Origin of the sequence: Perspicuibacillus lycopersici, assembly GCF_025660475.1 — a bacterium.
Taxonomy (GTDB): Bacteria; Bacillota; Bacilli; order Bacillales; family Caldibacillaceae; genus Perspicuibacillus; species Perspicuibacillus lycopersici.
The window spans coordinates 1-115343 of the sequence record NZ_JAOUSF010000004.1 but is presented as its reverse complement, the minus strand read 5'-3'; the positions used below and the strand labels follow the sequence as shown (position 1 = coordinate 115343).

General features: G+C 36.3%; 98 protein-coding genes, 1 rRNA gene, 6 pseudogenes and 2 riboswitches (1 of these 107 running past the window's edge). Of the genes and pseudogenes, 33 read left to right on the top strand and 72 right to left on the bottom strand.

All coding sequences use genetic code 11. The features are described from left to right. On the bottom strand, window positions 1–171 hold the start of the coding sequence (locus OEV98_RS12695) for a class I SAM-dependent rRNA methyltransferase (RefSeq protein ID WP_263073675.1). 1026 nt of this gene lie to the left of the window's left edge; the window shows 171 of its 1197 coding nt (coding positions 1–171); the start codon lies at window positions 169–171; its stop codon lies beyond the left edge, outside the window. A 276-nt stretch (window positions 172–447) separates the two neighbouring features. Here OEV98_RS12695 and OEV98_RS12690 point away from each other — a divergent pair, with 276 nt between their 5' ends. The 4 genes from OEV98_RS12690 to OEV98_RS12675 are packed head-to-tail and all read left to right on the top strand — an operon-like array spanning window position 448 to window position 4652. Then, window positions 448–2064: a spore germination protein gene (locus tag OEV98_RS12690; protein WP_263073674.1), complete on the top strand. Its 1617-nt coding sequence runs from the start codon at window positions 448–450 to the stop codon at window positions 2062–2064. After that, window positions 2064–3272 (top strand): Ger(x)C family spore germination protein, encoded by a 1209-nt coding sequence (locus tag OEV98_RS12685; protein WP_263073673.1) that lies wholly within the window; start codon window positions 2064–2066, stop codon window positions 3270–3272. Before OEV98_RS12690 ends, OEV98_RS12685 begins: the two co-directional genes overlap by 1 nt. 5 nt (window positions 3273–3277) lie before the next feature. Next, window positions 3278–3505, top strand: coding sequence for a hypothetical protein (locus OEV98_RS12680; protein ID WP_263073672.1), 228 nt, complete (start codon window positions 3278–3280; stop codon window positions 3503–3505). A 22-nt stretch (window positions 3506–3527) separates the two neighbouring features. Beyond that, a complete protein-coding gene (locus tag OEV98_RS12675) occupies window positions 3528–4652 on the top strand; it encodes a GerAB/ArcD/ProY family transporter (RefSeq protein WP_263073671.1) in 1125 nt (374 codons plus the stop codon). 114 nt (window positions 4653–4766) lie between these two features. On the opposite strand, the gene thiE is transcribed toward OEV98_RS12675, so the two are convergent. The 7 genes from thiE to OEV98_RS12640 all read right to left on the bottom strand — a co-directional run bounded on the left by thiE (window position 4767) and on the right by OEV98_RS12640 (window position 11152). Continuing rightward, window positions 4767–5438 carry a thiamine phosphate synthase gene (gene thiE, locus OEV98_RS12670; RefSeq protein ID WP_263073670.1) on the bottom strand — a complete coding sequence of 224 codons (672 nt, stop codon included), beginning with the start codon at window positions 5436–5438 and terminating at the stop codon, window positions 4767–4769. Next, a complete protein-coding gene (thiD, locus tag OEV98_RS12665; protein ID WP_263073669.1) occupies window positions 5435–6250 on the bottom strand; it encodes a bifunctional hydroxymethylpyrimidine kinase/phosphomethylpyrimidine kinase in 816 nt (271 codons plus the stop codon). The genes thiE and thiD overlap by 4 nt, the downstream gene beginning before the upstream one ends. Window positions 6251–6262: 12 nt before the next feature. Beyond that, complete coding sequence (thiM, locus tag OEV98_RS12660; protein WP_263073668.1) at window positions 6263–7069, bottom strand: hydroxyethylthiazole kinase; 807 nt, start codon at window positions 7067–7069, stop codon at window positions 6263–6265. 24 nt (window positions 7070–7093) lie between these two features. After that, entirely contained in the window at window positions 7094–7855 is a 762-nt protein-coding gene (locus tag OEV98_RS12655) for a 3-oxoacyl-ACP reductase (protein ID WP_263073667.1), read from the bottom strand. Between the two features lie 106 nt (window positions 7856–7961). Beyond that, window positions 7962–8070, bottom strand: a riboswitch (TPP riboswitch). 88 nt (window positions 8071–8158) lie between these two features. Next, the gene (locus OEV98_RS12650; RefSeq protein ID WP_407676511.1) at window positions 8159–9037 is read right to left on the bottom strand and encodes a glycine betaine ABC transporter substrate-binding protein; all 879 of its coding nucleotides are present in this window, start codon (window positions 9035–9037) and stop codon (window positions 8159–8161) included. Window positions 9038–9102: 65 nt separating this feature from the next. Beyond that, window positions 9103–9960, bottom strand: coding sequence for an ABC transporter permease (locus OEV98_RS12645; protein WP_317633817.1), 858 nt, complete (start codon window positions 9958–9960; stop codon window positions 9103–9105). 1 nt (window position 9961) lies between these two features. Beyond that, window positions 9962–11152, bottom strand: a complete 1191-nt coding sequence (locus OEV98_RS12640) for a quaternary amine ABC transporter ATP-binding protein (RefSeq protein WP_263073666.1) — start codon at window positions 11150–11152, stop codon at window positions 9962–9964. 311 nt (window positions 11153–11463) lie between these two features. Here OEV98_RS12640 and OEV98_RS12635 point away from each other — a divergent pair, with 311 nt between their 5' ends. Further along, the gene (locus OEV98_RS12635) at window positions 11464–11958 is read left to right on the top strand and encodes a GbsR/MarR family transcriptional regulator (RefSeq protein ID WP_263073665.1); all 495 of its coding nucleotides are present in this window, start codon (window positions 11464–11466) and stop codon (window positions 11956–11958) included. 64 nt (window positions 11959–12022) lie between these two features. On the opposite strand, the gene OEV98_RS12630 is transcribed toward OEV98_RS12635, so the two are convergent. From OEV98_RS12630 to OEV98_RS12595, 8 genes are all read right to left on the bottom strand, one after another. Then, entirely contained in the window at window positions 12023–12568 is a 546-nt protein-coding gene (locus tag OEV98_RS12630; RefSeq protein ID WP_263073664.1) for a GbsR/MarR family transcriptional regulator, read from the bottom strand. A 300-nt stretch (window positions 12569–12868) separates the two neighbouring features. Continuing rightward, window positions 12869–13720: a DUF2785 domain-containing protein gene (locus OEV98_RS12625; RefSeq protein WP_263073663.1), complete on the bottom strand. Its 852-nt coding sequence runs from the start codon at window positions 13718–13720 to the stop codon at window positions 12869–12871. Window positions 13721–13732: 12 nt separating this feature from the next. Continuing rightward, on the bottom strand, window positions 13733–14350 hold the full coding sequence (locus OEV98_RS12620) for an HD domain-containing protein (RefSeq protein ID WP_263073662.1): 618 nt from the start codon (window positions 14348–14350) through the stop codon (window positions 13733–13735). A 157-nt stretch (window positions 14351–14507) separates the two neighbouring features. Further along, the gene (locus OEV98_RS12615; RefSeq protein ID WP_263073661.1) at window positions 14508–15371 is read right to left on the bottom strand and encodes a hypothetical protein; all 864 of its coding nucleotides are present in this window, start codon (window positions 15369–15371) and stop codon (window positions 14508–14510) included. Further along, window positions 15352–16296 (bottom strand): WD40/YVTN/BNR-like repeat-containing protein, encoded by a 945-nt coding sequence (locus OEV98_RS12610; protein ID WP_263073660.1) that lies wholly within the window; start codon window positions 16294–16296, stop codon window positions 15352–15354. The genes OEV98_RS12615 and OEV98_RS12610 overlap by 20 nt, the downstream gene beginning before the upstream one ends. A 342-nt stretch (window positions 16297–16638) precedes the next feature. Further along, window positions 16639–17196, bottom strand: coding sequence for a cysteine hydrolase family protein (locus OEV98_RS12605; RefSeq protein WP_263073658.1), 558 nt, complete (start codon window positions 17194–17196; stop codon window positions 16639–16641). Window positions 17197–17360: 164 nt separating this feature from the next. Then, a complete protein-coding gene (locus tag OEV98_RS12600) occupies window positions 17361–18068 on the bottom strand; it encodes a M48 family metallopeptidase (RefSeq protein ID WP_263073965.1) in 708 nt (235 codons plus the stop codon). Window positions 18069–18080: 12 nt separating this feature from the next. After that, window positions 18081–18560, bottom strand: coding sequence for a YehS family protein (locus tag OEV98_RS12595; RefSeq protein ID WP_263073657.1), 480 nt, complete (start codon window positions 18558–18560; stop codon window positions 18081–18083). A 295-nt stretch (window positions 18561–18855) separates the two neighbouring features. On the opposite strand from OEV98_RS12595, the gene OEV98_RS12590 reads away from it, so the two are divergent. Continuing rightward, on the top strand, window positions 18856–19860 hold the full coding sequence (locus OEV98_RS12590) for a LysM peptidoglycan-binding and 3D domain-containing protein (RefSeq protein ID WP_263073656.1): 1005 nt from the start codon (window positions 18856–18858) through the stop codon (window positions 19858–19860). Window positions 19861–19934: 74 nt separating this feature from the next. Here OEV98_RS12590 and glf read toward each other — a convergent pair whose 3' ends face one another. The 9 genes from glf to OEV98_RS12545 form a co-directional block, all read right to left on the bottom strand. Further along, on the bottom strand, window positions 19935–21041 hold the full coding sequence (gene glf / locus OEV98_RS12585; protein WP_263073655.1) for a UDP-galactopyranose mutase: 1107 nt from the start codon (window positions 21039–21041) through the stop codon (window positions 19935–19937). A gap of 118 nt (window positions 21042–21159) precedes the next feature. After that, a complete protein-coding gene (locus OEV98_RS12580; RefSeq protein ID WP_263073653.1) occupies window positions 21160–22176 on the bottom strand; it encodes a glycosyltransferase family 2 protein in 1017 nt (338 codons plus the stop codon). A 16-nt stretch (window positions 22177–22192) separates the two neighbouring features. Beyond that, window positions 22193–22825 (bottom strand): hypothetical protein, encoded by a 633-nt coding sequence (locus tag OEV98_RS12575; protein WP_263073652.1) that lies wholly within the window; start codon window positions 22823–22825, stop codon window positions 22193–22195. A gap of 6 nt (window positions 22826–22831) precedes the next feature. Continuing rightward, window positions 22832–25279, bottom strand: coding sequence for a beta-glucosidase family protein (locus OEV98_RS12570; protein ID WP_263073651.1), 2448 nt, complete (start codon window positions 25277–25279; stop codon window positions 22832–22834). Between the two features lie 103 nt (window positions 25280–25382). Beyond that, window positions 25383–28292, bottom strand: coding sequence for a glycoside hydrolase family 3 protein (locus tag OEV98_RS12565; RefSeq protein WP_263073650.1), 2910 nt, complete (start codon window positions 28290–28292; stop codon window positions 25383–25385). Between the two features lie 360 nt (window positions 28293–28652). Further along, on the bottom strand, window positions 28653–29981 hold the full coding sequence (locus OEV98_RS12560; protein WP_263073649.1) for a sensor histidine kinase: 1329 nt from the start codon (window positions 29979–29981) through the stop codon (window positions 28653–28655). Beyond that, on the bottom strand, window positions 29978–30688 hold the full coding sequence (locus OEV98_RS12555; protein WP_263073648.1) for a LytR/AlgR family response regulator transcription factor: 711 nt from the start codon (window positions 30686–30688) through the stop codon (window positions 29978–29980). The genes OEV98_RS12560 and OEV98_RS12555 overlap by 4 nt, the downstream gene beginning before the upstream one ends. 489 nt (window positions 30689–31177) lie before the next feature. Then, window positions 31178–31582, bottom strand: coding sequence for a YkvA family protein (locus OEV98_RS12550; RefSeq protein WP_263073647.1), 405 nt, complete (start codon window positions 31580–31582; stop codon window positions 31178–31180). Window positions 31583–31840: 258 nt separating this feature from the next. Next, the gene (locus tag OEV98_RS12545) at window positions 31841–32905 is read right to left on the bottom strand and encodes a sensor domain-containing diguanylate cyclase (RefSeq protein WP_263073646.1); all 1065 of its coding nucleotides are present in this window, start codon (window positions 32903–32905) and stop codon (window positions 31841–31843) included. A gap of 259 nt (window positions 32906–33164) precedes the next feature. Between OEV98_RS12545 and OEV98_RS12540 the strand changes: the two genes are divergently transcribed. Both OEV98_RS12540 and OEV98_RS12535 read left to right on the top strand, forming a co-directional pair. Further along, window positions 33165–35216: a S9 family peptidase gene (locus OEV98_RS12540; RefSeq protein WP_263073645.1), complete on the top strand. Its 2052-nt coding sequence runs from the start codon at window positions 33165–33167 to the stop codon at window positions 35214–35216. Window positions 35217–35675: 459 nt separating this feature from the next. Then, complete coding sequence (locus tag OEV98_RS12535; RefSeq protein WP_263073644.1) at window positions 35676–37157, top strand: GGDEF domain-containing protein; 1482 nt, start codon at window positions 35676–35678, stop codon at window positions 37155–37157. Window positions 37158–37297: 140 nt separating this feature from the next. On the opposite strand, the gene OEV98_RS12530 is transcribed toward OEV98_RS12535, so the two are convergent. Beyond that, window positions 37298–38284 carry a tRNA dihydrouridine synthase gene (locus tag OEV98_RS12530; protein ID WP_263073964.1) on the bottom strand — a complete coding sequence of 329 codons (987 nt, stop codon included), beginning with the start codon at window positions 38282–38284 and terminating at the stop codon, window positions 37298–37300. 362 nt (window positions 38285–38646) lie between these two features. On the opposite strand from OEV98_RS12530, the gene OEV98_RS12525 reads away from it, so the two are divergent. Continuing rightward, complete coding sequence (locus tag OEV98_RS12525; RefSeq protein ID WP_263073643.1) at window positions 38647–38991, top strand: YjgN family protein; 345 nt, start codon at window positions 38647–38649, stop codon at window positions 38989–38991. A gap of 137 nt (window positions 38992–39128) precedes the next feature. On the opposite strand, the gene OEV98_RS12520 is transcribed toward OEV98_RS12525, so the two are convergent. The 3 genes from OEV98_RS12520 to OEV98_RS12510 form a co-directional block, all read right to left on the bottom strand. Then, window positions 39129–40451 (bottom strand): PH domain-containing protein, encoded by a 1323-nt coding sequence (locus tag OEV98_RS12520; RefSeq protein WP_263073642.1) that lies wholly within the window; start codon window positions 40449–40451, stop codon window positions 39129–39131. Beyond that, the gene (locus OEV98_RS12515) at window positions 40448–40894 is read right to left on the bottom strand and encodes a PH domain-containing protein (RefSeq protein WP_263073641.1); all 447 of its coding nucleotides are present in this window, start codon (window positions 40892–40894) and stop codon (window positions 40448–40450) included. Before OEV98_RS12515 ends, OEV98_RS12520 begins: the two co-directional genes overlap by 4 nt. A gap of 445 nt (window positions 40895–41339) precedes the next feature. After that, complete coding sequence (locus OEV98_RS12510) at window positions 41340–43109, bottom strand: ABC transporter substrate-binding protein (protein WP_263073640.1); 1770 nt, start codon at window positions 43107–43109, stop codon at window positions 41340–41342. A gap of 159 nt (window positions 43110–43268) precedes the next feature. On the opposite strand from OEV98_RS12510, the gene OEV98_RS12505 reads away from it, so the two are divergent. After that, window positions 43269–44177: a DMT family transporter gene (locus OEV98_RS12505; protein ID WP_263073638.1), complete on the top strand. Its 909-nt coding sequence runs from the start codon at window positions 43269–43271 to the stop codon at window positions 44175–44177. A gap of 153 nt (window positions 44178–44330) precedes the next feature. Here OEV98_RS12505 and OEV98_RS12500 read toward each other — a convergent pair. Further along, a pseudogene (locus OEV98_RS12500) lies at window positions 44331–44600 on the bottom strand (antA/AntB antirepressor family protein). Window positions 44601–44885: 285 nt separating this feature from the next. Here OEV98_RS12500 and OEV98_RS12495 point away from each other — a divergent pair. Continuing rightward, window positions 44886–45764, top strand: coding sequence for a helix-turn-helix domain-containing protein (locus OEV98_RS12495; RefSeq protein WP_263073636.1), 879 nt, complete (start codon window positions 44886–44888; stop codon window positions 45762–45764). Between the two features lie 182 nt (window positions 45765–45946). Here OEV98_RS12495 and OEV98_RS12490 read toward each other — a convergent pair whose 3' ends face one another. The 10 genes and pseudogenes from OEV98_RS12490 to OEV98_RS12450 form a co-directional block, all read right to left on the bottom strand. Beyond that, window positions 45947–46330 (bottom strand): DNA polymerase family A protein, encoded by a 384-nt coding sequence (locus OEV98_RS12490; RefSeq protein WP_263073635.1) that lies wholly within the window; start codon window positions 46328–46330, stop codon window positions 45947–45949. 771 nt (window positions 46331–47101) lie between these two features. Continuing rightward, a complete protein-coding gene (locus OEV98_RS12485; protein ID WP_263073634.1) occupies window positions 47102–47389 on the bottom strand; it encodes a hypothetical protein in 288 nt (95 codons plus the stop codon). A gap of 33 nt (window positions 47390–47422) precedes the next feature. After that, window positions 47423–48070, bottom strand: a complete 648-nt coding sequence (locus tag OEV98_RS12480) for a hypothetical protein (RefSeq protein ID WP_263073632.1) — start codon at window positions 48068–48070, stop codon at window positions 47423–47425. 136 nt (window positions 48071–48206) lie between these two features. Next, entirely contained in the window at window positions 48207–48989 is a 783-nt protein-coding gene (locus tag OEV98_RS12475) for a DUF6602 domain-containing protein (RefSeq protein ID WP_263073631.1), read from the bottom strand. A gap of 220 nt (window positions 48990–49209) precedes the next feature. After that, window positions 49210–49974 (bottom strand): RipA family octameric membrane protein, encoded by a 765-nt coding sequence (locus OEV98_RS12470; protein WP_263073630.1) that lies wholly within the window; start codon window positions 49972–49974, stop codon window positions 49210–49212. Window positions 49975–50061: 87 nt separating this feature from the next. Beyond that, entirely contained in the window at window positions 50062–51678 is a 1617-nt protein-coding gene (locus OEV98_RS12465; RefSeq protein ID WP_263073629.1) for a DUF6119 family protein, read from the bottom strand. A gap of 405 nt (window positions 51679–52083) precedes the next feature. Then, a complete protein-coding gene (locus OEV98_RS12460) occupies window positions 52084–55809 on the bottom strand; it encodes an nSTAND3 domain-containing NTPase (protein ID WP_263073627.1) in 3726 nt (1241 codons plus the stop codon). Between the two features lie 321 nt (window positions 55810–56130). Continuing rightward, window positions 56131–57870, bottom strand: a complete 1740-nt coding sequence (locus OEV98_RS12455) for an ATP-dependent nuclease (RefSeq protein ID WP_263073626.1) — start codon at window positions 57868–57870, stop codon at window positions 56131–56133. A gap of 207 nt (window positions 57871–58077) precedes the next feature. After that, window positions 58078–58234, bottom strand: a pseudogene (locus OEV98_RS17830) (SAM-dependent DNA methyltransferase); the annotation flags it as partial. A gap of 391 nt (window positions 58235–58625) precedes the next feature. Next, window positions 58626–59102: a hypothetical protein gene (locus OEV98_RS12450; protein ID WP_263073625.1), complete on the bottom strand. Its 477-nt coding sequence runs from the start codon at window positions 59100–59102 to the stop codon at window positions 58626–58628. A gap of 660 nt (window positions 59103–59762) precedes the next feature. Between OEV98_RS12450 and OEV98_RS12445 the strand changes: the two genes are divergently transcribed. After that, complete coding sequence (locus tag OEV98_RS12445; protein WP_016886489.1) at window positions 59763–59930, top strand: hypothetical protein; 168 nt, start codon at window positions 59763–59765, stop codon at window positions 59928–59930. Next, a pseudogene (locus OEV98_RS12440) lies at window positions 59927–60964 on the top strand (recombinase family protein); the annotation flags it as partial. The gene OEV98_RS12445 and the pseudogene OEV98_RS12440, both read left to right, overlap by 4 nt. A gap of 442 nt (window positions 60965–61406) precedes the next feature. On the opposite strand, the gene rlmD reads toward OEV98_RS12440, so the two are convergent. Further along, window positions 61407–62777, bottom strand: a complete 1371-nt coding sequence (gene rlmD / locus OEV98_RS12435) for a 23S rRNA (uracil(1939)-C(5))-methyltransferase RlmD (protein ID WP_263073624.1) — start codon at window positions 62775–62777, stop codon at window positions 61407–61409. Between the two features lie 241 nt (window positions 62778–63018). Here rlmD and OEV98_RS12430 point away from each other — a divergent pair, with 241 nt between their 5' ends. Both OEV98_RS12430 and OEV98_RS12425 read left to right on the top strand, forming a co-directional pair. Next, window positions 63019–63564 (top strand): sigma-70 family RNA polymerase sigma factor, encoded by a 546-nt coding sequence (locus OEV98_RS12430; protein WP_263073623.1) that lies wholly within the window; start codon window positions 63019–63021, stop codon window positions 63562–63564. Beyond that, entirely contained in the window at window positions 63564–64259 is a 696-nt protein-coding gene (locus OEV98_RS12425; protein ID WP_263073622.1) for a hypothetical protein, read from the top strand. The genes OEV98_RS12430 and OEV98_RS12425 overlap by 1 nt, the downstream gene beginning before the upstream one ends. Before the next feature lie 68 nt (window positions 64260–64327). Here OEV98_RS12425 and OEV98_RS12420 read toward each other — a convergent pair whose 3' ends face one another. Continuing rightward, window positions 64328–65254, bottom strand: coding sequence for a diacylglycerol kinase (locus OEV98_RS12420; protein WP_263073621.1), 927 nt, complete (start codon window positions 65252–65254; stop codon window positions 64328–64330). A 257-nt stretch (window positions 65255–65511) separates the two neighbouring features. Between OEV98_RS12420 and OEV98_RS12415 the strand changes: the two are divergent. Next, window positions 65512–66516 (top strand): annotated as a pseudogene (locus OEV98_RS12415) (IS1595 family transposase). 99 nt (window positions 66517–66615) lie between these two features. Here OEV98_RS12415 and OEV98_RS12410 read toward each other — a convergent pair. The 3 genes from OEV98_RS12410 to OEV98_RS12400 all read right to left on the bottom strand — a co-directional run bounded on the left by OEV98_RS12410 (window position 66616) and on the right by OEV98_RS12400 (window position 69092). Next, complete coding sequence (locus tag OEV98_RS12410; protein ID WP_263073620.1) at window positions 66616–67086, bottom strand: DinB family protein; 471 nt, start codon at window positions 67084–67086, stop codon at window positions 66616–66618. Between the two features lie 180 nt (window positions 67087–67266). Next, complete coding sequence (locus OEV98_RS12405; RefSeq protein ID WP_263073619.1) at window positions 67267–67617, bottom strand: hypothetical protein; 351 nt, start codon at window positions 67615–67617, stop codon at window positions 67267–67269. A gap of 212 nt (window positions 67618–67829) precedes the next feature. Further along, on the bottom strand, window positions 67830–69092 hold the full coding sequence (locus tag OEV98_RS12400; RefSeq protein WP_263073618.1) for a DUF2628 domain-containing protein: 1263 nt from the start codon (window positions 69090–69092) through the stop codon (window positions 67830–67832). 277 nt (window positions 69093–69369) lie between these two features. Between OEV98_RS12400 and OEV98_RS12395 the strand changes: the two genes are divergently transcribed. Next, a complete protein-coding gene (locus OEV98_RS12395; protein ID WP_317633816.1) occupies window positions 69370–70830 on the top strand; it encodes an NAD-dependent succinate-semialdehyde dehydrogenase in 1461 nt (486 codons plus the stop codon). Window positions 70831–70901: 71 nt separating this feature from the next. On the opposite strand, the gene OEV98_RS12390 is transcribed toward OEV98_RS12395, so the two are convergent. Together OEV98_RS12390 and OEV98_RS12385 are read right to left on the bottom strand one after the other, a co-directional pair. Continuing rightward, complete coding sequence (locus OEV98_RS12390; RefSeq protein ID WP_263073617.1) at window positions 70902–71456, bottom strand: thioredoxin family protein; 555 nt, start codon at window positions 71454–71456, stop codon at window positions 70902–70904. 84 nt (window positions 71457–71540) lie between these two features. Continuing rightward, entirely contained in the window at window positions 71541–72275 is a 735-nt protein-coding gene (locus OEV98_RS12385) for a Bax inhibitor-1/YccA family protein (protein WP_263073616.1), read from the bottom strand. 263 nt (window positions 72276–72538) lie between these two features. On the opposite strand from OEV98_RS12385, the pseudogene OEV98_RS12380 reads away from it, so the two are divergent. Both OEV98_RS12380 and OEV98_RS12375 read left to right on the top strand, forming a co-directional pair. Continuing rightward, window positions 72539–72844 (top strand): annotated as a pseudogene (locus tag OEV98_RS12380) (JAB domain-containing protein); the annotation flags it as partial. Then, a pseudogene (locus OEV98_RS12375) lies at window positions 72844–72963 on the top strand (single-stranded DNA-binding protein); the annotation flags it as partial. The pseudogenes OEV98_RS12380 and OEV98_RS12375, both read left to right, overlap by 1 nt. A 67-nt stretch (window positions 72964–73030) precedes the next feature. On the opposite strand, the gene OEV98_RS12370 reads toward OEV98_RS12375, so the two are convergent. From OEV98_RS12370 to OEV98_RS12300, 15 genes are all read right to left on the bottom strand, one after another. Next, window positions 73031–73312: a DinB family protein gene (locus tag OEV98_RS12370; protein ID WP_263073615.1), complete on the bottom strand. Its 282-nt coding sequence runs from the start codon at window positions 73310–73312 to the stop codon at window positions 73031–73033. A gap of 18 nt (window positions 73313–73330) precedes the next feature. Continuing rightward, the gene (locus OEV98_RS12365; RefSeq protein ID WP_263073614.1) at window positions 73331–73483 is read right to left on the bottom strand and encodes a hypothetical protein; all 153 of its coding nucleotides are present in this window, start codon (window positions 73481–73483) and stop codon (window positions 73331–73333) included. 103 nt (window positions 73484–73586) lie between these two features. Continuing rightward, window positions 73587–73733, bottom strand: a complete 147-nt coding sequence (locus OEV98_RS12360) for a hypothetical protein (protein ID WP_263073613.1) — start codon at window positions 73731–73733, stop codon at window positions 73587–73589. A gap of 758 nt (window positions 73734–74491) precedes the next feature. After that, on the bottom strand, window positions 74492–74932 hold the full coding sequence (locus tag OEV98_RS12355; protein ID WP_263073611.1) for a nuclear transport factor 2 family protein: 441 nt from the start codon (window positions 74930–74932) through the stop codon (window positions 74492–74494). Window positions 74933–74964: 32 nt separating this feature from the next. After that, window positions 74965–75462, bottom strand: a complete 498-nt coding sequence (locus OEV98_RS12350) for a DinB family protein (RefSeq protein WP_263073610.1) — start codon at window positions 75460–75462, stop codon at window positions 74965–74967. Between the two features lie 312 nt (window positions 75463–75774). Next, window positions 75775–76338: a GNAT family N-acetyltransferase gene (locus OEV98_RS12345; RefSeq protein ID WP_263073609.1), complete on the bottom strand. Its 564-nt coding sequence runs from the start codon at window positions 76336–76338 to the stop codon at window positions 75775–75777. A gap of 89 nt (window positions 76339–76427) precedes the next feature. Next, a complete protein-coding gene (locus OEV98_RS12340; RefSeq protein ID WP_263073608.1) occupies window positions 76428–77087 on the bottom strand; it encodes a DNA alkylation repair protein in 660 nt (219 codons plus the stop codon). Between the two features lie 49 nt (window positions 77088–77136). Continuing rightward, entirely contained in the window at window positions 77137–77388 is a 252-nt protein-coding gene (locus tag OEV98_RS12335) for an SRPBCC domain-containing protein (protein WP_263073607.1), read from the bottom strand. A gap of 511 nt (window positions 77389–77899) precedes the next feature. After that, window positions 77900–79165, bottom strand: coding sequence for a S8 family peptidase (locus tag OEV98_RS12330; protein ID WP_407676510.1), 1266 nt, complete (start codon window positions 79163–79165; stop codon window positions 77900–77902). Window positions 79166–81093: 1928 nt separating this feature from the next. Beyond that, window positions 81094–82524 carry an Asp-tRNA(Asn)/Glu-tRNA(Gln) amidotransferase subunit GatB gene (gene gatB / locus OEV98_RS12325; protein WP_263073606.1) on the bottom strand — a complete coding sequence of 477 codons (1431 nt, stop codon included), beginning with the start codon at window positions 82522–82524 and terminating at the stop codon, window positions 81094–81096. 14 nt (window positions 82525–82538) lie between these two features. Next, entirely contained in the window at window positions 82539–83996 is a 1458-nt protein-coding gene (gene gatA, locus OEV98_RS12320) for an Asp-tRNA(Asn)/Glu-tRNA(Gln) amidotransferase subunit GatA (RefSeq protein WP_263073604.1), read from the bottom strand. Between the two features lie 12 nt (window positions 83997–84008). Next, complete coding sequence (gene gatC / locus OEV98_RS12315) at window positions 84009–84299, bottom strand: Asp-tRNA(Asn)/Glu-tRNA(Gln) amidotransferase subunit GatC (protein ID WP_263073603.1); 291 nt, start codon at window positions 84297–84299, stop codon at window positions 84009–84011. Window positions 84300–84649: 350 nt separating this feature from the next. After that, a complete protein-coding gene (locus OEV98_RS12310) occupies window positions 84650–85117 on the bottom strand; it encodes a YueI family protein (RefSeq protein WP_263073602.1) in 468 nt (155 codons plus the stop codon). A gap of 226 nt (window positions 85118–85343) precedes the next feature. Further along, window positions 85344–86891 (bottom strand): L-glutamate gamma-semialdehyde dehydrogenase, encoded by a 1548-nt coding sequence (gene pruA / locus OEV98_RS12305; protein ID WP_263073601.1) that lies wholly within the window; start codon window positions 86889–86891, stop codon window positions 85344–85346. 109 nt (window positions 86892–87000) lie between these two features. Further along, window positions 87001–89010: a peptidoglycan D,D-transpeptidase FtsI family protein gene (locus OEV98_RS12300; RefSeq protein ID WP_263073600.1), complete on the bottom strand. Its 2010-nt coding sequence runs from the start codon at window positions 89008–89010 to the stop codon at window positions 87001–87003. A gap of 449 nt (window positions 89011–89459) precedes the next feature. On the opposite strand from OEV98_RS12300, the gene OEV98_RS12295 reads away from it, so the two are divergent. The 13 genes from OEV98_RS12295 (at window position 89460) to purD (ending at window position 103120) form a co-directional block, all read left to right on the top strand. After that, window positions 89460–89726 carry a hypothetical protein gene (locus tag OEV98_RS12295; protein ID WP_263073599.1) on the top strand — a complete coding sequence of 89 codons (267 nt, stop codon included), beginning with the start codon at window positions 89460–89462 and terminating at the stop codon, window positions 89724–89726. A gap of 114 nt (window positions 89727–89840) precedes the next feature. Next, window positions 89841–89942, top strand: a riboswitch (purine riboswitch). Window positions 89943–90162: 220 nt separating this feature from the next. Continuing rightward, window positions 90163–90651: a 5-(carboxyamino)imidazole ribonucleotide mutase gene (purE, locus tag OEV98_RS12290; RefSeq protein ID WP_263073598.1), complete on the top strand. Its 489-nt coding sequence runs from the start codon at window positions 90163–90165 to the stop codon at window positions 90649–90651. After that, complete coding sequence (gene purK / locus OEV98_RS12285) at window positions 90641–91801, top strand: 5-(carboxyamino)imidazole ribonucleotide synthase (RefSeq protein ID WP_407676516.1); 1161 nt, start codon at window positions 90641–90643, stop codon at window positions 91799–91801. The genes purE and purK overlap by 11 nt, the downstream gene beginning before the upstream one ends. Next, the gene (gene purB / locus OEV98_RS12280) at window positions 91798–93090 is read left to right on the top strand and encodes an adenylosuccinate lyase (protein WP_263073596.1); all 1293 of its coding nucleotides are present in this window, start codon (window positions 91798–91800) and stop codon (window positions 93088–93090) included. Before purK ends, purB (OEV98_RS12280) begins: the two co-directional genes overlap by 4 nt. Window positions 93091–93324: 234 nt before the next feature. Beyond that, a complete protein-coding gene (purC, locus tag OEV98_RS12275; protein ID WP_263073595.1) occupies window positions 93325–94044 on the top strand; it encodes a phosphoribosylaminoimidazolesuccinocarboxamide synthase in 720 nt (239 codons plus the stop codon). Beyond that, the gene (gene purS / locus OEV98_RS12270) at window positions 94037–94291 is read left to right on the top strand and encodes a phosphoribosylformylglycinamidine synthase subunit PurS (protein WP_263073594.1); all 255 of its coding nucleotides are present in this window, start codon (window positions 94037–94039) and stop codon (window positions 94289–94291) included. Before purC ends, purS begins: the two co-directional genes overlap by 8 nt. Beyond that, on the top strand, window positions 94288–94974 hold the full coding sequence (gene purQ / locus OEV98_RS12265; RefSeq protein ID WP_263073593.1) for a phosphoribosylformylglycinamidine synthase subunit PurQ: 687 nt from the start codon (window positions 94288–94290) through the stop codon (window positions 94972–94974). The genes purS and purQ overlap by 4 nt, the downstream gene beginning before the upstream one ends. After that, window positions 94958–97171: a phosphoribosylformylglycinamidine synthase subunit PurL gene (purL, locus tag OEV98_RS12260; protein ID WP_263073592.1), complete on the top strand. Its 2214-nt coding sequence runs from the start codon at window positions 94958–94960 to the stop codon at window positions 97169–97171. Before purQ ends, purL begins: the two co-directional genes overlap by 17 nt. Beyond that, complete coding sequence (gene purF, locus OEV98_RS12255) at window positions 97156–98568, top strand: amidophosphoribosyltransferase (protein WP_263073591.1); 1413 nt, start codon at window positions 97156–97158, stop codon at window positions 98566–98568. The genes purL and purF overlap by 16 nt, the downstream gene beginning before the upstream one ends. A 48-nt stretch (window positions 98569–98616) precedes the next feature. Continuing rightward, complete coding sequence (purM, locus tag OEV98_RS12250) at window positions 98617–99660, top strand: phosphoribosylformylglycinamidine cyclo-ligase (RefSeq protein ID WP_263073590.1); 1044 nt, start codon at window positions 98617–98619, stop codon at window positions 99658–99660. Next, complete coding sequence (gene purN, locus OEV98_RS12245; protein ID WP_263073588.1) at window positions 99657–100235, top strand: phosphoribosylglycinamide formyltransferase; 579 nt, start codon at window positions 99657–99659, stop codon at window positions 100233–100235. Before purM ends, purN begins: the two co-directional genes overlap by 4 nt. Before the next feature lie 48 nt (window positions 100236–100283). Further along, window positions 100284–101822 carry a bifunctional phosphoribosylaminoimidazolecarboxamide formyltransferase/IMP cyclohydrolase gene (gene purH, locus OEV98_RS12240; RefSeq protein WP_263073587.1) on the top strand — a complete coding sequence of 513 codons (1539 nt, stop codon included), beginning with the start codon at window positions 100284–100286 and terminating at the stop codon, window positions 101820–101822. A 26-nt stretch (window positions 101823–101848) separates the two neighbouring features. Then, window positions 101849–103120 carry a phosphoribosylamine--glycine ligase gene (gene purD / locus OEV98_RS12235; protein WP_263073586.1) on the top strand — a complete coding sequence of 424 codons (1272 nt, stop codon included), beginning with the start codon at window positions 101849–101851 and terminating at the stop codon, window positions 103118–103120. Between the two features lie 91 nt (window positions 103121–103211). Here the strand turns inward: purD and OEV98_RS12230 are convergent, their stop codons facing one another. From OEV98_RS12230 to OEV98_RS12200, 7 genes are all read right to left on the bottom strand, one after another. Then, on the bottom strand, window positions 103212–104348 hold the full coding sequence (locus OEV98_RS12230; RefSeq protein WP_263073961.1) for a CamS family sex pheromone protein: 1137 nt from the start codon (window positions 104346–104348) through the stop codon (window positions 103212–103214). 20 nt (window positions 104349–104368) lie between these two features. Then, window positions 104369–106375: an NAD-dependent DNA ligase LigA gene (gene ligA, locus OEV98_RS12225; RefSeq protein WP_263073585.1), complete on the bottom strand. Its 2007-nt coding sequence runs from the start codon at window positions 106373–106375 to the stop codon at window positions 104369–104371. A gap of 87 nt (window positions 106376–106462) precedes the next feature. Next, window positions 106463–108727 carry a DNA helicase PcrA gene (gene pcrA, locus OEV98_RS12220; protein ID WP_263073584.1) on the bottom strand — a complete coding sequence of 755 codons (2265 nt, stop codon included), beginning with the start codon at window positions 108725–108727 and terminating at the stop codon, window positions 106463–106465. A gap of 58 nt (window positions 108728–108785) precedes the next feature. Next, window positions 108786–109487, bottom strand: a complete 702-nt coding sequence (gene pcrB, locus OEV98_RS12215; protein WP_263073583.1) for a heptaprenylglyceryl phosphate synthase — start codon at window positions 109485–109487, stop codon at window positions 108786–108788. A 196-nt stretch (window positions 109488–109683) separates the two neighbouring features. After that, complete coding sequence (locus tag OEV98_RS12210; protein WP_263073582.1) at window positions 109684–109989, bottom strand: YerC/YecD family TrpR-related protein; 306 nt, start codon at window positions 109987–109989, stop codon at window positions 109684–109686. A gap of 34 nt (window positions 109990–110023) precedes the next feature. After that, on the bottom strand, window positions 110024–111046 hold the full coding sequence (locus OEV98_RS12205; RefSeq protein WP_317633814.1) for a DUF3048 domain-containing protein: 1023 nt from the start codon (window positions 111044–111046) through the stop codon (window positions 110024–110026). Window positions 111047–111096: 50 nt separating this feature from the next. Continuing rightward, window positions 111097–112842 (bottom strand): adenine deaminase C-terminal domain-containing protein, encoded by a 1746-nt coding sequence (locus tag OEV98_RS12200; protein ID WP_263073581.1) that lies wholly within the window; start codon window positions 112840–112842, stop codon window positions 111097–111099. Window positions 112843–112970: 128 nt separating this feature from the next. Here OEV98_RS12200 and OEV98_RS12195 point away from each other — a divergent pair, with 128 nt between their 5' ends. Then, window positions 112971–113363: a YgaP family membrane protein gene (locus OEV98_RS12195; protein WP_263073580.1), complete on the top strand. Its 393-nt coding sequence runs from the start codon at window positions 112971–112973 to the stop codon at window positions 113361–113363. A 47-nt stretch (window positions 113364–113410) separates the two neighbouring features. Here OEV98_RS12195 and purB (OEV98_RS12190) read toward each other — a convergent pair whose 3' ends face one another. From purB (OEV98_RS12190) to rrf, 3 genes are all read right to left on the bottom strand, one after another. Further along, window positions 113411–114709 carry an adenylosuccinate lyase gene (purB, locus tag OEV98_RS12190; protein WP_263073579.1) on the bottom strand — a complete coding sequence of 433 codons (1299 nt, stop codon included), beginning with the start codon at window positions 114707–114709 and terminating at the stop codon, window positions 113411–113413. A 43-nt stretch (window positions 114710–114752) separates the two neighbouring features. Next, complete coding sequence (locus tag OEV98_RS12185) at window positions 114753–114959, bottom strand: NETI motif-containing protein (RefSeq protein ID WP_263073578.1); 207 nt, start codon at window positions 114957–114959, stop codon at window positions 114753–114755. 264 nt (window positions 114960–115223) lie between these two features. Beyond that, a 5S ribosomal RNA gene (gene rrf / locus OEV98_RS12180) occupies window positions 115224–115339 on the bottom strand. Between the last annotated feature and the right edge of the window lie 4 nt (window positions 115340–115343).

Sequence of the window (115343 nt, the reverse complement as noted above, 5' to 3'; positions counted from 1 at the left end):
ATAGTATCCTTTTCCTATAAAATTTTGATGCTCATCCACTAATTCAAAAATCGTACCTTCTCTTTTCAAATCGTGACTGTTAAGCACATCTTCCTTTTTAATCAATGGATAGCCATTTTTCCATTTCTTCGCATTAGCTGCCTTTAACTTTAATCTTATACTATTTTGCATGTTATCACCCAATCATTTTTTATGCCTCTAGGGAATGTTGAAAACGAATCTGCTAACTAGCCTTGTAGATACTAAATATAATTCATTTTATTTATAGTAAGCTTTCTTATTTTAATACAATTCGTATGGTAACTTCCACCAAACATTAAAATAATGCCCTTAAAAGAATCACTTATCGTAAACAACGGCACAGTGACTATAAAATCATCCTTTCCAAAACTGGCAGGAATATATTTATAGAATTGGTTCAAAATAAAAAAATGGGGTGAATGAGCATTGAAAAATAATCTATTTTATCGCACCTTTAAAAATTTTTTTCGAACGAAATCCAATAAAGATAATAGCAGCAAAGGGAAGGCTAATGAAAAAGATAGATTAAAACCATCAATTGAGGATAATCTATCCTACATAAAAAGTGCGTTAGGAAATAGTGCGGACCTTTCTTACCGGATCATTCAAATCGGACCAGATAACGATATTAATATATGTGTAGTTTTTACGGAAGGCTTAGTAGATATTTCTTCGCTCCAGGATTTAATTGATTCCTTAATTAATAAATTGAATCCGAATGATTTACAGCCTACTGGTAAGGAGAAAAATTTAGTTTCCGCTCTTAGACAAAAGGCAATAACCGTTGGTAATGCGGAAGAAGTAGTAGATTTTGATACTTTAATAACAAATATTCTTTCCGGGCATGCTGCATTAATTGTAGAAAACCATCCATATGCGATAACTGTGAGCATTCCGGGACACGAAAGACGTTCCGTTGAAGAACCACAGTCCGCAACATTAATTAAAGGTCCGCGTGATGGCTTTACCGAAACATTAGAAACAAATACCGCATTGTTGCGCCGAAGAATACGAAGTGCAAATTTCTGGTATGAGTCAAAAGAGATTGGAAGAGTTACGAAAACAAAGGTTATGATTGCCTACATAAAAGGTATTGTCAATGAAGAAGTACTTCAAGAGGTACATAAACGTTTAGACGCAATTGATATTGATGCTATTTTGGAAACTGGATATATTGAAGAACTCATTCAAGATGAAACCTTTTCACCGTTCCCTACTATTTTTAGCACAGAACGTCCAGATGCAGTTGCTGGTAAATTAATCGAGGGGCGTGTTGCAATTTTAGTAGATGGCTCTCCATTTGTTATGGTTGTGCTTAGCCTAATGGTAGAGTTTTTTCAAGCGAGCGAGGACTACTATCAACGTGCCGACATTGCCACGTTATTAAGATGCCTACGATTTTTTTGCTTTTTTATTGCATTATTGGCCCCATCACTTTATATCGCCGTATTAACCTATCATCAGGAAATGCTACCGACTCAGCTATTAATTAGTCTCGCTGCCCAACGAGAGGGAGTGCCATTTCCAGCATTCCTAGAAGCATTAATGATGGAGGTAGCATTTGAAATACTCCGAGAAGCTGGAGTCCGAATGCCAAGAGCCGTCGGCCAAGCAATGAGCATTGTTGGTGCGCTAGTGCTTGGTCAAGCAGCAGTACAGGCAGGGATCGTATCTCCTGCGATGGTTATTGTTGTTTCAATAACAGCTATCGCTAACTTTTGCTTTCCAGCCATTAATTTAGCAACATCGGTACGGATAATTCGTTTTGCCATGATGAGTTTATCCGCAGTATTTGGACTAATCGGCATAATGTTTGGCATTATTCTGTTATGTATTCATTTATGCACCCTTCGATCGTTCGGGATCCCTTATACGACACCTGCTGCTCCATTTATATTACAAGATCAGAAGGATGTATTTTTCCGTGTACCGATGTGGGCAATGTTTTCCCGTCCACGATTAATTAGTCAGAAAAATACGATTCGCGAGCAAAGTAGTCCTACTCCAAAGCCTACATCTCAAAAAGGAAGTAGTGAGGTTTAATGAAAAATTGTATCCATTTCTTCATGCTCTTTCTACTAATTTTGCTCTTATCTGGCTGCTGGAACAGACGCGAGGTAAATGATTTAGCTATTGCCGTAGCACTTGGAATCGATAAAAACAAGGATGAAACATATAGTGTATCTGTACAAATTTTAAGTCCCGGTGAGGTTGCCTCGCCACAAACTGGTGGGGGAGTTGGCTATGAAACACCTGTAACCACCTATACTGGAAATGGAAGAATCATTTTTGAGGCATTACGTAAATTAACCCAACAATTGCCCAATAAAATCTATTTAGCTCATATTCGGATGATTGTTATTGGCGAAAGTGTCGCAAAGGAAGGAATTTATAAACCGCTCGACTTTTTATCAAGAGACCCTGAAATGCGAACAGACTTTTACATTATCGTTTCGAAAGGAAATTCTGCGAAAGAAATATTAAATGTATTAACCAGTCATGAAAAAATACCAGCCAACAAATTATTTGATTCACTAGAGTCCTCCTCAGAAGCATGGGCAGCCACCGGAAAAGTAAAGTTAAATGATCTTATCGATGATCTGATAAGCGAAGGAACCCAGCCAATTTTAACTGCGGTAAAAATAGTCGGGGATGCAGATGCTGGAAAAAATACGGATAATGTGTTAACGACCGATCCAAAAGCGAGCCTTAGCTATGACGGGATGGCAGCCTTTAGTAATAATAAACTAGCCGGCTGGTTAAACACTGCTGAAAGCAAAGGATTAAATTACATTAAAGGAAAAGTAAAAAATACAATCATTGTAATAGAAGTAAATAAGGAAATGGCTGGAATTGAGCTTGTCGATGCAAAAACGGAGATTATTCCACATTTTCGTAACGGAGAACCATCAATTGATGTAAAAATTACGGGAGAGGCTAATATTGCCGACTCTAATTCACAATTTGATTTTATGAATGAGCAAGTACTATTAGAGCTAGAACAGAAAACAAGTGATGATATTAAAGGAAAAGTTTCCCAAGCACTTGATAAAGCACAGCACGACTTAAAGGCCGATGTTTTTGGCTTTGGTGAGCAATTACATAAAGCCGACCCTAAGAATTGGGATAAAATAAAAGCTAATTGGACTGATATTTTCCCAAATTTACCGGTAAATACTACCGTAAATATTAAAATTCGCCGTGCTGGAACGATTACAGATCCATTCCATAATGATTTACCGAAGGAGTAGAAATAATGTTAAAAGCTATCGGGGTCTTATTTATCTTCCTTCTCATTGCTTTCTTCCAAGTTCCACAATTAATAAAAACAAAGCTGTTTCGTGAGCTATGGATATTTAGCTTTTTATTATTTTTCGTTGCGATTATTACCATTTTAAGGATTAATAATCTATTCCTACCAAATCCATTAGAAATAGTAGCCTTTGCCTTAGATCCATTGATCCGATTATTTTTACCCAACTAACGATTGGGCAGGAGGTATTCCGTTGGAAGAAAAAATAAAAATTCGAATTAGCCCTTTTCAATTAACAGTACTAATTATTCTATTTACAACAGGGACCACCATTCTTGTTACTCCTGCTGGAATGACTGCTGAAACAAAGCAGGATGCATGGTTATCCTCTATCATCGGTATGTTTCTATGCTTAGGGTATGCCTACTTTCTTTATAAATGTGGGATTGCAATGGGAAGTAAAACGTATATCCAATATTTAGAAAAGGTATATGGTAGGATTGTTGGGAAAATTATCGGAATGCTCTATGTTTTTTTTGCATTCATTGGAACTAGTACACTACTGTCTTATTTTGGCTTCTTCACTACAACACAAATTTTAACGGATACTCCTATTGAAATATTAAATATTTTATTAGTCCTGCTTATTATATTTGCTGTTCGAGCAGGATTAGAAGTCATCGCAAGAACTGGTGAACTATTAATCACCTGGTTTTTCTTTCTTTTATTTGCGCTCGTGATTTTTTTATTGCCTGAGCTCAAACTAGAAAAACTAACGCCTGTATTCGAAGCGAGTTTCTCTGATCATACGAAAGCTATTTTTAACTTTGTCTCTTTTGCAGGGTTCCCGTTAATTTTGTTTTTAATGTTTTACCCTAAGAGCCTGAATCAACCACGCCAGGCGAAATGGAATATTTTAATTGGTTCCTTTATCGGTACTTTTACGGTTACTGTTATTACTTTACTCTGTATTTTAGTTTTAGGCGCTTCTATAACTGCAAAACAGCTTTATCCTAGCTATGTTCTAGCGAAGTCAGTTAGTTTATTTGAAATTATTGAAAGAATTGAGTCGATCATGGCCAGTGTCTGGGTTATCTCCATCTTTTTTAAATCTACCATTTATTTCTATACGTGTGTTCTTGGGTTAGCGCAGATTTTAAAGGTAAAATGGTATCGTCCACTCGTCTTTCCATTAGGTGTGTTAGCCTGTATCTTTTCCACGATTGTTTATCCAAATATCGTATATATGCAAAAGTGGGATTCCACTTATTGGCCACCATACGCCTTAATTATGGGACTAATTATTCCGCTTATTACCTTAATTATTGATAAAGTTCAAAATCATTTTCGTTCTAATAATCAAAGTAAAGGTATGTAATTTTCCGTTCTAAACATCAAAGGAAATGGTGTCAGCCTCCACTCCTTTATGGAAATAAGAATGATGAGTTTGACACCTGCTCCATTTAGGCAAGACTACCCACTGAATAGTCCATTAATTTTTCCTATCGTTTTGAATTATTGCTTCATTTAATACTTTTGTCGCATGGACAATATTATCTGCTAAGCTAATGGCAGTAATGACGGAAACGCCATCTGCTCCAGCCTTTATTACTTGTGAGGCATTTTTGGCTGTGATTCCCCCGATTCCTACTATCGGAAGGCTATACCCTTTCATCCGTAATTCCGTTAAAATTGCTACACCTGATGCAGGCTTTGCATCTGCTTTCGTAGTGGTTGGAAATATTGGGCCAACACCAAAATAATCTGCACCTTTTTGTAGGGCTATCTTTGCCTCCTCCACATTATGTACAGAAACTCCGAGAATTTTATCCCCGATTTGCTCACGAACGACTGGGATTGGATCATCCTCCTGTCCGATATGCACACCATCAGCCTTTAAGGTCTGTGCTAACGCAATATCATCGTTTACAATAAAGGGAATTTTATATTTCTTACAAATAAACTGAAGCTCCTCAGCAAGGGCATATTTTTCTTCTCCTACTAATGCATTTGTTCCTTTTTCTCGAAATTGGAACATTGTTATTCCTCCACAAATTGCTTCCGTTAATACTTCGACAGGAGATTTCAGACAATTAATGCTCCCCATAATAAAGTAAACCTTTAATGCCTCCCGTAATTTTGCATCCGTGAATGTTGTAGTCATTGCGATACCGCTCCTTTTTGTTTATATGCCCAATGATTAGTTGGTCCATGTCCATTCCCGATTTCCAAATCCTGTGCAATTGCTGCTGTGATAAATTGTTTTGCGATAGATACCGCTTCAAATACGGCTGCACCTTTTGCTAGCTCTGCAGTAATTGCTGCAGAAAATGTGCATCCTGTTCCATGGGTATTTTTTGTAAGTAATCGTTTATTTGAAAACGAGTAACATTCGATTCCATCAAATAAAAGATCGCTGGCATTTTCCAGATTTTCATCATGGCCACCCTTTATCACTACATATTTTGCACCAAGGCCATACAGGATTTTGGCAGCTTCTTTTCGATCTTTAAAAGTTTTAATGTTTACACCTGTTAATACCTCTGCTTCTGGTATATTTGGCGTTATTACATAGGCATATGGTAATAAATATGTTTTTAATGCGTAGACTGCCTCCTGCACTAATAATGAGGCACCACCTTTCGCAATCATGACGGGATCGACGACAAGGTTTTTCCAGCCGTAATGCTTGACTTTCTCTGCCACCGTTTGAATAATCTCAGCTGAAAAAAGCATCCCTGTTTTCAGTGCATCGGTTCCCATATCATTTGCAACGGAATCGATTTGTGCAGCAACTGCTTCTGGCGTCATTGGATAAATCCCTTGAACCCCGAGCGTATTTTGAGCAGTCACTGCCGTTAATGCACTCATACCAAATACGTGTAGCTCCTGAAATGTTTTTAAATCTGCTTGAATGCCTGCCCCACCACCACTATCAGAACCAGCAATAGTTAACGCTTTATACACCGAACCCATAATTGTCCCTCCTTATAATTGTTCAAACGAACCGTATTGTTCAATTTCCTTTGCCGATACGTTGGAGAGCTGGTTGAGAAATTCGATTTGGAAGCTTCCCGTCCCGTTGGCTACTGTTTTTTCTGCTGCTACCTCTGCTACAACTCCATAAAAGATTAATGCCGCTACCGCTGCCTGCACAAAATCCCTTTCAACAGCCGCAAACGCAGCAACAACCGAGGACAATAAACAACCCGTTCCGGTCACCTTTGTTAGTATCGGATGTCCATTGTGAACGACAAATGTTCTTGTACCGTCAGAAATAATATCATCTTTCCCTGTCGCAATAACAACTGCTCGCAAATGCTCTGCTGCCCGCCTTGTTATTTCAATGGCATTTCCATATACTTCTCCCCCATCTACACCTTTAATTTCTCCTTGTTCACCAATTAACTGTGAAATTTCTGCTAAATTCCCTCTTATAATAGATACATTAACTTCTTGAAGAATTTTTTCTGATGCAATCGTTCGATACGGTGTTGCACCAATTCCAACGGGATCAAATACGACAGGAACTTGATGGACATTTGCGGATTTTCCTGCAATGATCATCGCATCGAGTTCCTGTTGGTGGATAGTGCCAATATTCAAAAGGAGTCCACCTGCAATTTTTGCCATATCTGCTACTTCTCCCTCATAGGATGCCATCACAGGTGAAGCTCCAAGTGCTAATAAACCATTAGCAGTGAAATTCGCTACTACAATATTTGTCATATTATGTATAAGTGGCTTTGTTTCTCTTACTCTATTCACTATTTCTATTACTTTATGTTTCTCCATTTTTTCTCCTCCTCACATAAGCGATTAATCCATTACTAATCCGCCATCAACCACTAGATTTTGCCCTGTTACACCACTTCCCCATGGAGATGCGAAGAAAAGGACAGTTAAAGCTACATCCAATGGGGTAGTAACGACACCTAAGGGCGTAGAAGCTTTTATGATTTCAAAAACTTCCTCCGATGTAGCAGAGCTGGCATCTGTTGTTTGTAACAAACCTCCAGAAACCATATTTACCGTGATTCCATATGCTCCTAGCTCCTTCGCCATATTTCTCGTAAACCCAAGTAATGCTGCCTTACTTGTTGTGTAATCATGGTATGCCACTACTGGATTTTGAAATAGATTGGTACCGATGTTAACAATTCTGCCGAATTTATTTTCCTTCATATCTAGTAATCCTGCTTGAATAGTATGCAATGCCCCACGGATGGCACCCTCTAACTGAAATTGAAAATCATCCCAAGTAATCTCACCTGCCGCCTTTTTTCCAATAGGATCAAAGCGAAAGTTTACTAGTGCATTATTAATAATAGTTGTAACAGGACTGCCGAAATATTCTTTCGCCTGCTGAAACATTGCCTGTACTTGCTGCACATCTCTTATGTCAGCTTGGATTGCGATAGCATTGTCGCCAATTTCCTCTTTTAGCGCATTTGCGGAATCTTTACTTTTGTAATAATTGATGACAACTTTTGCACCTTCTTTTGCAAATGATTGAACAATTTCCTTACCTAAACCACGAGCACCACCAGTTACAAGAACAATTTGCTCATTTAATTTCATTAGAAATTCCTCCTTTAAATATAAAAAAAGCCAGAATCCATAAAGGACCTGGCTTTAATCAGCAAAATAGTAAAGGTATATAGCCAAAGTAAAAAAAGCTTCTACTCGTGGCTTTTCACTACTTTCCTACGCCGGTATTAACCGGATCAGGTCCAAAGGGTTAAAAAACAATGTTTTTCTCTCAGCCCAACACTTGGGCACCCCTAGTAGTTGCAGTATTATTTAATTAGTTATTATCATAGTATTCTTTTAAAAAAATGTAAAGTTTCTTCTCTTATTCGAACAATTTTTGGCCAGCTGGGATTATTTGACATCTTCAGTCCATTGTTCAACAATATCTTGATGTGCTTCTACCCACGCTGCTGCTGCATCCTCAGGATCTTCCCCATCTTGAATTGCCAACATTACTTCTTCCATATCAGCTGGTTCCCAATAAAAGTTATCTAATACTTTGTATGCTTCTGGTAGGTCTTCCTCTAAGCCTTCACGTGCCATTGTTTTAATCTCTTCCGCCTCTCCAAAGCTTCCTTTTGGATCGTCTAAATACTTAAGATCATATTTTCCAAATTTCCAGTGTGGAGACCAACCGGTAACAACAATTTCCTCTTCATTTTCAATTGCTTGCCCTAATGCAGTAGCCATTGCACCACTGGAAGAAGTTTGGACTTCCCAGTCTGCTAGATTGTCATAGTCTTCTAATGCTTGTTCAGCTGCAGCTACGACACCGGCACCTGGTTCAATGCCAGTAATTTTCATTCCTGCTTCATCAGTTAAATCTGCAATTGAGTCAACATCCATATATGCTGGTACAACTAAACCAATTTTCGCACCCTCTAGGTTTACCCCTAGATCCACCATTTTATCACCATATTGCTCTAGCTGTGCAGCATGTGTTCCAGGTAACCAAGCAGCAACCATTGCATCTGCTTCCCCACTTGCAACAGCTTCCCACATGACTGCATTATCCAATGGTGTCAATGTCACATCATAGCCTAAGTCTTCTAATACTTTCCCAATAACATGTGTAGATGCTACTTCAGTATCCCATTCAACATAAGCTAATTCGATCTTTTTCGCTTCACTTTTTCCATCTGTCGAAGATCCTGCTGATGAACAACCTGCGGCAAATAATGATAAGGCAAGCCCTGCGGCAACTCCTAGACGTTTCCAATTAAATTTCATAATGTTTCCTCTCCCCTTTTCTTCATTTTTTATATGGAACTTTTCCTACCGAAAAGATGCCAACTTTAATCATGTTTCTTATTAATTGTTTGCGTGATCCGATCAATAATAATTGCTAAAATGACAATGCCGATTCCTGCAACAAATCCGGATCCTACTTGTGCCCGTTGTAGTGCTGACAGAACTTCTCTACCAAGTCCTGGTGCACCGATCATCGATGCAATAACTACCATTGATAAGGCAAGCATAACCGTTTGATTAATTCCTGCCATAATCGTCGTTTTCGCCATCGGTAGCTCAACTTTAAATAATTTTTGCCTACCTGTACTTCCGAAAGCATCTGCTGCTTCTACTAATTCCTTCGACACTTGTCGAATACCTAAGTTAGTAAATCGTACGGTCGGTGGTGTAGCAAAAATTAAGGATGCAAAGACCCCTGGAACCATCCCGATTCCGAAAAATGCAACGGCCGGAATTAGGTAAACAAAGGCTGGCATTGTTTGCATGAAATCTAATATTGGTGAGATTACCGCATTCGCTACCTTGTTTTTCGACATGAGAATCCCAATTGGCACCCCAATAATGACCGATAACAGACTGGCAATTAATACAAGTGTGACGGTACTCATTAAATCTTCCCAATGCCCTTGATTATCAATTAACCAAAGACCAATAATCGAAAATATTGCTAAACCAAATTTTTTTCCAGAAACAAAAAATGCTAATAATGCAACAAGTAAAATAAAAATGACTGGAGGTATCGACATTAATAGATCATCTGCCACAAACTCCATAAAGTCACCGAAATGCTTATTAATCGGATCAAATAAGAACGAAAATGCGTCCGTCATCCATTCCGTAAAAGTTTTCGCTGCATCCGCAATTGGAAGTTCTGGTATAAAGTCCAATAAATTTGTTAACATCTTATTTATTCTCCTCCCTGTCTCCGGCTAGTGCCGCTATAACCGCACCGCGGACAATGACACCCATTAATTTTCCGTTTTCAATTACCGCAACCGGAACTGGGGAGTCATAAATAATGGAGAATATTTCATTTAATGTTGTATCCTTTTCTACAGATGGCACATCGGTTTTAATAATATCCCGTAAATTCGTATTCTCTTTCTTTCTTGCCGCTGATGCATCGTCTGCTGTTACATAGCCTACTAAATTACGGTGGTTATCGATTACAAATACAATCGATGTTCCAGATTCTCGCATCCGCTCTAATGCGACACGAGGGCCATGCTTCTCAAGTGTTATCGTTTCTGCCCGTTTCATAATTTGCTGAGCAGTTAACACCTTCGAACGATCGACATCTTCTACAAATTTTTCTACATATTCATTGGCTGGATTGACTAAAATTTCCTCAGGTGTGCCAATTTGCACAATTGCTCCATCCTTCATTAAGGCAATTCGGTCCCCGAGGCGTAGTGCTTCATCTAAATCATGCGTGATAAAAAGAATGGTTTTTTGCATGGTTGATTGTAAATCGAGGAGTTCATCTTGCATTTCTTTTCGAATTAGTGGATCTAATGCGGAAAATGCCTCATCCATTAATAATATTTTCGGGTCGTTTGCTAACGCACGAGCGAGTCCAACACGCTGCTGCATTCCACCGGATAATTGCCCAGGTTTTTGATGTACATAGTCCCCTAAGCCTACTAATTCTAATGCTTTAATTGCTTGTTTTCTCCGTTCCTCTTTCGATACATTTTGAATTTCTAATCCAAATTCGGCATTTTCTAATACCGTGCGATGTGGAAATAATCCAAACTTTTGAAAGACCATACTAAGCTTTTCTCTTCTCACTTTTAGTAGTGATTTTTTATCCATTTTCGATAAATCTTCACCATCGATTAAAATAGACCCAGCAGTTGGTTCTATTAATCTATTAATTAATCGAACTAATGTAGATTTCCCACTCCCCGATAAGCCCATGATGACAAAAATTTCTCCTGGCTCTACGGAGAAAGAAGCCCGATTAACTCCAACGGTACTTCCCGTTTCTTTTAAAATTGCTTCCTTTGCATATCCTTTATTAAGCATGCTTATTGCTTGCTTCGGATTTTTACCAAACACTTTTGTTAATTGATTTACTTCTATGATTGGCAAAGCTTTCACCTCTTCTTTCTAACTTCAATAATAAAAATCATCGGCATAATGCCAGCTTTTATTCGATTTTGCTATGTATTTTCAAAAAGCTCCCCGTCAATTGCTACTTTATTACTATATACCTTCCAATTGATTTGTACAAACTTTATATATTGTTATATTTGTATGTATTTTACGTACAGTTTATTCTGTACGTAAAATACAAAGACTATCCTTTTAATTCCTCCAATATCCTCCCAATTCCTACCCAACCTCCCATTTTTCATACGAATTCATTTGTTGTACGCTTAGTTTAGAGAGGGTTGGTAGGAATGAAAAATATTTCTTACAGTGAAAATATTACCAATAAAATTATGATTGAATTCTCAAGGACGATTCAGTTGTTTGGATTAACCTCATTAGAGGCAAGGCTGTATGCTTACTTATTTTTAACGAATGAGGCGCGTACATTAGATGAAATGGGCGAGGCGTTAGGTAAGAGCAAAACGGCAATCAGTACCAATATCCGCAGTCTTCTAGATTTAAATTTAGTAACCCAAGTTTGGAAAAAAGGGGTGCGAAAGGATCTATATGCTGCAAATAACCAACTATTCAAAGCTTTTATGAATTTTTATTTGAATAAATGGATCGATGCAACCTACCATCAAAAGGAAGCATTAGAGGAAACAAGTAAAATGATTGAGCAGGCGAAAAAGGATGGAGCAGGGAACTTAACGGAATTTGCAAACCTTGAATTAGGAATGCACGAAATTTTAGAGTTCCATGAAGAACTAGAGGGTATGTTTAAAAAAATGAAGCAAGATTAAACAAAATGGGATTGTAGATTTTATCATGTCGTAATCATGTTAAAATCTCAATCCCATATTACTGTTAGTTTTTCGGAATGTATTGAAATATTTCTCCGGATTCCACTACTTTAATAAATTTCATCAGCCAATCATAATAGCTCTTTGCGTATTGTAGCTTTTCTAAATCCCGATTAATTTTTTCTTTTAATGATTCATCTTCGGTTTCTTGAATAAGCTTTTCCAGCTTTTCGATTGCCTCATTTGCCTCTTCAATATTGGTTTCTGTCTGTTGGCGCCAACGAATGCCAAATAATGAAGTAAATGATTTATACCAATCTTCCTCCGATTGATATAAGTCTTTGCGAATCCCTTTTTTATAAATGGATTCCACCATCTTTATATCCGATAACAAGCGTACCCCTGTGGACATGCTTGTTTTACTCATCGAAAGAGCTTCCCGCATATCATCCAAGGTCATTGGTTCGTCCGCAAAATATAATGCCCCATATAATCTGCCAACAGAAGGGTTAATTCCATACAGGTTCATATTTTTCGCGATTGCTTGTATAAAAATATCAATAGTCTGTTCATGCTTTTCCCAATTCTTTGTATCCTTATCCTCAGACAACGAATGTCCCTCCACCTACTATAATCTGTGTCAATAGTTTATCATTATTAATTAAAATATGCGAATTTGCAATAAGCAAATGGAGAAAGCAAATAATTTTAGTTTATTTCCCCCGATATAAAGGTGTTACATTAGTCATCTTTACTTTTTTATGTGTGACTATTTGTTCATCATCTATTCGATTATCTTCACAGCAATTTTCCTTACTAAATCATTGTTAATAGTTACCATGAAATATAGGAGGGAAGAAAACTTTTTTGAACGTCATAGTATATTTATCACTACATATCTAATTTATCACTACATATCTAATAGATGTTTAATAATTAACTGCTGCAAGGAACCCCACTGTGGATAATCTATAAGTTTCATATAAAAGCTTTTTAAAAAGGATTTCCAATTAGCTACAAGAAACCAATAGTTTTCTTCCTCTAGTTGCTTCTGATGATTGCTTAGTTTCTCTGGTAATTGCTGCAGCAACTGTTCGATCGCTTCTACTGGCAACCCCTTTGTTAACATGGCAATTATCGGATTTATCATTCTTTCATCTTCATCATGGATATACACACTAGTGGAACAATCGATCTTATTCCAAATTGCATGTAAAATATTAAAATAGTACATTGGTTTGATTTTCCTGTTTTTTACAAGCTCATCAAACGCATCCGCAGCATGAGCAATACTATGTGCCCAACCTTTTTCTGGCACAAAGCCCCTTACATCTTTTTCTAAGTCGATATAATGGAGCAATTTATTCCTCGTCTCCTCTAGCTTTTCCTTAGATAAAAAATTATCCGCATTATCCCGATAAATGATAAGAGCAATAACAAGTGTCGTGAATGACCTAGTGAATACTGTATCGGTTCCTACTTCTCCAATTCCTTTAAACAATAGCTGTTCCGAGAGACAGTATTCTAGTATTTTGCTCAATCGCTCATTCTCGAGTTGATTATGGATGATTAGTTCGTAAAACATTTGGTAAATTAATAGATCTCTTAGCTCACTGTCTGTTGAGCCAATATGTTCCAGCATGGACCGGACAATGGTATCCTTTTGTTCGTCTTTCCAGTTTTTTTCTCCATTTTTTACTGCGGTTAGAACGATTTTTAGCTCATTTGCCGCCAATGGAACTTCCTTTAATAATTTGCTCATAATTGTTTCCCCTTATTGTGCTACCTGGTTTAGTTTTTCCGTATTGATTCCTGCCTGTTGTAATTTTTCTTCCCCTTCTGCTTCTATTAAGTTTTTAAACTTTGTTAAAACTGGATCGAAGTCTGTATGTTTTCCAATCTGGTAGATCATTTCCTGTTCAATCGGTAACCATGTATCAATGCTTGCCTCATTATGCTGGATTTGTGCCTCCAGTTTATCTAGTGCATTTGCTACTTTTGCTTCATAGCTTTCTTTATGCTCAAACTCAAACCAAAGGTCATAAAAGACTTGACCATTTTCATCACCTAAAGTTTGACGAATCTTCTCGATTGCTGCCACTTCATTTTTTTGTTTTTCTGCTTTTAATTCCGGATTTTGTAATGTATCAAATGCTGGGATATCTGTCGCATATGCTTCTACTAAATCATGGATAATAATCATTTTTAATAGTTTTTCGCTGTTCACCTTTTCGGTAAGATATGGTTCTATTGCCATCGCAAGCAAGCTAAGTCGCCAAGTATGCTCTGCCACGCTTTCTCGACGGCCATTTGATAACCAACTATGGCGCATTTCCATCTTTAATTTTTCTCCAAGTTTTACTATTTCCAGTACTCGTTTCAGCTGTTCCATACAAGACCATCCTTTTTTCTCCATTTTATCACTATTTCACTATAAGAAATTAGAACATTAAAAAAAGATCGCCGATAATGACGATCCACTTTACTTTACATACAATATCCACCACCATGGGGTACTAAACAAATTACCATACCATTGCATGCTTCGTTTAATATTCGTCTTCACAGCGGAGAACGATCGGATCTGTTTGTTCCATTGTTGCTTTATACAAAATAATATTTCCGGTAGTAGGCACTAATGCTTCGGAATGAACCTCAAAATTTTCATCTAATGCAATTGTCCAGGCTGCTTCACTATTTTTCATTAATACTACTGCTAATGTGCCAAACTGAACGATATTATCCCATGGAAACCATTCGGTTTTGCCATTTTCTATAATCGAAATACCTTCTGTGTCACTAATTACCTTCGAATCATCTGCTTGCCAGCTACCATGCATTTCCGCTCCTACATAATAATAGGACCTACCACTACCACGATCTCCATACGTTGCGATAAACTGCTGTAGTGTTTGATCTTCTGCCTTATAGGTAACAGCAGCAATATCATTTGCTAGCCATTCTAGCTTTACCTCCTCTTGCGGATAGAAGGATAATCTTTCTTTTGCACGACCTAAAATTCCATAATAGGAGCGATAATACATCGCCTCTCCACTTGCAACATCTTCTTTAATAGAGAATACTTGCACCCAATCAGGAGAAATACTAGTAATATTTTTTATTTGTTGGTTACTCTTGATGAGTAACCATGTATTCACAATAATAAATAGAAGGGCAACACTGGATAGTGCGATTCGGATCTTTTTCGTGAGTGTCAGTAAAATAAAAATTGCTACTATTAAACAGAGCACACAAAAAATATTGATTATATAGAACAGCCGGTTATCAATATACTCTACTTGATATCGGCTATGGACGAATAAATAACCCATTTGCAAACAGAAAAAAGCAAGCGCGAATAGGAAAAATATCCATCCCACGAGTTTCATTAATTTATTCCGCTTCTGTTTCATCTGGATTTACCTCCATAGAAAATTCCCATGTTTTACCGTTATCAGTGGAGAGAAATTTCCCTTTCACTTTTCCACCTAAATAATCTCCATTCGGCCCTTGATTAACTAACATTGCCAAATGATCCCCCTCGATTGTTGGTACTTCTGCAGACACAAAAATTCTATCATAGTTTTCTGGGATATTTACCACAGCAGAATGCCAAGAATTCCCGCCATCTTCTGTCACATAAAGATCTGGTGCCTCTGGATTAATCGTGCCATAGGATAGAAAACCTATTGATTCATTAATAAACCCACCATCATAAATTAATCTTGTTACTCCGGAATTCGTTGTTTCCTTCCAGCTTTTTCCCCCATCAAAGGTTAAAAAGACATCGGATAGTTCCGAAGACATCGTTCGGTCACCAGAAATAATGACATAGCCAAAAGTGTCCGTTACAAAATCTACCTTTCGAAACCTTATGGTAGGATATTGTTCGCTCACTGTTGCATTTTCCCATGTTTTACCTTGATCTAGCGAATAAAGCAGGTGGATAGTTTGATTTTCCCAGTTGGAACCATCCGAGTATAAAAACGCAACTCGCGTTTCCGTTAGGATATAGCTACCATCTATCAACTGTTGCTCGTTTCCAATGTACTCGCCGTTAAATAATAGCTCCTTATCTATCGGAACGGTTTGCCAATCCTTTCCCTGATTGAACGTAATGTTTAACTGTTCCTTTTGAAGCGTATAGCTTATTCTTTCATTGTTTATTGGCCGTAATTTCTCGATTTGTGGTGTTTGCGGTATATTTTGTAACAGCTGCTCCTCCATTGTCGGATCAAACCCTTGCTTTGTAGAGTCCGTTTGCTTCTCATAAAAAACTAACGCAACAATAAGGGCAATCATCATGAAACAGGATACGCCAAGGATAAAATTTTTCATCAATAGGACCCCTTATGTACAATTACTTTATTAATGCATTCTTTATTTCCGGTAATAGCTTTAGTAGTGCCATTAAACGATTAATATCAAAGTCAGCCATCGCAAGCTCCACCAATTGCCACCAGCCCTTTATCCTTTGCTGGAATATAAGAAAGGCGATACCCTACTACTACAGCATCCGTGTCTCTCCCTTATATTAGTATGTTCTTTTGTCAAGTTTATCAAAATTACTGGAGTATTTACCTAACAATGGATTCTAGCATAAAAAAAATCCCACATTCTCACGAAATAGGGGATTTTATGTCTGCTTTGAAAAATCACTCGGAACTGAATGCATTTCTATTATCGATATTGGTAATGTGTTGGCTGAAATAAGTCTTCTTCACTATTTCTAACCATGGAAAAATGTTCGACATTGTAATGGCCATGAAGTGTTTTATTATGGTGCCTAATAATTTGTTCTGCTTTTAACACTACACTATCGGTCGTGGAATGTCCGTCTCCAACTAATGTGACATCAAAGCCACTAACAGTTGCTGTTCGAACAGCAGTATCGATACAGTGTTGTGTTTGACAGCCCATAATTACTAAATGCTCAATTTGTTGCGATTGTAAGTGTTCAAGTAGGCCCGTTCCATGAAAGGAATTCGTTGCATATTTGTTAAAAATCTTTGACCCGACAGGTACATTAATATCCCGATGAACCTGAAACCCATCTCCCTGACCTCCGGCAACATCTAAATCTCTAACAAATACAACTGGTACATCCGCATCATTCGCTTTTTCTATTACTTTATTAATCATACGAATTAGCTGCTCTTTTTGATAAACTGGTTGTTCCTCTTGATTCCCTTCGATTAACTCTTGCTGAGCATCAATAATTAATAATGTTTGTTTCACCTGTTTTCCCCCTAAAATTTCTGGCAAACAATACTCCCTTATCCCCTAGAAATATTGTATCTCAATGAATTATAATTTTCCGATAATATAACGATAGCATAAATGAAATCATTTAATAAGTATGATTCCATCATTTTTTCTGTAAAAATTTATGCTAAATTATGTTACACCGTCATTTTCCAGCCAGAAGAGGTCAACCAGTTTTCCTTATCCTTATAATCAGGCATTATTTTTCCAACGAGACGCCAAAACGAACGATCATGATTCAGATGGACCATATGGCACATTTCATGAATCACGACATAATCGATTACTTCCTGTGGCGCCATCGCTAATTTCCTATTAAATGTCAGCTGGTGATTTGCATCACTCGTTCCCCATGTCGTTTTACTTTCGGTAATTCGAATCGCACGTGGTTTCATTTTGAAATAACTTTGATAGGTGGAAATGCTTTTTTCTATTAATACCTTACACTGCTTGTAGTAAAATCGTTTCATTATTTGTTGAATTTTTTCCTCGTCATATGCTTTTACATACAGTAATAATTTATTCCCTTGAACGATTACATGTTCCTTTTGAATACATTCATCTTCTATTATTTCTATCGGATAAGCATTTCCTAAATATAGAAAACGTTCCCCATTCGAATAGCTTTTTTTCTTTGGGCCATTCTGCCGTTCTTTTATTTCGTTTAATTTCTGCTGAATCGGCGTCCAATTTTTCTCTAAAAGCTCCTCTATACTATCATCTAATGTCCCTTTCGGAGCCTGTACTTCTATATTCTGATAACCATCAATTGTAATTCCAATCGAGGATCGATTTTTATACTTAATTGCAACACGGACTGTCTTTCCTAAATAGCTATATGTGATCTCCTTCATACACTATCCCCTATATTTTATAGCCAACCCTTTTAAGAAATTCCTAGCATATTTATCTCCGCACTCTTTATAATTTTTATGCCCCTCTTTTCTTAAAAAGGCACCAAGCTCACCTTTGGAAACTGTTATACCTGCACTTTCAAAAATTTCTAGCATTTCTTCCGTAGTGAAGGCTAATGCGATTTTCACCTTCTTTAATAGCAGATTATTCGAATGTTTCTTCATCGAATGGATGGATGAATCCGGCTTATTTGGCTGTGAATCCTGTTTTCCTCGTTTATAGATGATCAATCCATTTAAAAATGCATCTAACATATTGTTATCACATCTAATTTGCTCTTCTTCAGCGTCCGATTTAGTAAGTATTTTGATCACCTCAGGCACCGATAGTTCTTCGCCACCAAGTTGGAAAATCTCCGCCATTTCTTTATTTTTTAACTCCAAAGCATATCGTAATCGAATTAATATATCGTTATTATCCATAATAAATCTCCTATATGTGTAAATTGTTTCTTTCTTATCCTTTATACACGAGAGACTTCATTATAGCAACCTCCTCGTAACGTAAGAAATATAAGAGACCTAGAAATAAAAGGGGAGCTTTACTTTGTAAACAAGCAATGGAAGGGGTTTTACTATCTTGATTACCTATTAATATTGGAAATGTTATTGCAATATAATTGCCATTACCGTAAACGAATTAACAAGTCCTTGTTCTTTTTCTCTGGAGATTCTGTGGTAGCATTATACATGCAACAAGAACATGGAGGTAAAATAAATGCTTAAAAAAATCATATCTATTGTACCAGTTGCTGCACTTACTTTAACTGTTAGTGCGAATGTTCAAGCTGCAACTATTACTGTACAAAAAGGGGATACCCTTTCGGATTTAGCCCTTGCTAATAAAACATCTGTTGAAGAAATTCAAACAATAAATCATCTATCAACAGACCTTATTCATCCAGGGGATATCCTTACGGTTACTCGACCTAGTGAATATATTGTTAAAAATGGCGATACCCTTTGGGACATTGCCAACAATCATCATATAACCGTTGCACAAATAAAAAATTGGAGTCAAATCGATTCTGATCTCATTCACCCAGGAGATGTCCTTACTATTGCACAGGAATACACTGTGGAAAAAGGAGATACTTTATCGGAAATCGCAGAAAAATTTAATACATCTGTTTCGAAAATAAAGGGATGGAATCAATTAGATTCCGATCTTATTCATCCCGGATTAGAGCTAGTAATCTTTGCCGATTCAAATACGACTACTACTAGTGAAGGAAAAGCTTCATCTGAGAAGGAAACTCGTATAGATGAAAAATCTTCTTCCGCTAACAATGAGGTTGCATCCAGCAGTGCAGAAAAGGGAAATGCTACAACAAATGATGCGGCTGAAGAAAGTACCGCAAAAGTAACTGCTCCTTCAACTGCATCGGAAAATACAGCAAAAGAAAAAACAACTACAAAAGATGATGCAAATAAAAAGGAAATTATTGTGGAGGCTACTGCTTATACTGCTTCCTGTGAAGGATGCTCTGGTGTTACTGCTACCGGAATTGATTTGAAAGCAAACCCAGATGCAAAAGTAATTTCTGTCGACCCTGACGTCATTCCGCTAGGTAGTAAAGTTTATGTAGAAGGCTACGGTGAAGCAATTGCTGGAGATACTGGCGGTGGTATTAAAGGAAATAAAATTGACATCTTTGTACCTTCGAAAGCGGATGCTATTAATTTTGGAGTGAAGCAATTAAAGGTAACGATATTAGATTAATAGATAAACTATTTGAATAAAAAGGAATCCATGGCGGATTCCTTTTTTGCTTATTCCTATCTAAAGCTTAGGCATCATCGAAATTCTTTTTTCACTACAGCTAATGCTGCTGCAATTACTTGATGCATATCATAGTACTGATACCTTCCTAGCCGCCCACCAAAAATAATATTCGGTTGGTCCTCTGCAAGTTTACGATACTTACGATATTTCTCATTATTTTTATCATCATTTACTGGATAGTACGGTTCATCCCCTCTTTTCCATTTTCTTGGGTACTCTTTCGTAATAATAGTTTTATGCTGATTACCAAATTCAAAATGTTTATGCTCAATGATACGTGTAAATGGGGTCTCTGCATCAGTATAATTAACAACCGCGTTTCCCTGATAATTTTCTTGGTTTAGTATGGTCGATTCAAACTGCAAACTTCGATATTCCAATTCTCCATACGTATAATCAAAAAATTGATCAATCATCCCTGTATATATAATTTTAGGGTACGTCTGAACGTACTCATCCTTGTTCATAAAAAAATCTTTATTTAATTCTATTTCTATTAAATCGCTAGCAAGCATTTTCTCGACTATTTGCGTGTAGCCACCAATCGGTATTCCTTGATAGCGATCATTAAAATAATTATTATCGTATGTAAATCGAACTGGGAGCCGTTTAATAATAAAGGAAGGTAAATCTGTCGCTTTTCTCCCCCACTGTTTCTCAGTATAACCTTTTATTAACCGCTCATAAATATCCGTACCGACTAAAGATATCGCCTGTTCCTCTAGATTTTTAGGCTCTCCAATTCCCGCTTTTTTTCTTTGTTTCTCAATTTCCTCCTTTGCTTCTTCTGGTGTAGTAACTCCCCATAGCTTATAAAAGGTATTCATGTTAAATGGTAGATTATATATCTCCCCTTTGTAGTTCGCTATCGGGCTATTCGTATAGCGATTAAAAGCTGCAAATTGATTAACATAATCCCATATTTCCTCATCATTAGTATGAAAAATATGTGCACCATATTTATGCACTTGAATGCCATCAACATCTTCCGTATATATATTTCCACCAATATGGTTTCGCTTTTCAATAACCTTTACTCTTTTTCCCCTTTTAGCAGCCTCATAAGCAAATGTACTTCCAAACAATCCCGACCCAACAACTAAATAATCATATTTCATTCTAATTACCTCCAAGGGACTATCTAGGTTTGATTTGTTTTTGTTATTTTCCCCTAGATAACATGTAAAAATAGCTATCTAATCTTTTTCCTCTTAGATAGCTATTTTCAAAGTTATTTTAATTAAAACCGACAAGCTTCTGCGATATTTTATAAGCACCTACCGAAATGCTACGGCCTGGTCGGCCAGGTAAATTCATTAATTGCCCCATAATGCCATAGCGAATATCATGGTATAATTCTACATCTTTTTCTTTAATATATTTCCAAAGCTCTTTTTTCTTTTGTAAATTTTCAGGCGTACCTGAACGTATCAATAAAATGGCAGAAACTACTGTGACAATTTCCAGGTGATGTAACAGATATTCGCGTAGGTTTGGATTGGTTATCGAATTTAGAGGTACGTGATCGATCATAAGTTTATTTACTTTTATCTGTTGATCTATTCGTTTAATCATTATTTTTTCTTGAACAGATTGATCCTCTCTGCCAATAAAGTATCTATAAAAATCCACATTGATATAATACATTGTTTTTACATACTGAAGGGGAGCGTACACGAAGAGATTATCCACATAAAATGTATGCTTCGGAAGTACAAGCCCACTTTCTCTAACTAATTGGGTACGATATATAAGCGAATGCATCAATAGGTATTGACCTTTACGAAATGGTTTGATGTCATCCCAAGAAAAGATTTCTCCTATAGGGAGAACATTTTCATACTTCATTACCTTCTTATATTTCGCACCCTCTTTTTCGTACACAAAATTACTAATGATCATATCTACTTTTTTTTGTTCCATAACAAAGCTTCGTATTGATTGTAAAACTTTAAGATACGCTCTAATATCTACCCAATCATCACTATCAACAACCTTAAAATAACTACCCGTCGCATTTCGAATCCCTGTATTAACAGCTTCTCCATGGCCGCCATTTTCCTGATGGATCGCTTTGACAATCGTTGGATATCGATTTGCATATTCATCTGCAATTTCTCCTGTTTTATCAACGGAGCCATCATTTACTATCAGCAGCTCGACGCCTTCACCGCCGGGCAAAAGGGATTCTATGCAATATCTCATATATTCTTCTGAATTATAGCAAGGAATTACTACTGATAATAATTTCATATGCACTCTACCTCTTCTAAGCCTTTTTTTCTGGCTCTTGTTTAAAAATTATCTTAAAGATTGGGAAGAATACCCAGAACGAAATCGCACTGTTAATAATCATCGTAAAGACATCAGCCGTTGTTTCGCCTACAGATCCCATTCCCCATGTATTCATCATTAAATTATAGATTGGCGCTTTATAAAATCCTTGTGCAGCAGCGGCACCAATTGTAATAATAATGTAGGCTACGACATACCAAAATGCAGCCGTCCATACATTACTGTTTGATTTAAAGGTAATATTACGTTGTGCAAAAAAGTTAATCACTTGTGCAATACCAATGGTTATTTGAACAGCAAGGAAATAAGCAAGTCCTCCGCCACCACCTGAAGCAAGTGATCCAGCCGCGTAATCAAAAATATAATAGGGGGTTCCATCAAAGTTATGACCAAACTGTAAAACTTGGAAACTAGTAGTTACTAGAGAAGTATTCGCAAAGATGCTTTTAAAAACGGGCATTAATATAAGCTGTAATAGAGTTATCCCATTACTCAGCATGAAAAAAACTAGAAATTGTGCAATATTCGGATGCTTCTCTTTATAATTTTTCCAATATCCTACTGTTCCTGTAACAATTTTATTATTCTTGATATTCAAGTTACTCATATTATTTTACAACTCCTTTGCAGAACCCGCTATGTTTTTTTCTATTTTTGCTACCTTCACCTTTTTACTTCTTTCTTTAAGCACTGTTTTCATTCCCTTAAAGAAGTGACCATTTACAATTAATAAGATTCCATCTAACATTGGCATATTAATAATGCCACCTGTCATTCTCGCAATACCTCGAAACGGCATATGATAGACCGACATCATAATCAGATTTGCCGTACTTCGCTTTCCAATCTTTCGAAAGAACCAATGTGCAAAATTAATAGAATGAAATGCAAACCTAGCAATTCTCCCCTTGGCATATTGACATTGAGCAATTGTATCATTATATCCAAGTGGTTTGTTTCGATCCCATTTGGATGTAGGGACTTTATGTCCAAGTAGTCTTTCAAACTCATCTACCCCAACATTATTCACTTTGCCTGAAAAATAACTTGGTAGCTCCACTCTATTATACGGGGAGGGTGCTCCTGTTCCTGTAACAAAAATCTTAGCTGATAATCGAATATCAGCACTTGATGCTGCAATCATAACCTCGTACTCTGCTTCTTCAACTTCCCACTTATTGGTTTTCACATTAAAATATCGAAATGTTTTATCATCAAATGGGATAGTCACTGTTTTCGATTCTCCTGCCAGTAAATAAACCTTTGTAAATCCCTTTAGTTCTTTTTCCGGTCTAAAAATTACATCAGATTTGCTTCCAACGTATAACTGTACAACTTCCATACCATCGCGAGTTCCACTATTAGTTAAAGTGAATGTCACGCTATCCTTTTCTACCTGAATGTTTGAGTAGTCAAAAGTTGTATAGCTTAATCCATACCCAAATGGGAAAAGAACCTCTACCTTTGCAGTATCATAATAGCGATAACCTATATATATTCCTTCTCGATATTCAACACTTACTTCTTTACCAGGAAAGTTATGATAAGAAGGAGTGTCTTGATAACGTAATGGATAGGTTTCTGCTAGTTTTCCAGATGGATTCACTTCTCCTGAAAGGATATTAAGAATCGCTCTTGCTCCTGCCTGCCCTGCCAAGTAACTATGTACAAGCCCCTTCACTTTGTTTATCCAAGGCATTTCGACAACAGATCCACAAGAAAGAACTGCTACGATATTTTCGTTCACCTGATGCAAAGCATATAATAACTCTATTTGATTTTCTGGAATCTTCATGCTTTGCCTATCTAAACCTTCAGCCTCTGTCGCTTCATCTAATCCAATATATAAAAGAACGACATCTGCATCTTTTGCTAAGGCACATGCACGATCTATTTTTTTCTGACTTCTTTTTCCATACCGTTCAAACCCAGCCTCAAAACCAATGCTAGTAATCCCTGAGTCTTCTAGACACTCTAATGTATGATTTAATATGGTAGGATTTACAATGGATGATCCCGCTCCTTGATATCTTGCATTTTGCGCAAAATCTCCAATTACCGCCACCTTTTTCCCTTTTTCTAAAGGTAAGATATGATCTTCATTTTTCAGAAGAACAATAGATTCTTCTGCAGCCATTTGTGCCACTTTATGATGCTCTTCTTGATTAATCCTTATTGTAGGTTGTTTGAAGGCTTGCTCTGTTGTAAAAATTAAATCAAGTAATCGGTCAACACATTCGTCTAATACTTCTTCTTGTAATCTACCATCCTTTATTGCTTGAATAATTTCTTCATTTGTCTCCCCAGCAGTTGTAGGCATTTCTAATTCATTACCAGCTATTAAACCTTCTACACGATCATTGCTTCCTCCCCAATCAGTGACCACAACACCATCAAAATTCCATTCATTCCGAAGGATACCCCGCATTAAGTGAATGTTTTCATTTGTGTATGCACCATTTAGCATATTATAAGAGGACATGACTGTTTTTGTTTTACCTTCTTTAATAGCAATTTCAAAGGCCGTCAAATAAATTTCGCGAAGTGTCCGTTCATCTACAATTGTATCAATCGACATTCTTCTTTCTTCTTGATTATTTACTGCAAAATGTTTAACACAAGCAGATATTCCATGGGACTGTATCCCTCTAATCATACCAGCAGCCATTTTTCCTGCTAAATATGGATCTTCACTAAAATACTCGAAATTTCTTCCAGCTAGAGGATTTCTTTTCATATTAATACCAGGTCCAAGAAGGACGTTTACTTTCTGTGCAACGGCTTCCTTCCCTAGGTAATTACCGATTTTTTCTCCTAGTACTTCATTCCAACTGTTTGCTAAAGTGGCAGCAGTAGGAAAACAGGTGGCTGGAATACTTGCATTAAGGCCAAGGTGATCTGCTGCCTCTGCCTGTTTTCTAATCCCATGAGGTCCATCGGCAAGAAACATACTTTTGATTCCAAGGCGTTCAATGTCCATGGTTTGCCAGAAATCTTTTCCTGACATTAAGGATGCCTTTTCTTCCAATGTCATTTTATCTATTAAATTATTGTATTTCATGTTCGATTCCTCATTTTTATTGCATTAGGCGGTACCCGACTGAAGTACCGCCTAACACTTATTTTTAATGATGTGCCTCTATGCTGCACGAATTGGTTCCATATTATACAGCTTTAATGCTATCTACTATTTCCTCCCTTTTCTTGCTATTACGGAAGACAAAGAAGAATGCAGTAGCAAAACCTAATACTAGAAGTGCATCAATAATAATCGTAATAATAACCCATTGCGGCATTTCTGAACTTAAATCACCTTCGATTGCGATACTATTTGCTGTGTTGTATAAAATATTATGTGCCGCATCACGTAATGCCCATAATGTATCATTACTGCTTGTATTTACTTCCGGAACACCCATAGGTGCTGCACCAGTAAGCATTAAGTCATTACCATTTCGAAGAGCAAGCTCGACATTCATGTAAGGGTATGCGTTAAGTCCGCCGCCATTCATATAGAAATCTGTAATCACATGTCCTGCAAAGCCCCATTCATTCCGAAGAACTTCTTTTAGCAGACCGTTGTCTGCACCAGCCCATGTATTACCGATACTATTAAAGGATGACATAACAGCCTTTGCTCCACCTTCTTTAACAGCAATTTCAAAAGGTTTTAAGTAAATTTCGCGGATTGCTTGTTCATTGCTCCAAGTCAGCACACCGAATGTACGATTTGTTTCCTGATCATTTAATGCAAAGTGCTTAATATATACATAGCCACCTTGGCTTTGGAATCCTTTTGTAACAGCTGCGGCCATCTTACCGGAAAGAAGACCATCTTCTGAATAATATTCGAAGTTTCTTCCAGCAAATGCTGTACGGTGAATGTTCATCGCTGGTGCATACCAGCCAGTTACACCATATGCTTTCGCTTCCGCTCCAACATGTTCTCCCATTGCTTCAGCAAGCTCAAGGTTCCAAGTGGAAGCAATCATTATTTCAGAAGGGAATGCTGTACCAGATTGTCCATTAGCCGCCATATTCATGTTGTTGATTGCTGCTGGACCATCATAATCTAATGTTCCAGGTTTACCTACAGAATCAATTTCCAAAGTGCGATAACCACCTAAGGTTGCTAAGTTTACTAAATCATCAACAGTAAGCTGGTCAAGTAATTGATCCCAAGACTCATCATTAATATCAAGTCCAGTATAATCTTTTAGCTGTTTACCGTTATCAGCTCCTGTTATAGGTGCTTTGTCATTAGTATCAGCTGGTACATCATAACGAGAACTATTAATGAAGCTTACAAATTCAGAATCTACTAATTTGCCTTTTACTTCTTTGGTTGATCCTTCTGATGTCGTTACAGTATAGATCTCATTTTTGTTGATATCAGTTAAGTTCGCAAAATTATTAGCTCTTGATAAATAAGTGGTTATACTACCTTCACCAGTTACTTCGTCATCAAACTGATTGACAGCAACCTGTTTATCTGTCGAACGTCCGGTAGAATCATAAACAATTTCTGTTAAATTTTTCGATCCAACATCGGCAATTTTTTCATGTGAGTTATTCATCAGCATAAGCTTATATTCGCCAGCTTCAAGAACATATGAACCAGTATCACTATATTGTTTATTTGCATCATATGAAGCCATATCTTCTACGTTAAATGTAAGTGTTACAGTTTCGGATTCTCCAGGTTTAATACTATTTGTCTTTTCAAATGCCGCTAAATCGATAGAAGATTTTTCGATTTTTCCAGTGTAAGGTGCGGTGAAGTATAATTGAACTACATCTTTACCCTCGACTGAACCAGTATTTGTTACTTTAACATCCACTGTTACCTCTGTATCTGTCCAATTTAGGCTATTTGGCACAACTTCTTGTTCAAAGCTTGTATAGCTTAACCCGTAACCAAATGGATATTGAACTTTTTCGTCATAGTTGATTGCGCCTAACGTTGCTGCAGTTTCATAAAAACGATAGCCAACATAAATCCCTTCTGAATAATCCACGTATTTCAGAAGAACATTACTGGAATCAACTGCTTGTGAATAAGTACCGTCATTATTTTCAATAACGTAATCGAAATCACCAAAGTTGGCAATGGCAGGTGAATCAAGTAGGTCCTTGGGATAAAGATCGACTGTTCTACCAGATGGATTAACTTCACCTGAAAGCACTTTTCCTAATGAATTAAATCCATTTTGCCCAGGACCAGCAACATTTAAGACACTTTTAATTTGGTCGTATTGATCAACCCAACCAAGTTCAAATGTATTTGCACTGTTTACTACAAGAATGACATTATTAAAGTTTTGGGTAACTGCATCAATCATGCCTTGCTCTCTATTGCTAAGTTCTAAGTAATGTTTACTTGCATCTAGGTCATCTTCATAACCAAATTTTTGACCAGTTGCACCGAAAGAACCACCATCTGGGTCAAATGTATCTGGGCCATCCATTGTGCGCGGAAGGTCTGCACCCTCTCCACCAGATCGCGCTAGGAAAATAATCGCAACATCTGAGAAATCTTTCGCTTGTTGCATTAGTTCATCTGTGTAGAAATCCGATGGTTTTGGTTCCGGAATCGACCAATCTTGCCCATCCATTCCTACTAGTGGTCTTTTAATACCTGTATCAACATAAGCATTGTATAATTGTTCATTAACTTCAAATCCAGCTGCTTCCAAACCAGCTTTTGGTGTAACTGCTGTTGAGGCATCAGATGAACCAGAACCCGTACCACCATAAATCGGATTCGTGAAACTCCAACCAAAAACATTCACTTTCGTTTTGCTATCTTCCGATGTATCTAAAGGTAAAGCGTTTTCATCATTTTGCAGGAGTACGATACCTTCATCTGCAATCTGTTCAGCAACTAGCTCTGAACTTTCGCGTGCTTTCACTGCTTCTGCACTATCTAAATCGATTGTAGAGAAATACGAAGTGATAACATCCGAAAAATAATAAAGTGCTACGTTAGCTGCCAATACAATAACAAGTAGTACCGACAAAATGGAATTCCATACTATTCGAAACTTCTTTTTACTCATTTTCTTTTTAGCCATCTGGCTCCCCCCTATAAAGTAGTATCCAACCGTTAAAGCTTACTTAAAGGCTCTTTTCAACACTTCCTTTCGCCTTTTGTAAAGCGCATTCATATTTATTTTTTTTAATTCTGGTGTTTGTTCGGGCGTTCTGTAAAGAAAAAGCGTTAAAGAAATAAATACAAAAGCGCGTGAACTACAGTAAAGGAATTATAAGTTCTTTCATTTTTGAAAACCCCTACTGTTTACAAGCAAAATCATAGCATATTATTTTTTTCGTACAGAAAATTCGCATGAACTGTAGGAATTTTTGCATGAAATGTATTTACCTTTATATCAAAAAAAGGGGCTTGGATATTTCTCTATCCAGAACCCGATAATTTAAGATATTTTATTATTTCCCTTGTTCGTTAATAATGGCATTAAAATCTTTAGTTCAAACCAATTATCCTTTTGAGCGACATTAACAACCCCATCATATTTCTGCACTGCATAACGAATACTCTTTAATCCATATCCATGATTAAGTGGATCATTCTTTGTAGTGGCAGGTAAATCTCCGTCCAGTTTAAGCTTACCTTCATAATAGTTTTCAAATCGTATCATTAGAAATCCCTTTTGTGCAAATACGGACACATGAATTAATCGTTTTCCTTCTTCTATTTTTTGTTCATATTCTATTGCGTTATCTAAAGCATTACCAAAAATAGTGCAGATATCAATGACATCCATTCCACTCAGTAATGTTCCATCCGCTACACAGGTTAAGATTATCCCATTCTTAATACAATACATATTTTTGGTGGTAAGTACGGTATCCAACACTTGATTTCCTGTTCGATTTTGGGCTTCATATGATTTTATTTCATTTTCCATCTTGGTCAAATAGGCGTTTCGTTTTTCGTCATCCTCTTCTGCTTTGAGTGCGATGATCTGATTTTTCAAATCATGATACTTATAGTTGATAAGATCAATACTTTCCTTTGATTGCTGATATTGTGCATATTGATTTTGCAAGATATTTTGAACGGCTTTTAACTCATGTCGTACCCTTAGCTCGTTTAGCTGGATATGGTAAGCATATAGGATGGAATAACCTCCTAAATCTACTAATGTACGAATATTAAAGATTTCCTGTGCATATTGTCCACTAAATGGTGTTTTTGTAGTGACAAAACTTAAATTACTAATACCAAAAACAGCTGCCCCAATAAAAACAGTGGACCATAATTCACTCTGCCTTATATTCAATTTACCTATCTTTGGTATATGACGTTTTTCTAATAACCAGATGATAATAAATAAGATCCCATATATTCCAATTAGTGTAATTAATTCAAGGAAAAAACTATTTTGTTCACCTTTAAAAAAGAAGGTATGTACTTGCCATTCTAATGATGCGACAAACTCAGCAGCTACAAATGCTCTTATACTAAAATACCCTGCCTCCTTTGCATCAATATCACAGCTTTTATAAATGAGGATAAACATCATGCCGATTGCAACAATCATACAAGGAATCCAAAAGGCTATGGATAAATCCTTCGTCAGAACTAAAAAAAGAGATTGTACAATCAATGCTACCACAGAAAAAATGATTAACTTCCAGTGAATGAGACTCTTTCTTAACAAGGTTATGTAAATAATACAAGCAGACCATTCAGCTAATGCTGTATAAAGCCTTGGGATATTTGGAAGATAATCGGTCATTTTATTACTTCCCCCCAATAGTTTGATAAGGCTTCCATAAATGCTTTCCGTTTATTTCTACTAATAAGAAGTTCTTGTCCTTTCACAATTGCACAAACATCATTCATTCCTTCGACATGTTCTAAATTGAGCAAATAGCCTTTATTGCCACGGAAAAAATGAAAATTGGTTAATTGTTTTTCCAAATCTCTCATCGTTCCTGATGCGATAAACTCTCCTGCCTTTGTATTGAAAATTAGATTATGCCCTTGACTCTCGACATAATAAAGATCAGAAACCTTAAAGCGCTGAATCCCGCCCTTTACTCTTATTGTAATATAATGTGTATCTCTTTTTTTCATTCGATCAACCGCTCGATGTAAGCGCTGTGAAAATTGAAAATATGATATCGGCTTTAATACATAATCAAGTGCATCGACTGCATATCCTTTGATTGCATACTGGGCTAAATTTGTAATAAAAATGATGACTACTTCCGAATCCCTCTTTCTAATTTCTTCTGCGGCAGACATTCCGTCCATAAAACGCATTTGGACATCCATTAAAATAATGTCAAATTGAGCATGATAATCCTCTACGAATTCATCTCCATCAGAATAAGTTTCGATTTCAATCGTTTCGCCTCTATCCTTTTCAAAGCTTCGAAGAAATTCTATCAACTGTTTTTGATAATAAGTTTCGTCTTCTACAATAGCTACACGTATCATGTTTTGCCTCCCATCAGTGTAGAAATTACTTTTGAATGAGGTATAATCGTAAAATCTCAAACAAAGAATTTAATTTACTATGACATAACTAGACATAAAATCAAATATATAATTACCTAAATTCCATTTAATTTGTTATTACGTCCATCGTAACATATTAAATAGATTTAAAAAATCCATCATGTGAATCTTGTATGGAAGTTAGTTGGTAGGTAGCTAGTTTAAGTTATTGCTTGCATCAGCGTCGTTAAGTATACGAATATAATGGTGGGTTATGAAGAAAACCCGGTAAATCGAAAAAGTTATTTTCACGAAAACCGGGTTTAAATGGAAGATTTTCTTTTTTTTTTTAATTATAAGATAAGCTATACAGAGAAGTACATCTCCTTGATAATATAACTTTAGAAGTCTGTTCTGTTATGGTAGATACTGTGCCTAGCATGCTCTTATTTCAGCTTTAGTAAAACCTACACAAGCAATTCATAATACTTATTTAAGCTTTTCATCAACATCAGAAGTATCCACATTATCGCCAAACCAATCCTTTAGCTTTTCTTTAGCTTTATGTTTGACTTCATCATCGACATACATTGCAATTTTCAATAATGCCAAACCTAGTGCTCCTAAATCATCTGTATACCCAACTCCAACCGCAATATCCGGAATTAAATCAAATGGTAAAATAAAATATCCTAGTGCCCCGATAATAATTGCCTTTGATGATGCTGGTACTTCCGGTTTTTGTAGGGTATAGTATAAAATCAATACCGCATAAACGACCGAGGAGCCTGCTTTTTTTGCAAATTTCTTTAATTTCTCCCAAAATTTTTCATCGGAATAATGTTTACTAGCAGATTCTATAGATTTCGTAATTTCATCTTGATTTTCTGTCATTTTTTCATCGATCCCCTCTTTATATGTTTTATTGTTATATTACTAAATAATGGGTGATTATAGAGATTCGAGTGACTAACGATAAACTATTTGAGATGGATAGTTTGAACATATTATAGAGATTTATACAATCCCTTACAAAAAAACAGTCCCTATAAATAGAAGACTGTTTATGACATCAACATATCTAAAGCCGTTTTGACAAAGGGCGAAAAACTGATTCCAATCTCCACCATTTTTTCTGCTAACTTTCTAGAGTTACTTGTTTTCAAAAAAACAAAAATTATTTTTTCCCTTCCTTTTGGCAATATACATCGCTTGATCTGCACAGTTAATTAATAAATCTCTATCCTTACCGTTTTGAGGATAGAGAGATATACCGATGCTTACGGTCACTTGAGTAATACTATCGGCGATAAATAACGGGATATTATCCTTTATTTTATTTGCAATACGAATGCATTCTGATCGGTCAGCATCAGGTAAAATAATAATAAATTCATCGCCACCGAGTCTTCCGACTACATCTTGCTCTCTTACACAAAGCTTAAGGTATTTACTAATTTCTTTTAAAAATAGGTCTCCCTTATCATGTCCATACCGATCATTTATTTGTTTAAACCCATCTAAATCGATAAACATTAAACCAAAGCACTTCTTTTTTCGTTCCGAAATTTTTATCACTTGATCCAGTCGCTCCAAAATACTTCTACGGTTTGGCAGCTTAGTTAACGTGTCAATATAAGAATATTCACTTAGTCTTTGGTTTTGTTTTACCTGGGCAGTGACATCCCTTGCAATTACTTCTCTTGCAGGTTCTCCATCAAAGAAAATATACGTGGATTTTGCTTCAATATAATAACGGACATTTTCATGTTCATCATAAATTTTAAAATGATGTATTTTAAACTGCTGATCCAAATCATATTTATCACTAGAGGCTCTCAAGCTTGCATAGGATTTTGCATTAAAAATGTCCTTCCACCGGCGATTTACTACCTCTACTTGGTCATTATATCCAAACAATTTGGCTCCAGCTTCATTCGAATAGACAACAATTCCATTTCGGTGTACAAAAATAGCCTCTGGTGAAAGGTCGAGTAATTTCCGATACTGCTTTTCCTTACTTATAGATTGTCGCACAATGCTTTTAAGCGTGAATAGCAGAAATAGGAACATTGGGATTTGAATAATTGAAACGCCAATAGTGAAAATGCTTTCCCATTTTTCATTAAAGCTAATGAGATCTACTAATATGTCGACAATCACTAAAGCAACTAATACGAAAATATTTATTTTAATTCTTTTAATAAACACATCCATCTTTAATTCTCCTATGAAAAACGAACCATTATGATGTAACGTTTAGATTCTTCAATATTTCTCTTTAATAGCCTACCCTAAGATTGTTTTCATCACACCGAATAATTTTAAATGAACATGGGAATCTTTGTTGAATTTTTCCGCATTTGAAAAATGCCATATATTGCAAAATTAAAAAAACGGGAATTTTTTGTCGAATGAAAAGAGGAATTTTGGCACCAAGTCACGAAATAATACGTTAACGAAAGGGGAGGATATTATGAAACCACCTGTAGCAAAACGCGTTCCCCATCCTCATGAATTGCATGGTGATGTGCGTGAAGACGACTATTATTGGCTGAGGGATCGCACCAATCCAGAGGTTATCGAATATTTAGAGGAAGAAAACCGCTATTTTGAAGAAATTATGCGTCCATTAGAGGAAGATACCGAGCACATTTATCAAAGTATGGTCGATCGTGTTCCGGATTCGGAAGTGCATGTCCCTGTGCAGCATGGACCATTTTTCTATTATTCTCGTCTAGATAAGGACAAGCAATATCCAATTTATGCACGAAAACAGGCAGCAAGTCGCGAAACCCTCGCAAATGTTGCAGAGGAAGTAGTACTTGATTTCAATGAATTAGCCGTTGAAGGCGAATATTTAAGTGTAACGGTTCAGCGGATAACTACTGATCATAAACGCCTTGCCTACTTAGAGAATCGGGATGGCACTGATCGCTATACTATCCATGTTAAAGATTTAGAAACTGGAGCTCTTTTATCAGACCGTATTCCAAATGTATTTTTATATGGCAGTATGGAATGGAGTCGATGTGGTCAATACATTTTTTACATTTCTGTTGATGACAATCAACGTCCATACCAATTGTGGCGTCATCAGTTAGGAACTGCAATAGGGAGTGATGAACTAATCTATGAAGAAAAAGATATCACTTTTACCTTACATATGTCTAAATCGCAAAGCGGAAAATTTATTTTAGTGTATTCCGGCTCCAAAACGACGAGCGAGATCCGCCTGCTTGATGCAGATTCTCCGTTATCCCCATTACAGCTAATCGCTGAGCGTCGAGAAGGTATCGAATATGATATTGAGCATTGGGGAGATGAATTGCTGATTTTAACAAATGAAGGGGCTCCGAATTTCCAATTGCTCAAGTGTCCTCTTCATGACCTTGATGCACGGACAAATGTCGTGGAATATAAGGAGGAGCGCTATCTGCAAGCGATATACCCGTTTCAAAACAAGCTGCTGATCGCTGGTCGGGAAAACGGATTAACGCAAATTTGGGTACTTCAAGATGATGTACTAGAGAAAATTGAATGGGATGAGCCACTTTACACAGTATCTGTCCTATCTGGTCAAAGCTACGAGACAGAAGAAGTGCTCATCCAATACGAATCATTGCTCACACCGAAAACAACTTTCGGATTACATTTGCAAACCGGTGAGAAGCAATGTTTGCAAGTTGCTCCTGTTAGTGGTGAATATGACCCGTCACGCTTCCGCCAAGAGCAATTATGGGCTGAAGCTACCGATGGAGTTAGTATCCCAATGACCGTCGTTTATCAGGAAGGTGTACTCAACAACGGACCCGCTCCGTTAATTTTGTATGGGTATGGTTCATATGGTGCAAATAGCGACCCGCGTTTTGATCCATATCGTCTTCCACTGTTAGAAAAAGGAATTATTTTTGTCACTGCCCAAGTTCGTGGTGGTTCCGAGATGGGAAGAAATTGGTATGAAGACGGAAAAATGCAGCATAAGCGAAACACATTCACTGATTTTATCTGTGCTGCACAATATCTTATCGCTAAAGGTTATACAACTTCTAGTAAAATGGCAGCACGTGGAGCTAGTGCAGGAGGATTGCTTGTTGGCGCAGTAGCCAATATGGCTGGCGAGCTTTTCAAGGTAATCGTTCCAGCCGTACCATTTGTCGATGTCGTCACCACCATGCTTGATGCTTCCATTCCCCTTACTACACTGGAATGGGATGAATGGGGTAATCCGCTAAATCGAGAAGACTATTTCTATATGAAATCCTATAGTCCATATGACAATGTAGAAGCAAAGGACTATCCTCATATGTATGTCACAACTGGGCTGAACGATCCACGGGTTGCTTATTGGGAGCCTGCAAAATGGGTGGCACGCTTAAGAGCGGTAAAAACCGACAACAATGTGCTTGTGCTCAAAACGAACATGGGAGCCGGTCATTTCGGTGCATCTGGTCGTTTTAATCATTTAAAAGAAGCTGCTGCATGCTATGCATTTATTCTTGATAAGCTTGGCGTAGCAACGAAATAATAAATAGTGAACCCCCGGTAAGGTAGTATTTAAAAAGGCTAGACTTTAGGATACCGTTCCTAATCGGGGGTTAGTTCATATTTTTTTCCATCCAGCAATCGATCAGAAAATCATCTTTTTCGTAAAATAAGTAATTTCTAAAGTATTATCCCACGATCCATTACATCTTAAAACAATCAATCATGGTAATATTTCACATTTTCCATAATTTAATTGAGACTTTTACATAATTTAGTATAATATCATTATCAAACTATAAAAAAGTAAACAAAATAAATATTTTCATCTTACTAAAAGTATAACGGCGGATCTTACATCAATAGCAAAGGTAACTGGGACATCTAAGAAACTGCCTCATAAAGTGAACCTAGTTTTTAGGTTCATTTTTTTATGCAATGTATAAATGATACGTTCCATTACATCAACATTATGCACTATTTAACAAAAGGAGATAGCTCATTGGTATTCAAACATATTATTTTCTTGTTTCTATACATTTTCATGTATTATAGTTGTTTATTTTTATTGGAGGGTAATTCTGTTTCCCTTTCCACTACTAGTAATATTTTGCTTATTATTGCTAGCTTCATTTCTATAATTGTTCTTTTCAGAGCATTCACTAACCAAAACAATCAAAATAAAACATTTACCCTGTTATTGCTATTAGGCTGTATTTCTTATTCTATCGGTAGTATTTATTGGGGATTATATGAATTTGTATTTGTTACCCCACCTAATGTGGGTTTATATGATTATTTAATGCTATTAGGCTATCTATTTTTTATTTGTGCATTATTGCATTACTTTAAAAATCATAAAATTGTCCAAACCACTACTTACATATTTGACATATTAATATTTACCGTTATTACCGCTACCTTATCATGGGTATTTATTATCCGTCCGTTATTACTACCAATATTTGATGCGTATTCCTTAGTAACATTAATTACTTATTTAGGTTATCCTATAGCGGATTTATCCGTATTATTTGCATGCTTTATTATTTTTCTGTACACACCATTATCCCGAACCGTGCTCTATATTATTTTTGGTTTTCTTATAAATATAATAGCTAATAGTATTTATTTTTATGAAAGCACGAATCCTACTTATCTATCTGGTCATTTTATTGATCCGATATGGTCTTTATCTATCTTGCTAATCGGCTTTTCCGGTTTAAACCATTTTAAAGAAACGAAAAGAACGAAACAACCGTATTCGAAAAAATATTTTCAGTTATTTATTCCATATACCATTCTGATTATATTCCTTTTTATCGTATACATTCGTTATTACGATATACAAGATCCACTATTTATCGGTGTGTTTATTGCATTAGTGCTGTTAATGATTCGCTTATTTCATACCATTTATCATAATGAAGCATTGAATATGGAAATAAAAAATAAAAATAACCAACTGAAGGAAGCAAACGATAAATTAAGATTTTTCGCTTATCATGATGAATTAACAGCATTACCTAATCGCCATTCCTTATTCGAAAAAATACAAGGTGAAATTAATCAATACAAAAATGAAATGCATTCTCCTATTTATCTTCTATTTATTGATTTAGATGGATTTAAATCTGTAAACGATACTTTTGGCCATGGCATAGGAGATACATTATTGAAGCAAGTGTCTACTAGATTAAAGGAACAAATATCCACTAGTGATTTTTTATGTCGCTTTGCTGGAGATGAATTTATTATGTTATTAGCGGACAAGGATAAAAACGCGGTGGAAAACTTGGCAGCTGTGATCGTAGAGGCTTTATCTAAGCTTTATATCATTGATTCTCACGAAATTTCGATATCCTCCAGCATTGGAATTAGCTCCTTTGAAGCGTCCGATTCTGTTTTATCTGTAATCAATAAAGCGGATAAAGCGATGTATTATATAAAGAAAAATGGGAAAAATGGTTTTGGATTTTTTTGATAAACTAACCATGGTTCCTCGTTTTTCGTAATTACTATATAAAACAAAAATAGCGGGTATGACTTCGGTAAAAAACCGGAATCATACCCGTCATTTAATTTCTTTGTTTGAAGATTACCTCTCATATGATTTAGGAACGTTTACTGCTCCTCCATCCACTCGTGGTTCTTTTCAAAAAATTCATCGAGCATTGCCCGCACTTCATCTGTTGATTTCGTGTTCATCAATTCATTTCTTAACTCACTTGCCCCACGAAATCCTTTAACATATATTTTGAAATAGCGAAGAAGTGGTTTAAAGGAACGTGGCTCTAATTCTATTGAATATTTATCATGGAGATCCAGTTGATATCTTAAAAGGTCAAGCAACTCTTTACTACTATGCTCTTTCGGTTCCTTTTCAAAAGCAAATGGATTTTTAAATACTCCACGACCAATCATTACCCCGTCTACACCATATTGTTCGACGAGCTTCAATCCTGTTTGACGATCCGGAATATCCCCATTGATTGTTAACAATGTATTTGGTGCAACCTGATCACGAAGCTTTTTGATTTCCGGAATTAGCTCCCAGTGTGCATCTACTTTACTCATTTCCTTTTTCGTCCGGAGATGAATAGACAAGTTCGCAATATCTTGCTCAAATACATGGGTTAGCCAATCCATCCACTCGTCGATTTCTGTGTAGCCAAGTCTTGTTTTCACACTTACAGGCAATCCACCTGCTTTTGCAGCTTGGATGATATCTGCAGCTACATCTGGACGACGGATAAGCCCGCTTCCTTTCCCCTTAGGTGCTACATTTGGTGCTGGGCAGCCCATATTGATATCAACTCCACTAAAGCCAAGCTTCGCCATACCAATACTCATTTGCCGAAAATATTCGGGCTTATCTCCCCAAATATGCGCCACCATTGGTTGCTCATCTTCAGTAAATGTCAACCGTCCACGTACACTTTGATTTCCTTCCGGGTGGCAATAGCTCTCCGTATTAGTAAACTCCGTAAAAAATACATCCGGTCTTGCCGCTTTACTGATGACATGACGAAAAACAACATCCGTCACATCTTCCATTGGTGCAAGTATAAAAAATGGTCGTGGCAATTCACGCCAAAAATTTTCTGTCATAGTCAAACTCATATCCTCTCATGGGAAACTAAGAAAAACTCTCCTCCCAAAATTTAAAACATGCTCCTTTACCACTATAAACGATAGCAAAATTAAACGTTACTAATTTCACTAATTAAGTAGAAAAGATAATTCGAAACATTGGTTACATGCATTATCCAAGTTTCTATTATATATGGTTAGAAATGCTTTTATCAATAGATGTGCTATATTACATACTTTTTCCTACATTCCTACCTAAATTTGTAAAAAATAGTTGGTGCATTCTTAAATAGTTGATGTATATAATCTCGGTTTCTTAATTTTTGTTAAAATTGGGGTACATTATTTTATATAAAAAATTTTACAGGGAGGGAATAATAATGGCAGAAGTATCGGTCCATGTACATAATGATGGATCTAATTCACAAACATCTTATTTTGATGGAGGATTATTGCAATATATTGGACTGCGTATTTTAGGTACGTTAGTTACAGTGTGTACTTTTGGTATCTGTCTACCATGGTCATATACGATGATTTACCGCTGGAAGATTGAACATACTGTTATCAATGGTAGACGATTAAAGTTCAATGGATCAGCGGTAGGACTATTTGGTTTATGGATAAAATGGTGGCTGCTTTGCATTATTACCTTTGGTATCTATTCCTTTTGGGTATTTATATCATTAGAGAAATGGAAAACGAAGCACACTTATTTTGTATGAAGCATTGCCCTTGTTAAAATAATCCAAAACCCCACAAATCCATATGTATCCCTCCACTTCCCCTAATAGCTTTATGAAGGGAAGGTGGCGGGGAAACTCTTCCATATAGGAAAACTAGTAGTTACTTTACCAGCAGGTCATATTTTGACATTTTCCGCTTGATAAAGATCTACTTCTTCTTCGGAACGTTGCGATAAAAGGATGGTTTTCACCCCCATTTTCCGTTGCAGCCATGATGTGGATATCGCCATATCCTGGATTGTAGTTTTTCTTAAAGAATAGATTTTTAATGACCCTGCTCTCCACTTTTTGATTTGGATATTATTTTTTAACTCACTATAGGATTCATGTTTCCATTTTAGCCATCCGAAGAAAACAGGAATAAACAAGAAATACAAAAAAAAGGAATACCCAAAAAAGTAGTAGTAAAGAAATACTAAAATGAGTGACAAAAGAATAGGCATTTGCTCAAACAGTAAAAGGGAGCGTTTCGGTGGTGGAGCAAATCTCTCTATCTTTAATTCAGGAAGAAGTTTTTCCAGTACACTGTTTACGTTTTTTTCTTGTACAGAAACATCAAGGAGGATTTTTCCTTCCATTGTCATAAGCCATAGCTGTCCGTAACCAAGAAATCTTTGTCCAAACCTCTGCTCATAAAGAATTCCATTAATCTGCTGTATAGGAACTTTCCTATCTATCCTCTTCATAATACCGTATAAGATTCGAATGGCGTCTCCTTCCAGTTTGATTTGATAACCAGCATATTGAATCATCACCAGTAGGATAGACAATGGGTAACTGATCACCAAAACAATGAGATACAGAAGGATGAAACCTACTATTATTTGTGGGAGATCTTCCATCGTTATACTTTTAAATACTTCTATCACTCCCGAATCCTCATAATTATTTAAATTCTGCAAGAAAGTAATGAGCGTGAATAAAATACTAGCAGATGAAAAAAGCTTAATTGGGTCAAGTGCGGCTGCTAATAAGCGTTTTCCCTTTAAAAAGGTCGTTTTCTCTTTATTTATGCTTTGCTGTCGAATATTAATTGCCTTCTCCAATGCAATCAAGTTCTTTTTTCCGAGTGAAAAGGTGATGTCATCATTTCCGACAATATGTAATGTTGCTTTTTTTATCCCTAAAATCTGTAATAGTAGTGGATCTTCACTAGAAATATTAAGTAAATTTACTAAAGGGATGATTGATGTCTTTCGACTAAATACCCCTTCTTTGTATATTAGCTGTTTTCCATCGAAGGTTAGCGTTTTGTTTTTCCATTTAAAAAAGGAATAGACAAGAACAAGCACACCAATAACAAATGCACCTCGTTCCACATAGTGCTCATATTTCGAGCTCGTGCCGATCAGGAGAACAATTAGTGCGATAAAGGAATACAGACGATCTTTTATAGTTTGCGTTACATGATAAAAATATTGAATTGGATGTTCTCTCATGGCATAACCTTCCTTATCACCTCTGTAAGCTCATTCGCTTTTTCTAATGACAAGTAATGAATGACAAAATAGTTTCCTCCTGTATGTATCGTCACGCTATATAAGCCAAACAGCCGAGAAAAAAAGGTTTGCATTATCGCCACATGCTGAATATTTCTAAACGGAATCGTTGTTTCTAAAACAGAAAACCCTCCGTCTTTAATGATTAGATCGGATGCTGTAAACCTGTATTCCGTTGTTTGATATTGCAACCTATGACCTATAATCGCCCAAAACAGAAAATATATAGCCTTATATGTTAAGTAAAAAAGGAATAAATCGGAAATACGATATTCACGAAGAAACCAGTACAATAAAAAGGCAATCACTGACCTCCAAAGACATTCGAATAAGGTTTCAACCGTCCACAACGGGATAGACTTCGGGTGAACTTGTTGGCACATATTAAACTCCTTTAGGATCAATATTCTTGAAAATTTTATAAAACATCATCCATGACGATGCTTGGTTATATAATTCAGCGGAAGTGTAAAAGGTGACAAAATAGCTTGCTTGTTCAAGCAAGGAACTCGCCATTTTATGGTCTCGGCAAAGTTATGTGGTAAGGACATTAACATTTTTTCCTTTTGAAAAGGAGAAAGAATAAATAGATTGATTCGATAATGGTATCTTTAAAATGTATTATATCATTTTTATCAACAGTTTAATTCATTTGCATCTCATCTGTTTGCTTGTTTTTAGGCATTTCAAGTATAAAAGGAAAATGGAGAATGCGTATTTTTTATTTTTTTAATTAGTTCAAAATCCCAACCTTAGTGTTAAACTTAAAAAATAAGGAGTAGTTTGCTGGAATATTTTTAAAATAACGGTTCGGAGCTGGAAAAAAAGTTAGCGGAAGAATAATCTTTCAAATGGTACCAAACCAATTGTACTCAAAGATATCCCCATTAGATCTTTATGAAATAAAGCTTTTTGAAACGTAGAATATAACGGAACAATAATGTTTTGATTCATTAAATCCCCTTCTAACTTTTTTAACCATTCAATCCGTTTTCCTTCCCTTTTCTCCCGCTTTGCTCTATCTACCAATTGGTAGACTTCTTCTAAATTACACAGATTAGTAAACACACTACTTTCAGAGAGAAATAAATTATATAAGGAAAGCTCTAAGGAGTTTTCTGAAACAAACTCGGATAGAACTAGATCAGCTTGCTTCGACTGTTCTATAAAGCTTGAATAAGGCACTTGTATAATATGAAGTTCTATACTATGCTTTGCAAACTCAGCCTGTAACCATTTTATATCATCTTCATTAGGAGTTAATTCGTACGTCATTAAAGTCATTGTTTCATTAAATGATGTCTGACCTTGACTATTTAAAGAAGGAGACTCATAAACGTATTCCTCTCCACTAAAGGAGCTTGCCTTTTGAAACCTTGGATACCCTAATTCCTTTACCATCTTTTCCTTATGGATGATTGCCGCTACCCTATTTCTTAATGAAATGTTTGATCTAATATTAGCTTTATTCATATTCCACATAAGATATTTGACTGATAGATTATTACGTTGAATATAATGATAATCACTATCTCCATCGTCTATTACGGAAAAAGGAATATAAAGCAAAGGCTCTAGTTCCATTTTTTTCGCATGAAAATATTTTTCAATAGTTGGTAATACAAAAAAAGAAATTTCATCAATGTATGCTCTACCTTTAAAATAAGAAAGATGCACCATTAGATTTAATACGTTATTATCATGGTTTTTTACCATATAAGGACCAGTTCCTATAGGAGATTTCGTAAACTCCTTCTTTGACTTACCACCATAATTTTCAGGAACGATAGAACATTTTGGTGATGTTAAAATTAAATCCCAACAATACATCGGCTGAGAAAATTCAAATCGTATAACATGTTTTCCAACACAATCAATATTCTTTAAATGCTTAACTATCCATCTTGAATCAGTATTCCAAAGTCTTTCAAAACTAAATTTTACATCGTTGGAAGTAAGGATATGATTATTGTGAAAGTAAATCCCCTTCCTTAAATAAAAAATCCATTCCTTTCCTTCATTCGCTTGCTCCCAATAGTATGATATACACGGCACTACTTTCTCATTTTCCTGATTATAAGATACTAAAGTATTAAAAATTTGCTCTACCATGTGTCTTTCCGACTGCCTTTCAACAGCAGAAGGATCTAATGAATTAAAAGGGCGGAAATAAGGAATCTTTAAATGTGCATAGTCATTTTCTTCATCATTTTCCATTGATATGTTATGCCCTTCTATCCCAAAAAGTTTGGAAATTAAACTAGAATAAACCTGCTCTTTCTCATAAGATAAACTATTAATTTCAAATAGTGATATTATCCGCATCATATCATCGTATGTAGGAGATTCACTTTCAAAATAATCCAGCATTTCTTCGATTGTTTTTAAAAAAATTATTGTGGTTGAATTCCCTCTACCTTCCCCCTTGTTTCTTATGATCCATTTTTTATCCACCATCTTATTCAATATATTAGTTACCGTTCTTTCTGTGCATTGCAATTCATTGCTGATCTTACTTCTTGTTAATATAACCTTTTGGAAGGCTATACACTTTGAAAATTTAGCAAAAAGATAAAGATAGTATTCTATTAGTTTCATATTTGTACATATCCCTCCATATAAAAGGTGAAACATCAGTCTCTAATTTTCACTTTTTGTTCTCCTTTTATTAACTATAATTAAATGTATGGACTTAGTAAAATTTATCCTTTGGAAATGCAGAATAAAAAAGTTAGGGTTTAAGGAGATTGAGAGTAGATGAATGAATCACATAAAGGACATATATTCAATTTACTTTCTGTTTTAATGATGGCAGTGGGGCCATTATTATCAAAGTTTGGATTATTAGAGATTTCCCCTGCTAAAGCATCTGTCATTAACATTATTACAGTTATTCTGGCAAGTTATTTATTTGGCTTAATACACCGAAGCAAGGTGCGGTTTTATTTTGAAAAAGAAATACTATTGTTAGCATTATTTAATGCAGTAGGGGTTATCTTTTTATTTCTAAGCACCAGTTTACTCTCACCTGTTGAAATAGGGTTTATTGGAAGATTTTATACTGTGTTTGCAGTAATATTATCTGTTTTTATCTTGAAAGAAAAATTAAGTAAAAGCGAAGTAATTTTTATTAGCTTAGCTATTTTAGGAGCATTCTTATTTGTTAATAAGGGTGGTACCTTCCATTCTAATTTGTTAGGTAGTTTCTTTGCAATGATATATACGTTCTTTTTCGCATTAACTAATATATTTATTAAAAAGACTATGACGAAAGAAAGAGACTCAAACTCTATTTTATTCACAAACAGCTGTATTACTCTAATATTTGTTTTACTGTACGCTACTGTTACAGGTGATCTTTTTAATCGAAATTATTCATTTACAGGAGTAGGATTTATTGTTTTATCTTCACTTTTCACTGGATTTCTTGGAACACTCCTTTTATATAAAGCATTGGAGCATTTACGTTTCTCTATCGCTAATGTAACCAGGGCATTTAGTCCATTACTGTTGGCTATTCTATCATTTCCATTTTTTCCTATAGAGATTACAATACAGAATACATTAGGTGCTGTTGTGTTAGTAGTTTCGATACTTTTATTATCATTTGGAAAAAGGAATAAAGAGAAGTCTCCCGATACAAATCATGAGGCTACTGATTCATAACTCCATTCGAGGCTATTTGCGATTTTTTTGAACTAAAACAGATTAAATACTCTACACTTTACCAAATAAATTAACAACAATATTACAGAAGTACTTGTAATCAGTAGATATTAATATGTGAAGTTATAAAAATCCGCACTAAATGAAAAGATCTCATAAATAATAAATAGGTGCGAACCATGTACGCTGTATCTTGCCTAGCTCTTTTGCCATGTCAATTGTTAACTGATGGTCTATGCTTGGTCTGCCTCGAGTACTTTCGCTCAAAGATGACCTAAAGTATTACCCTTCCTCCAATCCGTACTCACACATTCTTGGAAACCAGTCTTTATAAGCGGTCTTTACTTCCAAGGCTTCATATAAATCACGACCGAGTACGGTTGGTCGTTGATTTTTATCATTGTTTTTTACTAATTCGTCCATACAAATTACCTCCTGCAATATAGTCAGAGAGGAAACCCCTATACCTAATAGCCACAGGAGATAATGAAAGTTGAGGATTTTGAAAAAATTTATTTTGCATTCGGATATCGAGTGGAATTTGTGCATGTTAAGATGGATATAAAGATTGATTCAGCAGTTTTTTACTTTAACAAACTGGCCATTAATCTGGAACAACTATTTAAAGAAATTTAAGTAAATATCTTTAGCAAGAATTATCAAAAAAAGATTCTCGACATTCGGTATGATGATTTTGAGGTGAGCAAATTGTATTACAGTGAAGTAACACAAAGAGTAATTTCATATATTGAAAGCAATTTGACGGAAGAAATTCAATTGGATACTTTTCCATCTATTATTGGTTACTCAAAGTATCATTTACTACGTATTTTTAAGCAAGAAACGGGTAAGTCAATTGGTGAATACATACGTCAACGTCGATTAGCGATGGCTTCAACGCTTTTATTGCATACCGATGATTCTATACTAACGATTGCTTTCTTATTTCACTTTCAATCCCAAGAGGCGTTTACAAGAGCGTTTAAAGAAGTGTATGCCTTGCCACCAGGAAAATATCGAAAGCTTATGAAAGCCGTACGAATGATAGAGGAGGAAAAAGAAATGAATGAAAGTAAACAAATTAAAGGCTGGCGTTTAAGTGGATCTAACCCTGAACTGTATGAATTAACGATAGACTCCAACGTTTTTCATACAGGAACAAAATCAGGATTACTCTATGCAAAAAGTGAAGCAAACGAGCAACATTTCGCTACAATGATGCAAGGTTTCCAAGCACATGACTATAAGGGAAAACGATTAAAGCTTTCATGCTTTTTAAAAACGGAGAATGTATTTAAATGCGGTGCTTGGCTTCGTATTGATAATGCTACTGGAGATACAATTCAATTTGATAATATGGATAATCGATCCATTCAAGGAACCACAGATTGGAACCACTATTCAATAGTGTTAGATGTTCCAGAAGATAGCTCTTCTATCCACTTTGGTGTTTTACTGATTGGAAAAGGAAAGGTTTGGTCAGATGGATTCCGTTTTGAAGAAGTAACGGATAAAGTACCTACAACTAATATGCTTGACTTTGAACATCTACCAAAACAACCAAGTAATTTAGATTTTAGTGAGTAACATATGTTTCTACTAATTGATATTGATGATTATATTTTAGATATTCCAGAATAGGACGCAATTGTGGAACAAACAAGATAGCACGTACTAAATCATAAAATAAGTGCTATCCTGTTTTCATTATTTAAAAGTTCAAGATCTATTAACCTTTTTTCCACACGATAATCCGAATACCAATTAATTTAATCTTTTTGATAAAACTGGCACTCATAGCCATCAGCGTTAAGTAACAGGTAGGCAAGCCGTCTGCCAGAAGGAAGAACTATAAAGAGCATCCCACTTTGATAAATAAATTTAATGCCCTGTGTCGATGTGGGAGTTTTTTGCTTAACACAATTTTTTACTGCACAATCAACATCCCACCAAAGCTTTGTGATATTGGGAGTGGATTGTCTCCAAGCCGTTACAAGGGGCTGAAGATCCTCTTCTTCAATTCCCACCTCCAAAGCACCTATTAATTTTAATGCTCCAACAGATCCGCCATAACCGAGAGCAAGTTCGGTTATTTTCCCTTTCTGACGAAGATGGCCATTCACACCATGCTTTTCAACAGGTACATTAAACATCTGAGAGGCACTTGCACAGTAGATATCACCGCCATTTTGGAATACATCTATTCTCCATTGCTGTGTATTTTTTCACCGATGATTTTGCAAGTTGCTGACGAAGTTCCAAAAAAGTGCCTAGTGGTTCAGGAGACATCTTTAACATCTCGCAACTGCCTTTTTACCTATGGTATCTGTTTCAGCCCATTATCGGCAAGCCAGTCTTTCATTTGTTGTACATAGTTTGGATTCTCCAAATTAGTTTATATCCTGCAATAAAGCCATTAGCTTTTCACGGGAATGTTCATCGACCACCACAGCTTGTTTATAGATGCTGTACGAGGGGACTAAATAATACATCTATTCTGTCTCCTCAACCCCAGAAAAAAATCTAATCTATCAACTCAACCCTATTGCCTTCAGGGCAGTTAATATGTTTCCTCAATGAATGAAAATAAGAGTTTCCCAACATTAGCGACCTAGGCAAAGTTGCCGAGGGAAAAAGGCAATGGCGGGAATTTATTTATCAGTATTTTGAGCAGTCCTATTTCTCCACCCTTGACATCAAGACAACACACTCCACATGTGTGGACTGTATTTGACAACACAATGGATGTTGGTGGGTTTATCAATATCTAACGGTCTCTTTCTTTTACCAGAAAAAGTCTTGTTACTAAAAACCTCCGGAAAGTTTACCACGCCTTTTCTTTATTGGCAATTTCTATCAGTATTATTTCCTGGATACCATTTAGTTAATTGCTTTTTTTAATTTCCTATATCATTTCTTATACTTTAGGTTAGATGGGTTAAAACAAGATTATGTTTTTCAAACAATTTTTCAATAAAGGTTTTTATAGCAGTTTTTGTTTGAAGTAATTGCTCCTGGTTATTTCCCATCAGCTCATAACCTCCAAAACGGTAAACCTCATAGCCGGTAAGTCTTAACCTTCTATCTTCAGCTACCATTTCAGCATATTTACTAGGGGAGGGTTGTTGCGTGAAATCATCAGTATAATGTTGCCTTCCATCTATTTCTAGAACTATTCGTTGGTGTTCTGGAAGTAATAGTAAGAAATCCATCCTTTGACGGGGTATTCGCCCCACCCCATTTAATTAGCTTAATGTATAAGGGTCGTAATGTAGGTATACTTGTGGTATAAGTATTGGTACATCTGCGAAAAGATTGTGATTAAAAAACTCATAATACGTCTGGAAAAAAAGACGTTCAGCATTTGAGCCAAGTGACCGATACAATCTTTGATAAAAAAGAACATGTTTGTTAGATGTAACTTCATATTTAGTTGACCACCAGTTGACCATCTGATTCCACGAAAGTCCATCACCGCTAATAGTTCCATCAAAGATTAATACGTATTCGCTGTTTGAAACCACATCTATTTCATATTGCAAAGTATCTACAAGAACGATTTCTGGTTTTGGTCCATCTGCTGCAAATATAAGGTTTTTAATAATCCTGCCTTGATTTTCATTTTTATATTTAATCGAATATATAGCACCATCTCGAATAATTTCATACCCATCATAATTTAGGTACTCGTTTAGTGATTCGACAACATCAGTTACATTTACTTGAGTTCCAAGATAATTACGAGGATGAATAGCAGTTTGGATTACTTGATCGAGCTTTGTGCTTCCATTCAAATCTAAAATAACATCACGAGTATAATTTGCCCTACTTCCCGATACATTAACAGAGTCTGGATATGTGTGTTGAAAACCAAATTGGTTGAAAAACTCCACTAATTCATACCCTTTCCTATAAACAGACTCATTAATTATGCCAACTAAACACTTAACAGTCTCATTTGAAATGTTCATTAAAATCACCGCTAATCTAGTGTATTATTTATTGTTTTAACTCATTTTAGAAGATTTATTATTCATCGAAATAAACAATATCTAGCTGAGCCCAAGAAGTGATATTCGGAATTACACTATTATAATTGTATAAATGATTAATAAATTCCATATAAAACTCCAAAAAGAATCTATGGGATTTAGTTATATTTAGATTAAAACTAGAAGCCCCTAAATACTTGTAGCCTGACCCATCACTGTATTTATAAATTTTATTTATTGGATCCCAAGAAATATACCCTTTATCCATCAGTAGTATTAAATCAATTCCTTTCTCGTCTGGTTCATTTAGCTTATCTATGAAGCTTTTGATAGTTGAAGAATCAGTATTATAAGCAAAAAGCACACATAAAGGTTCCGGGTATTTTTCTCTTTCATCTTCATTCATCCCATCTATTTGAGCTTTGACTGAGCCTCTAAATAGTCTTTTAATTTTATAAGCATCAGTTTGACACTTGGTAACCATTGCAGGAGTTAATGTCATTTTTACTTCTATTGACGCTGCAAGGGAATGAACCGGAATTATTTCTAACTCATATCCGGAATATAAGGCCGGAATTTCATTCTGATTGTATATCATTATATCTGTTTGTCCGCTTATGCCGCTTTCATTAACGATAAAGCCTGTCGATAATTTATACCTTTTGGGGACAACATCTTTTAAAAAGTTTTTTAATATCCCTTCAAACTCGTGCCCCTTTTCACCTGGATGAGTTGTAAGCTGCCTTATTAAGTTAATTTCTAAAACTAATTTTTCAAATTGGTGATACAAGCTTGGACTTAATGTCAGTTTATGTGTCATTCTTCGGTCTCCCTATATGTATTGTTTACCACATTAAATATTCTACTAGAGAAGCAATCATCCTTCTTTAACTAACTGCCTGAAAGGGTAGCTTCCTCTCATATGCTTCCTTTTCCATTTTTACAATTCCTTGATTAGAATGTAAATATCATAGTAGTTTAAATTTATATTCCTTTCTAACCTTTAATTTACAAACACAATTGAACTATAGAATTATTAATTAATCAAAATGCCTCTTTGTTATTTTCACTTCTGCTAATATTTTTCCTTCAAGATCACTTTTACATAAAGGTAATATAACAATACAAAAAATCAGTGTTAATCCAGCAAAAAAATAAACACTATGTTCGTACTTTATATCAAAATTCCCAATCAAAAGATTTCCCGGTAACAGTCTAATAAAATTAGATAAGGCCATTCCAAAAAAAATACAGAAAATATATAGACTTAAGGCTTGGTTTATTTTAGAAACTGAATATTTACCGGCTTTCAAATATGTTTTTGGCTTTAAAAAATTAAAGAGATATTCTTTTATACTTTCTTTTTTCTTATCAAAAACTAACTTATACAGAGGACCTGTAAAATCATCCTCAAGTAAATCAACGTGTCTTTCCCAATTGTTTTGCCAAAACTTGCTCCCCCTATTTACCAGGTACCAACTCCAAGAAACTATCGTCCCAAGACAACTGATTAGCAATAACGATTCATCTTTATAGGGAATCTCATCATTCTTCACGGTTAGGACCGCAAAATAACCCCCAAATATAACTATTAAAAAGCCCCAAAAATATGTAGCTCTCTTCCAATATAATTCAATTTCAAATTTTCGTATATCTAAAGCTAATTGTAGTGCCGCTTCACGCTTCTGAAAACTTGTTTTATATTCATCAGTATTTTGATTTGCTTTTCCTTTGTTTCTTTTGCTATCAAAATGAGAAAGGTATTCGTTTCTACTAGACTTTGAATTATTATTAATATTAGTCATTTGCTCACCACATAATATATTATTCTTAATAAACTTTTCTTTGGTTAATGAACTAAGTTTTTACCTATCGATTAAATAAACCTGCTACTATTGTTTATAGTTTATATATACAATCGGGTTAAGCCCCTGCAATCTAACTTCTTTTTTCCACGAATCTAATTTATTTTTTAGCATAATCATATTTAGAGTATTTAAATTCGGTTGTCCACTTTGATTTAGAGAAAGCGGTTGTCTCTTTAAAACCAACCACACTGCTACATTCTTTACAGCAGGCATTCCCTCCAAAGTATTATGTTTATACATTTTCAAAGAACTTATAGATTGATCTACGGCATAACATAATGTTGAAGAGGCACTACCTATTTTTACTGCGTACATAGTTTCACCCTTGTATAAATCCATTAACTCTATCTGTGCACCTGCATAACTATTTGTAACTCTATCGTAATTTTCAAAACCATCTCTTACTCTTAAAAGATTAAAAGCTCTTTCTGCATAGTATTTATTCTTTAATTTTTCTTTTACTTTCGAATCAGTCAATCCCTCGAATTCAGGATCTTCTTTTTCTTCGTTAAATTTTTCATCAATAAAATCCTGATGAATTGAATCACTAAAATCATACTCTTGGCTATAAATCACTTCTATTTCTGAAATAGAATCCTCCAGGTACTTCTGATAATCATCATTATAGTGATACCATATTCCTTTATTTAAAACACACCTCTTATCATCGTCTACATAATCAATTAAATTTTTTATTTTGTCTGTTCTAATGGATTTACCGTTATTAAAACTTTTCACCTTAATATTGAGAATCTCTTTAGATAATTCTATTTCTTTTTCTTCAGCGAACTTTTCCACCTCAGCTAAATTAAGACTTTCTATTTCTTTCCTTTTATGACCGTGCCAAAGCTCAAAAAATGTATCTTGATTATTAAATATCTCTGAAACTCCAATAATATCTAACTCAGATATAGTTATATCATTAATATTTTCCTCAATCTTTGAAAATAAGTTAGTCTCTAGTTGTTCTAAGAGATCTTTGTCTGTCACATTATTAAATACGGGAATTTTATATATTTCATCTTGATTTAATATTAATTTTATAAATGTTATTAGTCGGCTTACATTTTCTAAATTTGAAACTTTTAAATCGAATTTTATAGAGTTTCCAAATTCGACAGTTTCCCCAATTAATGCATTATTGTACTCGTCTAAATTTAACTTTGCCTTTAATTTTGCAAATGACTCACCACTATCAAACTCTAAGCTTTCGTAATTTATATATGTACTAATATTCTTATTCCTTTGCATATTAGGTGATAATAAAGTAGTCGTTTTAATCTCTAAGTATTTCATTCTTCTAGCAAATTCAAATGCAAAATTTCGATCACAATATTTATCTACTAAGAAAAATGCACTACCAAATGTCACCGCATACATTTCATCATCATACTCAATTACTAGTACTGCTTTTGGTTGTGTTTTGACTGACAACAACGGTTGGCCGAACTCATTTAAAATCCAATTCCAACTAATTTCTTTATCTACTTCCTCATTTATTTTAAATAATGAAAATGAATATTTTTCTTCTTCCTCATCTTCTAATTCTTTATTTTCAATATAAACTAGTTTTTCTTCTAAATAATTTAAAAATGCTCTATGATTTCCTTCATCGATTCTGTATAAATTTATTTTAGACAATTAGACACCCCTATAAAACCTTTCAATATTATTTATATTGCACTTACTAAACAGCTAGGATATTAATCTTATAAAAAATATTCAATAGGAAAAATCCAGAGATTTACCAGAATAATATAATTGCTAACAGCAGGAATTACTAAAAATGTTCAAAGATCAATATATTTTCTTCTCCTATATTTAGACAAAATATTCTATTATTACCCATTATAACATTACCAATAAAAGGATTTAAGATATTTAAATTATTTATCATAGTTTTATCTCAAGCTAAATTTAATGAAATAAAAATTCCGTATTATATTTAAAATTTTCACACCAAAAAGACTCCAGCCTGATTAGGTAGGAGTCTTCTGAGTAAATAAATAGGAGGTCTAGAGAGTTAGAGTTAAACATACAAGTTTCTTAATTTTTCACTCTCAAAAATGCTTGTTTCTTTTCCTCTTCTGCACTTTGTCTTAATAGTTCTATTTTGGTTACTAGGTATTTTTTTATAGATATTAATTTAATTCCTAAATCGACTTCATTTATGATATCTAAGATTTTTCTCCAATCCGAAGCCTCTAAATCGCTAAATAACTGATCTGCATTAAAGCTTCTACTTCTTTTTAGCCACCATATCTTAGAGAATACTTTCAAGTCTTGATTAAAATTAATAAAGATTTTCACTACATCATTGAACCATTCATTTCTAGTATTATGAATTATATCCAAAATCACATTCATCTTTTTAATGTTTTGATGATTCTTCTTTACATACTCCAAAATAAATTCTCTAGCCCGTTCAAAGTTTTGACTATCTATATTAACAAAGAATATATTACAAAAATGCTCAGCAATACCAAAGTAAAGTTCTTTATCTAAAGTGAAATCAAAAACCTTTTCTAAGGGATTCTCTATATTTTCTATATCCCAAATAAATCCTAATCCATTTCGTTTTTTGAATTTCCTATCCTCTTCGGAATAAAGTTTATCAGTAAGTTCAAGTAAATAGTCTGGGTCTATACTCAAGATATGCTTCAATATTTTACCCTTATAATCAAAATAGGAGTCCAATAAAAATTGTTGGATATACATTTCCATTATAGTTTCAATATTATTAATAGAGTCCAGATATGAGAGCAGAGAATCGTCTCTACATTCAATTCGTACTTTATTAAGTCTTTCTCTATTCTCTATAGTTATTGTCTCTAATAGATCTTTATAAAAATTTTCTTTTATATTTTGTAGATGTGATAAATTTCCTAAATAAATATATACAGTTTCATCTATATTCTTTATTAATTCAATAAATCGATTAACTAGTTTTGTTTCCAGATATGCCGGGTCTATGTTTTCATAAAAGGCAAGCACCCATCTTAATCTGCAAGTGAATGACCTTTTTTCTAGTAGATTAAGAAATTCTTTTACTAGATTCGATTTATTTAAGTGATTTTTAAACACTAAGAAAGGAACATAATTTAAATCACTATTTTTTTCAATTATTAACTCGAGCAGTGTGTGTCCAATTTGACAATTGTGATTGAAGTTTTCATCAACAACAATATCCAACACCTTATTCTGATTCCAAGTATTCTTTATAAAACCAATTAGGTACAGATAATCTTCAAAGAAATTCGATACTTCTTCTGTAGATTGCAACAAGAACGATTTCCGTATTTCTTGTTCCTTTAAATCCTCGTACTTTTTAAAATCATCAAAATCATACATATCTTTATCACGAATTCTATCCCAATCTATCCTTAAATACATCTCATAAAGTTCATTTCTATATTTAGCTTTAAGTGTATCCATCTTAGAATCTGTTATTGAATTCCTGTTTAAGAACCTTAAATACTTTTGTACAAATAAACAATGTTCAAAAACTCCTGGATCTAAATGCTTCTCAATTAAGATTAGGATATATCCTTTATCAAAAGAAACAATATCTTTATTCTCCGTATACTCTTCACAATAAGATAATAATAAATCTAAACTCATTATATTATTTTTATCGAAATGACTAATTACAGTATCCCATATATGTTTTCTAAACGATTGCAATTTTTCTATATTAGATAATTCATATTTATAAAATGTGATTTTATCCCCTCTTGTAGCTTTAACAACTTCAAAAGTGAATTTTAGAAAAGTTTTAGCTAATTCATAAAATGCTATAGAATATAAAGTATCTCCTTTTTTTACTCCATTTATTAATAACTCGAACAATGTTAGCTGTCTATAATAACCATAACGTTCGTCTTCCATTTCAAATGAAAAGGTTTCACGAAATTTTTGTATTAACTCCGGTAAATGATGAGGTTGTCTTCTAACGAATTCTAAACTTAGTTCAATGCTACTTTTTAATTCCATTGGGATAAATTTAAAATAATTCCCTATTGACTCAATTACTTCATTTTTATTATAAGCAAATTGATTTTGATCATAAGATGTATTGTATTCTTGAACATTTACATCGGGCAATGCCATTATTTTTTCAAATAAATATTCTAATGCTTCATTTTGTAAATAAAACCAAAAAACCTTTAAGAATTCTAAACTTTGCTCAGGGCTTACTTTACTATTTAAATAATTTATAAGTGATGGCCTTACTTTCTCCATTACTTTTTCTGCTCCAAACGAATTGTTCGCAGCAATTACACAATCTTTAAATCGTTCTGCATTTGTTCCATAAAATTTTTCAAGCAAGAGTTTAAAAGATAAATAATCCTTATCAATAAAAGCCAAGTAAAAAAAGTAATTTGATATATTTTGTTCAGGTACCTTCACATAGTCATACTTTATTTCTACCAATTCCCACTTTTCTAGTTTTTCTATCGTTTCTACTAATTCATCATAATTAATGTCAAATACTTTTATTATTGGCTCAAGTAATTGTCTATTTTTATAAGGGAGCGTATGAAAAAACGAAATTACCCCTAAACACTGGATAGTAAATTTATCCTCTATATTTATTTTATCGTTAATAAAAGTTGTAAAGTATTTCTCAAAAAGCTCAGAAACATTATGCAGTACAGACAAATCCTGTTTTTCAATTGCTAATAATGCCGACATTATAGCTAATCTAGGATTACCATCTGCTATTGCTATTATTTCATTCTGATATCCTTCATTAAAAATTTTAAATGGTTCAGCTTTTATGATATCTACTATATGTTCATCCTTAAGTTTTTCAATATCCAATACCGTTTTCGATAAGTTACTGCATAAATTTTTTATCTCATTCAAAGCATAATCTCTTACGGTAATAAATATTTTTAATTTACCTTTTCTATCAGTCTTATAAAAGCCTAATATTTGATTAAAAGCATCTATCCTATTAGCATCATCAACAAATAAAATATAATCTTTATTAGGATTAAAATAATCATATAAGTCTTGTAATAAATCGAAATTTTTATAAGAAATACAGTAGGCTTCGTAGTTTGTATGCTCTATTAGTAATTCTCTTATTGTTTCTATGGCTAATTTAGTTTTCCCCACGCCTGCGGCACCGTTTAATATCACAAAATCAGATGTATTTATTGCATCTTTCATCTCATTCTTTTCTTTTTCTCTATGTAAAAAAGAATTATCTAACGGTGTCGCTATACCATTTGAAGCTTTATTATATTCTTTAATAAATGATTCAAGGGAAACAATCTGGCCAGTATCGAATGCTAGATCTAAATATTGATGGACTAAATCACGATGTTGTAAGTGTAATTCCAGAGCAAGTAAATCCAGAGTAATCAATGTTAATGTTATCTCTTTGTCTTCTATTAAAGAATTTAATTGATTTACGCTATCACTTTTTAAGTTAAAATTCATACACAATACAATTTCTTTAATACTTTCTATGGCAATACCAGTTTTCTCTTGATCAAGACACTTTTCAATATCCTCTTTTAATTTTTTTACCCCTGCTGAAATATTTGTAGAATATTCAACAAAAATATATTTACCATCTGGTAATAAAAAAAATGAATCTGGGGTCCCCTTAGTAGTCTTTTGTTTTCCTGATTGACTTCCTGTTCTAGCAAAAGATGCATAATTTGAATTACGTAAAATTAAATAGCTATCGCATAACTCTTGGAAAACTGTTTCATTGATTTCCATCAGTCTATTTTCAATTGTTTGAAGTCTACTCATAAGATTTCCTTTCTATTTATATTTCTCAAACTCATTTTTTCTTTGTAATTTAAATGTTAATATGAAAGTTTTATCTAGAAAAAGATGGAGCCATAGCGGAGTCCCTTGTATTTGCCGAAATAGTTTCTGAACGAATACATTACGATTCACTAGTAACAGCCTTCTGAAGTGAATTTAATATCTCTAAAAGTACATAATAGTATTTCGATGTAAAACATTAAATTTAATCAAATTTTGTTATAAAAAAACAGGAGCCATTAAATAGTTCCTGCTTTAAATTATATACGGCTCACAAAATTAATAAGAGTATACTAGCTTTATTTATAGGTTAGCTTCTTTTATTTTAGTTGTTAGAACATTTTTAATTCGCTTAAATGAATTTGGTAAATTCTTATGCTGAAGTCTTTGTAAAACTCTTATTATATTCTCAATTTTCTTAATTTCTTTATACCTTTCTGTCAGCAAATACTTTTGTGTTGCCGCCTCTTGCTCAGCCGCAGGAACAGTAATTATCTGATAGTAAGCATTAGTTGCAGTTTTAGATGCGACTAAATCCATTTCTAAACAATAATTCATCGATATAATATTAAACTTCTCTAACAAATCCATCGCCTTACTATGATTACTTCTAAACAGCCTTAACAACTTGTCACGATCAGTTTCCTTTGGAATTAGATCCATAATTAATTGCGAATCCTTGTACTCATATCTATACTTAGGAAATCCATTTTCATTTCTACTTTTTGATAGCTTATCATTTAGGTAGGGTAGAAAGAAGTCTTTATCAACAATAATCAATTTAGGGATATTTAGATATTTTAATAAATAAAAAGGGTAAGATAGATTTTTTATGCCTTCTAAGTTCAAAATACTGACCCCATATAAATCGGTGTCAATATCTTTTTGTTTTAAAAGCAGTTTTACCACTTCTGCATCATTTTTACTTTCTACAACAACAATAAATTTTGCAAAAAAGAACTCACTGTTCCGATACCGGTAAAATTGGTAGTACTTAAACTCTTCGAGATTATGCCTCTCCCAAAAATCGAAGGGTATTTGATATCCAACAGTTTTAAAACCCCTTTGACTATCCTCAGTCTTTCTAAATAAAATAATTTCATTATGCTCAAGTTGATCTACTATTACAGCAGAATGAGTTGTAAAGATAATTTGCACTTCAATAGAACTGCCGGAATGATTATCTTTAATAGACTTAATAAACTCCCTTTGGGCTTGCGGATGTAAATTAATTTCTGGCTCTTCTATTCCTAATATAATATTATTATGTCTTATTTCCGCTAAAAATCTATACAATGAGATAATAGTCAAACTTTGAATACCACTACCACTTTCAGTTATATTGTATCTTAATCCTTTTTCTTCAATTTCTAAAGTAATGTCGTTCAAAAGTAAGGAATAATCTATTTGTTTATCAAAATTTAATCTGAATTTAAAATTTTTGTTTAGTGAATAAAATCTTTCTACTGCTGCTTCTACCTTAGAAAGACCAACTCGTTCTAAGTTTTTTGCAACTTCTTTTACTCTTGGTGTCAGAGTGTCTCTACGTGACGTGCTTTTTTTTAAAAATTCCTGAAGAACAATACTAATCAGGGCATTTTCTCCCCAAATTACAGCTTTTTGATCTCGGTTCGGAGGAATTAACACATAGGTTATATCTTCTTTTAACTGCGAAATAAAATCTTCATTTAGTAGAACATATTGACCATTTTTTTTATAATGTAAGGTTCTTTTCTTCGTTTTAAACGAGTAAGTCATCCTTATTATTAATTCATTATTATTAATGATATCTGTGTAATAGTCTTTTTCAGGTATATCTTCAAAAGTGAGTTCAATTCTAACTAAACTTTGATTCGAATATTGATGTAGTCCATTTATAAAATTTATTTCTTCTTCTTCATAATTAAAGAATGCATTTAACGCTCTTAAAATGGCTGACTTTCCTGAGTTATTCTCACCTACTAAAGCTGAAATTTTACCATTTTGTACAGTACAATTATGAATTGATCTAAAATTGTTAATGCTTGTTTTAATTAATCTCATTACTAAATCCCTTATTTCAAAGTTTTTTTAAAATTCTGTTTGGGTTGGTAGATTTAATTACATTTAAAATTCGCTCTGTTTGTACGTTATGATAATTTCCCCTCAATTACTTTTTCGTTCCCACTATAAATATTTCTTAAATAGTCAGCTATTAAAAGTACTTTTTATCTTCCCCAAATCCACTTCAAAACCCAAACCAACTAACTAAGCATCCATCTCTTTTTTCTTTTCATTATCATCTAGGGTTTTTATATATAGAAGAAAAGTAAACCGCTCAATTACTGTTAACGGATTTGTAAGTTCCACCTGTCCAGAAAGGCTGCTAGACTCGATCCACTTTATTTTTCAATTCACCTGTAATCATCATAACACCTGATAAAAATAGAGAATTTTGCCCAAATATATACTTAAATTATACAACAATGGAAATACAATAGAAACTTCATATTGAACAATATAGTTCTTTAGTCCTGTTTTTATAAAAACTGATTTTTTTCCTTTAAATACTTGGTTTTGAATAATTTTAAAGAATATAATCCGTGTGAAAAATTTAAAGCAAGAAATTTGGAAGTACTTCAACCAATAATTAAACACTTACATAAAAGATAGAGTATTGAGCTTTAGTTACATCCATTTTTCAGACATATTCATCACGAGAACAAGGAGAGATACTTATGAAAGTTATCCGCTACTACGTATCACAAGAAAATGCACTGAATGTAAAAACTATTTTCCAAGAGTTATTAGTTTCTGAATTAGAAAGAATGATAGACCGTTGTCTTATATGGTACGAAAACTCCATTTGTTAATTTACCCAAGTATTTTTTTTGAAATCCATAAGACTTTGTTTGCTTCTTGTAAAGAGTCATCAGTAACATTCGAATGCTTTTGTCCTTGATGGGTACGTCAAACCTGAAATCAATTCTAAGAAGTATATGTTCCTTGAAATGGCTTGAATAACCAACTACATGCCAAAGGATATACTTCAATTCCTTCTCTATTGATTCATAGTCCGCTTCTGTAATGTTCGGCTTTCCTATAAGTTTTATTGCATCAACTACCATATATAGTTTCCATTGACCATTACCTGAATTGGAAATAGCCATAGTAACGCTTGGAAACTTCCCTGCAAAATACCTGTTTAGTTCCGTATATTTGATGTTAAATCTCTTCTGCAGGTCTTGCACTTCTTGGTAATGAAGTGGAATGTAAAACTTAAATGTGTGAATCATCTTTTGTCCTCCTCGGGGCAATCTTGGGAAGCACAGAAGCCAATTATATCAAGGGTTTGGCGTTACTTTTTTGTTCCCAATCCGATTATATTTATTTCTTCTTACCCATCTTTCTTTAGTGAAAGATAGCACTTTGGCTTTTGTTGGGTTGTTGCTTATATGAGTATCATAGCTTGAGCAATCGCTTCCATATAACATTTCTATGTCTTACTCTGTTCTAGTCCGTCAACAGGATTATTTGTTCTATTAATCCCTACAAAGTCTTGACAAAATGTCAATTCAAGAGCAATTTTTCATGATATGCTATTCTTGTTATCAACAATAAACAACTACATCAATCCCAATCCTTCGCCTTTCTCTTCCAGAAGTCTCCCTTTCAAAATGACCCTAAATCACCTTTATTCGTTAATCCTGCAATTTGACCAATTTCATTAAATTCCCGATTCAATTCACAACTTCAATCTACCCCCTACACTTTGAAGAAAGCCAATCAACAATAATCCACAATGGTTACTTTCCAAAGCAGAAAAAATGAGATATTTACTTAAACGGAGCTCAAAATTTAGGAACAAATCGCCCCACAAACCCAATCATTTGGTCTCTCCCATCATCCCAATTAAACGGGATTTACCCCAAAACAACTACCAGGAGGAAAAAGCTATGAAAATTGAAAGAATCTTCAATAATGAATCCCCAATTACCCTCGAGGACATTTTCACTTCCATTTTGAACGAAAAAATTGACGATCTAATTAAAGAATTTTATGATAATAATGATATAGAAACTTCCACTGACTCCCCTAAAGAGAAAGGAGAGGAAGTGGCATGAAATCTGCAGTTTACATTCGAGTGTCGACTGGCAAAGAAGAGCAAAAACAATCCTTAGAAAACCAAAAAGAACTGTTCATGAATCTCATATCCGAAAAAGGATGGGATTTATACGACATCTATTTGGATATTCAGTCTGGAACCAAAACAAAAAAACGTCCCGAATTGAAACGGATGATAGAGGACGCAAAAATGAAAAAGTTTGACATCATTTTGGCAAAGGAATTGTCACGATTAGCAAGAAATGGACAACTTTCCTATGAAATTAAAAATCTTGCAGAAAATCGTGGAATTCACATTCTAACATTGGATGGTGCTATTGACACACTCTCTGGAAACACGCAGATGTTCGGCTTGTATGCTTGGATGTATGAACAGGAATCACAAAGAACAAGTGACCGTGTGAAGACTGCTCTGAAAGTAAGAGCAAAGGGAGGCAAATTTAAAGGATCTATTCCGCCTTACGGGTACTATGTTGAAAATGGAAGGCTGAAGATCCGAGATGATTTTACTCCAAATGTGGTACGTCGAATATTCAACTCTTACCTTATGGGAAAAGGCTTTGACACAATTGCAAGGGAGCTTTTAGAGGATGGTGTACCTACTCCATCGGAGATTGCTGGTAAAAGAAATGCCAGTTCCGTTTGGCACGGATCCGCTGTTCGGATAATTCTTGAGAACCCTCATTACATTGGGAATTTAGTCCAGCAAAGAGAAACATCCATTAATGTTACAACTGAAAAACGAAAAAAGAACGATCCATCTCATTTTGTGGTCATTGAAAACACTCATGAACCAATTATCTCAAAAAAAGATTTTCATGTTGTCCAACAGCTTATTGCCGAAAGAAAACGTAAACGGCCTTATGCGAAAAAACATCTATTTACAAATATAGCTTTTTGTGCGGATTGCGGAAAGAGTATGCACTTTAAAGCAAACCGTAGAGGTTATATTTGCGGGGCATTTAACAAGCACGGCCATACAAAATGTTCAGACCATCTTATACGTGAAAACGAACTGATTAAAGCAATTTCAAATGATGTAAAGGAAATGTTTTCGGCACTTTCCACAAAATCCGTTCAAAGAGATATTGAGAAAAAAATAACATCATACTTTCAGCGTGACCAAAAAAGACTGGAATACATTCTCAAGGAGATTGAAAACATAAAGAAGGATAAAACAGTTGCACTTCGTATGAAAATACGTGGCGAAATCCAAGACGATGAATATAGATTGCTCATTGAGGATAATGGCAACCGAATTTCAAAGTTGAATGAAGAAAAGACTAAATTAGAAAAAGGATTACTTCACCATAAACAAACGATTGATTTTACAAAACTAATCAATCAAATAGAGGAATTTGTGAAACACCCTGTTCTTGACGAAGAAATGCTTCACAAACTAATAGAACGAATCGAAATAACAGAAGATAAGTGTCCGAGAATCCATTACCGATTCTCGGACCCTTATATATCTTCTATTTTTTTACGAGTAACACACAGCACTCAACGTGCGTCGTCTGCGGAAACATATCTACCGGCTGCACTTCCATTGTACGGTACCCGCCATCTTCGAGAATGCGTAAATCGCGGGCTAAAGTTGCTGGATTGCAGCTAACGTAGACAACTTTTTTCGGTTTCATTTCCAAAATAGTGTTTAGTAGTTTTTCGTCGCAGCCTTTTCGTGGTGGATCAACTACAAGGACATCAGCAGTTATTCCATTCTCTGCCCATTTTGGAATAACATCCTCCGCTCCACCTACTGCAAATTCAACATTCGTAAATCCATTTAACTCAGCATTACTACGTGCATCCTCAATAGCCTCTGGAACAATTTCTACTCCATATACCTTTTTCGCCTTTTGTGCTAAAAATAAGGAAATCGTACCAATGCCGCAATATGCATCAATTACCGTTTCTTCACCAGTCAAGTCCGCATACTCCAATGCCTTATCGTACAATACTTTCGTTTGTACTGGGTTTACTTGATAAAAGGAGCGTGCAGAAATCGCAAACTTAACATCACCAATATAATCATAAATTACATCTGCACCCCATAGGAGCTTTGTTTTGTCCCCAAAAATTACATTCGTCCGTTTCGAGTTAATATTGTGGACAATCGATTTTACGTGTGGAACTCTTGCAACAATTTGCTCTACTAATTTCTTTTGCTGTGGCAGCTCTGGCGTATTTGTGATAATTACTACCATTAATTCCCCAGTTTGTCTGCCGAATCTCGCCATAATATGGCGGAGCACGCCTTTATGGGCTTCCTCATTGTATGCAGGAATGTTAAGCTCATTAGCAATTTCCTTTACGATTCGAATTGCCTCATTGATTTCTTTGATATGCAATACACTTTCATCCGTATCGACAATTTCATGGGATCTCGGCTTGTAAAATCCGGATATTAATTTTCCATCACGCTCTCCTACTGGTACTTGCGCTTTGTTTCGATAATGCCAAGGATTTTCCATTCCTAAAATTGGGTGAACAGGTACGTCTGCAAGCTTTCCGAGTCGTGTAAGCACCTGTTTCACCTGATTTTGTTTAAATTGCAATTGTCCTTCATAGCTAATATGCTCAAGCTGGCAGCCACCATATTTATGTGCCTCACCTCGGTCAATATCAACTCGGTATGGACTAGTCGTGACTATATCGATTAGCTTGCCGACACCATAATTTTTATTTACTTTAATCACCTTAATTTTTGCTGTTTCTCCTGGTAATCCTTTTGCAACAAAAATTGGATACCCGTCTACTTTCGCTACACCGTGGCCATCATGGGTTAAGTCCTCGAAGCTTACCTCGAGATAATCATTTTTCTTCACTGGAATTTCATTCTTCATTTTATTCTCCTTTGCATTCACAACCATTATATGTATTGTAAAAATCTCCACTATGGGAAACTCCTATGTTTTTTAGTAAATAAAGAACTGTACATCATTATACCGCAATTATAATTTTGTTTTCCAACTTCCCTCATAAATTGAGAAAAAATTAATGCTTTCGGGAACTTCACGTCGACATATGCGTCTAATTAGTATAGTACAAAATGAATGGATATATTGGTAAAAGGGGGTGGGCAGCTTGCTTAAAAGTGATTTACAGATAAAGGAAAAGGAAATTATCTTTGAACAGCTGATGAAGGAATATGGGGAACCTCTTGCTCGCTTAGCTTTTACATATGTGAAGGATCGAGGTAGGGCAGAGGATATTGTGCAAGATGTATTTATCAAGGTTTTCCATAAACTACATGAATTTCGCGGGGATTCGAGTATCCAAACATGGTTGTATCGAATTACCGTTAATCGTTGCCATGATGAATTACGAAGCTGGGCCTTTCGAAAAATTTACGTTTCCAATCAAGGCTTAGAGCTGGAACGAACTAGTACAGACCAAACACCAGAGCTAAAACTAATCAAAAAACAGGAAAACCAACAATTAGGGCAGGCATTGTTACGTTTACCAATCAAATTTCGTGAGGTAATCATCCTCTTTTATTATCAGGATATGAGTATCGAAACGATTGCCGAAGTATTAAATATTTCCGCAAGTACGGTAAAAACAAGACTGTTTCGTGCGCGAAAAAAACTTAGCAAAATTATACCCGAGCTAGAAATGGAGGGAGAATAATGCGGAAAAAAGTGAAAGACAGTCTAAATGCGCTCATTGGTTCGGAGCCCATTTTTTCGGAAGCAAAGCAGCGAGAGCTTCTTCGAAATATTGAACGACCACAAAAAAAGAGGCGAAGTTTTTATCTCACCCGCATCACACCAATCTTAGGATTTATTGCATTTTTACTTGTTGGTTCGATATTGTTTATCGATTATTTAACAAAGAATCAATATAGTGCCGAAAGTACGGTTGAACAGAAAAGCTCCGAGGCAACATCCTATGAAAAACAAGAGGAAATAGTGTCAGCTAATTCTGTGGCAGCAAATGATCTTCAGAAAAAAGTAAACGAGCTAGAAAAGGAAAATGCATCCTTACAGGAGGCCATTCGAGATAAACAAAACACGGAAAGTAGTCAATCTACTACACCACTTTATCCAAGTACTAATTCTTTATTACAAGACCTTGGGTATTCTGGAACGAGTGAAGATATTAAGGAGGAAGTCATTAATCATCCGGAGCTAATTCCATATGATGGAGTATTGGGTGGGACGATGCAGTTTGATGAAAACCGAATTTTTGTTATCTCCCATGAATATGTGTATGCCGAATTTTCCGATGGACATATGATGGGATATTTAATCCTACACTACTCGATTGAAAATGGGGAAGCAACCAATTGGCAAATTGTTAGTCAGTATCTCGATGGGGAATAGGAAATATGATCACAAAAAAAGCTGTAGCAGTTCAATAATTTCCTGCTACAGCTTTTAATATTATGCCGTTAAGCTTCAATTTCATCGACCCGGTCCTCTGGGCGAAGCTTATCAATTGGAGCAAATACATTCAAATGGCGATATAAATTGGTGAATTCTACTGGGGTTGCTCCACCTAATTCACCATCTAAATTAATCAGTACTTCTTCTGCAGAAGTAACTTTTATATAGCTTGCTTTTGTATAAATGACATTCGGATCATTAACATGCTCTCCACGTAATGCCAAGCTGGCTACGCGAATGAACTCTGCCAAATTCGTCTTTTTCAATATTAATAAAGTAAAATATCCATCATTGATGGATGCATCTGGTGCTAGTTTTTCGAAACCACCGACTGAATTGGTAAGGCCAATTAAAAATAGCATCGCTTCTCCTTCAAAAAGCTTTCCATCATATTCCAAACGAATTTCTGAAGGCTTAATGGAAGGCAGCATTTCAATTCCTTTTAAGTAATAGGCTAGCTGACCAAGTACGGTTTTTAATTTACTTGGCACTTCATACGTTAATTCAGTTAATCGACCGCCACCAGCAATATTGATGAAATATTTCTCGTTCATTCGACCAATATCTACCGGAATGGTTTCACCTTTTACAATGATATCCGTTGCCGCAAGAATATCCCTTGGAATATGGAGGGCACGAGCAAAATCATTCGTTGTCCCTACTGGAATGACACCTAAGCTTGGACGATATGGCTGTTCTGCTAGTCCATTAACAACTTCACTTAATGTTCCATCTCCACCAGCTGCGATTACTAAATCATATTTTCTTTCCACAGCAATTTTAGCAGCATTTGTAGCATCTCCTGCACCAGTAGTGGCATGACAAGATGTTTCATATCCCGCTTTTTCTAATCTCTCTAATACCTCTGGGAGATTTTTTTTGAAAATTTCTCTTCCTGAAGTCGGATTATAAATAATACGCGCTCTTTTCATATAACCTCATCCATCTTTTCTAAATTTACCATTCACTAGTTATCATGATAGCGTAACGAAAGAAACAAGGCAAATCTTATCGTTCAATAAAATAGGTGTACTCTCTTTTCGTTCTCCAAATAATATTAAATAAATAGACCACGAAAAGTAATATTTCTAATTCTCCCCAATAAAAAAAGGCTGTTTTCGCATAGATTGTTGCTATTTTGACCAAACTCTTTGTAGGTGCTAAAATACTGCCACAGGAGGGTTTTAGAATGTGGAAAGACGTTTATGCCGATTTTACTGATTTGCAAAAACGAACAACAGAAGCTGTTTAACCTTATAAAAGAAGAATTCTTCTCAGATGAAGAGGAAGAAATGAAAGATGCCTTTACTGCATTTAGAGAAACACGATTTAATGAAGGATTAGCCTGTGTTAATTGTGGAAGTGTAAAGGTGAAAAGAAACGGCAAATACAGAAACAGGCAGAGGTATCTTTGCCGTGACCTGCGGCAAGTCTTTCAACGACCTAACTAACACTCCTATATCTGGCTCGTTATCTTGGAAGGTGGTCTACTTTCTTTCACTTAATGGTTGAGGGTTACACCTTGCCGAAGATTGCCAAAAGACTAAAAATCCATTTGTCTACCGCATTTTACTGGCGACATAAGGTGCTTTTTGCTCTTCGTTCATTGGGATTTCAAACTTTAAAAGGAATTATCGAAAGTGATGAGACCTTTTTTAAAGAGTCTTTCAAAGGGAGAGAAGTAATTGATAGAAAGGCTAAGAAGCGTGGAGGTAGAGATGAAAAACGTGGGATCAGTAACCTCAAAATTGCAGTTGTTATTGCCCAGGATCGAAATGGACAGGCTATTGCTCAAAAAGCTGGTGCAGGCCGTGTAAGAGCAGAAGAAATTGCTGCCGTTATTGGGGATTATATCGCCCCATCTTCTTTGTTATGCACTGATACAGCTACTAACTACAAGAAGTTCGCTATTATTAAGGATCTTAAACACGAGACGATTAATCTGAGTAAAGAAGGATATGTCAAAAAGGGAATATTCCATCTTCAGCACGTCAACAATTATCACAAGCGGTTGAAAGACTGGATGCGACGGTTCCAAGGAGTGGCCACAAAGTACCTGGACAACTATCTATATTGGTTCAATTTTCTTCAACAGAGTAAAAAGATGGCGACTAAGGAACGAGTAAATCAAATGCTTTTAAGTGCGTGTCAGAAAACGAATTTAATCACGGTTAAATTTTTACGAGAAGTATAAAAAAACAGCCACATTCATAAGAAGGCGACCGACTTGTTATTGGACTAAAGCCCCTGTTACTTTAAGTACATTATTTCACAAAATTTCTTTTTCAACCAATTAGCGATGCGATGCCCAAGAACCTTGCATCTTCCTTAATTGAATAATTTGACCCGTATGGTATGCATCGTGAAGCATTATATCTAAAAGCTTTTCTTCAAGAGAATTTTGTTCAAGCACTTCAATGGTTGTTTTACTTAGAACTTGTCTTAAACTACTTTGAACCATTTCTGCACGTTTAACTACTGCTAACCATTCCTCGTCGTTTTTTAATTGTTCAGTAAGGTAGAAAGTTTCATCACCATCGAGATTATGTGTCCATTCACGTCCTTCCAAATTTGCTACAAGTCTTTCTTTATAGTAAATGAGATGATTAACATTTTCCCAAATTGTTTTGGTTGCCACTCCTACGGGTCTCCAACTTGCCTGTTCTGCGGTGAGTCCTTCTATTGCAAGTTTGAACGGTGCATACCAACTTTCCTTGTCGAAAGTAGTATCAAGCATCCTTAGTAGCAAGTTAGTTCGATTCATTAACATCTTCCTCCTTAAAAATTATGTTTCAAATAAATAGTATTTCTCCAAAAAGTGAATAACTCCTTCTTAAAGTAACCTGCCCCTTTTGTTCAATAAGCTACCTCAATCTAATCGAACATAAAATGGATATAAATTACCGCTTTTTATCTAAAGCAACAATCTATACGAAAACAGCCATTATTTATGCTGGTTTCTCGCCAATTTTGTTTCAATTACCAAAACAATTGGATAAGCTACAATCAAAATCAAAGAAACATATAGAGAAAGTTCGAACATATTTCTAAACATTTCTTGAGACCATCCATCTTCACCAATTATCCAAAAAGCTAATTTATTGGAAATCCCTATTCCATCGTTTGCTTCAGAGATTAAACTTTGTGTGTAGTTTTGCCCCAGACTAACTGCTCCAAAAATAGATAGTGCGATTGCAATTCCAGTCCCCTTTGAAAAAGGGTTTATTATCTCAAGATTTCTGAAAACTAAAATAGAACCGATTATTAATACCAAACAACCAAACAAAAATCCCATATTGCTCCCCCTAATCTACTTATTTTTACCTTCTTCTTAATTATACTTGATAAATTTTCAGCTTAAAATACTAATCTCAATATAGTTAATTGAGCAATAAATTAAGAATTCCTATATTAAAAACAACAATCTTTACGAAAACAGGGTAAAAAAAACAAACCGCACAGAAGCGGTGCTGCTAATCTAATGCGGTCCACAAGTATAAATCATTATTAAAACTCGTAACTATCAACATTACCAATTTGGCCAGTAATATAAAACGTCCCTTCAGCTACAATATCATTATCACGAATGATTTTCATGACGTATTCGCCTTCCTCCTGGGGAGCATACATACTACTAATTAGACCCGGCCAATCTGGTGGAATTTCATCGTACCAGGAATCATAAACGGTTACCCCGTTTTCCACCTTTTCGATCATTACTTTAAACTCCCCTCCACGATTGTCGGGAAAATAAAAGGAGTAATAAATTTCATCATCTACAGAAAATTCATCTGCCTGTTCCGTTAAGTAGCCTGCATTTTCTCCATATCCAAAGGCAACTGTTTCAGTGACAAGTGCTGAATACAAAATCGAAATGGAAATGAAACTATAGGCAACTACCCCAACGATGGAAATAACAACGCCTAATCCACTTGTTCCACCTTTTATTTGAAGGAATTGATTATAGTATGTACCGTTTGGATCCTTGTATTTCATCAGTTTTCGATTGGCATGTAAATAGTAATAATAATTGCCACAGAAACCAAAAATAACTGCTGTTGCGATGCCGATTGCTGAGTCAATTGCAGGGCTATTAATTCCTAAGCTATAAATAATTCCATCGAGCACCAACCATACGAGAATAAAAATTCCAATTAACCCATACATCTTTCGGTATCCAGCCCAGAATAAGTTTAAAAAGAATGCGGCCCAGTTCCAGCTTGATTTGTTTACTACATCCGACGACACATTCCACTTTTGAAAATAATAATCGACATTTTTCCCGATAAAAACCTTTAATGCTTCTGTTCGTTCATCTACAGGTTCCTTTTCCGCAGCAAATGGATCTTGTGCAGCAGCTGGCGTGTTTCCATAGAAAGCAGCTGCAGCTAGCTCTGATACAGCTGGTGATTCTTTTTTCATTGGAGCTTCTTCGAGTAATGCAATATCATTTTCAATGATTGGTAGTGATTTCTCGACATCCTTCTGTTGCTGATTAGATGGCACTACATTCCCATTATGAACCTGCCCATCCAGTTCTCGTACCTCCGTTTGTTTTCCCGTAGATTCCGGTTCCTGACGTGTTTCTTCGAGATGTCCCTCCACTACTTGCTTCGTTATATTTGATGCAATTTCTTGTTTATTTTCATAAACCTGCGGCTTTTGTCCGATTATTAATTCTTCCCTTTTTATCACCGGTCGTGGCGATCCACAGGATGAACAAAATTTTGCATCGTCCGCAAATTTCGTTCCACATTTTGTACAATACAAATGATCTTCCTCCCTCTTTGCTGCACGAAATATAAAAAAATGATTTTTACAAATTTTTATACAAAATATAACTCTATTATACCTGTTCAGCGTGAAGATTTCTTTTAAAAATAAACATATATCTTGATGATTTTTTCTAAATAAACGACAAATAGCAAATGTATTATTTTTGGAAAAAAATAGTATAATTACAAGTTAATTTTCCAAGACCTTTCGTTCTATTTTCCCAATTTTTTTTAGTATACTGAGAGTAGAAATTGAATATGGAGGTGTGTGTATGTGTATGTCTATGTCTGTACGAACAGTGTTATTAAATCGAATGTATATTAATGGAGAGTGGGTAAAAGCACTTTCTGGCGATTCCTTTCCAGTGACCAATCCTGCCAATGGACAGCAAATTGGAGCAGTTCCTAACGGAGGAAGTGAGGAGGCAAAACTAGCCGTTGATGCTGCAGCGGACGCCTTTCCTCAATGGGCAGCGAAAACTGCGGAGGAGCGAAGTCATTTATTACGGAAATGGTACGAGTGTATTTTAGACAATAAAAATGAAATTGCCGAAACCCTTGTTCTTGAGCAAGGAAAACCATTGAAAGAAGCGCTTGGGGAGATTACTTATGCGGCAAGCTTTCTACTTTGGTATTCGGAGGAGGCAAAACGAGTGTACGGGGAAACTATCCCTGCTTCCGCTCCTGATAAACGAATTTTTGTCGTGAAACAGCCTGTTGGTGTTGTTGCAGCAATTACGCCTTGGAATTTCCCTGCGGCAATGATTACACGGAAGCTTGCTCCTGCGTTAGCAGCTGGCTGCACAGCGGTTGTTAAACCTGCAGAACAAACACCGCTTACCGCACTGAAGCTTGCGGAAGCCGCAGAAAGAGCAGGAATTCCAAAAGGGGTTATTAATATCGTAACCGGTAACCCAGAGGAAATCGGTGAAGTATGGCTTGGCGATTCCCGCGTCCGGAAAATTACCTTTACTGGCTCAACTGAAGTAGGAAAGCTATTAATGCGAGGAGCAGCAAATACCGTGAAAAAGGTTTCTTTAGAGCTTGGCGGCCATGCGCCATTTATTGTTTTCGCCGATGCAGATATAGATAAAGCTGTCGAAGGTGTGATTCAATCGAAGTTTAGAAATAGCGGGCAGACCTGTGTTTGCGCGAATCGTGTTTATGTTCAAGCACCTATTATCGAGAAATTTGTCGCAAAGCTTCGCGAGGAAACGAAAAAACTAACGGTTGGCGATGGTCTTGATCCGGCAACAACAATCGGTCCACTAATTGATGAAGCTGCTTATCGGAAAGTGGAAAGTCATATTGAAGATGCCATTACGCGCGGTGGACAAATTGAATGTGGCGGAAAACGTGTATCCGCTTATGAAGATGGCTATTTCGTAGAGCCAACAATTATTAGTGGTGTTACAGATGATATGAAAATTATGCAGGAGGAAACATTTGGACCGGTGGCACCCGTTCTTTCTTTTTCCGATGTAGAAGAGGTTATTCGTCGGGCAAATAATTCTCCGTTTGGATTGGCTGCATATGCATTTACCGAAAATTTAAAAACAGCGATCACTGTTTACGAACAATTGGAATATGGAATTGTTGGTATTAACGATGCACTACCATCCGTGGCACAGGCTCCTTTTGGTGGCTATAAGGAAAGTGGTCTCGGTCGCGAAGGCGGTCATCACGGAATTGAAGAGTTTTTAGAAACAAAATATGTTTCCATTAGAATTTAATATATAGAACAAAAAGGGATGTCCCATAGTTTCCTAATATGAGACATCCCTTTTTTGTTTGCTTTCCACGATTATTTTTGCAATCTACTAATAATACTATTCGTTACCTGCTGCCAAACGGTTTCGTCCTCCATATACCGCTTCACCATCTTCTTATGCATCTCTTTTTGTTTTTCAAGAAAATCAGGTGCATCTTGTGCAGGTAATTTTGCCCGTTCTTCATCAACAAATGCTTGAACTTCTGCTGCACGTGGTCCCCAGACAGCATATTCCTGACCTTCTTGGTCCAAAAATACATAAATTGGAATGGAACGTGATTTTCCATTGGTTAAATATTGATCCATTAGCTCCAAGTTTTGATCGCGGAGCAGAAAACGAACATCAATATTGGCTGCCTCTGCAATTCGCATTAGCACTGGATTATTTACCATCGCATCGCCACACCAATCCTCGGTAAGGGCAATCGCACGAAGCTGACGTTCTTTTACCCCTTCTAGCTGCTGTACCTGTTCATTACTTAATTGTAATTTTTCATAAACCGATAGCATCGACTCTTTGTTACGAGTCATTTGCTCGATATATTGTGAAAATGTCATGCCTTTTTCAAACCATTCATTTAGCGTCATAATATACCCCCATGTTTTTTATTTGTGTCGATTTTACCATTCTCACACTATTATTTGCATGCAATTTGACTTCCAGCTGCTAGATTATTTCCGACTCATGACCTTTGATAATAGGCGAAGAATTTCTAAATACAGCCATACAAGTGTCACCATTAATCCGAATGCCCCATACCACTCTAAATATTTGGGACAGTTCATTTGTGCCCCTTTTTCAATAAAATCAAAGTCGAGCACTAAATTTAATGCAGCGATAACGACAATAAATAAACTGATAAGAATTCCAATTGGGCCCGAATCATGCAAAAATGGGACACTAACGCCAAAAAAGCTTAAGATGATATTAATTAAGTACGTTAGGAGAATGCCAAAAGTTGCAGCAAATAAACCTAATCGGAAGTTTTGTGTAACCTTAATAATTCGTAGCTTGTAAATGATTAATAACGAAAATAGCACGGCAAATGTTAAGGTAACTGCCAAAGTCGTTATCCCTTGAAATTGTGCCTCATAAAGTGCCGATATTCCCCCTACGAATAGTCCTTCCAGCAATGCATAAACAGGTGCGGTTATTGGTGTCGATTGCTTCCAAAAGGTTGCAATAAGCGAAACTATAAAGCCTCCTATTGCACCAATGAGTAGGTAAGCCGTAACATCTACACCAGAAAAGTATTGGTACCATGTATAGACGGCAGAGAGCACTACTAAAAGTAATAAAATAAAGGTTTTGTTCACCGTTCCTTGAATGGTCATCGTGTTTCCTTGTGACCACCCACGATAATCATCAAATGTATTTTCACGTAAACTTGGATTTCCACTTCTCATCTTAACATCCCCTTTCGATTAGTATATTTACGTTGATCCTAAAAAAAAGTTTCTATCCTATTTCCTATTCATATAAAAACTAGCCTGCTGATAAAATATATGACAGCAAAATGACTATTATATTCTCGTCCATTTTTTAATAAATATATCTTTAAAAAAGGCTCTTATCTAAAAGATTATTGTTTTTTATTTTGATTTATCATTTCCATAATTTTCCCTTATAATGAAATAAAATAGTAAACCATTGGGAGGTACTTGTAGGATACTTTGATTATATTTTCCTTAATACGAAAAATTTCGTGATTGGAAGAAAGAATATTTTCAAGGGTTCTCTTGATTCTTCTACTGTTCATCCAAGAGAAGTATTTCGTGAAGCTATGAAACTTTCAGCTGCTAGCATTATTATAGCCCATAATCATCCTAGTGGAGCCCCTTCTCCTTCTCGTGAAGATATAATGATTACTAAAAGATTTCGTGGAGTAGGTATGTTGGTAGGAATAGAAATTCTTGATCATGTGATTATTGGGCAGAGAAAACACAAATCACTAAAAGAAATGGGAATTATCTAATGAATAGAACGGTTTTGGTAGGTCGCTTAACGAAAGATCCAGAGATACGTTTTACTCCAAGTGGTGTATCCGTGGCAACTTTTATACTTGCTGTAAATAGAAATTTCACAAACCAACAAATGTGTTGTCCATGCCAAAAGACGCTATCTTATTAAAGAAAAGCGCCCGATTACAGAAGAACAATAATTAGCGAAATAACGATACTTCTTTCACACCTACCATACATGCATAGACAAAAAGTTGGCCCTTATGGTGAATTTCATGATCATACATTGCAGTAAGATATCTTTTTTTCGGACCTTGAAGCTTCCGATGAGATGAGCTATTCTCAGCCTCCAAATCTGCATCAGTCAATGATTCGTAGGTAGCTTTTGTTTTTTCCGTAAAGTCCTTTACAGTTTTTCGCACGTCACTCATCGTCTTACATTCAGGTATGTCTGGTGGAGCAAAATTTTCAGTCTTGACCATTGAAACGAACACATCTTTCTAACCAGCAACGTGTAACGCCAGTTCACCAAACGTCATAGCCCCTTCCCAGGGTTTTAAATCAATATGTTCATCATAGATGGGTTCAAGTATTTCCTCTAACATTTTCCGATGTTGCAACCATTCATGCATCATTAGCTTTGCTTGCCCCAAATTAATTCCTCCTCTATTGGGATTTTTAATTTAAGTCTTACAAAGTCTTTAATTCGTCACAGTACACTTGATTCCTCGTTTTAAACTATCTTCTCCACTCGTATCATTTTTGCTCCTCCTCTTTTATTAATTTCAATACGGTCTCCATACTCAATCCCAATCGCTTTGCTTCTTCTAGCAGCGGCAAAATATATTCATTTCGATACTGTTTTTTCCTTTCGTTTAACAATTTTGTTTTGGCCCCTTCCATCACAAACATCCCAATTCCACGTCTTTTGTATATGATTTCTTCATCAACCAAAGTCTGCAGTCCTTTTCTTACAGTGGCCCGATTAATTGTGTACAACAGCTGGTTGACTTTGTAAAGGGCATTTTTCCCCAATATATGATATCTATATGAAATTCTCCTGAAAAAAGGATGAATTGATTACACACAAAAAAAACACTGATTTTATCCAATAATTTGGACGAAGTCAGTGTTATTCTTACAATGGTATCTTACTAGCACCAAGTTAAGAGTATTCTATTAATTTGCAATGGTTTAAGCAAAGTAAAAATGGCCTTTTGTTTTGCATCTTTCTCCGCAAACCTTCCGAAGGAAATAATTTTAGGTTTATCCTCAGCTATTTCCAAGTTAAATTCCTTTAATCTCAATTTTAAGGATTCAAAGAATTGTTCAGCTTCACTTTTTAGATTGAAAACAACAAACAAAATTATCTGCATATCTCACTATGTATGCTTGTCCTTTGCACTGTTTTCTCCCCAATAACAGAACTCGTTAGATGTAAACTGTCGTCTGTTTTTATTTTTAACAACAAACTTATTCTTGTTCAGCTAACCTGCTTCGTTAGTACAATAACCTCGATCATCTTATCGAACTAATGCCCTCTTTACTTTAAGTCCATTCCTGCACAAACTTTATTACTATCTTCAACCAACTTTAATTCTAATAGTTACCCATCTTCGAACTGAATAATTCATCTTGAAGTTCTTGAATTTTTGTAACTTCTACCTTAAGTTAAAAATACCACTGCCAGTTTCTGTGTTAATAGGTATTGATGAAAGCTCATGAAATATGCTCCAAGACTCATTCACTTTTCTTAAACCAAAGGTAATACGGTTAGTAATTTGACGAAGTTTATCCCCGGACACTTCTTCGTGAGCTGAAAATGTAACTGCACAATGAACAAAAGCGAGATTCAAATTTTCTTCAACAACTAAATCATTAAAATCTACTTTAAGAGAAACACCATCTTCCCTCAAACTTTTAAACCACGCTGACACGCTTTCCCTCCATGTAGAAATACCCTTACTTTCCCAATTCCCCCAGCAGTCATAAATATGTACTTCAACATCATATGTGGATAAGAATCTCTCAACATCTTTCTCGTAAACAGCACACTTGTAATTTTCAAGAACGTCCTGAATTTTATAAAAACCAATTGTCATGATTTCATCCCCTTTATTATTTGTAAATAAAATTACTGCATCCTCTTTTCCAACTCATCTTTCTGACGCAAATGATGACGGAAATGCATTCCGACCAAATCATACCACTCCTTTGCATTCAGCCAACCTAATCCCCCATGTTCTACTTTAATACTTGGGTTTATATTATCTACTCTCGGTTCCCATTGATTTATTCTTTGAATTAATTCATTCATCCTGTTAATAAGTTCTTCCTTACTATCCGAATTATTAGGGGGAGTATTTAGTTCATCTGGTAATTTTATTTTAATAGGTGGAAACCCTCCGTTCTTAAATAATTCCTCGCCGAACTTAGTTTTCCCAAGGGGTTGTTTTTCAGTTGATGTTGCACATATTTCCAAATTATCAAGATACTCGTGAGCAACCAGGATTAAATGGTCATACATCTGCCCAATAGACCAAACCCCTTCTTCCGAGATATATCGTAATTGGCCTAATGAATAATTTTGAAGTTCACTTTTGAAATGATAAACTATGTTACTATCACTCATTTAATTCCTCCTTTGTTAATAGTTAGATAAAATCTGAAAAATTTCCCTTTTGCATTAAACTTTAATTAATTGATTATTGATTACTAATACCTTTTTATTAACTTCCTCGAGAAAATAAAGTTACGAATTTCCTTATGCACCCATCATAAATAAAGGGGAAATTTTAGATTGGTATATACACAATCCATCTTAAGGGTAACCGATTTATATTAAACTAACCTGCCCCTTTAGTTAAATAACCTCAACAAAACATGCATTAAATCTTTCTAAGATCAATGCTCCCCATTTGTTTAAGTGTAATTGCTCACAATGTTACATTATTATTGAATAAATACAAATGTCAGTTAGCTTGCTGCCATCTGCGGATAAGTCATCATTTCTTAAGGTTCCTTCTAATTTAAAACCTAGTTTTTCTGCGATCGAACGACTACTAAGGTTTGTTGATTCACATCTTATTCCAATCCTTCTAAATCTAAGTTGTTGAAAGCCAAGGTTAATTAACTCTCTTACCGCCTCTGTCATATATCCTTTTCCACTAAATTGCGTGTTAATCCAGTATCCAATTTCACATTTAGAGACCTTCCAATTAATTGCGTGTAGGCTAGCAGTTCCAATAAATTCGTTAGTATCCTTATGAAAGATAAGATAACGAAAGCTTTCTCTCTTCAAAAAATCGATGTGGGCATTTCTCAGGATAATCTCTGTTTCTTCAACAGTAGGAATAGTTTGGAATAAACTTAACCATTGCTTTAACTCATTAATTGAATCCCTTATAGCTTCGTATACTACATCCCCGTCACCAGCTTGAAGTGGTGCTCGAAGAAATAGTCTGTCTGTTTCTAATTGTAACGGAACATCTAATAAAATTGGTTTCAAATAAATCCCCCTCTCCAGCACTTATATTAGGACTGCTTATTATACTCCTTGTTTACTAAGCTATTGCTTAATATCAAGTTTCACTAGTTTTAGTTTATTTTACGTTTATTAACTTCAATCGTAATGAACTCCGGTAAATAGCTAGGAGTACATCCTTTCGCTACTATTCCATCTTTGTATAGACCCGTTTTCTCACCAAGTTTCATACAACGCGCACGATTCCTTTCATCGTATACGCCTATCCAGCCTGCGGTGAAATTCATTGCCCCTTGAACTTCCGGTTCCTCCTGCGTAATAGTAGCTTCTATTGCAGATAGTAAGTCTGCGGTGTTATCCGGCGGTGTTTGTCCAGTCCATCTCAATCGCGCTTGATAATACCAGAAAGCTCGCCTTTGCAGGGCAGAAGGGCTATTTTCCCACGACTCCATCAATGCAATTGTCTTCTTGTCTTTGGTAAGCTGATTAGCCATTAAGTTAATTCCCTCATCAAAAGTATGAGTCTGCATATCCTTATCAAGCTTATTTAGCACATCTTGTGAAAGAAGTTTTTTATCCATAATTAAAATTGCTAATAGTCTGGGCAAAAACTCTTCGATTGTCCAAAGTTCTATAGCTAGTTCGTGATCCTTTTTTTTAATGTCCTTCGCGATTTTTCGTAAGTTACCTAGCTTAGTTTTACTATTGATCTGAGATAGAATGGTTTCTGCTTTTGAAGAGCGTTTTATTTCTGTATCATTATTTTCAGTCATTTTATACCACTTCTTTATTAAATCACTGTTTCATTATATGTCCTTAATTTTAGTCCAGGACGTGGTCAGAAGAGAGTGTGTATTGAATCAAAGCATGGGGAGAGAAAGCCAAGACTTTGCCCCATTGTTCGTAAACTTGATCCTCCCATTCACTTTGAAAACGAATGTCACTACCTACTTTCCAATCTGTAAGAAGATTGCTACCGTACTGCCATTGTTTAACTAATTCTGGTTTTACCAATGAATCCCACACCTTGTTTGCAGGTGCATTAATAGAAATTTTGGAAATATTCTTAGACATAATATTCTTCTCCTCGTCTCTTATTAAACTCTACTGCTCCGTAAGCATAATTACTTTTCTACTTAAATACTAGCATAATATTCTAAAAATAAAATCGAAATTTTACCAATAAAAAAGACAACCCACTTGGATCACCTTGTTTAACTATTGCTACCCGTTACTTAAAAATGACTAATGAACTTTATTTTACAAGTTTTTTAAAACCCTTTTGACATTATCTCCGAATTATATCTATCAATAGACGATTGTAAAATTATATTCTGCGCTTCTAATATGATTAAAACATTCTAATAAAGAGTCTCTCTAGAACTTTGAAACTATTTATTATACTTTTCAAAGAGGCGCTGTTGGTGGAAATACATAGGAAACCTTCTTGGAAGGTTGCTTTTTATTATTGAAATTTCACTAACATGATGATAAAGAAAGCCACAATCTATACGCAAACAGCCTTTAAAAACAATAACGAAAAACTAGATTCCCTATCGGCATCTAGTTTTTCGTTATTTATTAATTATTGCACGCGTGCGAAGCCAAAACCGGATGCATAATCATCGCCTGTTGCTGCACCATATCCACCTTTTATATCATAAAGCTTTGCACGACGTTGTAATTCTGCACGTAATTGTACATTTGTTAAGCTCTTGTTACTAGACCAGATTTTCGCAGCTAAACCAGCGACATGTGGGGTAGCCATTGATGTTCCGCTAATTGTGTTATAACCACCATTTGACCAAGTAGATTCAATATTTGATCCTGGTGCGGAAACTTCCACGTCTCGTTCCTGAATGACATAGTCACCATCTGTTGATGGATTACCACGGGATGAATAGTTTGCCACCCGATATGTTCCATTTTGCTGCACGTTTTCCAAGGCAGCGACTGCTACTGCATTTGGTAATGCGCCAGGATAACCAATCGTATTGCTACCATAGCCATCATTTCCGGCTGCTGCAACGACTAGCAAACCTTTACTATAGGCATAATCTACTGCACTTGCAATCAAGGAATCTTTCGAGCTAGATCCTAATGACATACTAATTACCACTTTGGATCCTGTACGTACCGCCTCATCTGCAGCATGACGAATAGCTGCTGCAATATCATCAGAATAGCCAGAGCCATTATTTCCTAATACTTTATACGCCCAAAGCTCTGCCTCAGGTGCTACACCATATACACCTAGCCCATCATATCCGCCATTTGCTAACGCTGTACCGGCTACATGTGTTCCGTGACCATTTCGATCACTACAAGAGCCATTTACATAGCTGCTTGAAGACGTAAAGTCCTTACATTGCTCCACATTATCTCGTAAATCAATATGGTTTGTATATACACCTGTATCAAGAATCGCAACCTTAATACCGTTACCGCCAGATGTAGATGTTAAACTACTATTATTATAGATTGCTTTAATTCCCCATGGTACTTGTGTACTAGGAACAGCATTTGGTTTTGCAGCCACTTCCGAAACAGCAACAGACACCTTTGCTACCTTTTCCACTTTAATATTTTTATTTTTTAATAGTGCTTCATATTGCTTTTGATTAACTTCCGCAGTAAAGCCTTCCTTGTTAAAATCACGGTGCACGCTTAATTGTAAATCATTTTGTACCTTTGCCTTCACTGAATCGGTTGCCTGAATCAACACGCGGAACGTTTCCTGTACATACTGCTCGCCTAATGGCTTCGTTTGTGCAAATGTACTTGTGCCAAAAACTGAAAATACAAGAAGGAAACTTAATAAAACTGCACTCCATTTTTTCACATTCCTCATAAACTTTCTCCTCCCTTATGTAACACAATAGTGACTAGCGATATTTAGTATATTTCCAACCGATAATTTGCACAATAGTTCAAAAATAATATATTTTTAAAAATATACCCTTTATAATACAAGCCTCTTTACCTAATTAATGTAATAAACCAATGACATCGAAAGTAAATTTGTTACATATTTTTAAGGAATATTTCGCTATTCGAGGAGACTAATATTTTTGATGATGAAAATGAAGATGATTTTTTTTTCTTGAAGAAAATTTTCATAAACAATTAGAAATTATTCCATTAGAATGCGCGTGTTGTTTTCGATTTTCTTTATGCCAACCAGCTTGGACTGTTTTAATTTTTTGTAAAAGTACTGTTACGTAATAGGTCCGTAGTCACTATTTTAGGATAAGCGTAGTGAATAAGTTTTTCTCGGTTTGATAAAGCATAACGGAAATGAACTATCTCCATTTGATCACGAAACAACAATGATTGCCCCTTGCTAATAGTATCTTGCACTTAGATCATAATCCTATTTTTAAGGATCCTGCTTTCATATTGATTCAAGCCTCTATTGCTTACCCTAGAAGTGCTATTTGTCTATCCTTAAAAAAATCTGGATGTTTCATTATGGCCAACCTTATTCACAAACTAGCCATCTGTGGGATGAAATCATTTAGGTAGAAAGAGCGGGGAATTGGGGAAAAGGCTTAGTAATCTGGCTAAAATCCATTTGAACGATGTATCAAAGGGAAAGTGGGGTGAAAAATGCGGGGATTTCCTCTTGATGGGTCGGATCTAACGGAATGTGAATCATTAAATGCGGGGATTTCCTCTTGATGGGTCGGATCTAACGGAATGTGAATCATTAAATGCGAGGATTTCCTTTTGATGGGTCGAATCTAACGGAATGTGAATCATTAAATGCGGGGATTTCCTCTTGATGAGTCGTATCTAACGGAATGTGAATCATTAAATGCGAGGATTTCCTTTTGATGGGTCGGATCAATAGGAAAGTGCGACGATAAATGCGGGGATTTCCTCTTGATGGGTCGAATCTAACGGAATGTGAATCATTAAATGCGGGGATTTCCTCTTGATGGGTCGGATCTAACGGAATGTGAATCATTAAATGCGAGGATTTCCTTTTGATGGGTCGGATCTAACGGAATGTGAATCATTAAATGCGAGGATTTCCTTTTGATGGGTCGGATCTAACGGAATGTGAATCATTAAATGCGGGGATTTCCTCTTGATGGGTCGGATCTAACGGAATGTGAATCATTAAATGCGAGGATTTCCTTTTGATGGGTCGTATCAATAGGAAAGTGCGACGATAAATACGGCGATTTCCTTTTGATTGGTCGTTTCTAACGGAAATTGAATTACTAAATGCGGGGATTTCCTCTTGATGAGTCGTATCTAACGGAATGTGACTCTATAAATGCTTTGAAATCCCCTTGATTGGTCGTATCTAACGGAAAGTCAGTCAATTAATGCGGCCAATTCCCTTTGATTGATCGTATCAATAGGAAAGTGCGGCAATTAATGCTTTGAAATCCCCTTGATAGGTCTTATCTAACGGAAATTGTGCTAAAAATAGCATTGTAATCCCTTTGATAAGATGTATCAAACGGAATTTGGGCTAAAAAAGGTATTGTAATCCTTTTGATTGTAACTATCCGCAGGAAGGTCAGTAAAAAATCCAATCATAATCCCATTGATAGAATGGTATCAAAAGGAAAGTCAGGTAATAATAGCCAACAAATGTCGCTATCCAATTTATATTTTTAATTTGCATGTTCAGCAAAGTCCATAAGTCCAGACTTGCTATTAAATATATCCAAAACTTGAACCTGCTCAACCAAACTAAGTCCCATATTAAAAATCCCTCCCCGATGCACCGATCGAGAAGGGATTTATGATATCTACACTGTATTATCGTTTTTGAATTTCTTGTAGTAATAATTTATTAACCATTGGAGGATTCGCTTGTCCTTTTGTTGCCTTCATAATTTGACCGACAAGGAAGCCAATTGCTCGGTCTTTCCCATTTTTATAATCTTCAATGGATTGTTGGTTCGCATCAAGAATTTCCGTAACAATTTTCGTAAGTGTTGCTTCGTCGGATATTTGCACAAGGCCTTTTTCCTTCACAATCGTTTCTGGATCTCCACCATTTTCTGCTAACTCTTTGAATACTTTTTTCGCCAATTTAGAAGAAAGTGTACCATTTTCAATAAGCTTGATCATTTTGGCTAAACTTACTGGTGTTAATGGAATTTCCGATAGTTCCTTTTGTACAGAGTTTAAGTATGCAGAAACCTCTACCATTAACCAGTTGGAAGCAAGCTTCGCATCTGCTCCCTCAGCAATTGTTGCTTCAAAGAAATCAGACATTTCCTTTGTTAACGTAAGCACCATCGCATCATACGCTGGTAAGCCTAATTGTTCGACATAACGTTTTTTCCGTGCATCTGGAAGCTCTGGAATGCTTGCACGAACACGTTCCTTCCATTCATCATCAATATATAAATCCACAAGATCTGGTTCTGGGAAGTAACGGTAATCCTCAGATCCTTCCTTCACCCGCATTAGCAACGTTTGACCTGTTGATTCATCAAAACGACGTGTTTCTTGTTGGATAACGCCACCAGATAGTAGAACTTTTTCTTGTCTTACAATTTCAAACTCTAATCCTTTACGAACATAATTAAAAGAATTCAAGTTTTTCAATTCTGTTTTTGTTCCAAACTTTTCTTGGCCGATTGGACGTAAGGAAATATTTGCATCACAGCGCAAGGATCCCTCTTCCATTCGAACATCAGAAACGCCTGTATATTGAATGATCGATTTTAGTTTTTCTAAATACGCATATGCTTCTTCTGGAGTACGAATATCTGGCTCAGAAACAATTTCAATTAATGGTGTTCCTTGACGGTTATAGTCTACTAAGGAATAGCCATCACCGCTATGGTTTAATTTACCGGCATCTTCCTCTAAATGAAGACGGGTAATCCCGATCCGTTTCTTTTTGCCGCCTACTTCAATTTCAATCCAGCCATGCTCCCCAATTGGTTTATCGTATTGAGAAATTTGGTATGCTTTCGGATTATCTGGATAAAAATAATTTTTCCGGTCAAATTTTGTATCTGTTGCAATTTCACAATTTAATGCCATTGCTGCCTTCATTGCATAGTCTACCGCTTGTTTATTTAACACTGGTAAAACACCTGGATATCCAAGGTCAATGACATTAGTATTTGTATTTGGTTCCGCTCCGAAATGTGCTGGAGCTGGTGAGAAGATTTTCGATTCTGTTTTTAATTCAACGTGCACTTCTAATCCAATAACCGCTTCAAAATTCATTTTTCTTTCACCCCTTACAATTGTGGTTTTTGTTTATGAAAGTCTGTTGCTTGTTCAAATGTATGTGCCACTCGATAAATCGTTGCTTCATCAAAATGCTTACCGATTATTTGTAAGCCAAGTGGTAACCCATTATCAAAACCACATGGAACCGAGATTCCTGGTAATCCAGCTAAGTTGACTGGAATGGTTAGGATGTCATTGGCATACATTGTTAACGGATCATCAATTAATTCACCAATTTTAAATGCCGGTGTTGGTGCTGTTGGCCCGATAATTACATCATATTTTTCAAACACGTCTTCAAAATCTTTTTTGATTAATGTTCGTGTTTGTTGTGCTTTTTTATAATAAGCATCATAATAGCCTGAGCTTAAAGCAAAAGTTCCAAGCATAATCCGGCGTTTTACTTCATCACCGAAGCCTTCGGAACGTGTCTTTTTATATAAATCAATTAAATTGTCTGCATCTTTTGCACGATAACCGTAACGAATACCATCAAAACGAGCTAAGTTAGAGGATGCTTCAGATGATGCAAGTAAATAGTATGCTGCTACCCCATATTTGGAATGTGGTAATGATACTTCTTCCCATGTAGCACCAAGCTTTTCTAATACCTTTAATGCTTCTAATACGGAATTTCGAACAGATTCCTTAACGCCCTCTCCAAGATATTCTTTCGGAACGGCAATTTTTAATCCTTTCACATCGCCTGTTAAGCTTTGTGCAAAATTAGGAACGGCAATATTTGCAGAAGTGGAATCGTGTGGATCCAATCCTGAAATAGCTTGAAGTAAATAAGCATTGTCCTCGACATTTCGAGTAATCGGTCCAATTTGATCAAGGGAGGATGCAAATGCAACCAACCCAAACCGAGAAACACGACCATAGGTTGGTTTTAGACCAACTACACCGCAATAAGCCGCTGGTTGCCGGATCGAACCACCTGTGTCAGAGCCTAGGGAAAATGGAACTTCACCTGCTGCAACTGCTGCTGCAGAACCACCGGAAGAACCGCCAGGAACGGTTTCTAAATTCCATGGATTATAGGTTTTATGGAAATACGATGTTTCTGTGGAACCACCCATTGCGAACTCATCCATGTTTAATTTTCCGATTGTAATCGTTTCTGCATCATTTAATTTATTCATTACTGTAGCATCATAGATAGGATCGAAGTTTTCCAAAATCTTACTTGCACAAGTCGTCCGTAAGTTTTTTGTTACGATGTTATCTTTAATTCCAATTGGCATACCGAACAGTAAGCCTTTTTCTTCCGATGAACCTAATTTTTCATCTAATTGTTTTGCTTTTGCCCGTGCATGTTCTTCATCTAGGGTAATAAAGGCTTGTACTTTCCCTTCTACTTCCTCAATCCGTTTGTAGGATTCATTAACAAGATCTGATACGGAAACTTCTTTTTTATGTAGTAATTCATGTAAATCTTTTAGCTTATGATCAAACAAAGACATAATTTTCCCTCCTTACTCTAAAATTGATGGTACGCGAACCATTCCGTCTTGGTGGTCCGGTGCATTTTTCAATACTTCTTCTCTTGGTAATCCTTTAGTAGGAACGTCTTCGCGCATAATATTTTTCATATCTAGTACGTGGGAAGTTGGTGGAACATTTTCAGTGTCCAATTCATTTAATTGTTCTGCGAAGCCGATAATGGCATCTAAATTAGTCGTGAACTTTTCTGTTTCTTCCTCTGAAAATGCTAAACGCGCTAAATGTGCAACGTGTTTTACTTGATCCTTTGAAATTCTTGACATAACTGTCACCTCCAATTATTTTTCGGCACAATATGTATGATAATAGCAAATATAGACATTTACGTGCAATAACAATGGAAAAACCAATCTCTATTTTACCATGTTTTGCATGCTTTCCGAAACATTTCCGAAAAAAATGTCGCAAGCGTGGAAATATAGTTTCCTACTGCTATTTAGTTTACTTATTGTATTTCAAATATAATAAAAAGGATGGTAATTCCCATCCCTTCGGAAACTGATTGTTTATTTAATAGTTTTCAAAAGGTACTCGGATAATTAACTCGAAATACACTCCTGAGCAGACGAGTTACGAAAACCAACAACTATACGAAAACAATTTATTTTAACAATCATGAAAGAAATTTTTTAAAGAATCCCTTTATTCCCTTGCTTGTGCTTTTCTTATTTCCATTTTCCACAGTCGCTGACTCATTTTGCACAGTATTCATTGTAATAAATATTTCTTCCTTATCAATCGCCTTACTTTCATAGGCGAGAACGAGGCCGATATCTGTATCATATCCTTTGTTTTCGACTATCGTGAAGGGAATATTCCTTTTATTCGCGATTTGAACATATTTACTTAATATTTTGTAGGGGATTTCTCCATTTAAATACATTCTTGTTTGTGGGTGCCGCTTCATTTCTTCTTCTATTTCTTTATATACCGCTGCCTCATATACCTGTACCTCTGTTAAAACAACAACAATTCGTTCGCGAAGCGTTCCTAAAAATCGGCGCCGTTCATCTGGCTTCAATTCCTTTGCACCATACACTCCTTGCGTTATATAATCATCCAGATTCGGTCCATTACCCATGACAATCCTCACCTCATAGCATTTTTCGTTTACATATCGTGTTTGGTTATTCCTAAATAAGTGATTCTCTTCACATTATAGTTTACCTATAATCTCGAAAAAAGAAACCTCCACCTATTCATCATGTGAAACTTCCTTATACATATACGTTATGCGCGAGAAAATGTTTCCGCTAATAAATAAAAAAAGGGCTTCTCCGAAAAAGAGAAACCCCCACACATTATAATTAGAATGATTCGGCAGTTGATTTACCTTGTAGATGTAATAATAAGTAATCTGGTCCGCCCGCTTTCGAATCTGTTCCTGACATATTGAAGCCACCGAATGGTTGGTAGCCAACAATCGCGCCAGTACAGCCACGGTTGATATACAAGTTTCCTACATGGAAATCTTCACGCGCTTTTTCAATATGTGCACGATTATTGGAAATTACCGCACCAGTTAAGCCGTATTCGGTATTATTCGCAATCGCAAGCGCGTCATCAAAGTCTTTCGCTTTCGTAAAACCGACAACCGGTCCAAAAATTTCCTCCTGCATTACACGTGCTTTTGGATCTAAATCGGCAATAACGGTTGGATTAACGAAATACCCTTTGGAATTATCTCCTTTTCCACCAACTAAAACTTTACCTTCTTCTTTACCAATTTCCACATACTGCAGAATTTTGTTGTAAGCTGCTTCGTCAATTACCGGACCAACAAATGTTTCTTGATTTGCTGGGTCACCTACGACTAATTCCTTCGTTAATTCTACTACCCGATTTAACACTGTATCGTACACGTCTTCAACTACAACTGCACGGGAGCATGCAGAGCATTTTTGTCCTGCAAAACCAAATGCAGAAGCTACGATAGATTTCGCAGCCAATTCTAAATCTGCCTCTTTATCTACTACAATTGTATCTTTTCCACCCATTTCAGCAATAACACGTTTTAACCAAATTTGGCCAGGATTTACTTTTGCTGCTCTTTCGTATATACGTACACCAACATCACGGGAGCCAGTAAAGCTAATAAAACGTGTTTTTGGATGATCTACTAAGTAATCTCCTACTTCCGCGCCACTACCCGGAACATAGTTTAATACGCCTGCTGGTAAACCTGCTTCTTCTAAAACCTCAACAAATTTTGCTGCTACGACAGGAGTTGTCGACGCTGGTTTTAATAGAACAGTGTTTCCAGAAACAAGTGCTGCTACTGTTGTCCCTGCCATAATCGCAAACGCGAAATTCCAAGGAGAAATAACAACACCTACACCAAGTGGTATGTATTCGTAGCGATTAAATTCTCCGGGACGACTATTCACTTCGACACCATTTTTCAGATTTAACATTTGTCGACCGTAATACTCCATGAAGTCAATACCTTCAGCAACGTCAGCATCTGCTTCTACCCAAGGTTTCCCTGCTTCTTTTACAAGCAATGCACTAAATTCATCCTTGCGACGACGAACAATAGCTGCTGCTTTAAATAAAATATCGGCACGTACCTCTGGTTTTACTTTTCTCCATGTTTGGAATGTTTCATAGGCTACTTGCATTGCTTTTTCTGCTAGCTCTTTATTTGCTTTTGACACATATCCAATTACTTCTGCTTTATTTGCTGGATTTCTCGACACTATTTTATCTTCTGTGGATATACGTTTTCCACCAATTACTAATTCATAGTTTTTGCCTAAATACCCTTCCACTGTTTTCAATCCAGCAAGAAAGGATGCTTGATATTCTTTTTTGGAAAAATCTGTTAATGGTTCGTGCTTATATGGTAGGACCATGGAATTCCCTCCTATTATTCTGCGAATTTTGAAACCTATTATTATTCTACATGTTTTTAATATACTGTTCAATCATGACGTTTTTTTCCTAATATTCTATTAAATTATCTCAATTTTTCAAATCATAATATGCACGAAATACCCGCTGTGCAATTCGGCTTGATATCGTATAAGGTGTGGGTTGATCATCATAATAAGCATTCGGGACGATAACCGAAATTGCTACCTCTGGATCATCATATGGTGCGTAGCCAACAAAGGAAGAATTCCACGTTTCAATCCCATTTTTATAGGATTGTGCTGTTCCGGTTTTCCCGGCTGCATCATATGGTTCATTTGCAAAATAGCTACTAGCTGTACCTCCTGAACCATGGGTTACTAACCAGAATCCCTCCTGCACACGCTTAATCCATTCATCCTTCATATCGACTCGATTGAGAACGGTTGGTTGCATTTCTTCGACGATTTGCCCGTTGCTATCGCCATCCTTTTCCTTCGTAAGAATTTCTTTCACAATTATTGGTTTCATTCGGTAGCCATCATTTGCTATCGTTGATACATATTGAGCTAGCTGTATCGGTGTATAGGTATCTAGCTGCCCAATGGCAATATCAATATTTGGCGCCCCCTCTAAACCTTCCACTTCCTTTTCAAAGCCAATCCCTGTCTTTACGCCTAATCCAAATTGACTAAAGTAATAACGAATCGTTTCGATTTTCTCTTCATTTAATGGGAGCTTTCCACCGGGAACATAATGCCCATCCATAATATCGATAACCGTTAACCACATATACACATTGGAGGAGAGCCTTAGTGCGTCTAAATCATTCAGTCTACCTAACGGACGATAGGAAGATTTCTCTGGTGTATCAGCAATATTTAATGGTGCATCGACCTTCACATCCCCTGGCTTAAGTACCCCTGTTTGATAGCCTGTCAACACGGTTGCCCCTTTCACTGCAGATCCTGGCTCAAATGCTTGCGTAAAGGTACCATGCGAATATTCATTAAACGATTTACTGTCACGATCATATTGTTTTCCCGCTAATGTTAACAATTCACCTGTCTTCGGATTCATCACGACAACAAATGCACTATCCAATGTTTCGGTTCTTGGATAGGCAATCATTTGTAAAAGCTCCTCCTGAATAATCTTTTCTACTTCTGCCTGCAGCTCCATGTCGATTGTAAGCACTAAATCATGTCCGCCCTGTCCTTCCGAAACGGCTACCGTTTCTACAATATCCCCTTGTTTATTGGTTATAATTTTTTCCTTTGCCTTTGTTCCTCGCAAAATATCTTCATATAATTCTTCGATATAACTACTGCCATAGCGATCATTTAAATAATAGCCTTTCGATGTATAATATTGGAGCCTTTCCACCGGGAGCCCTTGCTTCACGGTTCCTAATACACTGCTCATCACTGTATCGTATGGATAGCCCCGTTGCCAATCGGTAGATACATCAACACCAGGCATTTCGCTAAGGTTTTCACTTACTTGTGCAAATTCTTCATTCGTTACCCCTTTGTTTTTAACGATTGTTGGATTTAAGGCTACCGCTGAAAATAATTTTCGATAAATGCTTGCGACATTTCCATTAATCGATTCTAATTCTTCTTCTGTTATCCGCTCAAGCTTTAATTTGTAAAGATCACTATCTGAGAGCGTATCATTCTCGTATTGTTGTTCCTCATCTTCTGTAATTTTTTCTTCTCCATTCTTATTTTCTAGTAACCAAATATCCTTTTTATCACGAACCGTTACGGCTTCGATATCCTCTTCTGTCATTTGTATGTATTGGGCTAATTTTTTTGCGGTTTTTAATAGGTCTTGCGGCTGCGGATTTTTTGGAGGTGTGTAAATAATTGCCATTTCCGGCATATTCGTTACTATTTTATTGTAATTGCGATCATAAATTTCTCCTCGTGGTACCGGGTAATTGACAATATCATTCCCCGTCTCTTCTACCTGCTGTTTATACACTTCTCCATGAATAATTTGTACCATTCCGAGGCGAAGAATCAAAATCGAAAATAGCAAAAAGACACCAAAAAACAATAGATTCATACGTAACGATAAATTGATTGTTTTTTTCCTTCTTTGTAGCTCCATCATGATTACCAACCTTCTTCGATAACTGTTTAACTAGGTTATTACTATGCAGGAAAAATAAAGGTATGCCTTGTTTCCTAATCAATTTTTACCTATAAACCATCAAAGGTGCTTGATAAGCGATGCTGCTAATAAAAATCTTTAATTTTCATTAAAAAATATATCCATTAAATAATAGTGCATTTCTGTATTTATAAAACTATCACTATTACTATCACTCCCTACCTCTTCATTCCAAATGTACGGAAGACATAAGCCTCTACAGGTAGATCTACCTTGTAATAAGTTATTTTATCACTACTCTATATACCAATTATAAAGGATAAAGCGAATTTCCAAAATGAATATATTATTAATTATTAATTTTCTGTACTTTATTTTTAGAATAAAGTACGGCATCTATCCGCATGCTAATTACGTAGTCAATAATAATTAGATGGGATTGGTATCTTTTGAGTATTATCGAGGGTAATTTACTATCTGGAGAATTTGATCAAATGATGAATGCTTTTATTTTAAAAAGTATTAAAAATATACCAACAGAAACTTCATTAAGTGAAAAACAAGCTTCCAGTTTATATTCCTATTTAAAAAGACAGGTGCATAGCAACGAGGGACAAGTGATTTCTTTCTACGATCAATTGCTACTCCCAATAAACGCGAATGAGCTTAAAGTAATGCTTGCTGATTTGGAAAATATTTTAGAAATGTACCATTAAGTAATGTTTTCGAGAGTATACCCAGTCAATACACGAACAATAAAAGATTATTTTAATATAATGTTCGACAATTTGTTGACAAAAGGAGATACGGATTGTTAGTATGAAAGTAGAAAAAGTGATTCGTTTTTCCCTCGTATAATAATGGGGATATGGCCCATAAGTTTCTACCCAGTAACCGTAAATTATTGGACTATGAGGGAAAGTGGTTATTGCGGACAATAAAGGACCAATCACCTTTTTTTAGGTATGGGATCTTTATTACAAACCCGGATAGACTGCTTTCTCTTTGCTTGAGAAAGTTCGTTGATCCGGGTTTTTATTTTTCTAACATTCCATCAATCTACGAAAAGGTAGCTTTCTCATTTTTCAAATATGAAAAGACAACTATGTAATTCTACTTACCTACATTTACTAAAGGAAGGATGAAACATAAGTGAACCCTCTCGTCAGTGTCATTATGGGTAGTCAATCGGACTGGTCAACAATGAAGTATAGCTGTGACATGCTCGATCAATTAGAAATTCCTTATACGAAAAAAGTAGTTTCTGCACATCGGACACCAGAATTAATGTTTGAATTCGCGGAAAACGCAATAGCAAATGGAATAAAAGTAATTATTGCTGGTGCTGGCGGGGCCGCACATCTCCCTGGAATGGTTGCTGCCAAAACTACCTTACCGGTAATTGGTGTACCTATCCAAACAAAGGCTTTAAACGGACTTGATTCCCTTCTTTCCATCGTCCAAATGCCTGGCGGTGTTCCTGTTGCAACTGTAGCGATAGGAGTAGCTGGTGCGAAAAACGCTGGATTATTAGCAGCACAAATTTTATCAACTAATGATATTCATATTGCCCAACGCTTAAATAGATTAAGAGAAGCGACAAAAAATGCCGTATTAGAAAGCAGTGATAATCTTGACTAATGTCATTTTACCCGGACAAACAATCGGTATTATTGGTGGCGGACAGCTCGGCAAAATGATGACCCTATCTGCCAAGGCGATGGGGTTTCGTGTCATTGTTCTTGATCCTGTACATGATTGTCCATGTGGTCAAGTTGCCGACGAGCAAATTATCGGAGCCTATAGTGATCTTGATGCGATTGCTCAGCTAGCTGCAAAATCAGATGTTATTACTTATGAATTTGAAAATATTGATGCTGCTGCACTTGAATGGCTGGCAAATAATCATACATATGTCCCTCAAGGTACAAAAATTTTACGAATTACCCAAAACCGTATTAGTGAAAAAGCTGCATTGCAGTCCTCTCGGGTTGAAGTAGCACCATATGCAGTCATTCATAATCACGAGGATCTGATGCGTTCTATTCAAGCAATCCAGTTACCAGCTGTATTAAAAACAGCTCGTGGTGGATATGACGGGAAAGGACAAATCGTCATAAAAAATACAGAGGATTTGAATACGGCGGCAAAATTACTCGATGTTGGACCATGTGTCCTCGAAAAGTGGATACCTTTTGAAAAAGAAATTTCCGTTATTATAGCTAGAAATCCAAAAGGTGAGGTTGCAGTCTTTCCGGTAGCAGAAAATATCCATAAAAATAATATTCTTCATCAAACCATAGTACCTGCTCGGATTTCAAAACGAATAGAAGGAAAAGCAATCGATGCAGCGAAAAGCATTGCAGCCACGCTTCAATTGGTTGGTACACTTGCTGTTGAAATGTTTTTAACAGCAAATGATGAAATTTATATTAATGAATTAGCACCAAGGCCACATAATTCCGGGCATTTTTCCATCGAGGCGTGTGAAACCTCCCAGTTTGAACAGCATGTCCGCGCGGTTACCAATTGGCCGCTTGGTAGTACATCACTGTTAAAATCAGTGGTCATGGTGAATATTCTCGGACAGCATCAGTCAGCTTTACTAGAGAAAATACATGTGCTAAACGATTGGAAAATCCATCTTTATGGAAAAAAAGAAGCAAAACATAACCGTAAAATGGGGCATGTTACTTTATTGCGAGAGTCAATCGAAGAAGCACTCAAGGAAATTGAAGAAAGCAAAATTTGGAAATCAGAAAAAGCAACGATCGGAGGATCAACACAATGATCGATAGATATACACGACCTGAAATGGGAGCGATTTGGACTGATGAAAATAAATATCAAGCATGGTTAGAAGTAGAAATCCTTGCCTGTGAAGCGTGGTCAACTCTCGGGGTAATACCAAAGGAAGATGTGGAGCAGCTTCGAAAGCATGCGTCTTTTAATATTCAACGTATTCTCGAAATTGAGGAAGAAACAAGACATGATGTCGTTGCCTTCACAAGGGCAGTTTCCGAAACACTTGGTGAGGAGAAAAAATGGGTTCATTATGGCTTAACCTCCACCGATGTAGTAGACACTGCACTTTCCTATCTACTAAAACAAGCAAATCAAATTTTAATTAAAGATATGGAAAACTTCCTTGCAATTTTAAAGAAAAAAGCTAGTGAGCATAAATACACCGTCATGATGGGGCGAACCCATGGGGTACATGCCGAGCCAACAACCTTCGGATTGAAGCTTGCCCTTTGGCATGAAGAAATGCAACGAAACTTCGAACGCTTGAAGCAAGCTGCAGCTGGAGTAGAATTTGGAAAAATCTCTGGTGCAGTAGGAACGTATGCCAATATTGATCCTTTTGTTGAAAGCTATGTATGCAAGAAGCTAGGTCTGCAACCTGCAGCTATTTCTACCCAAACACTGCAACGCGACCGTCATGCCCATTATCTTTCGATTATTGCATTAATCGCAACATCCATCGAAAAATTTGCCACTGAAATTCGTGGGCTGCAAAAGAGTGAGACACGGGAGGTCGAAGAATTTTTTGCAAAAGGACAGAAAGGCTCTTCTGCCATGCCACATAAACGCAATCCTATCGGTTCAGAAAATATGACAGGAATCGCTCGCGTTATTCGTGGATACATGCTTACTGCATATGAAAATGTCGCCCTTTGGCATGAGCGTGATATATCCCATTCCTCTGCAGAGCGAATAATTTTACCAGATGCTACCATTGCACTTAACTACATGCTAAACCGCTTTGCCAATATCGTAAAAAATTTAACCGTATTTCCTGAAAATATGAAGCGAAATATGGACCGAACACTCGGACTAATTTATTCGCAACGTGTACTGCTAGCTCTCATTGAAAAAGGGTTATCCCGAGAGGAGGCATATGACACCGTTCAACCACGAGCAATGGAAGCATGGGAAAAACAAGTCCCCTTCCGCTCCCTACTTGAATCAGATAACAAAATCACGAATCTGCTCACAACAAAGGAACTCGATGATTGCTTTGACTATAACTACCATCTAAAACACGTCGATACAATCTTTGCCAAACTTGGACTTTAAATTTTTCAAGCATAATTTTTCTAAGACTAGGGTAAGTAAAATCTCATATGAATTCCTGAGCAAAATGAATACACGAAGACTCCCGCAGGAAGGCGAGACAGGTGAGGAGAGCGACAAGGAGGCTGAACTCTCGCTCCCAAGTATTCATTCTGCGAGATTATCTACAAAACTGCCATTATACGAAAAACAGACTTCTAATTAAAAGTACATCTTTTCTAAACTGGAGGCGTTCGTTTGAATAAGCGAGATCTACTGTATGAAGGAAAAGCAAAACGCGTGTATGTAACAGATAATGAGGACATTGTATGGATTGAATACAAAGATTCTGCCACCGCATTTAATGGGGAAAAAAAAGCAGAAATCGCCGGCAAAGGGAAACTAAACAACGAGATTACAAGCTTACTGTTTAAGATGCTACAAGAAAATGGCATCCAGAGTCATTTTTTGAAAAAAATTTCCACAACCGAACAAATCGTGCAACGAGTAGAAATCATTCCACTCGAGGTCATCGTCCGCAATTATGCAGCAGGTAGTTTCTCCAAACGATTTGGTGTAGAAGAAGGAAAACTATTCGACCGTCCAATCGTCGAATTTTGCTTAAAAAACGATACACTTGGTGATCCAACAATTACCGAAGACCAAATTGATGTATTACACATTGCTAGTTTAGAAGAAATACAACATTTAAAAAGGAAAGCATTAGCGGTTAACCGTGTGTTATCTGATTTCTTTCGAGAACTAGGTATTCGTCTTGTCGATTTCAAGCTTGAATTCGGGAAGGACTTCTCAGGCGAAATTTTACTAGCGGATGAAATCTCACCAGACACTTGCCGCCTTTGGGATTTGAAGACAAATGAAAAGCTGGATAAAGATGTCTTCCGTCATGATTTAGGAAATTTAACTACTGCCTATGAAACTATTTTAGAAAGACTGGGAGGAAAACAGCATGCTTAAAGTCAAGGTATATGTCACATTACGGGAAAGTGTTCTCGATCCACAGGGTACTGCCGTAAAAAAATCATTACAAATGATGGGTCACCATTCCGTAGAGGATGTTCGGATCGGAAAATATATGGAATTAACCTTTGCAGACGATGCAGCAAATCTAGATACCCTTGTAAAAGAAATGTGTGACAAATTACTGGCGAATCCTGTTATTGAAGACTATCGCTATGAAATTGAGGAGGTTGTCGTCCAGTGAAATTTGCCGTCATCGTTTTCCCAGGCTCCAACTGTGATATCGACATGTACCATGCCGTAAAGGATGAGCTTGGCGAAGAAGCCGAATACGTAATGTCTGATGCTACTAGTCTTGAAGAATATGATGCAGTCCTTCTTCCTGGTGGATTCTCCTTTGGGGACTATTTACGAACTGGTGCAATTGCTCGCTTTAGTCCCATTATGAATGAAGTCGTCAAAGCAGCTGAGATTGGAAAGCCGATTCTCGGAGTTTGTAATGGATTTCAAGTGCTTTTAGAAGCGGGTCTTCTACCAGGAGCGATGCGCCGCAATGAAAGTCTTAAATTCATTTGTCGTCCCGTAGAGCTTCAAGTGAAAAATAACGAGACAATGTTTAGTTCTGCTTATAAAAAAGATGAGGTCATTCACATCCCTATCGCACACGGGGAAGGAAATTATTATTGTGATGAGCAAACACTTGCTACATTAAAAGCAAATAACCAAATCGTGTTTACCTATTATTCTACCAATCCAAATGGCAGCATTGAAAATATTGCCGGAATCGTTAATGCCAGAGGAAATATTCTTGGAATGATGCCACACCCTGAACGTGCGGTAGATCCACTTCTTGGCAGTGCAGATGGTCTGAAGCTTTTCAAGTCAATGGTCAAACAATGGAGGGAATCTTATGCAGTTAACACTTGAACCAAGTCCAGAGCAAATTAAGCTGGAAAAAATTTATCAGCAAATGGGTGTTACGGACGAGGAATTCACTCGTATCGAAGAAATTCTTGGAAGACTGCCTAACTATACTGAAATTGGACTTTTTTCTGTGATGTGGTCCGAGCATTGCAGCTATAAAAATTCCAAGCCTATATTGAAAAAGTTTCCAGTAACTGGAGAAAGAGTGTTACAAGGACCTGGAGAAGGGGCTGGAATCGTCGATATTGGGGACAATCAAGCGGTTGTATTTAAAATCGAAAGCCATAATCACCCATCGGCAATTGAACCGTACCAAGGGGCGGCAACTGGTGTTGGTGGCATTATTCGCGATGTTTTCTCGATGGGAGCAAGACCAATTGCATTACTAAACTCCTTACGCTTTGGTGAATTACAATCTGCTCGTGGTAAGTATTTATTCGAAGAAGTTATTGCAGGAATTGCAGGCTACGGAAATTGTATCGGAATTCCAACGGTTGGCGGAGAAATCCAATTTGACCCTTGCTATGAGGGAAATCCGTTAGTGAATGCTATGTGTGTTGGAATTATCCATCACGATGATATTAAAAAAGGGCAAGCACATGGCGTAGGGAATACGGTAATGTATGTCGGTGCAAAAACAGGGCGCGATGGAATTCATGGTGCTACTTTCGCATCCGAAGAGCTTACCGAGCAATCAGAGGAAAAACGGCCAGCAGTTCAAGTCGGTGATCCGTTCATGGAAAAATTACTATTAGAAGCTTGCTTAGAAGTAATTAAATCAGATGCTCTTGTTGGAATCCAAGATATGGGAGCTGCTGGGCTTGTGAGCTCTAGTGCAGAGATGGCAAGTAAAGCTGGTTCTGGCATTGAAATGGACTTAGACCTAATTCCACAACGAGAAACTGGAATGACAGCATATGAAATGATGCTATCGGAATCTCAGGAACGGATGCTATTAGTAGTGAAAAAAGGTCGTGAACAAGAGATTATTAATCTATTTGATCGTTATGGATTGGATGCCGTTGCGATTGGCGTTGTTACCGATGACAAAATGCTAAGACTGATCCATAAAGGAGAAATCGTTGCAAATGTGCCAGCAGATGCATTAGCAGAGGATGCACCAGTCTATTACAAGCCTTCTCGCGAGCCGGCCTATTACCGTGAATTTCAAGCAATGGAAAACGATATTCCACAAGTAGAGGATCTCGGAGAAACATTACTAAAACTTTTAAATCAACCAACCATTGGAAGTAAAGAATGGGTATACGACCAATACGATTATATGGTTCGAACGAGCACTGTTGTTGCACCAGGATCAGATGCTGCTGTCGTCCGCATTCGCGGAACCGAAAAAGCATTGGCTATGACTACTGACTGCAACGCAAGATATATTTATTTAGATCCGGAAACAGGTGGGAAAATTGCTGTTGCAGAAGCAGCGCGAAATATTATTTGTTCCGGTGGAGAGCCACTCGCCATTACAGATTGCTTAAACTTTGGTAATCCAGAAAAGCCGGAAATCTTTTGGCAGCTTGAAAAAGCAGCTGATGGCATGAGTGAAGCGTGTCGCCAATTACAAACTCCAGTCATAAGCGGCAATGTTTCCTTATACAACGAAACAAATGGAACTGCTATTTATCCAACACCAGTTATTGGAATGGTTGGTTTAGTCGAGCATATTTCACATACAACGACGCAAGCATTTAAAGCAGCTGGTGATTTGATTTATCTTTTAGGAGAAACAAAACAAGAGTTTGGTGGAAGTGAATTACAAAAATTACAGTACGGAAAAATTTTCGGTAAAGCTCCCGCGATTGATTTATTAACTGAAACGAAAAATCAATCTGAAGTACTGAAAGCTATCCGCAATGGGCTTGTTGCTTCTGCGCATGATGTCGCGGAAGGTGGTGTCGCGGTGGCGTTAGCCGAAAGCGTAATGTGCGCTAACGGCTTAGGTGCAGACGTCACACTTTTTGGTGATGCCATTACTGCCCTCTTTAGCGAATCCCAATCCCGATTTATTTTATCGGTTAAACAAGAGCACCAGATGGAATTTGAAGCAATAACAAGTGCTGTTTGTATTGGTAAAGTTACCAATACTCCTGAACTTCGGATTACGGTTAATAACGAGCATGTATCACTTACAAATAACCAACTAATTTCGGCCTGGAAAGGAGCTATCCCATGCTTGCTGAATTAAAAGGATTAAATGAGGAGTGCGGGTTATTCGGTATATGGCGTCATGAAAATGCGGCACAAATCACCTATTATGGGTTGCAGAGCTTACAACACCGCGGGCAGGAAGGAACCGGTATTGTAGTGACAGATGGAAAACAGCTGAAAAGTAAAAAAGGCGAAGGTCTTGTTACAGAGGTATTTTCAAAAAAGGATATTGAAGAATTACAAGGTGATAGCGCAATTGGCCATGTTCGCTATTCAACAGCTGGTGGTGGTGGCTATGAAAATGTCCAACCATTTCTCTTCAATTCGCAAAGTGGTGGGCTGGCGCTTGCCCATAATGGGAATTTGGTAAATGCGACAAGCTTGAAATACCAATTAGAAATGCAAGGCAGTATTTTCCAAACTAGCTCAGATACAGAGGTTTTAGCCCATTTAATAAAACGTAGTGGTTTTAGTAAATTAAGCAATCGTGTAAAAAATGCTTTAACTGTTATAAAAGGAGCATACGCCTTTTTAATTATGACGGAAACGGAAATGATCATTGCACTCGATCCGCATGGACTGAGACCATTATCGCTAGGCTTATTAGGGGATTCCTATGTCGTAGCATCAGAAACCTGTGCTTTTGATATTGTCGGTGCAGAATTTGTTCGTGATATACTGCCTGGTGAATTACTGGTAATTAACGATAATGGAATTCAATCTGAAATTTTTTCGCTTAATCCAAATCCTGCTATTTGTACGATGGAATATGTATACTTCTCTCGACCAGACAGTGATATTCATGGAATTAATGTCCATACAGCTCGGAAAAATCTAGGAAAGCAATTGGCTATTGAGGCTCCAATTGAGGCAGATGTTGTCACAGGTGTTCCAGATTCCAGTATCTCTGCAGCAATCGGCTATGCAGAAGAATCAGGGATTCCGTATGAGCTTGGATTAATTAAAAATCGCTATGTTGGTCGGACCTTTATTCAGCCATCCCAGTCACTTCGGGAGCAAGGCGTGAAAATGAAGCTCTCCCCTGTCCGTGGAGTCGTCGAAGGAAAACGAGTCATTATGGTGGATGATTCGATTGTACGTGGAACAACAAGTAAACGAATTGTTACGATGCTAAAAGATGCAGGAGCAACAGAGGTACATGTAGTCATCAGCTCCCCACCAATAAAAAATCCTTGCTTCTATGGCATTGATACTTCATCCTATGAAGAATTAATCGCTGCCGATCGCTCGGTGGAGGAAATAAGACAAATAATCGGCGCAGATTCATTAACATTTTTAAGTGTCGAAGGCTTACTTAAAGCAATTGGCAGACAGGAGCCAGGTGAAACAAGAGGCCAATGTCTTGCTTGCTTTACTGGGAAATATCCAACCGAAATTTACGCAGAAAGCATGAAGTTAACGAAGAAATGTTAATGATAATACTCATATACAAGAAAAATAGACTTGTTTGGAGGTATAATAATGGCAAATGCTTATAAAGAGGCGGGTGTAAATATCGAAGCTGGCTATGAATCTGTCAAAAGAATGAACAAACATGTACAACGTACTGCAAGAGCTGGTGTAATTGGTGGGCTCGGTGGATTCGGTGGAATGTTTGATCTATCACAGCTAGCATTGAAGGAACCCGTACTCGTTTCTGGAACGGATGGCGTTGGCACGAAATTAATGCTCAGTTTTCTAATGGATAAACATGACACAATTGGAATCGATGCCGTCGCTATGTGTGTCAATGACATCGTTGTACAAGGAGCCGAGCCAATTTATTTTCTTGATTATATTGCCTGTGGGAAGGCCATACCAGAGCGTATTGAAGCAATTGTTAAAGGCATTGCCGATGGTTGTGAACAAGCAGGCTGTGCACTAATAGGTGGCGAAACAGCCGAAATGCCAGGAATGTACAATGAAGAGGAATATGACCTTGCAGGCTTTGCTGTAGGTGCAGTGGAAAAATCTAAACTGGTAACAGGAAAAGAAATAACCAACGGAGATATACTCATCGGTTTAGCTTCTAGTGGCATACATAGTAATGGTTATTCCTTAGTACGCAAAGTGTTCTTAGAAGAGGCAAACATTCCGCTTGATACTTTTATCCATGAGCTAAATAATACGCTTGGCGAAGAACTGCTACGTCCTACGAAAATTTATGTAAAATCTATTCTATCAGCATTGGAGCATTTCGAAATTAAAGGAATGGCACATATCACGGGTGGTGGATTTGTGGAAAATATTCCGCGAATGCTACCAAAATCACTTGGAGCAAAAATTACAATAGGTAGTTGGCAAGTACCACCTATTTTCTCCTTGCTTGAAAAAGTCGGAAATCTACATTATATGGAAATGTTTAATATCTTTAATATGGGAATCGGCATGGTTTTAGCGGTTCCGTCAACAGATGCAAATAATATGATAGACTACCTCCATTCCATCGGAGAAGAAGCGTTTATTATTGGTTCTGTGACAGATGCATTTGCAAATGATGTCCAGTTTCTTGGAGGAGAAAAATGAATAATCTAGCCGTTTTTGCTTCTGGTAGTGGCAGTAATTTTCAAGCGATTGTAGATGCAATAAAGCAAGGACAGCTCGATGCAAAAGTCGTTTTACTCGTTTGCGATAAACCAAATGCTTTTGTCCTCCAACGTGCGGAAAAAGAAGGAATCCCTTACTTCCTATTTAATCCTAAAGATTATCCAAACAAGACGGCGTATGAGACCATTATTCTTGCAAATCTACAAAAGCTATCCATTGATTATATCGTTCTAGCAGGCTATATGCGATTGATTGGAGAAACCATTCTATCAAAATATGAGGAAAAAATTGTCAACATCCACCCTTCTCTTCTTCCTGCGTTTCCAGGAAAAGATGCGATTGGGCAAGCCCTTCAGGCTGGAGTAAAGGTCACCGGGGTTACTATCCACTATGTAGATGAAGGAATGGACACAGGAACTATCATTGATCAGCATGCAGTTTCTATATCACCAGATGACACGAAAGAATCCTTACAAAAAAAAGTGCAGGAAATTGAACATCAGCTCTATCCAAGTGTCTTAAAAAGATTACTTAAGAAGATTGTGAACACATGAAGAACCATAACAGCTTTGTATTACACATTATGATTTGGAGGCAAAACAATGACAAAAAAACGCGCATTAATCTCAGTATCAGATAAAACCGGAATTGTAGCATTTGCAAAGGAATTAATTGCACTAGATTTCGAAATCATTTCCACAGGTGGCACGAAAAATGCCATTGCAGAAGCTGGTCTACCTGTTATTAGTGTCAGTGAGGTTACTGGATTTCCTGAAATTTTAGAGGGCCGAGTAAAAACATTAAACCCATACATACATGGTGGATTACTCGCAAAGGTTGGCGATGAAAACCATAAAAATCAATTAGCGGAGCATCATATTACGCCAATCGATCTTGTTTGCGTAAATCTATATCCATTTCAACAAACGATTGCAAAATCAGATGTTAGCTTTGAGGATGCAATTGAAAACATTGATATCGGCGGCCCTTCCATGCTTCGTGCAGCAGCAAAAAACCATGAATATGTTACAGTTGTTGTCGATCCAGCAGACTATGAAACAGTATTAACAGAATGGAAAACAAACGGAAAAACCGAATATACAACGAGAAGACGTTTAGCTGCTAAAGTTTTCCGTCATACTGCTGCATACGATGCATTGATTGCAGAGTACATGACCAATCTTACGGAGGATACTACTCCAGAAAAGCTTACCGTTACGTATGAATTGAAGCAATCATTACGTTACGGAGAAAACCCACATCAAAAAGCTGCATTTTATCGTAAGCCACTTGGTTCTGCCTTTTCGATTGCAAATGCCAAGCAGCTTCATGGGAAGGAGCTTTCCTATAATAATATCAATGATGCAGATGCTGCACTGCAAATTGTGAAAGAGTTTAACGAGCCTGCCGCTGTTGCAGTGAAGCATATGAACCCATGTGGTATAGGTATTGGGGAAAATATTTTTACCGCATTTGAAAAAGCATTTTCAGCTGACCCCGTTTCTATTTTCGGTGGTATCATTGCATTGAATCGCGAGGTCGACGAAGCAACTGCACAAAAATTACATGAAATTTTCCTAGAAATTATCATTGCCCCTTCCTATAGTGACGAAGCATTACGTATTTTAACAAGCAAGAAAAATTTACGTCTATTAACGCTTCCTTTTAACGAAGCACATACAAAAGAAATGCGCTTAACTTCCATTGAAGGTGGCCTTCTCGTACAGGATTTTGACCGAAATGGAATAGATGAAGCAATCATATCCATTCCAACGAAACGTGAACCTTCAGAAGCTGAATGGGAAGCATTAAAGCTTGGCTGGAAAGTCGTAAAGCATGTAAAATCAAATGCGATTGTAATCACAAGTAAAGAATCCACATTAGGCGTTGGTGCGGGTCAAATGAATCGTGTTGGTGCTGCAAAAATTGCACTTGAACAAGCTGGCGAAAAAGCAAACGGTGCCGCCCTTGCTTCGGATGCATTCTTCCCAATGGAAGACACAGTCGAAGTAGCAGCTAAAGCAGGGATCACAGCTATTATTCAACCTGGTGGATCCATTCGTGATGCGGATTCTATTAAAAAGGCAGACGAGTATGGAATTGCAATGGTCTTCACTGGCATCCGTCATTTTAAACATTAATCGATAAAGATTGTGGAGGTAGTCGAATGAACGTCCTTATCATTGGTAGAGGTGGTCGTGAACATGCACTTTGTCAGAAAGTAAAAGAAAGTCCACTGGTAGATAACGTATTTGTCGCACCAGGAAATGCTGGTATGGAAGATTGTGCAACCATTGTAGCGATTGACGAAAACAACCACGAACAATTAATTCAATTTGCCAAAGCAGAAAAAATCGGATTAACGATTATCGGTCCGGAGGCTCCACTACTTTTAGGACTTTCCGATCGTTTTCTTGAAGCTGGATTGAAGGTATTTGGTCCAACTCAAACAGCAGCAGAAATTGAAGGTAGTAAATCGTTTGCCAAATATTTAATGAAAAAGTATAACGTACCTACCGCCGCCTTTGATTTATTTTCTAATTTCGATGAGGCGAAGCAATATATTCTCGAAAAAGGGGCACCGATTGTAATTAAAGCAGATGGTTTAGCAGCTGGGAAAGGTGTTATCGTCGCAACTACAACCGAAGAAGCAATTAATGCACTAGAAGAAATGCTAGTACATGAAAAATTCGGAACGGCTTCCTCCAAAGTAGTTATTGAAGAGTTTCTCGCTGGCGAGGAATTTTCTTTAATGGCATTAGTGAATGGCGAAAATGTAGTCACACTAGAAATTGTGCAAGATCATAAACGTGCTTTTGATGGCGATAAAGGTCCTAATACAGGTGGCATGGGTGCATACTCTCCCGTTCCCTTCATAGATAAACAAACAGTAGATACGGCAATGGAAACCATCATCCAGCCGATTGCACAAGCGCTTGTACAAGAGGGGCGTTCCTTTACAGGTGTTCTTTATGCTGGATTGATACAAACAGACCAGGGTCCAAAGGTTATCGAATTCAATGCCCGCTTTGGTGACCCAGAAACACAAGTCATTTTACCAAGAATGAAATCCGATTTAGTGAATATTATATTGGAGCTTCTTGACGGGAATACTCCACAAATCGAATGGAATCAAAATACTGCTCTTGGGGTCGTAGTTGCTGCCAAAGGATATCCGGAAACCTACCAAAAGGGAGCGATTCTTACCGGATTAGAAAATTTATCGGAAGAAGTTCAAATTTTTCATGCTGGAACTACAAAGAATGCAGAAGGCAAGTTTATTACAAACGGTGGCCGTGTATTACTTGTAGCAGCAATGGAGCCTACTCTTAAAGAAGCCCAAGCAAAGGTTTACCAGGAGCTAGAGAAAATGCACTCTGATCAAACCTTTTACCGTAAAGACATCGGCCACCGTGCAATAGCCCATGTATACTCCTAAAAATGGGTTTTATTCGATCATTTCTATCTCAATTCTCTACATTAAGGCAGGCAAAAAGGCGTATGGATTTTTCCATACGCCTTTTATTCGATTAATATATATGAACAAACGGTTCATCCATATCTGGCTCTTTCAAGATCAATGCTTCTTGACCATTAGCCGACATAACTTTCACTTCTACAACCCAATGTTCTTCAAAATAATTCACGATCAATCCTGCAATATATTGAGAAAATCCGATGACCTCTGATTTCCCATAAAATTGCATATTTATTTCCACCGATAATTTATTTAGTTCATCATTTACATAAAACGCAGTTCCAACTATCCCATTATAATTCGGGAAGTAGTCACTCACATCATTTTGAAATAGATCAAACTTATTCCAATCATCGATATAATTCTTACTAGCTTCACTAGACGGGAATAGAACATATTTCTCTTTAACATCGTTCCACTCTAATGACGTCCCTTTTGTTGCTGTTGAATATGCTACATAGTTTCCCGGTAACACAGATGTTTCCGCTTTTCCTTTAAATAATCCAATCGTGATTGGAATCTCCTCAAGCCCTTCGATATTACGCAATCTACTGATGACCTGCTCCGCTATTTTTTTACCTTGCTCGAGAAGCTTCTTATCAGAGATTTTATATTCATAATTTGTCCGATTACCTTTTTCGTCATAAATACTATAGCTGTAAACTGAATTTAACGCTAAACCAATCGAAATTCCACCTAGCTTTACCGTATTATCATCCGATTTTACTAAGTAATTATGTTCTAATATACTTGCCAAATAAATTGGGTTCTGCTCATGCCCTTCCTGTGTATCTGCCTCTAGCTTTGGATTTAATCCAAGACTATCAGCATCATCGGTTTTCCTTTTTAACCATTCAGTTACTGTTTCTTTATCTAAATACTGCCCTTCTTGAAAAATATATGTCTCAGTAGAGAAGGAATTTTGCGAAAGACGAAGTAACCCTTCTTCCATTTCATCACTGTCAAATCTTGTATTTAAATTTGATACTACCGTTCCTCGCGAACCCGATGGTTCAAAAGGTGTCAAGGTACGATAATAGGAGTCTGATATTTGATACTTCGGTACAATTGCTTTTTCTTTCGTATTTTCATTATTTTCTTGTACTACCTCATCTTGCTGATCTAAGCTCGGTAAACAACCCGATAATAGAAAAACGACAAGAAAAGCAGAAATCATGAGCTTTCTCATGTTCATGGACTTACACCTCTTTATTTACTCAATTGTTCGAGAAGCATATTTTCATCCCAAATTTCTATCCCTAATTCTTGTGCTTTCGTTAATTTGGAACCTGCTTCCGGCCCTGCAACTACAATATCTGTATTTTTACTTACACTTCCCGTAACTTTCGCACCGAGTAGTTCTAATTTTTCTTTCGCTTCATTTCTCGTTAATTGTTCTAATTTCCCTGTTAATACGACTGTTTTCCCTGCTAGAGGTGAATCTGCTGTTATTGCTTCATCAAGCTTTGGTCCGCGATATTCTAAATTGACCCCAGCATTTCTTAGCTCTTCGATTAAATCAGCTACTTCAGGTAATCGGAAATAGGTTACGATAGAATTCGCCATTTTTTCCCCAATTTCATTAATTGCCTGTAATTCTTCCTCTGTTGCACGGGTAAGATTATCGATATGCCCATAGGATTGTGCTAAGATTTTTGCCGCTTTACTTCCAACATGTCTAATTCCTAATCCAAACAATAACCGCTCTAACGAATTTGCTTTCGATGCTTCGATTGCTAGTAGTAAATTGGTTACAGATTTTTTACCCATTCTTTCTAATTCCAGTAATTGGTCTTCTTTCAGTTTATATATATCTGCAACATCGTGAATTAAGTTTTCTTTAAATAATTGAGTTATTACTCGTTCCCCAAGTCCATCAATATTCATTGCATTTCGAGAAACAAAATGGATCAATCCTTCTCTTATTTGCGCTGGACATTTCGGATTAATACAACGAAGAGCAACTTCATTTTCTAAACGAACTAAATCACTTCCACATTCCGGGCAATGACTTGGCATAGAAAATAGTACTTCTTCTCCGGTTCTTCTTTCGATAATTGCTCTTACTACTTCAGGGATAATGTCTCCTGCCTTTTTCACCACTACATAATCGCCGATACGAATGTCCTTCTCGCGAATTAAATCTTCATTATGTAAGGATGCCCTTTGAACCGTTGTCCCTGCTACACGGACAGGTTCTAAAATAGCCGTTGGTGTTAATACACCTGTTCTTCCAATGCTTAGCTCAATATCCAATAATTTCGTTACTACTTCTTCTGCTGGGAACTTATAGGCAATAGCCCAGCGCGGACTTTTTGCAGTAGTACCTAATGCTTGTTGATGACTATATTGATCTACTTTAATAACAATCCCATCAATTTCATATGGAAGACTTGGCCGCTTTTCCTGCCACTCTTCAATATATTGTAGAACTTCCTCAATCGTTTGACATACACGTCGTTCTTTATTCGTTTTTAAGCCGAGCGTATCGAGGAGGTTTAATCCTTCACTATGCTTTTCTATTTCGGTTAAATTATTTTCACCGATTGCATAAAGAAAAACATCTAAGTTTCGGGATGCTGCAATCTTTGGATCAAGCTGTCGTAACGAACCTGCTGCTGCATTACGTGGATTGGCAAATAATTCTTCACCATTTTCTTCTCTTCGTTTATTCAATGCCTCAAATGATTTCTTCGGCATAAATACTTCCCCGCGTACCTCAATCGTAATCGGTTGATGTAATTGAAGTGGTATCGATCGGATTGTTCGTAAATTTACCGTAATATCTTCTCCAACGGTTCCATCCCCACGAGTTGCCCCTTGAATGAATACACCATCTTCGTAACGTAAGGAGACTGCTAATCCATCAATTTTCAGCTCGCAAACATAGGATAATGTATCTCCTACTGCTTGACGGACTCTCCGATCAAAATCTCGCAAATCCTCTTCATTAAAGGCATTTCCAAGACTAAGCATTGGAATCGCATGCTCTACCTTTGTAAATCCTTCCAATACTTGTCCCCCGACTCTTTGCGTTGGGGAACTGGAGGTTTTCAAATTTGGATATTCCGTTTCAAGTGCAATCAATTCATGTAATAATCTATCATATTCGGCATCCGGAACACTTGGCTTATCTAAAATATGATATTCATAATTATACTGGTTTAATAACTTGTGTAATTCCTTTACACGTTTCTCTGCTTCAAGGACATCCATTTAAAGCCCTCACTTTCAAAAACATTCACTCGTATTTTTTTATCAGTAAGAGCAATCCAGTAGTCGATTGCTCTATTTTTCAAAGATTTATTGCTTTTCTACTGGTGCAAATTTTGCTAACAGTCGTTTGATTCCTACTGGATTTGGAAAGGCGATATCAAGCTCCATGTTCTCACCTTCACCTTTAACACTAACAACGGTACCAATACCCCATTTTTTATGAACAGCTTTATCACCTGGTCGCCAGCCTAAGCCTTCACTTCCTGTTTCTTTAGGAACCGGACGACTAACTGGTTTTACCAGCGATTTATTGATAGGCATTTGCCCCGACCTTTGCATTGTTCTTTGCATTGGCTGGTTCATGGAACCTTGGTTGGAAGATGCGAATGGAACATTTCTTTGAACATTTAATTCTTCTAAAAGCTCACTTGGAATTTCGGTAATAAACCGTGATGGTGGATTCACATTCGTGCGTCCGAATAAAGTACGCATCTGTGCATTCGTTATAAATAATTCCTCTTCTGCACGGGTAATCCCAACATATGCGAGTCTTCGTTCTTCCTCCATTTCTGCCTCTTCCATTAAACTTCTGCTATGCGGGAAGACGCCTTCTTCCAGTCCGATTAAAAAGACAACTGGAAATTCGAGTCCTTTTGCAGAATGGAGCGTCATTAATACGACCGCATCCTTTTCACTGTTTTCACTCTTATCCATTTGATCAATATCCGCAATTAATGCTAAGTCTGTTAAGAAAGCGACTAATGTTTTATCCTCACTATCTTCTTCAAACTTCTTCGTAACAGAAAGGAATTCTTCAATATTTTCTAATCGACTTTCCGCTTCTAAAGTTTTTTCTGCCTTTAACATTTCCATATATTCAGATCGTTTAATAACTTCCTCAGTTAACTCCATTACGGATAAATACTCTTGCATTTGATTGAGACCACTAATTAATTGATGAAACTCTCTGCATGCCTTCGTTGCTTTCGCTGAGATTCCGAGTAATTCGACAGAATCAAGTGCAGCAAACATGGAGATATCATTACTTGCAGCATATTGCGCAATCTTTTCTAATGAGGTAGCTCCAATCCCACGCTTTGGAACATTGATAATTCGCGTCAAGCTAATATCATCGTCTGGATTGGAAACTAATCGTAAATAAGCGAGCAAGTCTTTGATTTCTTTTCGATCGTAGAACTTTGTACCCCCAACAATTGTATACGGAATGTTCGCTTTAACTAGCATTTCCTCCATTGCACGAGACTGTGCGTTGGTACGATAAAGAATTGCAATATCTTGATAGTTTCGCTCTCCGCTTTCTACAAATCCATTGATCTTTCCAGTGACAAATAATGCTTCTCCTCGCTCGGAATCTGCACGATAGTATTTAATCGGATTTCCTTTACTATTTTCCGTCCATAAATTTTTTGCTTTCCGATTCATGTTATTGGAAATCACATTATTTGCAGCTTCTAATATATTTTTTGTGGAACGATAGTTTTGTTCTAGTAGAATCACTTGTGCATTTTTATAATCTTTTTCAAAAGAGAGGATGTTCGCAATATCTGCACCCCGCCAACGATAAATCGATTGATCTGAGTCTCCTACTACACAAAGATTTTTGAACTTGGAAGCAAGCATATTTACTAGCTGATACTGTGCCTTATTGGTATCTTGATACTCGTCCACGTGGATATACTGAAATTTACGTTGATAGTATTCTAATACTTCCGGTACTCTTTTAAACAATTGAATCGTCATCATGATGAGGTCATCAAAATCGAGGGAATGGTTTTTTCGCAATCTTTTTTCATATTCTTCGTATACTTCACTCGTCATTTTTTCGAAATAATTTCCGGTTAAATTGCCAAATTCCTTTGCATCTAACAATTCATTTTTTGCGTTGCTTATGGATCCTAGCATCGCCCTTGGATCGAATTTTTTCGGATCCATATTTTTATCCTTTAATATCCCTTTAATAACCGATAATTGGTCAGCAGAATCTAAAATAGAAAAATTACGGTTTATACCAATTCGATCGACATCTCTTCTTAAAATTCGTACACACATTGAGTGGAAGGTAGAAATCCATATTTCCTCTGACGCTCCACCAAGAATTGCTCCGATCCGGTCTCTCATTTCTCGGGCAGCCTTGTTCGTAAAGGTTATCGCTAATATGTTGTAAGGGTTAACCCCCTTTTCAATCATCAAATAGGCAATTCGATGAGTTAAAACTCTAGTTTTACCACTTCCTGCTCCTGCCATTATTAAAAGTGGCCCTTCTGTCGTTTTTACCGCCTGTTGCTGTTCTTTATTTAAGCCTTTTAATAGGCGATCTGATAAATATTGCAAATATCTCACCCTTTTCTAACGAACATTCGTTTGCTTTTCTTCTATTTTACCATGTAAATCAATCATTTCCAACGGTCGCTTTTACTGCTTGTACGGTTTTTAGCGCCTCTGAAATATTTTCATATATTACATTGCCAACGACTACTACATCCGCATAGTTTGCCATTTCACAAGCCTTTGCAACCGAATCAATTCCCCCACCGTAAAAGAGAATCGTATTTTCCAAATGATTTTTCGCGCTTTTTACGATTTCGGGATTTCCATATGTCCCGCTATACTCTATATAAAGAATAGGAAGATGGAACATTTTTTCTGCCATTTGGGCATACGCTGCAACATCCTCCGCATCTAATTTGGTCATTGCATTTGTTAATTGTGCCACTTTACTATTTTCATTTAAAATACAATATCCTTCAACAATCATTTCTTGCCAATTTATCCAATGCCCAAATTCTTTTACAGCCAAATGATGTTGACCTAAGATCCAATCACGGCTAGAACTATTGAGCACTGACGGAATAAAATACAGGTCAAAGCCTGGTGTAATGGAATCAATCGTCGAGATTTCTAAAACACAAGGTAATGGGTAACGACGTACTCTTGCCATTAAGTTGATAACTTTTTCTAAAGTTACCCCATCTGTGCCGCCAATCATTATCGCGTCAGTACCAGACTCGCAAATTTGCTCTAACGCTTCGTCCTTTATTTCTTTATTTGGATCCAATTTAAAAATATGCTTCCATTCGCGAAAATCGTACATGACATACTCCTCCATTATTCATTCCATTTCACCATTATACCATTCATTCTCTTATGAAAAAACTAAGGGATTGTATTGCAAGTTAAAAAATTCTCTGCTATTTTATTACAATATTTAAATGTTTATTGCACTACTATTAATTCCTTTATAAACAAAAAGAAAAAGAGCGTGATCATCCGCTCCTTTCCTTCAACATTTATTCATTTTCATTTTTATTTTCAAGCCTCTTTAATACCATCTCGTATGCGTCGTTTCCATAGTTCAAACAGCGTTTAACTCTAGAAATAGTTGCGGTGCTAGCACCTGTTTCCTTTTCAATTTCATGGTACTTGCTACCGTTTTGCAACAAACGAGCCACTTCTAATCGTTGGGCAAGTGATTGAATTTCATTAATTGTACATAAATCGTCGAAAAAACGATAACACTCTTCCACATTCTTAAGAGATAAAATGGATTCAAAAAGTTGATCCAATTCTTTCCCTCGTAATTTATCTATTTGCACGAAAAATCCCCCTAACAATATCTAATGAAAACTTTTAGTATGAAACTTGATTTAAACTTGGGACAACGTTAATCCATGTTTTACCTGGTACTAGGGAAACCTCCGCACCATTTGCATATGGAACAATTCGTCCATCAATATTTCTCCATTCTACTTCCTGCATTTTCCCTTTTTGTAGCAATAATGCTTTTCCGCCAGATGTGATATCTATATCTCTTCGACCTTTTTCATCCACAACTGCATGTTCCATTTCTACGATAAAAATATTATTTACTAACACTGGTTCACCCGTGTCATAATCCACCGTTTGCTGATCTGCTGAGTAGCGCATATAATTTTCTGCTGAGGAATCATATTTATATTCCACGAAGAAATCATCGGTAGAATAATCAATTGACACCGAGGAAACTTCTGTTCCTGGAACTTCATCCTCTTCCTTCAGAAAGGTATAAGCCGTTGGCGCTCCACTTAATGAGATTCCATTTTCTTCTGCACCCTTCACGATATTCTCGTAAGTTATATAGGAATTATGCGGTGCTTTCCGGAAGGAGGCACGTTTGAATAAAATACCATCATAGGTTAATCCATTTAATGAATCGATAAAGCCCTCATTGATTAACACCTTTGCTTCTGGACTCCATCCGTGAAAAACATAAAAGGAATCTAACCCTTTTGCTAATTGTATATAGTAGTCACGGGAACTCCGAACAGGACCTACTATTTCTGGCTTTTCACTTTGAAATACCGCTAAAAATCGGGTAACTCCGCCCTCTGCAAGTATTTCATATATAACATCAGCCTTATACAATCCCGACTGTGGTCTTGCAGCCGGATGATTATTAATCATTACGCTAATGGCACGATCAGTCGATTCTTCATCGGTTGCTATACCCGTTAATGGGTAAGTATATGGGGACGGTGTTTCCTTTTCTACTACCTCAATATCTCTACCCTCATTGTCTTCAACATCTTGTTTCTCCTCTTGATTTTTGCTACAGCCTACCATCAATAGCATTAATCCAATGAGTATAACGAATAATCTTTTTGATAATGTCACATCTCACACTCCAATCTATATTCGCCGCTTTTCTCTAACTCTGTACTATTTTAACGCATTATAGTAGGGAACAAAACTCTTTTTTTCATTACGTCAAATAATCCTCTTGGTGTCATCCGAATATACGGTAGGTGAGTGGATGAGAAAAAGAGCAACGTATAAATTGGATCCTCAAATAAATATCCTCGTTCATGTAAAATGTTTCGTAGCTGTTTTTCCTTTACAATTAATTCCTCAATCGCTAAATCGCTCACCACTCCTCCAAGTGGTAATGGCAATTCAAATATTATGCTACCTTTATCAACAATCACAAGCCCGCCACCGATTTCTTTCATCCGTTGAAAGGCCAGCAACAAATCCGACTTCCTTTTTCCAATCAGTAAAATATCTCCTGTATTCGTGAAAGATGAAACAAAACCACCTAAATTTTTCGCAAATCCCTTTAATACGGTATTAATTCTCCATCTGCCATTTCGATTGATGAACGTCAAGAAGCATTCATCAGCATTTGGATCAATTTCTTCGACAGATAAATCAATATTAATGGAATATGGCTTCGTAATAACTGCATTCTCCAATTTTATCCCAAAAGGCATGGAAAATTGTAAATCATCGGTAGTTAATTCCCAATCAATCGTTAATGGAGAAAATCCGAAATCTTCCCATTGGATATCCACGGTATTTTCAATATTATGGTTATCCTTTCTTACCCATTGCCCCTTCGCCAACACCGAAACCGGACGGGGGAGTTTTTCATCTGAAATAAAATTAATATTTGCCACTCGACCAGTAGCAATTAACCCATGCAAATGATCCAAATGATAATATTTCGCAGGATTTAGCGTTGCCATCAAATAGGCATCAATCGGTGGAACACCTTTTTCTATACAGATTTTAATAAGTAAATCAATGATCCCATTTTCATAAAAGGACGGAGGGGAACCATCTGTTGTTAACATGAAATTCTCATAATTATTAATTCCTAATTTGTTCAGGTCATCTAATATATTTGGTAAATCAGGACGAATTGAGGAATAGCGTAAAGGCACCATGTATCCTTGTAATAATCTCCGTTTCACTTCTTCCCCTGTCATTGCTTCATGATCGGAATCAGCCCCTAATAATTTTAGTTTTGCCAAAGTCTTTTCCGATGCTCCAGGAAAATGCCCTTCGATTTTTTTATTCATGCTTTTCGTCTCTTGCATCCAATGAAGCATTAAATCATCACCGTTAAGTAATTTTGGCCAACCTGTTAATTCTCCACCTTGAATAACCTGTGGATGTTCAATCCAAGATTTAATATTCGCATGGGAAAAAACTGTTTCCTCATCGGTTATTTCCGTTTGACTATCAAATCTGCTCCACCAATACATAGTTGCAGGTATTGTGTTTAGTTTCTCTAAAAATGAAAACGCTTCCCTTTTTTTGTACTTTAAAACTAGCGCCAGATTATCATTAACAGTTATTGTTGTCCCAAAATTAAAAGCATATTTTGCAAAAGAAAGGGGATTATACAATTGAAATGGATGTACATGTGGCTCCATATACCCAGGCACAAGTAAAGAATTATGACAATCAACCTGTTCACAGTTTTCATCAATCAGTTCTGGCCATTTATCACCAACGTAAACAATACGATCTTGATAAACCCATATATTTCCTTGTATCCATTGTTTTACCGTACCATGTAAATAGGTTGCGTTGTATAAAAGCATACTAGGGGATCTTTTCCCATCAAGAACCTCTACATGTTCCCGTAATTGCCGACTTCTCCACCTATATTTCGATCCAATCATGGCATTCACCTGTATTTGTCAAATTTTTTTAAGCGTAAAAAATTATTATTTTAATAATAGCATATTTTTTGATTTAAAACAGTAAAGAATTATCGAATTTTCTAATAAATTTTCTAGGGGGTTCTTCAATGAATGTAAAACCGAATATTGGTATTGTAAATGCATTAATTCGTATTACCGCAGGATTAACACTATTGTCCTGGTGTACTGCAAAATTGGTGAAAAAACCTTGGCGAAGTTCTTATATTTTTCTCGCTGCAATGGGGGCTATGAAAGTTGCCGAAGGAATTGTGCGTTATTGTCCAGTAACCGAGGCAGTTCAAAATTACACACAAAACCATGAGAATAAAGAAAACAAACCACAATTAAAACAATTAATTGATACGTTTGTCAGCAAGCAAGCGAATGATTCGTTAGATCAGGATTCGTCTAATGCTTCAAAGAGCCCTTCGCAAAATTATGCTTCTACCGATGACTCACAAAAAAATAAAGATTTCACTCCAAGTGAATCACTTCAATAAAACAATGTGGTCCAGAATGAACAACTCATTCTGGACCACTGTTATTTTTATTCATTTAACCCTAATCGTTGAAAAATAGTATCCACCTGTTTTAAATGATATTGATAATCAAAACAGTCATCTAAATCTTCTTCTGTAAGTAAACTAGATATTTTTTCATTTTCTTCTAGTAATCCTCGGAATGATTGTTGTTCTTCCCAAGCCCTCATTGCTAAAGGTTGGATAATATCATATGCTGCTTCTCTCGCTAATCCACGATCGATAAGTGATAATAATACTCTTTGGGAATAGATCAATCCAAAAGTACGATCCATATTTCGCTTCATATTTTCTGGAAAAACAGTAAGGTTTTTTACAATGTTCCCAAATCGATTCAACATATAGTTAAGAGCAATCGTTGCATCTGGCAAAATAATCCGTTCTGCGGAGGAATGGGAAATATCCCGCTCATGCCATAATGCAACATTTTCATAGGCAGTTACCATATATCCGCGAATCACTCTTGCCATCCCCGCCATATTTTCCGAACCGATAGGATTTCGTTTATGTGGCATGGCAGAAGATCCTTTTTGCCCTTTTGCAAAAAATTCTTCAACCTCACGTGTCTCACTCTTTTGTAGCCCGCGAATTTCAGTTGCAAATTTTTCAATAGATGTTGCTATTAAAGCGATGGTTGCCATATAGTGTGCATGACGATCACGTTGCAATGTTTGGGTAGATATTGGTGCTGGAGTTAATCCAAGCTTTTCACAAACATAGCTTTCGACAAATGGATTAATATTGGCATACGTTCCAACGGCACCAGAAATTTTTCCAAACTCCACTCCATAGGCGGCTTCCTTAAAACGCTCCAAATTTCGTCTCATTTCTTCATACCATAATGCAAGTTTTAAACCAAAAGTAGTCGGCTCCGCATGAACACCGTGCGTCCGTCCCATCATTACCGTATATTTATGTTCTATTGCCTTTACTTTTAATATATGTATAAAATTTTCAATATCGTTCATTAATATCCTATTTGCTTGCTTAAGCAAGTATGAGAGTGCAGTATCTACTACATCAGTGGATGTTAGTCCATAATGAACCCATTTCCTTTCTTCCCCTAAGCTTTCAGAGACGGCCCTTGTAAAGGCAACAACATCATGCCTCGTCTCTTGTTCAATTTCCTTTACTCTTTCCACCGAAAAGGTTGCATTTTGACGAATTTTTTGAACATCCTCTTTCGGTATTTCCCCTAACTCTGCCCAAGCTTCACATGCTAAAATTTCAACCTCTAGCCATGCTTTTAACTTATTATCTTCTTTCCATATGGAACCCATCTCTGGTCTTGTATAACGTTCTAGCATTATTGCTCCTCCAATACGATATGATTCTTGGTATAGCTCTTTACTACTCTATTAGTCGACCTTCAAATATGATTTGTTGCTTAACGGGTTTAACGCTTGAATTGCCCTCGGTATCAAATACTTCTTGAAAGACTGGTTTTTCAATCTTACCAATAGGTTCATAGCCTTCTTTTTTCATCCGTTCTAAGCATTGATCAATACTTTCATTATCTCCAAGCTCAAATCGCATTTTCCTTTTCTTTTGTTTCAAAAACTTTTCCACCTCTTTAACAAATGTAATAGGCACAAAAAAGCAGCACTATTATTTAATTTTCTCCAATTCTTTAAAAGAAATAGCATCTAATTATATAGTAGTAGAAAATACATGGAAATTAAAGGGGAATCTCGTTCGTTTGCACACGATAGATGTAATAATAGATTTTTGAGGAAACAATGACAATAGTTAGAAATAACCAGCTTTGTATTAATGATATATACAAAAAAAAGAACAGTTTTTACAACTGCTCTTTTCTTTGCCTGGCAACGTCCTACTCTCACAGGGGGAAACCCCCAACTACCATCGGCGCTGAGAAGCTTAACTTCCGTGTTCGGGATGGGAACGGGTGTGACCTTCTCGCCATAGTTACCAGACAAT

Bases quoted from the DNA above. Each gene is read 5' to 3' on its own strand.
- OEV98_RS12335 (WP_263073607.1), bottom strand. From the start codon at position 77,388: ATGTCTAAGAATATTTCCAAAATTTCTATTAATGCACCTGCAAACAAG.
- OEV98_RS12610 (WP_263073660.1), bottom strand. From the start codon at position 16,296: ATGAAAAATTTTATCCTTGGCGTATCCTGTTTCATGATGATTGCCCTT.
- OEV98_RS12425 (WP_263073622.1), top strand. From the start codon at position 63,564: ATGCGGAAAAAAGTGAAAGACAGTCTAAATGCGCTCATTGGTTCGGAG.
- purM (WP_263073590.1), top strand. From the start codon at position 98,617: ATGGCAAATGCTTATAAAGAGGCGGGTGTAAATATCGAAGCTGGCTAT.
- OEV98_RS12355 (WP_263073611.1), bottom strand. From the start codon at position 74,932: ATGACAATTGGTTTTTATAAAATTCAGGACGTTCTTGAAAATTACAAG.
- OEV98_RS12460 (WP_263073627.1), bottom strand. From the start codon at position 55,809: ATGAGTAGACTTCAAACAATTGAAAATAGACTGATGGAAATCAATGAA.
- OEV98_RS12390 (WP_263073617.1), bottom strand. From the start codon at position 71,456: ATGACGCTAAATGAATGGTTTGAAAAAGGCATGACATTTTCACAATAT.
- OEV98_RS12575 (WP_263073652.1), bottom strand. From the start codon at position 22,825: ATGAGTAACTTGAATATCAAGAATAATAAAATTGTTACAGGAACAGTA.
- OEV98_RS12505 (WP_263073638.1), top strand. From the start codon at position 43,269: ATGAATGAATCACATAAAGGACATATATTCAATTTACTTTCTGTTTTA.
- ligA (WP_263073585.1), bottom strand. From the start codon at position 106,375: ATGGATGTCCTTGAAGCAGAGAAACGTGTAAAGGAATTACACAAGTTA.
- OEV98_RS12515 (WP_263073641.1), bottom strand. From the start codon at position 40,894: ATGTGCCAACAAGTTCACCCGAAGTCTATCCCGTTGTGGACGGTTGAA.
- pruA (WP_263073601.1), bottom strand. From the start codon at position 86,891: ATGGTCCTACCATATAAGCACGAACCATTAACAGATTTTTCCAAAAAA.
- OEV98_RS12540 (WP_263073645.1), top strand. From the start codon at position 33,165: ATGAAACCACCTGTAGCAAAACGCGTTCCCCATCCTCATGAATTGCAT.
- purL (WP_263073592.1), top strand. From the start codon at position 94,958: ATGCAGTTAACACTTGAACCAAGTCCAGAGCAAATTAAGCTGGAAAAA.
- OEV98_RS12510 (WP_263073640.1), bottom strand. From the start codon at position 43,109: ATGAAACTAATAGAATACTATCTTTATCTTTTTGCTAAATTTTCAAAG.
- OEV98_RS12405 (WP_263073619.1), bottom strand. From the start codon at position 67,617: ATGGGATTTTTGTTTGGTTGTTTGGTATTAATAATCGGTTCTATTTTA.
- OEV98_RS12310 (WP_263073602.1), bottom strand. From the start codon at position 85,117: ATGGGTAATGGACCGAATCTGGATGATTATATAACGCAAGGAGTGTAT.
- thiE (WP_263073670.1), bottom strand. From the start codon at position 5,438: ATGACTACAACATTCACGGATGCAAAATTACGGGAGGCATTAAAGGTT.
- OEV98_RS12560 (WP_263073649.1), bottom strand. From the start codon at position 29,981: ATGACCGATTATCTTCCAAATATCCCAAGGCTTTATACAGCATTAGCT.
- OEV98_RS12525 (WP_263073643.1), top strand. From the start codon at position 38,647: ATGGCAGAAGTATCGGTCCATGTACATAATGATGGATCTAATTCACAA.
- OEV98_RS12545 (WP_263073646.1), bottom strand. From the start codon at position 32,905: ATGGATGTGTTTATTAAAAGAATTAAAATAAATATTTTCGTATTAGTT.
- thiD (WP_263073669.1), bottom strand. From the start codon at position 6,250: ATGGGTTCGGTGTATAAAGCGTTAACTATTGCTGGTTCTGATAGTGGT.
- gatB (WP_263073606.1), bottom strand. From the start codon at position 82,524: ATGAATTTTGAAGCGGTTATTGGATTAGAAGTGCACGTTGAATTAAAA.
- purH (WP_263073587.1), top strand. From the start codon at position 100,284: ATGACAAAAAAACGCGCATTAATCTCAGTATCAGATAAAACCGGAATT.
- OEV98_RS12485 (WP_263073634.1), bottom strand. From the start codon at position 47,389: ATGGATTTCTTACTATTACTTCCAGAACACCAACGAATAGTTCTAGAA.
- OEV98_RS12200 (WP_263073581.1), bottom strand. From the start codon at position 112,842: ATGATTGGATCGAAATATAGGTGGAGAAGTCGGCAATTACGGGAACAT.
- glf (WP_263073655.1), bottom strand. From the start codon at position 21,041: ATGAAATATGATTATTTAGTTGTTGGGTCGGGATTGTTTGGAAGTACA.
- OEV98_RS12455 (WP_263073626.1), bottom strand. From the start codon at position 57,870: ATGAGATTAATTAAAACAAGCATTAACAATTTTAGATCAATTCATAAT.
- gatC (WP_263073603.1), bottom strand. From the start codon at position 84,299: ATGTCAAGAATTTCAAAGGATCAAGTAAAACACGTTGCACATTTAGCG.
- purB (WP_263073596.1), top strand. From the start codon at position 91,798: ATGATCGATAGATATACACGACCTGAAATGGGAGCGATTTGGACTGAT.
- pcrB (WP_263073583.1), bottom strand. From the start codon at position 109,487: ATGTACGATTTTCGCGAATGGAAGCATATTTTTAAATTGGATCCAAAT.
- thiM (WP_263073668.1), bottom strand. From the start codon at position 7,069: ATGGAGAAACATAAAGTAATAGAAATAGTGAATAGAGTAAGAGAAACA.
- purN (WP_263073588.1), top strand. From the start codon at position 99,657: ATGAATAATCTAGCCGTTTTTGCTTCTGGTAGTGGCAGTAATTTTCAA.
- OEV98_RS12580 (WP_263073653.1), bottom strand. From the start codon at position 22,176: ATGAAATTATTATCAGTAGTAATTCCTTGCTATAATTCAGAAGAATAT.
- OEV98_RS12445 (WP_016886489.1), top strand. From the start codon at position 59,763: ATGAAAATTGAAAGAATCTTCAATAATGAATCCCCAATTACCCTCGAG.
- OEV98_RS12410 (WP_263073620.1), bottom strand. From the start codon at position 67,086: ATGAATCGAACTAACTTGCTACTAAGGATGCTTGATACTACTTTCGAC.
- OEV98_RS12655 (WP_263073667.1), bottom strand. From the start codon at position 7,855: ATGAAATTAAATGAGCAAATTGTTCTTGTAACTGGTGGTGCTCGTGGT.
- OEV98_RS12330 (WP_407676510.1), bottom strand. From the start codon at position 79,165: ATGAGGAATGTGAAAAAATGGAGTGCAGTTTTATTAAGTTTCCTTCTT.
- purF (WP_263073591.1), top strand. From the start codon at position 97,156: ATGCTTGCTGAATTAAAAGGATTAAATGAGGAGTGCGGGTTATTCGGT.
- OEV98_RS12450 (WP_263073625.1), bottom strand. From the start codon at position 59,102: ATGATTCACACATTTAAGTTTTACATTCCACTTCATTACCAAGAAGTG.
- purD (WP_263073586.1), top strand. From the start codon at position 101,849: ATGAACGTCCTTATCATTGGTAGAGGTGGTCGTGAACATGCACTTTGT.
- OEV98_RS12395 (WP_317633816.1), top strand. From the start codon at position 69,370: ATGTGTATGTCTATGTCTGTACGAACAGTGTTATTAAATCGAATGTAT.
- OEV98_RS12625 (WP_263073663.1), bottom strand. From the start codon at position 13,720: ATGAGCAAATTATTAAAGGAAGTTCCATTGGCGGCAAATGAGCTAAAA.
- rlmD (WP_263073624.1), bottom strand. From the start codon at position 62,777: ATGAAGAATGAAATTCCAGTGAAGAAAAATGATTATCTCGAGGTAAGC.
- purS (WP_263073594.1), top strand. From the start codon at position 94,037: ATGCTTAAAGTCAAGGTATATGTCACATTACGGGAAAGTGTTCTCGAT.
- OEV98_RS12420 (WP_263073621.1), bottom strand. From the start codon at position 65,254: ATGAAAAGAGCGCGTATTATTTATAATCCGACTTCAGGAAGAGAAATT.
- OEV98_RS12350 (WP_263073610.1), bottom strand. From the start codon at position 75,462: ATGAGTGATAGTAACATAGTTTATCATTTCAAAAGTGAACTTCAAAAT.
- OEV98_RS12620 (WP_263073662.1), bottom strand. From the start codon at position 14,350: ATGGAACAGCTGAAACGAGTACTGGAAATAGTAAAACTTGGAGAAAAA.
- OEV98_RS12550 (WP_263073647.1), bottom strand. From the start codon at position 31,582: ATGACAGAAAATCAAGATGAAATTACGAAATCTATAGAATCTGCTAGT.
- OEV98_RS12530 (WP_263073964.1), bottom strand. From the start codon at position 38,284: ATGACAGAAAATTTTTGGCGTGAATTGCCACGACCATTTTTTATACTT.
- OEV98_RS12635 (WP_263073665.1), top strand. From the start codon at position 11,464: ATGAAAAATATTTCTTACAGTGAAAATATTACCAATAAAATTATGATT.
- OEV98_RS12340 (WP_263073608.1), bottom strand. From the start codon at position 77,087: ATGACTGAAAATAATGATACAGAAATAAAACGCTCTTCAAAAGCAGAA.
- OEV98_RS12650 (WP_407676511.1), bottom strand. From the start codon at position 9,037: ATGAAATTTAATTGGAAACGTCTAGGAGTTGCCGCAGGGCTTGCCTTA.
- purB (WP_263073579.1), bottom strand. From the start codon at position 114,709: ATGCTAGAACGTTATACAAGACCAGAGATGGGTTCCATATGGAAAGAA.
- OEV98_RS12370 (WP_263073615.1), bottom strand. From the start codon at position 73,312: ATGGTCAAGACTGAAAATTTTGCTCCACCAGACATACCTGAATGTAAG.
- OEV98_RS12565 (WP_263073650.1), bottom strand. From the start codon at position 28,292: ATGGCTAAAAAGAAAATGAGTAAAAAGAAGTTTCGAATAGTATGGAAT.
- OEV98_RS12360 (WP_263073613.1), bottom strand. From the start codon at position 73,733: ATGGAAGGGGCCAAAACAAAATTGTTAAACGAAAGGAAAAAACAGTAT.
- OEV98_RS12570 (WP_263073651.1), bottom strand. From the start codon at position 25,279: ATGAAATACAATAATTTAATAGATAAAATGACATTGGAAGAAAAGGCA.
- OEV98_RS12470 (WP_263073630.1), bottom strand. From the start codon at position 49,974: ATGACTAATATTAATAATAATTCAAAGTCTAGTAGAAACGAATACCTT.
- gatA (WP_263073604.1), bottom strand. From the start codon at position 83,996: ATGTCTTTGTTTGATCATAAGCTAAAAGATTTACATGAATTACTACAT.
- OEV98_RS12615 (WP_263073661.1), bottom strand. From the start codon at position 15,371: ATGAAACAGAAGCGGAATAAATTAATGAAACTCGTGGGATGGATATTT.
- OEV98_RS12475 (WP_263073631.1), bottom strand. From the start codon at position 48,989: ATGACACATAAACTGACATTAAGTCCAAGCTTGTATCACCAATTTGAA.
- OEV98_RS12680 (WP_263073672.1), top strand. From the start codon at position 3,278: ATGTTAAAAGCTATCGGGGTCTTATTTATCTTCCTTCTCATTGCTTTC.
- OEV98_RS12590 (WP_263073656.1), top strand. From the start codon at position 18,856: ATGCTTAAAAAAATCATATCTATTGTACCAGTTGCTGCACTTACTTTA.
- OEV98_RS12595 (WP_263073657.1), bottom strand. From the start codon at position 18,560: ATGGATAATAACGATATATTAATTCGATTACGATATGCTTTGGAGTTA.
- OEV98_RS12195 (WP_263073580.1), top strand. From the start codon at position 112,971: ATGAATGTAAAACCGAATATTGGTATTGTAAATGCATTAATTCGTATT.
- OEV98_RS12685 (WP_263073673.1), top strand. From the start codon at position 2,064: ATGAAAAATTGTATCCATTTCTTCATGCTCTTTCTACTAATTTTGCTC.
- OEV98_RS12385 (WP_263073616.1), bottom strand. From the start codon at position 72,275: ATGAGAAGTGGAAATCCAAGTTTACGTGAAAATACATTTGATGATTAT.
- OEV98_RS12230 (WP_263073961.1), bottom strand. From the start codon at position 104,348: ATGAGAAAGCTCATGATTTCTGCTTTTCTTGTCGTTTTTCTATTATCG.
- OEV98_RS12490 (WP_263073635.1), bottom strand. From the start codon at position 46,330: ATGTTTAATGTACCTGTTGAAAAGCATGGTGTGAATGGCCATCTTCGT.
- OEV98_RS12520 (WP_263073642.1), bottom strand. From the start codon at position 40,451: ATGAGAGAACATCCAATTCAATATTTTTATCATGTAACGCAAACTATA.
- OEV98_RS12300 (WP_263073600.1), bottom strand. From the start codon at position 89,010: ATGATGGAGCTACAAAGAAGGAAAAAAACAATCAATTTATCGTTACGT.
- OEV98_RS12645 (WP_317633817.1), bottom strand. From the start codon at position 9,960: ATGTTAACAAATTTATTGGACTTTATACCAGAACTTCCAATTGCGGAT.
- OEV98_RS12555 (WP_263073648.1), bottom strand. From the start codon at position 30,688: ATGATACGTGTAGCTATTGTAGAAGACGAAACTTATTATCAAAAACAG.